This is a genomic window from Solitalea longa (assembly GCF_002920915.1).
In the GTDB taxonomy this organism is placed as follows: domain Bacteria; phylum Bacteroidota; class Bacteroidia; order Sphingobacteriales; family Sphingobacteriaceae; genus Solitalea; species Solitalea longa.
Map to the genome: position 1 here is coordinate 1 of NZ_PQVF01000006.1, position 115343 is coordinate 115343.

At 38.9% G+C, this 115343-nt stretch carries 100 protein-coding genes and 2 tRNA genes (1 of these 102 running past the window's edge); 65 read left to right on the forward strand and 37 right to left on the reverse strand.

The window, feature by feature from the left end:
• Nucleotides 1–329: 329 nt before the first annotated feature.
• Together C3K47_RS09095 and C3K47_RS09100 are read right to left on the reverse strand one after the other, a co-directional pair.
• Nucleotides 330–402, reverse strand: a tRNA-Lys gene (locus tag C3K47_RS09095).
• 114 nt (nucleotides 403–516) lie between these two features.
• A complete protein-coding gene (locus C3K47_RS09100; protein WP_103788827.1) occupies nucleotides 517–2418 on the reverse strand; it encodes an ABC-F family ATP-binding cassette domain-containing protein in 1902 nt (633 codons plus the stop codon).
• A 197-nt stretch (nucleotides 2419–2615) separates the two neighbouring features.
• Here C3K47_RS09100 and C3K47_RS09105 point away from each other — a divergent pair, with 197 nt between their 5' ends.
• The 3 genes from C3K47_RS09105 to C3K47_RS09115 all read left to right on the forward strand — a co-directional run bounded on the left by C3K47_RS09105 (nucleotide 2616) and on the right by C3K47_RS09115 (nucleotide 6341).
• Nucleotides 2616–3425 (forward strand): DOMON domain-containing protein, encoded by an 810-nt coding sequence (locus C3K47_RS09105; RefSeq protein WP_103788828.1) that lies wholly within the window; start codon nucleotides 2616–2618, stop codon nucleotides 3423–3425.
• Nucleotides 3426–3605: 180 nt separating this feature from the next.
• A complete protein-coding gene (locus C3K47_RS09110; RefSeq protein WP_103788829.1) occupies nucleotides 3606–4037 on the forward strand; it encodes an RrF2 family transcriptional regulator in 432 nt (143 codons plus the stop codon).
• A 63-nt stretch (nucleotides 4038–4100) separates the two neighbouring features.
• The gene (locus C3K47_RS09115; RefSeq protein WP_103788830.1) at nucleotides 4101–6341 is read left to right on the forward strand and encodes a nitric-oxide reductase large subunit; all 2241 of its coding nucleotides are present in this window, start codon (nucleotides 4101–4103) and stop codon (nucleotides 6339–6341) included.
• 71 nt (nucleotides 6342–6412) lie between these two features.
• On the opposite strand, the gene C3K47_RS09120 is transcribed toward C3K47_RS09115, so the two are convergent.
• The 3 genes from C3K47_RS09120 to C3K47_RS09130 form a co-directional block, all read right to left on the reverse strand.
• Nucleotides 6413–7687: an MFS transporter gene (locus tag C3K47_RS09120; protein ID WP_103788831.1), complete on the reverse strand. Its 1275-nt coding sequence runs from the start codon at nucleotides 7685–7687 to the stop codon at nucleotides 6413–6415.
• A 9-nt stretch (nucleotides 7688–7696) separates the two neighbouring features.
• Nucleotides 7697–7933, reverse strand: a complete 237-nt coding sequence (locus C3K47_RS09125; RefSeq protein ID WP_103788832.1) for a hypothetical protein — start codon at nucleotides 7931–7933, stop codon at nucleotides 7697–7699.
• 91 nt (nucleotides 7934–8024) lie between these two features.
• Nucleotides 8025–8615 (reverse strand): TetR/AcrR family transcriptional regulator, encoded by a 591-nt coding sequence (locus tag C3K47_RS09130; RefSeq protein ID WP_103788833.1) that lies wholly within the window; start codon nucleotides 8613–8615, stop codon nucleotides 8025–8027.
• A 167-nt stretch (nucleotides 8616–8782) separates the two neighbouring features.
• Here C3K47_RS09130 and C3K47_RS09135 point away from each other — a divergent pair, with 167 nt between their 5' ends.
• The 31 genes from C3K47_RS09135 (at nucleotide 8783) to C3K47_RS09285 (ending at nucleotide 45754) form a co-directional block, all read left to right on the forward strand.
• Nucleotides 8783–9829, forward strand: coding sequence for a sensor histidine kinase (locus C3K47_RS09135; RefSeq protein WP_103788834.1), 1047 nt, complete (start codon nucleotides 8783–8785; stop codon nucleotides 9827–9829).
• Entirely contained in the window at nucleotides 9826–10548 is a 723-nt protein-coding gene (locus tag C3K47_RS09140; RefSeq protein ID WP_317043016.1) for a LytR/AlgR family response regulator transcription factor, read from the forward strand. The genes C3K47_RS09135 and C3K47_RS09140 overlap by 4 nt, the downstream gene beginning before the upstream one ends.
• A 139-nt stretch (nucleotides 10549–10687) precedes the next feature.
• Nucleotides 10688–13459 (forward strand): TonB-dependent receptor, encoded by a 2772-nt coding sequence (locus C3K47_RS09145; protein WP_103788835.1) that lies wholly within the window; start codon nucleotides 10688–10690, stop codon nucleotides 13457–13459.
• 1 nt (nucleotide 13460) lies between these two features.
• Entirely contained in the window at nucleotides 13461–14270 is an 810-nt protein-coding gene (locus C3K47_RS09150) for a DUF4249 family protein (RefSeq protein ID WP_103788836.1), read from the forward strand.
• A 10-nt stretch (nucleotides 14271–14280) separates the two neighbouring features.
• On the forward strand, nucleotides 14281–15081 hold the full coding sequence (locus C3K47_RS19485; protein ID WP_165784663.1) for a hypothetical protein: 801 nt from the start codon (nucleotides 14281–14283) through the stop codon (nucleotides 15079–15081).
• A 123-nt stretch (nucleotides 15082–15204) separates the two neighbouring features.
• Entirely contained in the window at nucleotides 15205–17727 is a 2523-nt protein-coding gene (locus tag C3K47_RS09160; RefSeq protein WP_103788837.1) for an outer membrane beta-barrel family protein, read from the forward strand.
• Nucleotides 17728–17971: 244 nt separating this feature from the next.
• Nucleotides 17972–21289, forward strand: a complete 3318-nt coding sequence (locus C3K47_RS09165) for a glycoside hydrolase family 38 N-terminal domain-containing protein (protein ID WP_207765268.1) — start codon at nucleotides 17972–17974, stop codon at nucleotides 21287–21289.
• Between the two features lie 145 nt (nucleotides 21290–21434).
• The gene (locus tag C3K47_RS09170) at nucleotides 21435–23006 is read left to right on the forward strand and encodes an HAL/PAL/TAL family ammonia-lyase (RefSeq protein WP_103788838.1); all 1572 of its coding nucleotides are present in this window, start codon (nucleotides 21435–21437) and stop codon (nucleotides 23004–23006) included.
• A gap of 35 nt (nucleotides 23007–23041) precedes the next feature.
• On the forward strand, nucleotides 23042–23770 hold the full coding sequence (fabG, locus tag C3K47_RS09175; protein WP_103788839.1) for a 3-oxoacyl-ACP reductase FabG: 729 nt from the start codon (nucleotides 23042–23044) through the stop codon (nucleotides 23768–23770).
• Between the two features lie 71 nt (nucleotides 23771–23841).
• Nucleotides 23842–25062: a beta-ketoacyl-[acyl-carrier-protein] synthase family protein gene (locus tag C3K47_RS09180; protein WP_103788840.1), complete on the forward strand. Its 1221-nt coding sequence runs from the start codon at nucleotides 23842–23844 to the stop codon at nucleotides 25060–25062.
• A gap of 13 nt (nucleotides 25063–25075) precedes the next feature.
• Nucleotides 25076–25333 carry an acyl carrier protein gene (locus C3K47_RS09185; protein WP_103788841.1) on the forward strand — a complete coding sequence of 86 codons (258 nt, stop codon included), beginning with the start codon at nucleotides 25076–25078 and terminating at the stop codon, nucleotides 25331–25333.
• A complete protein-coding gene (locus tag C3K47_RS09190) occupies nucleotides 25333–26214 on the forward strand; it encodes an LpxL/LpxP family acyltransferase (protein ID WP_103788842.1) in 882 nt (293 codons plus the stop codon). Before C3K47_RS09185 ends, C3K47_RS09190 begins: the two co-directional genes overlap by 1 nt.
• A gap of 2 nt (nucleotides 26215–26216) precedes the next feature.
• Nucleotides 26217–26636 carry a 3-hydroxyacyl-ACP dehydratase gene (locus tag C3K47_RS09195; RefSeq protein ID WP_103788843.1) on the forward strand — a complete coding sequence of 140 codons (420 nt, stop codon included), beginning with the start codon at nucleotides 26217–26219 and terminating at the stop codon, nucleotides 26634–26636.
• A gap of 10 nt (nucleotides 26637–26646) precedes the next feature.
• On the forward strand, nucleotides 26647–27297 hold the full coding sequence (locus C3K47_RS09200; RefSeq protein WP_133159357.1) for a hypothetical protein: 651 nt from the start codon (nucleotides 26647–26649) through the stop codon (nucleotides 27295–27297).
• A 14-nt stretch (nucleotides 27298–27311) separates the two neighbouring features.
• On the forward strand, nucleotides 27312–27956 hold the full coding sequence (locus C3K47_RS09205) for a hypothetical protein (RefSeq protein WP_103788845.1): 645 nt from the start codon (nucleotides 27312–27314) through the stop codon (nucleotides 27954–27956).
• A 45-nt stretch (nucleotides 27957–28001) separates the two neighbouring features.
• Entirely contained in the window at nucleotides 28002–28430 is a 429-nt protein-coding gene (locus C3K47_RS09210; protein ID WP_207765269.1) for an acyl-CoA thioesterase, read from the forward strand.
• 2 nt (nucleotides 28431–28432) lie between these two features.
• On the forward strand, nucleotides 28433–29569 hold the full coding sequence (locus C3K47_RS09215) for a beta-ketoacyl-[acyl-carrier-protein] synthase family protein (RefSeq protein ID WP_103788847.1): 1137 nt from the start codon (nucleotides 28433–28435) through the stop codon (nucleotides 29567–29569).
• 23 nt (nucleotides 29570–29592) lie between these two features.
• Nucleotides 29593–30663, forward strand: coding sequence for a methyltransferase (locus C3K47_RS09220; RefSeq protein WP_103788848.1), 1071 nt, complete (start codon nucleotides 29593–29595; stop codon nucleotides 30661–30663).
• An 8-nt stretch (nucleotides 30664–30671) separates the two neighbouring features.
• Complete coding sequence (locus tag C3K47_RS09225; RefSeq protein WP_103788849.1) at nucleotides 30672–31271, forward strand: hypothetical protein; 600 nt, start codon at nucleotides 30672–30674, stop codon at nucleotides 31269–31271.
• Between the two features lie 6 nt (nucleotides 31272–31277).
• Complete coding sequence (locus tag C3K47_RS09230; protein WP_103788850.1) at nucleotides 31278–31532, forward strand: phosphopantetheine-binding protein; 255 nt, start codon at nucleotides 31278–31280, stop codon at nucleotides 31530–31532.
• 18 nt (nucleotides 31533–31550) lie between these two features.
• Entirely contained in the window at nucleotides 31551–32747 is a 1197-nt protein-coding gene (locus C3K47_RS09235; RefSeq protein WP_103788851.1) for a beta-ketoacyl-[acyl-carrier-protein] synthase family protein, read from the forward strand.
• 1 nt (nucleotide 32748) lies between these two features.
• Nucleotides 32749–33804: a beta-ketoacyl synthase chain length factor gene (locus C3K47_RS09240; RefSeq protein WP_207765270.1), complete on the forward strand. Its 1056-nt coding sequence runs from the start codon at nucleotides 32749–32751 to the stop codon at nucleotides 33802–33804.
• Entirely contained in the window at nucleotides 33798–34571 is a 774-nt protein-coding gene (locus tag C3K47_RS09245; protein WP_103788852.1) for a polysaccharide deacetylase family protein, read from the forward strand. The genes C3K47_RS09240 and C3K47_RS09245 overlap by 7 nt, the downstream gene beginning before the upstream one ends.
• On the forward strand, nucleotides 34564–35190 hold the full coding sequence (locus tag C3K47_RS09250) for an outer membrane lipoprotein carrier protein LolA (protein WP_103788853.1): 627 nt from the start codon (nucleotides 34564–34566) through the stop codon (nucleotides 35188–35190). Before C3K47_RS09245 ends, C3K47_RS09250 begins: the two co-directional genes overlap by 8 nt.
• A complete protein-coding gene (locus C3K47_RS09255; protein WP_103788854.1) occupies nucleotides 35168–35788 on the forward strand; it encodes a hypothetical protein in 621 nt (206 codons plus the stop codon). Before C3K47_RS09250 ends, C3K47_RS09255 begins: the two co-directional genes overlap by 23 nt.
• Entirely contained in the window at nucleotides 35788–36156 is a 369-nt protein-coding gene (locus tag C3K47_RS09260; protein WP_103788855.1) for a hotdog family protein, read from the forward strand. Before C3K47_RS09255 ends, C3K47_RS09260 begins: the two co-directional genes overlap by 1 nt.
• Entirely contained in the window at nucleotides 36149–37348 is a 1200-nt protein-coding gene (locus C3K47_RS09265; RefSeq protein WP_103788856.1) for a DUF2062 domain-containing protein, read from the forward strand. Before C3K47_RS09260 ends, C3K47_RS09265 begins: the two co-directional genes overlap by 8 nt.
• A gap of 9 nt (nucleotides 37349–37357) precedes the next feature.
• On the forward strand, nucleotides 37358–41221 hold the full coding sequence (locus C3K47_RS09270; protein ID WP_103788857.1) for a 1-acyl-sn-glycerol-3-phosphate acyltransferase: 3864 nt from the start codon (nucleotides 37358–37360) through the stop codon (nucleotides 41219–41221).
• Nucleotides 41222–41223: 2 nt separating this feature from the next.
• Nucleotides 41224–42735: a phytoene desaturase family protein gene (locus C3K47_RS09275; RefSeq protein ID WP_103788858.1), complete on the forward strand. Its 1512-nt coding sequence runs from the start codon at nucleotides 41224–41226 to the stop codon at nucleotides 42733–42735.
• Nucleotides 42728–44407 carry a C45 family autoproteolytic acyltransferase/hydolase gene (locus C3K47_RS09280; RefSeq protein ID WP_103788859.1) on the forward strand — a complete coding sequence of 560 codons (1680 nt, stop codon included), beginning with the start codon at nucleotides 42728–42730 and terminating at the stop codon, nucleotides 44405–44407. The genes C3K47_RS09275 and C3K47_RS09280 overlap by 8 nt, the downstream gene beginning before the upstream one ends.
• Before the next feature lie 42 nt (nucleotides 44408–44449).
• Nucleotides 44450–45754, forward strand: a complete 1305-nt coding sequence (locus C3K47_RS09285; protein WP_103788860.1) for a phenylacetate--CoA ligase family protein — start codon at nucleotides 44450–44452, stop codon at nucleotides 45752–45754.
• Nucleotides 45755–45792: 38 nt separating this feature from the next.
• Here C3K47_RS09285 and C3K47_RS09290 read toward each other — a convergent pair whose 3' ends face one another.
• Nucleotides 45793–47523: an ABC transporter substrate-binding protein gene (locus C3K47_RS09290; RefSeq protein WP_103788861.1), complete on the reverse strand. Its 1731-nt coding sequence runs from the start codon at nucleotides 47521–47523 to the stop codon at nucleotides 45793–45795.
• A 175-nt stretch (nucleotides 47524–47698) separates the two neighbouring features.
• Here C3K47_RS09290 and C3K47_RS09295 point away from each other — a divergent pair, with 175 nt between their 5' ends.
• Nucleotides 47699–48202: a substrate-binding domain-containing protein gene (locus C3K47_RS09295; protein WP_103788862.1), complete on the forward strand. Its 504-nt coding sequence runs from the start codon at nucleotides 47699–47701 to the stop codon at nucleotides 48200–48202.
• 58 nt (nucleotides 48203–48260) lie between these two features.
• Here C3K47_RS09295 and C3K47_RS09300 read toward each other — a convergent pair whose 3' ends face one another.
• Nucleotides 48261–48782, reverse strand: a complete 522-nt coding sequence (locus tag C3K47_RS09300) for an NADPH-dependent FMN reductase (protein ID WP_103788863.1) — start codon at nucleotides 48780–48782, stop codon at nucleotides 48261–48263.
• A gap of 189 nt (nucleotides 48783–48971) precedes the next feature.
• Here C3K47_RS09300 and C3K47_RS09305 point away from each other — a divergent pair, with 189 nt between their 5' ends.
• The 8 genes from C3K47_RS09305 (at nucleotide 48972) to C3K47_RS09340 (ending at nucleotide 56100) form a co-directional block, all read left to right on the forward strand.
• On the forward strand, nucleotides 48972–49778 hold the full coding sequence (locus C3K47_RS09305; RefSeq protein WP_103788864.1) for a ParA family protein: 807 nt from the start codon (nucleotides 48972–48974) through the stop codon (nucleotides 49776–49778).
• 135 nt (nucleotides 49779–49913) lie between these two features.
• Nucleotides 49914–50822, forward strand: a complete 909-nt coding sequence (locus C3K47_RS09310; RefSeq protein WP_103788865.1) for a ParB/RepB/Spo0J family partition protein — start codon at nucleotides 49914–49916, stop codon at nucleotides 50820–50822.
• 45 nt (nucleotides 50823–50867) lie between these two features.
• On the forward strand, nucleotides 50868–51488 hold the full coding sequence (locus C3K47_RS09315) for a DUF5683 domain-containing protein (protein WP_165784664.1): 621 nt from the start codon (nucleotides 50868–50870) through the stop codon (nucleotides 51486–51488).
• Between the two features lie 59 nt (nucleotides 51489–51547).
• Nucleotides 51548–52288 carry a 4-hydroxy-tetrahydrodipicolinate reductase gene (gene dapB / locus C3K47_RS09320; RefSeq protein ID WP_103788867.1) on the forward strand — a complete coding sequence of 247 codons (741 nt, stop codon included), beginning with the start codon at nucleotides 51548–51550 and terminating at the stop codon, nucleotides 52286–52288.
• A gap of 54 nt (nucleotides 52289–52342) precedes the next feature.
• Complete coding sequence (gene lepB / locus C3K47_RS09325) at nucleotides 52343–53455, forward strand: signal peptidase I (protein WP_103788868.1); 1113 nt, start codon at nucleotides 52343–52345, stop codon at nucleotides 53453–53455.
• 215 nt (nucleotides 53456–53670) lie between these two features.
• Complete coding sequence (locus C3K47_RS09330; protein ID WP_103788869.1) at nucleotides 53671–55074, forward strand: MATE family efflux transporter; 1404 nt, start codon at nucleotides 53671–53673, stop codon at nucleotides 55072–55074.
• Nucleotides 55075–55157: 83 nt separating this feature from the next.
• A complete protein-coding gene (parS, locus tag C3K47_RS09335) occupies nucleotides 55158–55628 on the forward strand; it encodes a type II RES/Xre toxin-antitoxin system antitoxin (protein ID WP_103788870.1) in 471 nt (156 codons plus the stop codon).
• Between the two features lie 4 nt (nucleotides 55629–55632).
• Nucleotides 55633–56100 (forward strand): RES family NAD+ phosphorylase, encoded by a 468-nt coding sequence (locus tag C3K47_RS09340; protein WP_103788871.1) that lies wholly within the window; start codon nucleotides 55633–55635, stop codon nucleotides 56098–56100.
• A gap of 55 nt (nucleotides 56101–56155) precedes the next feature.
• Here the strand turns inward: C3K47_RS09340 and C3K47_RS09345 are convergent, their stop codons facing one another.
• The 9 genes from C3K47_RS09345 to rpmB form a co-directional block, all read right to left on the reverse strand.
• Complete coding sequence (locus tag C3K47_RS09345; protein ID WP_103788872.1) at nucleotides 56156–62005, reverse strand: carboxypeptidase-like regulatory domain-containing protein; 5850 nt, start codon at nucleotides 62003–62005, stop codon at nucleotides 56156–56158.
• 140 nt (nucleotides 62006–62145) lie between these two features.
• Nucleotides 62146–63018 carry a prephenate dehydrogenase gene (locus tag C3K47_RS09350; RefSeq protein ID WP_103788873.1) on the reverse strand — a complete coding sequence of 291 codons (873 nt, stop codon included), beginning with the start codon at nucleotides 63016–63018 and terminating at the stop codon, nucleotides 62146–62148.
• Nucleotides 63019–63161: 143 nt separating this feature from the next.
• On the reverse strand, nucleotides 63162–64265 hold the full coding sequence (locus tag C3K47_RS09355; RefSeq protein WP_103788874.1) for an Ldh family oxidoreductase: 1104 nt from the start codon (nucleotides 64263–64265) through the stop codon (nucleotides 63162–63164).
• A gap of 101 nt (nucleotides 64266–64366) precedes the next feature.
• Nucleotides 64367–65950, reverse strand: coding sequence for a bacillithiol biosynthesis cysteine-adding enzyme BshC (gene bshC / locus C3K47_RS09360; RefSeq protein WP_103788875.1), 1584 nt, complete (start codon nucleotides 65948–65950; stop codon nucleotides 64367–64369).
• A gap of 251 nt (nucleotides 65951–66201) precedes the next feature.
• Nucleotides 66202–67536 carry a 30S ribosomal protein S12 methylthiotransferase RimO gene (rimO, locus tag C3K47_RS09365; RefSeq protein ID WP_103788876.1) on the reverse strand — a complete coding sequence of 445 codons (1335 nt, stop codon included), beginning with the start codon at nucleotides 67534–67536 and terminating at the stop codon, nucleotides 66202–66204.
• A gap of 83 nt (nucleotides 67537–67619) precedes the next feature.
• Entirely contained in the window at nucleotides 67620–68594 is a 975-nt protein-coding gene (gene ftsY / locus C3K47_RS09370) for a signal recognition particle-docking protein FtsY (RefSeq protein ID WP_103788877.1), read from the reverse strand.
• Between the two features lie 173 nt (nucleotides 68595–68767).
• Nucleotides 68768–68926 carry a DUF4295 domain-containing protein gene (locus C3K47_RS09375; protein WP_103788878.1) on the reverse strand — a complete coding sequence of 53 codons (159 nt, stop codon included), beginning with the start codon at nucleotides 68924–68926 and terminating at the stop codon, nucleotides 68768–68770.
• Between the two features lie 76 nt (nucleotides 68927–69002).
• Entirely contained in the window at nucleotides 69003–69185 is a 183-nt protein-coding gene (gene rpmG, locus C3K47_RS09380; protein WP_103788879.1) for a 50S ribosomal protein L33, read from the reverse strand.
• 21 nt (nucleotides 69186–69206) lie between these two features.
• Nucleotides 69207–69440: a 50S ribosomal protein L28 gene (gene rpmB / locus C3K47_RS09385; RefSeq protein WP_103788880.1), complete on the reverse strand. Its 234-nt coding sequence runs from the start codon at nucleotides 69438–69440 to the stop codon at nucleotides 69207–69209.
• Nucleotides 69441–70018: 578 nt separating this feature from the next.
• On the opposite strand from rpmB, the gene acs reads away from it, so the two are divergent.
• The 6 genes from acs to C3K47_RS09410 all read left to right on the forward strand — a co-directional run bounded on the left by acs (nucleotide 70019) and on the right by C3K47_RS09410 (nucleotide 74026).
• A complete protein-coding gene (gene acs, locus C3K47_RS09390; protein WP_103788881.1) occupies nucleotides 70019–71920 on the forward strand; it encodes an acetate--CoA ligase in 1902 nt (633 codons plus the stop codon).
• A gap of 187 nt (nucleotides 71921–72107) precedes the next feature.
• Nucleotides 72108–72260 (forward strand): lmo0937 family membrane protein, encoded by a 153-nt coding sequence (locus C3K47_RS09395; RefSeq protein WP_103789094.1) that lies wholly within the window; start codon nucleotides 72108–72110, stop codon nucleotides 72258–72260.
• Nucleotides 72261–72560: 300 nt separating this feature from the next.
• Nucleotides 72561–72980: a hypothetical protein gene (locus C3K47_RS09400; RefSeq protein WP_133159359.1), complete on the forward strand. Its 420-nt coding sequence runs from the start codon at nucleotides 72561–72563 to the stop codon at nucleotides 72978–72980.
• Nucleotides 72981–72990: 10 nt separating this feature from the next.
• The gene (locus C3K47_RS09405; RefSeq protein ID WP_103788883.1) at nucleotides 72991–73554 is read left to right on the forward strand and encodes a YciE/YciF ferroxidase family protein; all 564 of its coding nucleotides are present in this window, start codon (nucleotides 72991–72993) and stop codon (nucleotides 73552–73554) included.
• A gap of 118 nt (nucleotides 73555–73672) precedes the next feature.
• Nucleotides 73673–73804 carry a hypothetical protein gene (locus C3K47_RS19800; RefSeq protein ID WP_262508181.1) on the forward strand — a complete coding sequence of 44 codons (132 nt, stop codon included), beginning with the start codon at nucleotides 73673–73675 and terminating at the stop codon, nucleotides 73802–73804.
• Nucleotides 73805–73828: 24 nt separating this feature from the next.
• Nucleotides 73829–74026 carry a hypothetical protein gene (locus tag C3K47_RS09410; protein ID WP_103788884.1) on the forward strand — a complete coding sequence of 66 codons (198 nt, stop codon included), beginning with the start codon at nucleotides 73829–73831 and terminating at the stop codon, nucleotides 74024–74026.
• A gap of 8 nt (nucleotides 74027–74034) precedes the next feature.
• Here C3K47_RS09410 and C3K47_RS09415 read toward each other — a convergent pair whose 3' ends face one another.
• Nucleotides 74035–74595, reverse strand: coding sequence for a DUF1003 domain-containing protein (locus tag C3K47_RS09415; RefSeq protein ID WP_103788885.1), 561 nt, complete (start codon nucleotides 74593–74595; stop codon nucleotides 74035–74037).
• 570 nt (nucleotides 74596–75165) lie between these two features.
• Between C3K47_RS09415 and C3K47_RS09420 the strand changes: the two genes are divergently transcribed.
• Together C3K47_RS09420 and C3K47_RS09425 are read left to right on the forward strand one after the other, a co-directional pair.
• Entirely contained in the window at nucleotides 75166–75630 is a 465-nt protein-coding gene (locus tag C3K47_RS09420) for a response regulator (protein ID WP_103788886.1), read from the forward strand.
• Entirely contained in the window at nucleotides 75627–79058 is a 3432-nt protein-coding gene (locus C3K47_RS09425) for a chemotaxis protein CheB (RefSeq protein ID WP_103788887.1), read from the forward strand. Before C3K47_RS09420 ends, C3K47_RS09425 begins: the two co-directional genes overlap by 4 nt.
• 175 nt (nucleotides 79059–79233) lie before the next feature.
• Here the strand turns inward: C3K47_RS09425 and C3K47_RS09430 are convergent, their stop codons facing one another.
• Nucleotides 79234–79788, reverse strand: coding sequence for a DUF4142 domain-containing protein (locus C3K47_RS09430; RefSeq protein ID WP_103788888.1), 555 nt, complete (start codon nucleotides 79786–79788; stop codon nucleotides 79234–79236).
• 419 nt (nucleotides 79789–80207) lie between these two features.
• Here C3K47_RS09430 and C3K47_RS09435 point away from each other — a divergent pair, with 419 nt between their 5' ends.
• The 11 genes from C3K47_RS09435 to C3K47_RS09490 all read left to right on the forward strand — a co-directional run bounded on the left by C3K47_RS09435 (nucleotide 80208) and on the right by C3K47_RS09490 (nucleotide 88764).
• Nucleotides 80208–80432, forward strand: a complete 225-nt coding sequence (locus tag C3K47_RS09435; RefSeq protein ID WP_103788889.1) for a hypothetical protein — start codon at nucleotides 80208–80210, stop codon at nucleotides 80430–80432.
• Between the two features lie 113 nt (nucleotides 80433–80545).
• Nucleotides 80546–81106, forward strand: coding sequence for a helix-turn-helix domain-containing protein (locus C3K47_RS09440; RefSeq protein ID WP_103788890.1), 561 nt, complete (start codon nucleotides 80546–80548; stop codon nucleotides 81104–81106).
• Nucleotides 81107–81247: 141 nt separating this feature from the next.
• A complete protein-coding gene (locus tag C3K47_RS09445) occupies nucleotides 81248–82060 on the forward strand; it encodes an MlaE family ABC transporter permease (protein WP_103788891.1) in 813 nt (270 codons plus the stop codon).
• A 3-nt stretch (nucleotides 82061–82063) separates the two neighbouring features.
• A complete protein-coding gene (locus tag C3K47_RS09450; protein WP_103788892.1) occupies nucleotides 82064–82855 on the forward strand; it encodes an ABC transporter ATP-binding protein in 792 nt (263 codons plus the stop codon).
• A gap of 7 nt (nucleotides 82856–82862) precedes the next feature.
• The gene (locus tag C3K47_RS09455) at nucleotides 82863–83588 is read left to right on the forward strand and encodes an MlaD family protein (RefSeq protein WP_103788893.1); all 726 of its coding nucleotides are present in this window, start codon (nucleotides 82863–82865) and stop codon (nucleotides 83586–83588) included.
• An 89-nt stretch (nucleotides 83589–83677) separates the two neighbouring features.
• Nucleotides 83678–84637: a DUF4421 family protein gene (locus C3K47_RS09460; protein ID WP_103788894.1), complete on the forward strand. Its 960-nt coding sequence runs from the start codon at nucleotides 83678–83680 to the stop codon at nucleotides 84635–84637.
• Between the two features lie 295 nt (nucleotides 84638–84932).
• Nucleotides 84933–85703, forward strand: coding sequence for a 5'/3'-nucleotidase SurE (surE, locus tag C3K47_RS09470; RefSeq protein ID WP_103788896.1), 771 nt, complete (start codon nucleotides 84933–84935; stop codon nucleotides 85701–85703).
• Between the two features lie 16 nt (nucleotides 85704–85719).
• Nucleotides 85720–86022 (forward strand): hypothetical protein, encoded by a 303-nt coding sequence (locus C3K47_RS09475; RefSeq protein WP_103788897.1) that lies wholly within the window; start codon nucleotides 85720–85722, stop codon nucleotides 86020–86022.
• A 70-nt stretch (nucleotides 86023–86092) separates the two neighbouring features.
• A complete protein-coding gene (gene lpxB / locus C3K47_RS09480; RefSeq protein ID WP_103788898.1) occupies nucleotides 86093–87205 on the forward strand; it encodes a lipid-A-disaccharide synthase in 1113 nt (370 codons plus the stop codon).
• A gap of 572 nt (nucleotides 87206–87777) precedes the next feature.
• The gene (locus C3K47_RS09485; protein ID WP_133159360.1) at nucleotides 87778–88329 is read left to right on the forward strand and encodes a hypothetical protein; all 552 of its coding nucleotides are present in this window, start codon (nucleotides 87778–87780) and stop codon (nucleotides 88327–88329) included.
• Between the two features lie 96 nt (nucleotides 88330–88425).
• Nucleotides 88426–88764, forward strand: a complete 339-nt coding sequence (locus C3K47_RS09490) for a DUF4870 domain-containing protein (RefSeq protein ID WP_103788900.1) — start codon at nucleotides 88426–88428, stop codon at nucleotides 88762–88764.
• 79 nt (nucleotides 88765–88843) lie between these two features.
• On the opposite strand, the gene C3K47_RS09495 is transcribed toward C3K47_RS09490, so the two are convergent.
• Nucleotides 88844–89593, reverse strand: a complete 750-nt coding sequence (locus C3K47_RS09495; RefSeq protein ID WP_103788901.1) for a S8 family serine peptidase — start codon at nucleotides 89591–89593, stop codon at nucleotides 88844–88846.
• Between the two features lie 263 nt (nucleotides 89594–89856).
• On the opposite strand from C3K47_RS09495, the gene C3K47_RS09500 reads away from it, so the two are divergent.
• Both C3K47_RS09500 and C3K47_RS09505 read left to right on the forward strand, forming a co-directional pair.
• A complete protein-coding gene (locus C3K47_RS09500; RefSeq protein ID WP_103788902.1) occupies nucleotides 89857–90525 on the forward strand; it encodes an FAD-binding oxidoreductase in 669 nt (222 codons plus the stop codon).
• Nucleotides 90526–90849: 324 nt separating this feature from the next.
• Complete coding sequence (locus C3K47_RS09505) at nucleotides 90850–91314, forward strand: hypothetical protein (RefSeq protein ID WP_103788903.1); 465 nt, start codon at nucleotides 90850–90852, stop codon at nucleotides 91312–91314.
• Between the two features lie 175 nt (nucleotides 91315–91489).
• Here the strand turns inward: C3K47_RS09505 and C3K47_RS09510 are convergent, their stop codons facing one another.
• The 17 genes from C3K47_RS09510 to C3K47_RS09580 form a co-directional block, all read right to left on the reverse strand.
• Nucleotides 91490–92932 carry an amino acid permease gene (locus C3K47_RS09510; protein WP_103788904.1) on the reverse strand — a complete coding sequence of 481 codons (1443 nt, stop codon included), beginning with the start codon at nucleotides 92930–92932 and terminating at the stop codon, nucleotides 91490–91492.
• Nucleotides 92933–93271: 339 nt separating this feature from the next.
• Complete coding sequence (locus C3K47_RS09515; RefSeq protein WP_103788905.1) at nucleotides 93272–94108, reverse strand: sterol desaturase family protein; 837 nt, start codon at nucleotides 94106–94108, stop codon at nucleotides 93272–93274.
• A 39-nt stretch (nucleotides 94109–94147) separates the two neighbouring features.
• Complete coding sequence (locus tag C3K47_RS19490) at nucleotides 94148–94312, reverse strand: hypothetical protein (RefSeq protein WP_165784665.1); 165 nt, start codon at nucleotides 94310–94312, stop codon at nucleotides 94148–94150.
• Nucleotides 94313–94436: 124 nt separating this feature from the next.
• A complete protein-coding gene (locus C3K47_RS09520; RefSeq protein ID WP_103788906.1) occupies nucleotides 94437–96011 on the reverse strand; it encodes a sulfatase in 1575 nt (524 codons plus the stop codon).
• A 29-nt stretch (nucleotides 96012–96040) separates the two neighbouring features.
• Nucleotides 96041–97258, reverse strand: coding sequence for a sterol desaturase family protein (locus C3K47_RS09525; RefSeq protein ID WP_103788907.1), 1218 nt, complete (start codon nucleotides 97256–97258; stop codon nucleotides 96041–96043).
• 227 nt (nucleotides 97259–97485) lie between these two features.
• Nucleotides 97486–98982: a SusD/RagB family nutrient-binding outer membrane lipoprotein gene (locus tag C3K47_RS09530; RefSeq protein ID WP_103788908.1), complete on the reverse strand. Its 1497-nt coding sequence runs from the start codon at nucleotides 98980–98982 to the stop codon at nucleotides 97486–97488.
• 11 nt (nucleotides 98983–98993) lie between these two features.
• Nucleotides 98994–102254 carry a SusC/RagA family TonB-linked outer membrane protein gene (locus C3K47_RS09535; protein ID WP_103788909.1) on the reverse strand — a complete coding sequence of 1087 codons (3261 nt, stop codon included), beginning with the start codon at nucleotides 102252–102254 and terminating at the stop codon, nucleotides 98994–98996.
• Between the two features lie 50 nt (nucleotides 102255–102304).
• A complete protein-coding gene (locus tag C3K47_RS09540) occupies nucleotides 102305–103138 on the reverse strand; it encodes an SUMF1/EgtB/PvdO family nonheme iron enzyme (RefSeq protein ID WP_165784666.1) in 834 nt (277 codons plus the stop codon).
• Nucleotides 103139–103158: 20 nt separating this feature from the next.
• Nucleotides 103159–104118: a type 2 periplasmic-binding domain-containing protein gene (locus C3K47_RS09545; protein WP_103788911.1), complete on the reverse strand. Its 960-nt coding sequence runs from the start codon at nucleotides 104116–104118 to the stop codon at nucleotides 103159–103161.
• Nucleotides 104119–104500: 382 nt separating this feature from the next.
• Nucleotides 104501–104619: transfer RNA gene (locus C3K47_RS19495), tRNA-Asp, on the reverse strand.
• Nucleotides 104620–105663: 1044 nt separating this feature from the next.
• Entirely contained in the window at nucleotides 105664–106830 is a 1167-nt protein-coding gene (locus tag C3K47_RS09550; protein ID WP_103788912.1) for an FAD-dependent oxidoreductase, read from the reverse strand.
• A 27-nt stretch (nucleotides 106831–106857) separates the two neighbouring features.
• On the reverse strand, nucleotides 106858–107613 hold the full coding sequence (locus tag C3K47_RS09555; RefSeq protein ID WP_103788913.1) for a helix-turn-helix domain-containing protein: 756 nt from the start codon (nucleotides 107611–107613) through the stop codon (nucleotides 106858–106860).
• Between the two features lie 163 nt (nucleotides 107614–107776).
• The gene (locus tag C3K47_RS09560) at nucleotides 107777–108868 is read right to left on the reverse strand and encodes a BamA/TamA family outer membrane protein (RefSeq protein WP_103788914.1); all 1092 of its coding nucleotides are present in this window, start codon (nucleotides 108866–108868) and stop codon (nucleotides 107777–107779) included.
• A 356-nt stretch (nucleotides 108869–109224) separates the two neighbouring features.
• A complete protein-coding gene (locus C3K47_RS09565; RefSeq protein ID WP_103788915.1) occupies nucleotides 109225–110145 on the reverse strand; it encodes a carbohydrate kinase family protein in 921 nt (306 codons plus the stop codon).
• 30 nt (nucleotides 110146–110175) lie between these two features.
• Nucleotides 110176–110976 carry a hypothetical protein gene (locus C3K47_RS09570; RefSeq protein WP_243392527.1) on the reverse strand — a complete coding sequence of 267 codons (801 nt, stop codon included), beginning with the start codon at nucleotides 110974–110976 and terminating at the stop codon, nucleotides 110176–110178.
• 93 nt (nucleotides 110977–111069) lie between these two features.
• Nucleotides 111070–112425 (reverse strand): MFS transporter, encoded by a 1356-nt coding sequence (locus C3K47_RS09575; RefSeq protein ID WP_103788916.1) that lies wholly within the window; start codon nucleotides 112423–112425, stop codon nucleotides 111070–111072.
• A gap of 40 nt (nucleotides 112426–112465) precedes the next feature.
• Entirely contained in the window at nucleotides 112466–113935 is a 1470-nt protein-coding gene (locus C3K47_RS09580; protein WP_103788917.1) for a mannitol dehydrogenase family protein, read from the reverse strand.
• Nucleotides 113936–114184: 249 nt separating this feature from the next.
• On the opposite strand from C3K47_RS09580, the gene C3K47_RS09585 reads away from it, so the two are divergent.
• Nucleotides 114185–115195, forward strand: coding sequence for a LacI family DNA-binding transcriptional regulator (locus C3K47_RS09585; protein WP_103788918.1), 1011 nt, complete (start codon nucleotides 114185–114187; stop codon nucleotides 115193–115195).
• 140 nt (nucleotides 115196–115335) lie between these two features.
• On the opposite strand, the gene C3K47_RS09590 is transcribed toward C3K47_RS09585, so the two are convergent.
• On the reverse strand, nucleotides 115336–115343 hold the final stretch of the coding sequence (locus C3K47_RS09590) for a hypothetical protein (RefSeq protein ID WP_133159361.1). Its footprint extends 430 nt past the window's final position; only the last 8 of its 438 coding nucleotides appear in the window; its start codon lies off the right edge, out of view; the stop codon is at nucleotides 115336–115338.

Consider the following 115343-nt stretch of genomic DNA (forward strand, 5'->3'; position numbering starts at 1 on the left):
AACACTAAAAAAAGTAACTTCGAAAAACAGCCTGTATAGGTTAATTAGGATTAACAACATCCAGTGTATAGTTAATCCAGGATTTATTCACTAATCTGTATAGTTATTTCAGGACGGGTCAAGTGGTTATTTGAGGACATGTTATCTCGTATATGCGTCGAGTATACGTCTAGTATGCGTCGAGTATACGTCGAGTTTGATCCTACTTAAGATCTTTAAATTCAGCTGCTCTGCCAAATGAGCTACGGAGTCAGCATTGGTATTTCAGGACAGGACACAACAACTTATAAAAAAAGCCTGATCGGTTAAGATTAGGCTTTTTTATTGAGTGACCCCGGAGAGGCTCGAACTCTCGACCCGCTGATTAAGAGTCAGCTGCTCTACCAGCTGAGCTACGGAGTCAATGCTGGTGATTTTCAACTTCAATATAGGAAAAATTAATCTCCAACAAAGAGGCTATAAATAAAAATAGCGTCCCGATTTTCAGGACGCTATTTCGCTTATTTTATACTCGATTTAACTTTGCAGTTCACTCAATTCCAGCCAGCGCAGTTCCTTTTCTTCTAATTGCTTCATTATTGTTTCCATTTCGGCCGAAAGTTTTTGCAATTCTTCAGGTCCAGCGTTAGGACTTTCAAAAATTGCCGTGATCTCTGCTTTCCGGTCTTCCAAAACTGCCATGTCTTTTTCAATCTGCTCAAACTCGTGCTTTTCTTTAAAAGTCATTTTACGGGTTTTTTCAGCAGCTTGAGGAGTAGTGGCAACCGTTTCAGTTTCAAACTTTTGACTCTTTGCTTCCAACTTTAAGTTTTCAGCATCCAATTTCTTTTCCGATTTCTTAACAAGCATATAATCCCGGTAGTCCCCGTAATCGCCGTTAAAATCAGTAATAATACCATCACCCTCAAAAATGAATAAATGAGTGGTTAATCGGTCCATGAAATAACGGTCGTGAGAAACGATCAATAAACATCCCGGGAAATCTTCCAGGAAATCCTCTAAAACCTGTAAGGTCATAATGTCGAGGTCGTTGGTAGGCTCATCGAGAATCAAAAAGTTCGGGTTCTTCATCAGCAATGTACACAAGTACAAACGGCGACGTTCACCACCTGAAAGTTTTGAAACATAAGTATATTGTTGATCGCCAGAGAAAAGGAATCGTTCTAACAACTGTGCAGCCGTAAGGCTTTTGCCTTTTGCCATTGGAATAAACTCGGCAATATCTTTTACCACTTCAATTACCCGTTTGTCTTCAGGTAATTTCATTCCGTCCTGGTTGTAATAGCCGAAAACAACGGTTTCCCCGGTTACAATTTTACCGCCATCGGGTTGCAGCTCATCGGTAAGTAACTTTAAAAAAGTGGATTTACCGGCACCATTAACACCTACAATGCCAATACGGTCATTACGTTTAAATACATAACTGAAATTGTCGACCATCTTGCGGTCGCCAAAGCTTTTTTTCAAATGATGCAGTTCAAGGATTTTACCGCCCAAGCGATTCATCTGAATATCGAGCTGCACTTTTTTGTTTTCCAAACGTTGTTTGGCAACTTTCTCCGTTTCATAAAATGAATCGATACGCGCCTTTGACTTGGTGCCGCGAGCCTTCGGCATACGACGCATCCATTCGAGCTCGGTGTTATATAGGTTCTTGGCTTTATCAATAGTAGCAGCCTGCGTCGACTCCCGCTCAGCTTTCTTCTCTAAAAAGTAACTGTAATTACCTGAATAGGAGTAAAGCTGTCCGTTCTCTAATTCTAAGATCTGATTACAAACCCGATCCAGGAAATAACGGTCGTGAGTAACCATTAATAACGAAACCTTTTCCGTTTCAAGATATTCTTCCAGCCATTCCACCATATCAAAATCAAGGTGGTTGGTAGGTTCATCCAAAATTAACAGATCAGGATTTTGCACCAGAGCCATTGCCATTGCCACGCGTTTCTTTTGTCCACCTGAAAGTGAACCAATTTGTTGGTGCAGATCAAAGATCTTCAGTTCGCCCAAAATCTGTTTGATACGCTGTTCATAATCCCAGGCCTGCATAGATTCCATTTGGTCAATGGCTTTTTGCAAGGCTTTCATGTTATCATGGTTTTCCAATGCCAGCTCATAAGCCATAATGGTTTTAAGCAGCGGGTTCTCCGCATCATAAACCGCATCAAAGATCGATCGGTCTAAAGGTAAATCAGGCTCTTGGTCGAGGAAAGCGATTTTGATATCTTTCCGAACAGAAACAGTTCCTGTGTCGCAGCTGTCTTTACCGGCTAATATTTTAAGAAGAGAAGTTTTTCCGGTTCCGTTTTTGGCAATCAACGCAACTTTTTGCCCCTGGTTAATTCCAAAGGTAAGGTTGTTGAACAACACACGTAAGCCTAATGATTTGGATATATTTTCTGCTGAAAGAAGATTCATTCAAGTTTAATTTTGAAAGGGCGAAGTTAGGGATAAGTTTTTGCACTAAAATGTACTTTTTTATGTGCTAATTCGTATCTTAAATAGAGGTTGATTTACCAGCTGCTTAAACCAATTGCATTAAAAAGAGTCTTTAGTTAAGCAGATTTTCATATTGAGCATTTAAAATTTCCATTATTAGTTTTGTAAGTAGAAACATGAAGAACTTTGTATTTTTTATCGCACTCGTTTTGGTCTTCGCAGTATTAAACTCATGCTCAACCAAAACCTTTAAAAGCACCTACAGAACCAAGCCGGTTGTAGCCGATGGCAAACTCAATGATTGGGGCTATGCTATTGAAGACGAAAATGTGGACAGAAGCGGAAGGGTTAAATACGCCATTGCCAACGACAGGGAAAATTTATACATCACCTTTAGGGTGTTCGACAAAACCACGCAGGCAAAACTATTTTTAGGAGGAATGAAACTGGTGCTGGATACTGCTTCTCAAAAACAAGCTTCTACCTATATCGAATTTCCACTATTAGTTAAATTGAAACCGGGAGAAAAACCTAAATGGGATTTTAAACCGGGAGAGCGTATGGGAATTAAAGATCTGCACAAACAGGCAAAAGAAACCCATAAGGAAATGAATATTTCGGGCTTTTATGCTTTTGCCAACGGTAAGCAAGCATTAACCGATAATAAAAGTGGTGTGTCAGTTGGTTTTGATTGGGATGAGGACGATGCGCTGATTTATGAAGCCATTATTCCATTTAAAGCATTTTATTCAACCGCCTTTAAAAACGGCAAACATCAATTAAGCGTAGGAGTTAGGGTTGAGGGGATAGATAAGAATACCCTGCCTGAGCAAAATTATTATGCCATGATGAATGGAATGGGCAGACGCAAGGGAGGATCGCCTATGGCTAACGCAAGTAATTTGCCAAATCCTGCCGATCAACCCTATGAGATCTATACCGAACCCATTAAATATGATCTTAAGTTGCAGTTAGCAACCCGATAATAATCAATGAAGAGGCTGCCGGTTTTCGACAGCCTCTCTTTTTTAGATCCTTTACTTCCCACTTAATCTTCATAAAAACTATTCGATCTTTAAAAGAAGAAGATTTTCTTTAAATAATAAAAGATATTTTTGTCTTTTATTATTTCGTTTCTACATTTGCCCTATAAATTCTAATACACATTGTTTTCAAAAGCTTGTAAATACGCTGTAAAGGCAACAATCTACATTGCGGTACAATCAGGGCAAAATACCCGAACCAGCCTTAAAGATATTTCGGCGAAAATTGACTCTCCAGAGGCCTTTACAGCCAAAGTGTTGCAAGTTTTGGTAAAGAATCAGGTAATTGAATCGCTAAAAGGACCCTTAGGTGGATTTTTTATAAGCAATGAAGCAGCAAAATTAATAACCCTGAGCCATGTGGTGTATTTGATAGATGGTACTGAAACCTTTAACAGTTGTGGTTTAGGTTTAAAAGAATGTTCAGAGTGCAGGCCATGCCCAATGCATCATAAATTTCAAAGAATTAGATCCGAGTTAAAAGAAATGATTGAAAAGACCACCATTTATGAGCTTGTTTTAAAAGTGGGAGAGGGCGAATCATTTTTAATGTAAAAATTTTAAACATATAAAGGACAGTTTTGTCCGAAATTATAAATCACAAACTAAAAACTAACAATGAGCAGTACAAAACGACTATGGTTATTATTTGCCCTGGTTTTAGGCGTTTCTTTCGCCGTACTTGGGTATTACGGTATAAAAATTTATCAAGAGGCGCCTCCTATACCGGAGAATATAATTACCACGAATGGAGAGGTAATTTTTACTAAGCAAGAGATCAAGGATGGACAGAATGTATGGCAAAGTATTGGAGGACAAGAAGTAGGTTCGATATGGGGGCACGGTGCTTATGTTGCTCCTGATTGGACTGCTGATTGGTTACACAAGGAGGCTGTCTTTATTCTTAACAAGTGGTCGCAAAAATATTATGAAACCGATTTCGAAAATTTGAATGAAGAAAATAAGGCGTTTTTAAAGGTCCGGTTGCAAAAGGAAATCCGGAAAAATACCTATGATCCACAGACCAAAGTTATTACTGTCTCAAATGAACGAATTGAAGCCATTAATTCATTAAGTGATTATTATTCGCGTTTATTTACCAACGATCCGCAATTTGATAAGTTAAGAGAGCATTATGCTATCCCTAAAAATTCAATTCAAGATCAGGATCGCCTTAAAAAACTAAACGCATTTTTGTTTTGGGCAACCTGGGCTACGGTTACTGAAAGACCGGGATCAAAGATCTCCTACACACATAACTGGCCTGCCGATGATCTTGTTGGAAACGGCCCAACTAAAGACTTGCTTGCCTGGTCGGGTGTGAGTATTATTTTGTTGTTGTTCTTTGTGGGTGTAATGGTGTTTTATCATATCCGTTCAGGAGAAGAAGAAACATTACCGGCTCCAGCCGAAGATCCGCTGATCAAAGAAAAGCTTACACCTTCAATGGTCGCGGTTAAAAAATACTTGTTTGTAGTTAGTTTACTTATTGTTCTGCAGGTGGTATTAGGTGTAATTACGGCTCATTATGGCGTTGAAGGAAATGGATTTTTTGGAATCCCATTAGGTAAGATTCTGCCGTATTCAGTCACCCGTACCTGGCATACACAGTTGGCAATTTTCTGGATCGCAACTGCATGGCTGGCAACAGGATTATACATAGCACCTGCCGTGGGTGGAAAGGATCCAAAGTTCCAGGTGTTTGGGGTAAATTTCTTATTCATTGCCTTGTTAATTATTGTTGTTGGTTCGATGATCGGACAATGGATGGGCGTAATGCAGAAACTGAACCTGATCAATAATTTCTGGTTCGGCCACCAAGGTTATGAGTATGTAGATCTAGGAAGATTTTGGCAGTTGTTCTTGCTGGTAGGCTTGTTCTTATGGTTAGCTTTGATGGTGCGTCCGTTGCTGCCATTATTAAAAAGAAAAGCAGAAGAAAAACACATGATCACTTTATTTCTGATCTCATGTACCGCTATTGCCATGTTTTATGCTGCTGGTTTAATGTGGGGGCGCCAAACAAACCTGGCTATTGCCGAATACTGGAGATGGTGGGTAGTACATTTATGGGTGGAAGGCTTTTTTGAAGTTTTTGCCACCGTGGTGATCGCTTTCTTGTTTGTGCGTTTAGGATTGCTTAAAACCAAAACTGCTACCCTGAATGTATTGATATCGACGATCGTTTTTATGTCTGGTGGAATTATCGGAACTTTTCACCACCTGTATTTTACAGGAACACCCACCGCAGTGATGGCTTTAGGAGCAACCTTTAGTGCTTTGGAAGTAGTGCCTTTGGTGCTTATGGGGCATGAGGCTTACCATAATTTTAAACTCTCAAAATCATCAAAATGGATAGCCGATTATAAATGGCCAATATTGTTTATGATCGCTGTGGCATTTTGGAACTTCCTTGGAGCCGGCATCTTTGGCTTTATTATTAATCCTCCAATTGCACTTTATTATGTGCAAGGCTTAAATACAACACCTTTGCATGGTCATACCGCCTTATTTGGGGTGTATGGAATGTTGGGTATTGGTTTGATGCTGTTTGTTTTGAGAAGCATGTATCGTGATCATACCTGGAACGATAAACTGTTGAAATTTATATTCTGGTCTATTAATTTGGGTTTATTCCTGATGGCAGTGTTGAGCTTATTGCCGGTTGGTATTTGGCAGGCATTTGAAAGCATTGAAAAAGGAATGTGGTACGCCCGTTCGGCTGATTTAATGCAATTGCCATTAATGATAAAACTGAAATGGATGCGGGCAATCGGTGATACTATTTTTGGAATAGGGTCCTTAGCCTTGTGTTGGTTTGTTTTGGAGTTAGTGATTAAACGAAAAAGCAAAGCCTAAATTCAATTTATAGCAAAAGAGCCTTTCGGGATGAGGAAAGGCTCTTTTTGTATTATCTGATTAGACTATTCTTAATGCTCAGTAACCATTTCTACTGGTGGCTCGGCAGGTGTTTGAATGGGTTGTTTGTTTTTGATCATCACATATTGGTTAATAAAAAACATCATTCCAATGGCTACCACCATCGCGCCGATAACCACATATCCTAAGATATTATAGTTTTCAAGCATACCGCTTTTCGTTTCAACTACAATCATCCCTGCGATAGCAGCTGCAATACCTCCTGAAATTTGCTGAACTGCCGAGTTGATACTCATAAAGGCCCCTCGATCCTGGGCTTCCGGAACCGCGGTCATTAAAGCCGATGCTGAGATCATTCTTGAAGAAATACCAACAAATAATAAAATGTTCAGTCCAACAACTGTCCAAAATGGCGTTACCCCCAAATTGGTGTAAATGGCCACCATGATCATACTAATGATCGATCCAATGACAAACATTTTATACTTGCCAATTTTATCGCTGATCTTACCACTTAATGGACCTAAGATCATCGAAAAAATACCTGTTACAAAATACAATAACGATAATTTATTCATCGGAACGCCCATGTTATGCGTTGAGAAGGCACTGCCAAAAGGCATTAGCATAAAACCACCGGTTGCCAGTAAAGTGGTACCTAAAAAAGCACGTACATAATTGGGTTGGGAAATGGTTTTTGCCAGGTGTTTAAAAGCATTGTGTTCTGCTGATTTCAGTTTTAAATGTTCGTTAATGGGTTGCAAATAAAATAGCATTACCATACCTAAGATAATTCCGAAACATACAATCATCCAGAAAGGAGAGTGCCATCCGAATTTATTAGCTAAAACTAATCCTATCGGTAAACCTAAGATCTGGCTTGCAGCAAAGGCCATTTGTACAAAACCCATTACCCGGCCACGTACTTCCATATTAAACAGATCGGTAATAATGGCAAAAGAAATGGAACCGATTACACCACCGAAAATGCCGGTAACAATACGTGCAAACAGTAAAAAGTTATAATTGGGCGCCATCGCACATAAACTGGTGCCTAAAATAAAACCGGTATAAAAGAATAAGAGTAATCGTTTACGGTCGAATTTATCGGCAAAGCCTGCTGCAAGTAGTCCCGATGCTCCGGCGCTAAATGCATAAGCCGAAACCACCAGGCCAAATTGTGATGTGCCCATATTCATTGCCTTCATCAAAAACGGTCCTAATGGCGATAATACCATAAAGTCGAGAATGATGGTAAATTGTAGTATTGCCAAAATGGCAATAACGAAAATCTCATATTTAGAAAAAGTATGTTTTGTCTTCATAAAAATCAATTAAAAGTTAAGTTCCTCACAGGCATAGCCCAGTGTGTTTATTAATCTGATAAAGCCCTCAGGTTCCGTTTCGCTCGATTCTATCCGCAGTATTTTGTCGCAATCGTCAATGGCAACATTCCATTTTAAAATATCTGAAAAATCATTGAGCGATGACGCTATGGCCTTAACATCGGGTTCGTCGTTTATGTTTGTTTTAAAAATGTGAATGGTTCGGTTTTGTAAGAGAGTCGGCATATTGATGTGTTTTTAGTTAACGATTCATTTTAATTAAATAATGGGTGATTTAGCTTCAAGTTGCTCCGCTTGAGTGGAGGTGAAGGCTTAATTAGGGCTTTAAAGCTTTTAGCACCACTTTAAGTGTTTGGTCCATTACTGAGTCTGTAAGTTCAAAGCTTGATGAAGCGTAACTTTCTCCTTGCGTATGAAATTTCATCAGTTGATACAAAGGAGAAAAGGCCACCGACCAATACACCTCAAATGGCAGCTGCACCAATTCACCTTTAAGGATGGCCTTATGAACAAACTTTCCCATTTCTTGTTTAAAGCTATTTTTAATAGTTTGAGAGATTGTTTTGAACGAGGGCGAATACCGCAAATGCTCAATAAACTGAACTTCCAATGGGTTTTCAAGGAAAAACGCAGCTCTGTTTTTCCATTGAACTTTCAGTCCTTCCTCAAAACTCATTTCAGCGCTAAAATTCTTTAAGCTATACTGTTGCATTTTATTGAAAACCTCTGTTCCTAAGCTTAATACCAGGTCTTCTTTGTCTTGGTAATAAATGTAGAGGGTGGCTGGTGATACCCCGGCTGCTTTAGCCAACTTCTGCATGCTAAAGCCATCCAGTCCATTTTTTACAATCAGTTCAACGGCCTGTTGCCTAATGGCCTGTTCCTTGTTTTCGTCTCGGGTTCTCATTTATAATGCAAATATAAGTGAATGTTCATTTATTTATAAATTGAATTTAAAATTCCTCCCAGCGAAAGAATAAATGCTTGGTCTACAGAAACAAGGATTTAGTCGTTAATAGCATAATTTTACCGGTTGAAAATCTATTTTTGAAACCGGAGCAACAATAAAATGCATTGAGAGAGTTTAAGAATATTCGTACAGTTATTTTTCATATTCTGGCATGGGTAGGTGTTTTTATCATTCCAGAATTTTTCAGACCCGATTCTCCGGCCATACCTTCACGTATCTTTTCATTTCAGCATTTCTTAACGTTTAATCTTCCATTAGTGGTATTCTTTTACCTGAATGCATATTATCTGATTCCACGTATCATGCGTAAAAAACCACTTTATGCATACGTTTTATCGGTAATTGGCATAATGGCAGCTATTCTGCTTTTTAACCAATTGTTACGGATGGAGATGCCACCGCCTCAACGCATGTTGCCTTTACGAGAAGGAAGAGGAATAGGAATGGGTGCGGGAGGAGGCATGCGGCTATTTCTGCTGTTTCCATTATTGTTTATCTGGGCAACCAGCACCAGTTACCGGTTCATAATTGATCAGCTTAAAGCCGACCGCCAAAATAAAGAGCGCGAAAATATTCACCTTAAAACCGAACTTTCGTTTCTGCGATCACAGATCAGTCCGCATTTTATTTTTAATATTCTAAACAGCCTGGTGGCCTTAAGTCGCAAGCGGCCTGAACAGGTGGAGCCCGCCATCATTCAACTATCACAAATGATTCGTTATATGTTGTATGAAAACGACGAGTTAAAGGTGAGCATTGAAAAGGAAATAGAATATTTACAGAATTATATCGATTTGCAGCGTCTGCGTTTTGGCGATTCGGTGCAGGTAATCTTTACGGTTATTAATGAAACAACCGGGAAAAGCATTGAACCGATGTTGCTGATCCCTTTCATTGAAAACGCCTTTAAACACGGCGTTGGCTTAATTGAAAAACCTGTAATTGAGATTCATCTGCATGCCGATGATAAAGACTTTTGGTTTACCGTAACCAATAAATTTAATGATGCCGACCCTAAAGACGAGAGTTCGGGTATTGGCCTTGTTAACGTTGAGCGCCGTTTGAAAATTTTGTACAATAACCATCATCACTTGCGTTTAATGAAAGACGATGAATACTTTAAAGTTGAACTTAGCATTGAACTCCAATGATGAATTGTATTGCTGTTGATGATGAGCCATTAGCATTGGAGCTTTTGGTTGATAATATATCCAAGATCCCCTTCCTGAATTTAGTAGGCAGTTGTCGTAACCCATTTGAAGCGATGGAGGTGTTGCAGGATAAGCCGGTTGACCTTATCTTTTTAGATATTCAGATGCCGGGAATAAGTGGGGTTCAGTTTTTACAGGCAACCCGACCTAATCAAATGGTTATTTTTATTACCGCATATGAAAAGTATGCTTTAGAAAGCTATAATTTAGACGTGGTTGATTACCTGCTTAAGCCGGTCTCTTTCGACCGCTTTATGAAAGCGACTACCAAAGCATACGAGCTTTTCAACTTAAAGAATAAAAATACCCAGCCCGAATCAGCTCCCGACTATATTTTCATCAACTCTGAATATAACCTGATAAAAATAAACCTTGCCGATATTTTATATGTGGAAGGGCTGAAGGATTATGTGAAGATCTATGTCGAAAAGAATCCACGCCCTATTCTTTCCAGAATGAATATTAAAGCGATTGAAGAGAAACTTCCATCGATGGGCTTTCTGAGGGTTCATAAATCGTTTATTATTTCCACCGCCAAAATAACCTCCATCCGTAAGAACCGGATAAAAATAGGGGAGGTAGAAATTCCCTTGAGTGATAATTTTAAAGACGAACTGATGAAGTTTGTTCACCCCTCCAGCTCCCTGAAGGGGGAGTAATGGTCCTTGCATCTAATGCCCCCGGGAGGTAAGCCTCATCGGCACAATTCGGTAATTAGTATGCAAATGCCTTAATGCTGTCTACTTCGTTTTAGTTACCTGTTTTTTCAATTCATTTTTGAGCTTAAACGAGCTATACATGAATCGGAAAATAGTTTTACTCATCATTTTTACTCTTTTATCAACGCAGGCTTTAAAAGCTCAGGTGAAGCTTAGAGAGGTTCTCCTGAACAAATATTACAGGGGCTCGCTGGCTTCGGTTTTCGACAGCATTGCAGTTGATCATAATTTAAAGTTTTCTTTTGACCGCGAGCGCTTGCGTTATTCATTCGCAGAGCGTTATGCCGATATGCCGCTTGATGTGGCGCTCAAATACATTTGTAAAGATTATGAGCTAAAATATTACATCGGTGCCGGGAATGTGATTTTTGTTTTGGATAAGAATCAGAAGGTTGATCCGAAGACAATGGCCAGTGGCACCCAGGAGATCGGTGAAAAGGCAAAAGTTGCCGCGTTAAAAAAGAACTATCTTCTAACCGGCCGGGTGGTCGATGCTGCCAGCGGTGAATCGCTGCCCTATGTAAACATTACCATTGTTGGAACAAAGCAGGGGACAGCCACTAATGCTGATGGTTATTTTACATTGAATAAAGTTCCTACCGATACTTCCACACTGTTCATCAGTTACCTGGGTTATCATAAAACAAGCTTTCACTTAAATCCTGATTTACCTAAGGCTGGTTTGATCATCGAACTAAACCCTGATAATGAACTGGAAGAGGTGCTGGTGGTAGCCGACAAGGAAGACCTGATGAAGGTATCGGAAAAAGTGAGCATGATAAAAATTTCGCCGCAAAAACTGGCGATGTTACCCAATGTGGGAGAGAAGGATATTATGCGTTCTTTTCAGCTCATGCCCGGCGTTTCGGCCAGTAACGAGTCTTCATCGGGTTTATATGTACGTGGAGGAACTCCCGATCAGAACCTGGTGGTATATGATGGTTTTACCGTTTACCAGGTAGATCACTTGTATGGTTTTTACAGTGCCTTTAATTCTAATGCTATTAAAGACGTGCAGTTGTACAAAGGCGGGTTCGAACCTAAATATGGTGGGCGCTTATCGAGTGTTACCGAAATTACCGGCAAGGATGGCAATAGCAAAGGCTTTAATGTAGGAGGCGATATCAGTTTGCTAAGTATCAATGCCTATCTCGAATCGCCATTTGGCGAAAATGCTACACTATTATTGGCAGCTCGTCGCTCTTACAAAGGACCGCTCTATAATAAGATCTTCAATAAGTTTAACAGCAGTAATTCAACTACCACTACGCAGCGGCCAGGTTTTGGCGGTGGTCCCCGCGGCAACGCTTCTAATTTCGCTACCACGGTTTCATCTTATTTCTATGACCTGAATGGCAAGTTCACCTATAAGGTTTCAAAAAAAGATGCCTTATCGCTGAGCTTATACAATGGAACCGATAATCTCGACAACTCCCAGGAAGCACAGGCTCCGTCTTTTGGAGGAGGTGGTTTTGGCGGCAGCGGCAGAGGCTTTGGCTTTAACGTGAATGACGTGACCAATTATGGTAACATGGGAGGTAGTTTACGTTGGACCCGTAAATGGTCTGACCGGTTCTTCAGCACTTCGGTATTAAGCTATTCGAATTATTACAGCGACCGTGACCGATCGAACGAAAATACACTCACTGATGAAGATGGTAATTCGCGAACGATTAAAAACGGTACCATCGAAAATAATGATCTGAAAGATTTCAGTTTTAAAACCGATTTGGAGTATGCCTGGACAAAAGATAATGCGATAAAACTGGGAGCTTATGCAACCAATTACAAGATCAAGTATAACTACAGCCAGAACGATACGTCAACGATCCTGGATCGTAACACAACAGGAAACCTGGCCGGGATCTATATTCAGGATAAACAAAACTTATTAGGTGATAAGCTTTCCCTTGAACCCGGCTTGCGTTTCTCTTATTTTGACCAAACGTCAAAAGGATATATAGAGCCACGTTTTTCGGCTAATTATAGATTTAATAGCAAAGTTACCTTTAAAGCTGCAACCGGTAAGTATTATCAGTTTGCTAACCGCGTGGTTCGCGAAGATGTGCTTTCGGGCAGCCGCGATTTTTGGATCTTGTCTGATGGAAGCAATGTTCCGGTAAGCTCGGCAATACATTACATTATTGGAGCCTCTTATGAAACCCGTCAGTATTTGTTCAGCGCTGAATACTATTACAAAGATTTGAATGGTGTAACCGAATATTCGCTTCGGTTTAATCCAACGCGCGGCGGTGGTCCAGGAGGTGGTGGAGGAGCGCCAACCACTTCCTACGAAGAAAACTTCTTTAGCGGTGTAGGCTATTCACAAGGCATTGAATTTTTAATTCAGAAAAAGGTGGGTAATTACAATGGATGGATCAGTTATTCATTGGGTGAAGCCCGCAATAAAATAGCTACTTATGGTGATGATTATTATTCTGCCAGCCAGGATGTAACCCATGAACTAAAGATTGTAAACATTTATAAGCTGGGTCGTTGGAATTTTTCAGGCGATTGGGTATTTGCTACTGGAAGGCCTTATACCGCCCCACAGGGAGGTTATGAATTGACTTTGCTTGATGGCACCACCCAAAGCTTTATCAATATAGGTGCTAAAAACGGTTCGCGATTGCCAAATTACCACCGCCTTGATCTGGCTGTTAACTATGAGTTGCGTGGTGCCGATGCGCATAATAACATCGGCTCTATCGGTGTCTCTTTTTTCAATGTTTACAATCGTAAAAATGTTTGGTACAAGGAGTTTCAGATTGCCGATAACCAGGTAGTTGAAACCAATGTGAACTACCTCGGATTTACTCCAAACTTAACCCTTACCCTAAAGCTCAGATAGTATGAAAAAGATAGTAGGTTTTTTAGTGTTGATAATGGCCTTTTTTACCGGCTGCACCAAAGAAGAAGCGGAAGAGCTCGCTGCAATAGATAAGCCGGTGGTGGAAGCTTACCTAATACCGGGACAAGCGGTTAATGTACATGTTACCCAACAAGTAGGTTTTGGAACGGCTGATACCACTCAGGTGCCGATCAATGATTTAACGATAAAAATTATAAGTGAAGGAACTGAACATGTACTCGGTTTTACCGCTGATGGAAATTATGTTTCAGGTAGTGATCTGAAAATTGAAGCGGGTAAAACCTATGCATTATCATTTACCTATCAGGGTGAAGAGGTGAGCGCCGAAACGGTAATTCCGGAAAAACCTCAAGACTTTACGGAGTCAACCTCTTCGTTTACCATGCCGACTTTTGATTTTAGCAGCGGTACACGCCCCGAGTTTCCGGATCCGGTAAAACTAAGCTGGACAAACCCGGCCGGTGAATACCACCTGGTAGTGGTAAAAAACACCGAAACTTCACCAACCGAAGTTAGTTTTGGTTTTGGTGGAGGCTCCACTACCTCGGCCAGACCCATTTTCAGAAATCAACCTGATCAGGGAACGTCTTATGAAATAAACGTTCAGAACTTTAGTTATTACGGGCATCATTGGGTCATTTTATACCGAATTAATCCAGAGTATGCAGCTTTATACCAGCAAAGCGGAAGTAATTCACTGAACCTGAAGAATCCTTCAACCAATATTAAAAACGGCCTGGGCATTTTTACAGGCATCAACACTGATACATTAAGTTTAACCGTCAATTAGATTTTATATAGTGAAACGGATCATTCAACATTCTGCATGGCTGCTCATATTCATGGCATTGTCGTGTTCTTCTACCAAAAGCATTTCGAGTTTAAAGTCGCAGGTACAACATCAAATTGATGGATTACCGGGTGAATGGGGGCAACCCATACGGTTTAGTGATAATGACACGGGAATACAGTACGCAATTGAAAATGATACCGATCATCTTTATCTCATTTATCGGATCACGGATCAGCAAACCATAATGAAGGTTTTATCGGCCGGAGCTAAACTTTGGCTCGACCCAAGTGGTAAAGGAGATAAGAAGATGACCATCGACTTTCCCTTAAAAAAAGAGATGGGCAGAGCTCCTATGGTTGAGCATGAAAAGAACCGCTTGATTATGATGGAAGATCTCTTGCTTCAAAAAAACGAAGCCGTTTTAACAGGTTTCTTGAATGGGCCAAGCGGTAAAAAGGCATTGGATAGTATCGGTGATTTCAGGTTTAAAGTATTGATCAATAATGATGAAAGCCTGGTGTATGAACTGGCAATTCCACTAAATAGTTTGTATGCTGCCTCAGCTAACCGTAATATGCCATTTGACCTGGGCTTAGAAATTAATGGAATGGAGATGCCGCAGCGCAAAGGCGGTTCGGGCGGAAGTGGAGGTAGGGGACCTGGAGGAGGAAGGCCTCCCGGAGGCGGTGGAATGGGTGGTGGTATGCACGGAGGAGGCGGTCATGGAGGGCCAATGCCGGGTGGTCACTCTTTTGAATCAATGACCAAAGCGGTAAAGCTGCAAACCAAGGTTTTGCTTTCTAAATAAATATATCCCCTGTTAATCCCGATTTACCATTCTGTCATAGGCATTTGTTAGCGTAAATGTTATAACAAGGATTTTACACTGGTAATTAAACCTCGGGGTTAACTTTGGGGTCTACTAGAAGTTATGAAGAAAATTTTATTGCAATTATTGTTTGGCTTATTGGCCTTGGGCTCCTATGCTCAAGTGGGTGGCCCCCCAAAAGGAACGGGTTCAATAGGCGGAGTTGTCATCGACTCAACTACTAAAAAACCTGTGGAATTTGCCACGTTAGCGTTAATTCGATCTACAGATTCGAAATCTGTAAACGGTGGAATGGCTGATGAAAAAGGCGTTTTTAAACTCCAAGGTATCCCTAATGGCGATTATAATCTGATTATTTCATTTATTGATTATAGTACAGTAACCAAAAAAGTAAACATCTCAGCACAAAATCAGGAGATCAAACTTGGAAAAATTATACTTCAGCAAACCGGAAAACAACTGAAAGAAGTTACCGTTGTGGGCCAGCGTGAACTGGTGGAGAATAAGATCGACAAAATGGTTTACAATGCCGAAAAAGATGTGACTTCTAAAGGTGGCGATGCCGGCGACATTTTGCGCAAAGTGCCAATGGTAAGTGTTGATATGGACGGAAACGTTGAATTACGCGGTAATTCGAACGTTAAGATCTTAATTAACGGTAAACCTTCAACTATAGTCAGCAATAGTGTGGCCGATGCCATGAAAATGATTCCGGCCGATCAGATCAAAAATGTAGAAGTGATCACGAGTCCTTCAGCTAAATATGATGCTGAGGGTTCTGCCGGCATTATTAACATTGTAACTAAGAAAACTGATGTTGCCGGTGTTACCGGAAATATCAGTATGAATTTGAGTAATCGCTTTAACAGAGGGAACGGAAGCTTAAACATTCGTCAGGGTAAAGTTGGTTTCAATGCCGGCTTTGGTGGTATGTATTTTATTCCGCAAGACGGATCAAGTGTTTTTCAACGCAATAGCTTTTTCCCTGATATGCAAAATACCGGTGTTGATACCACTCGTTTAACCGATCAGAATGGAACCAATAAAGGTGGCAGAAATGGTGGTAATGCCAACTTTGGTATATCCTATGATATTAATAAAACCAACTCAATAAGCAGTAATGTCAAGTTTAGCCGCTGGAATAATAATAACGACGGGTCAATGCTTGTTTCCAACTCTGATAATATTGATGGATTGCTAAGTCAATATAATCGTATTTCGCAAAATGATAACCAGCGAAAAGGAATTGATTGGTCAACAGATTATAATAGAAAGTTTGCTAATCCACAGCAAGAATTTAGTCTTGGGTTTCAGTTAAGCGACGATAGAAATAATACGGATTTCCAGAATTCGATTGATGGAATTGTAAATATGCCAAATACCGCAGGCAGAAGCTTAAATGAAGGAACTAATAATGAGCTTACTTTTCAAGCTGATTATGCCCATCCATGGACAAAAGCTGTTTTGATGGAAGTTGGTGCGAAAACAATTTTAAGGGACATCACCAGTGCTTATAATTATGATTTGATAAACACTAATGGAGAATATGTACCTGATCTAACGAGATCCAATGACTTTAACTATACTCAAAATGTTTATGCAGGATATCTTTCGTTTAACCTTACGTTAAATAAAGGGTATGCAATTAAAGCCGGTGGACGTTTAGAACGTACAGAAATTACCGGTGATTTCAGAAATTCACAGTCGAACAGTATCGCTAATAATTACAACAATTTTGTTCCGAGTTTAACTGTTGCTCGTACGTTTAAAGATATGTCGTCGCTTAAGTTAAGCTATAGCCGTCGTATCCAACGCCCGGGTTTACGCTTTTTAAATCCTTTTATAGATTCAACCGATCCACAGAATATCTCTTTTGGTAACCCAAACCTTGCTCCGGAGAAGACCAATAATTTTGAATTAGGATATTCAAGGTTTATGGGACGTTCATCAGTGAATGCCTCAGTATATTATCGTAATACTTATGATGTTATCGAAAGTATAGTAGGCTTATCTGCTGATGGTAAAATATCCGGAAGCACATATGCAAATATCTCTAATAGCTCATCAGTAGGGGTTAATCTTTCAGGATCTGTGCAACTTGGCCAGCGTATTACCTTAAGAGGAAACGCGAATGTGTATTCGTATAATGTTAACGATCCGAATATTCAAACCACGTATAGCAATAAAAGCCTGCTGTACAATGTTAATGCAAATGCTTCATGGTCATTGCCTAAAGATTTTGCTATTGAAGCATTCGGAATGTTCAACTCGCCTCGCAGAACTATTCAAGGAGAAAATCCTTCATTCTCGATGTTCAACCTTGGGTTTAAGAAAGACTTTTTGGAAAAACGTGCCAGTTTAGGCTTAAACATGTCGAATCCATTTAATAAGAACCGTGAATTCACCACAAAATTAAGCGGAAACGGATTTGACCAGTATCAGCAAAATTCGGTTCCTTTCCGTTCAGTTGGAGTTTCATTTAGCTATCGTTTTGGTAAAATGGATTTTAACGGCCAACAAGGCGGAAGTAAAAAAGGGAAGGGTCAAGGTCCGAAAAAAGAGGGCATTAATAACGACGATATCAAACAAGAAGAGGATTCGCAGCAAGGTGGTGGAAGACCTTAGTGTTTGCCGGCGCTAAGCGAATAGTTCAAAAGCATTTTACATATTTAAAAGAAGTTCATTCACCGAATTTTATAATGTAGTCCTGATCGGAAGATCGGGACTATTTTGTTTATAAAGCAGTCTGTACACACTACTATTTTCTAAAACGTTAAAGCAGCTGTGACTAAGAAAAATTCATTGTTTAGTGTTAATTTAAAAGAACATTTTTTAGCAAAATAATTAGTTTAAAATAGGAAGAAGATATATGAAGAAAGTGATCCTTTTTTTACTGCTAATGGGTATTGCAGTTAAACTTCAAGCTCAGTTAAATGTTCCTTACTTTGGAAAGATCCAATGGATCAATGGCTATGCAAAAGAAATAAAGGGTGAAAATATCAATTATGATTCGGCCTATCCGGATTATGCAACTACCGCTTTGCTAACACGTTGTACAGATGGAAAAAAGGAAATTGCCTGGGAAACATCTCCGGTGCCACAAAAGATCAGTGGAAAATACGTTTATTTTAGTTGGGTAGCGGCTCATTCATCTGGTACCAGCAAAGGCGATCGTCATTTTGACTTATACCTGAATGATGAAAAACTCCTCAGCTTTACTACTTACCCCGCTCATAAACAACCAGATTGGAAATTTGTAGCTGCTGATAGTTCTGCATTGGTTTTTCATCAAACTAAAAGAGATGGAGCCAATGATGCCCATGGCCTGGCATTTCTTCGTTTGCCGGTAAGCAAGGTGAAACCCGGTCAGCCTCTTAGACTAAAAATTGTAGGACAAGCCGAAAACAGTAATGACTGGTACATGACCTTTAAGTTTTCTTTTGAGGAAAAGGCCGACCTCGATCCAAGGCCGTTTCTCTTGAAAAATGGGAAGCAGATCATTGCATTAACAGCTTTGCATTTTGGCAATGATGGGCAGCTTCTGGTGAAAATTAATGACAAGGATTCGTTTACCTACACCGTACATAATGGAGTAAATAAGTTTGATATTCCGGTAAATGCAGTTTCAACTAAAGACAGTGTGAGAGTAAGGGTAGTGTCGGGTAAAAATGTGTTGGTCAATAGTTACGTGTCCTTAAACCCGGCGAAATATCGCGAATTACATTTTATTCACCATTCACATACCGATATCGGCTATTCACATCTACAACCGGAAGTGCTGAAAATCCACAATAAAAATATTGATGATGCTTTGCAGATGATCGAGCAAACGAAAAAGCTGCCGGTCGAGGCTCGCTTTAAATGGAATATTGAATCGTTATGGGCGGTTGAAAATTACCTGAAACAAGCTTCGCCAGAGCAAAAAGAAAAATTTGTTAAAGCGGTTAAAGAAGGTAGTATTTGCTTGTCGGCCTTGTATGCAAATATTTTAACAGGCTTAAGTGAGCCGGAAGAAATGTTTCATTACACTGATTATGCTGAAAAGTTAGAGAAAGAGTTTGGTTTTACCATTAATAGCGCCATGATTTCGGATGTGCCCGGTTTTGCATGGACAACGGTAACAGCTCTGGCAAAAGGAGGTGTTCGTTATTTTTCAAGCGGCCCTAATTTTCTGGGTGATACTCACCCTTATTGGGGCGATCGTGCCGGATATTTTGTAAAAACCTGGGGGGATAAACCTGTATGGTGGGCTTCTCCATCAGGTGAAGAAAAGGTGTTATTCTGGGCTGGTGCTAAAGGCTACTCTTCATGGCATGGCATGGCTCCGGGAGGCATCTTTGAACGTGGTCCTGGAAAAATAGCTGCTTACCTTAACCAGCTCGATCAGAATAATTACCCTTATGAAATGGTACAGTGGCGCTATAATGTGGTTGCTGATAATGGACCGATTGACACCGCAATCGCGCGTTTTGTTGATCAATGGAACAAGACCTATTCTTCTCCCAAAATTGTGTTAAACACCACTGATAAATTATTTGAGGAATTTGAGAAGAAACACGGTACTGAGTTAAAAACTGTTAGAGGGGATATTAGCCCTTATTGGGAAGATGGAGCAGCTTCAACAGCAGAGGAAGAAGGGAAGAACCGTGTAAACAGCTTACGCCTACAGCAATTGACGACACTGTATTCAATGGTAAACCCTCAAAAGTATAATGCTGATAAATTTTATGAAGCCTGGAAAAATGTGATCATGTTCCATGAACATACCTGGGGTGCCCATAATAGCATTTCTGAGCCTGATGTTCCATTCGTTACCGAGCAATGGAGGATAAAAAAGCAGTTTATGCTTGATGCCGATCAGCAGATCAATGACTTGGAAAAGGATATCTTGCAACCGATGACAAACTCAACATCAAAGAAAATTGCGGTATTCAACACCTTATCGTGGAAGCGCAACGGAATGGTAATATTGCCTGAAGGCTGCAGTGCAAAATCAGTAAAGGATGCCTCTGGCAAATTATTGCCAGTGCAAAAATTGAGTAATGGAACGTTAGTATTTATGGCTGCAGATGTTCCGGCTCTAGGAACTGCAATCTATGAACTTTCAAATAGGGAAGTAAAATCACCCTCCAAAGTCAAGCTGAATGATAATTCCCTTTCTAACGGAAGAGTGTCTGTTCAATGGGATACAGCCAATGGTAGCATTACCAAACTAGAAAAAGCAAACGACTTCAATTTTGCAGGTTCTTATAATAACCAAGGTTTAAATAGCTATTGGTATGTGCCGGGCTTAAATCCTGCGGATGCGCAAAGCAACAGCCAGGTTCAGGTGAAAATATTGGAAAACGGCCCGGTGTTAACAACTATAAGCATCAGTTCCGATGCTCCCGGAGCCAATAAACTGGAGCGAAAAATTACGCTGTTTAGCGAAGGTGGAAAAATTGAACTTGATAACATCGTAGACAAAAAGGCGATTCGCACTAAAGAATCGGTTCATTTTGGTTTTCCATTTAACCAATCTTTGGATAAGACCTTGTTAGATGCAGGTTATGGTTCAATGCAATTTATTACTGACCAACTGCCCGGTTCAAACATGGATTACTTATATGGCCGTCGTTGGCTGGATGTTACTGCTTCAGATAAAGGTATTCAGTGGATGTTATTGGAAGCTCCATTGGTTGAGCCCGGAAATATGATTGACGAGCGGCTTACGGTGGCTCCAGGTCATAAGGAATGGAAGAAAGAAGGAAAGCCAACTTCAACCTGGTTTAGCTATGTAATGAACAATTACTGGCATACCAATTACAAAGCAGATCAGAGTGGAGCGATTCGCTTTAGATATGCTTTGCGTCCGCATGATCAGGTCAGCTTTGCTGAAAACGAAAAAATGGGTGCGGCTTTTACCCAGCCGCTGTTAGCCTTACCGGTAAATGAAAAGCTAATAAGTAAAGGCAGTTTGTTTCAGTTGAGTAATGATCGGGTGATTGTAACCAGTATTTCCCCTGATGAAAATGGGTTTATTATCCGTCTGTTCAACCCGGAGGCTGGAACTGAACAAACAAAAATTGAATGGGGAACTTTAAAGCCCTCCCAAGTTATCATTAAACCAACCGGTAAACCGCTTGAAGGCCAGGAGAGTTTTAGCTTAAAGGGGATGGAAGTGTTGGAGTTGATGATTTCGAGATAATTAAAAGCGCTTGTTTTTTAACCAGGAAGAGAATAATAAAACTTAAAAATATTCAGAATAATATTTTTCGAAAAAAAATAAATCAAAATATAAATCTTAATTTTTCTGCTATTTTTGCCGGTCCAGTACAATAATTTTAATAAGCATGGTATCTGTCGGAAAGGCAAATCTGTCTCTCGCTGATTTTGAGGAGGTGTTATTCAACGAAGAAAGAATTTCCTTAGACGCGGAGGCGTTAGCAAATATTGAGGAAAACCACCTTTTTCTAAAGCAGTTTTCATCCAATAAACTTATTTATGGCATAAACACGGGTTTTGGCCCGATGGCTCAATATAAAGTAAGTGAAGAAAATTTGCTTGCTCTGCAATATAACTTAATCAGAAGTCATAGTAGTGGTGCTGGTAATTTACTTTCACCCTTATCGGTGAAATCATTAATGATAGCCCGCTTAAATAGCCTAATGCAAGGATACTCGGGTGTGCATACGGATGTGGTTCACCTGCTAAAGGACTTGATCAATAATGATGTTTACCCTTGTATTTATGAACACGGGGGAGTAGGGGCAAGCGGTGACCTTGTGCAACTGGCACATTTAGCATTAGTATTAATAGGAGAGGGGGAAGTGATCTTTAATGGAGAGGTTCAACCTACAGCTCAGGTTTTTGAAAGCGTACAAATAAAACCATTATCAATTCAATTAAGAGAGGGATTGGCGATCTTAAATGGCACATCGGCCATGACGGGAATCGGCGTTCTAAATCTGTTGAATGCACATAAGCTTTTGAATTGGTCCATTTTGCTATCTGCAATTACCAATGAAATTGTGGGAGCCTATGATGATCATTTTTCATTCGAACTAAATGTGGTTAAAAAACATTTGGGACAAAATAAGGTGGCAGAAACCTTCCGCAATATTGTTAGTGACAGTAAACTGATCCGTAAACGTGCTGATCATCTTTATCGTCATGAAAATATAGATCAGGAGGTTTTTGAGGACAAAGTCCAGGAGTATTACTCATTGCGTTGTGTTACCCAGATTTTGGGTCCAATTGCTGATACAATTGATTACGCCGAAAAGGTTGTTATTGGGGAGGCAAACTCTGTAAATGACAATCCGGTAGTTGATCATAAAAACAAAAACGTATTTCACGGTGGTAATTTCCATGGTGATTATGTTTCCCTGGAGATGGATAAACTGAAAATTGCCATTACGAAGCTGTCTATGCTATCGGAACGTCAGTTGAATTACCTGTTAAACGATAAGCTGAATAAAAAGCTTCCTCCGTTTGTAAACCTAGGAACTTTAGGGTTGAATTTTGGTATGCAGGGAATGCAGTTTACTGCAACTTCTACAGTTGCCGAAAATCAAACACTTTCGTTCCCGATGTATTTACACAGTATCCCGAATAACAATGATAACCAGGATATAGTAAGTATGGGCTGCAATGCCGCATCATTAACCCGTAAAGTAATTGAAAATGCTTTTGAAGTGTTGGCCATTCAGGCAGTTACGTTATTACAGGCTATTGATTATTTGGGTTGTGCAGAGCAATTATCGTCGGTTGCAAAACAAATGTATGATGATTTGAGGGAGATTTTTCCTGTTTTTGCTGATGATAAGCCGCGCTATAAAGAAATGCGACTTGTTAAAGAGTACTTAAGTAAGAATAATCCGGTTTTATGTCCAGCATTTTTAGGGCAGGAAGCGGCTTTATAATTTAATCATCTATTGTTTTAAAAATTACAGTATAAATGAAAACTGCATTAGTAACCGGTGGGTCGAGAGGAATTGGCAATGCAATTTGTATAAAAATGGCCGAAATGGGCTTTTATGTTCTGGTTAACTATAAAGGCAATGTGACAGCTGCGCAACAAACCCTCGAAGCTATTAAGCAAAATGGCGGAAACGGAGAATTGCTTCAGTTTGATGTTTCGGTAAAAGAAGAAGTTGACCAGGCTTTAGGAGTTTGGATCGAACAGAATACTGATAAATCTATTGATGTGTTGGTAAACAATGCAGGCATTAAAGAAGATACTTTAATGATGTGGATGAGCAACGATCAATGGAACAATGTTGTAAACACTAGTTTAAATGGCTTTTTTTACGTTACTAAGCTGGTGTTGAACAATATGTTGGTAAAAAAGTTTGGAAGAATTATCAATATTGTTTCTCTTTCAGGACTAAAAGGAATGCCGGGCCAAACCAACTATTCTGCCGCTAAAGCCGGCGTTATAGGAGCCACAAAAGCTTTAGCTCAGGAAGTGGGCAGAAGAGGCGTTACAGTTAATGCGATTGCTCCAGGTTTTATCAAAACAGATATGACCGAAGGCTTGGATGAGAAAACCCTAAAAGCATTGATCCCTGTTAACCGTTTTGGTACGCCTGAAGAGGTAGCACATGCTGTTGGTTTCTTAGCTTCTCCGGAAGCTAGCTATATTACAGCGGAGGTGCTTTCTATCAACGGGGGCTTATACTCTTAAGCGGTAACGAAAAATTAAATATTCCATAAACAAAACCTTTGCGCTCTTCTAAAAAGTTAAACTAATACTTAATGCATAGGGTTGTAATAACAGGAATGGGCATCTATTCTTGTATCGGAGAAAATTTAGAACAGGTTAAAACCTCGTTATTTCAAGGTAAATCAGGCATTATACTCGACCAGGAACGTAAAAGCTTTGGCTATCGCTCAGGCTTAACGGGTATGGTTAATCGTCCTGCATTAAAAGGGGTTTTAGATAGAAGAGCACGTGTTATGCTACCTGAACAGGGCGAATATGCTTTTGTTGCCACCCTCGAAGCCTTGAAAAATGCCGGTATTAGTCAGGAGTACATCGATGCCCATGAAATTGGAATCTTGTATGGAAACGACAGCTCGGCACAACCGGTAATTGAGGCTACTGATATTATTCGGGAAAAGAAAGATACCACCTTAGTGGGATCAGGCTCCGTTTTCCAAACCATGAATTCAACGGTAACCATGAACCTGGCTACCATTTTCAAATTAAGAGGAGTAAACTTTACAATAAGCGCAGCTTGTGCCAGCGGTTCTCATGCCATTGGTATGGGTTATCATTTAATTAAAAGCGGCTTACAGGATTGTATCATCTGCGGAGGCGCCCAGGAAGTAAATAAATATTCAATGGGTAATTTCGATGCCTTGTCGGCTTTTTCTGTTTTCGAACAAGCACCGGAAAGAGCATCTCGTCCGTTCGACAGAGACAGGGATGGCTTAGTTCCCTCGGGAGGCGGTGCTACCGTAATTTTGGAAAGTTTGGAGTCGGCTTTAAAACGCGGAGCTCCTATACTTGGGGAAGTAGTTGGTTACGGCTTTTCATCAAACGGCGGACATATTTCAACGCCAACTGTTGAAGGACCGGTTAAGGCGTTAACCATGGCATTAAAAGACTCGGGTCTTTCCATTGCTGATATTCCTTATATCAATGCTCACGCTACCTCAACGCCGGCAGGTGATATGAGCGAAGCACGAGCCATTGACGAGGTTTTTGGAGCAACTAAACCTTTTGTGAGCTCTACCAAATCAATGACCGGCCATGAATGCTGGATGGCAGGAGCAAGTGAGATCGTGTACTCTATGCTGATGATGCAAAATTCATTTATCGCTCCAAACATCAATTTTGAAAATCCTGATGATGATTCGGCAAAACTTAACATTGTAACCTCCACCATTGAGCGTGAATTTGATGCATTTCTATCAAACTCGTTTGGCTTTGGAGGTACCAACTCATCATTAATTATAAAAAAGTGGAAATAAACTAGTATTGCGCATGAATAGTTCAGAAATTATTGAAAAAATTAACGGTTTCCTGGTAGAAGAGTTTGAAGTGGAAGCCGAGAAAATTACCCCGGATGCAAATCTGAAAAGTACGCTGGAATTAGACAGTCTCGATTATATCGACTTAGTAGTGGTGATTGAAAGCAACTTCGGTTTTAAAGTAAAGCCTGAAGACTTTGTAGGCATCGTTACTTTTGGTGATTTTTATAATTACGTTATTTCTAAAGTTGAAGTAAAGGAACTTGCATAATGCCAACCTGGCAGGGCAAATCAAAAGGCAGCCAAACCGGTTACCGCATTTTTGTTTTTGTACTTAAAAAATTAGGACTGCATTCGTCATACTTCCTGCTGAGGTTTGTGGCGTTGTATTATTTCTTTTTTTCGTATAAATCATCTAAACCTTTATTTCAGTTTTTTAAGTATAGGTTAGGTTTTAAACTGCATAAAGCTATAACGAGCCTCTATCATAATTATTATCAATTCGGACAAAGTCTTATTGATAAAGTGGCGGCTATGGCTGGAATAGCCAACCAGTTTACCTTTCATTTTGATGGTGAAGAGCATTTGTTCGATATCATTGATCAAAATAGAGGAGGAATATTACTTAGTGCACATTTAGGAAATTGGGAAATCGCCGGGCACTTATTACAACGGCTGAATACCACTATCAACATCGTAATGTTTGATGGGGAGCACCAAAAGATAAAGGATTATCTAAAGGATGTGGTAGGTGAACGCAAGGTAAAGGTGATCGTTATTAAAAATGATATATCACACATTTACGCGATAAGTGAGGCTTTTAGAAATAATGAATTGGTGTGTATGCATGCCGATCGGTTTTTAGAAGGCAACAAAACCTTTACGCACTCTTTTTTAGGTAAAGATGCCCAGTTCCCAATGGGACCTTTTGTATTGGCCTCTAAATTTAAAGTTCCGGTTTCATACGTTTTTGCGGTAAAGGAAAGTAGTTCGCATTATCATTTCTTTGCAACCAAGGGTAATGATTATGCGCATGTTCCTAAAGCAGAAGTGATGAATACCATGCTTGGCGATTATGTAAATGGATTGGAGAACAAAGTGCACCAGTATCCACTGCAATGGTTTAATTACTATGATTTTTGGAAAAATTAACAATGAGTAATAACGCTGACATTATATCATTAATTCCACAGAGAGCACCATTTGTAATGGTTGATGAATTGTTGCTGACGGATGAGAAGTGTTCCCGCACCAAATTCTCTATTAATGCGGAGAACTTGTTTGTGGAAAATGGAAAATTCACCGAGCCTGGTTTAGTAGAGAATATAGCGCAAACAGCAGCTGCACGCGTTGGTTATATTGCCAATCAACTTCAACAAGCTGTTCCGGTAGGGTTTATTGGTGCAGTTAAAAATTTAGAAGTGTTCTCGCTGCCAAATGTCAATGAAACGATAGAAACAGAAATTGCAATTGAAAATGAAGTGTTTAATGTGACGGTAATTTCTGGTAAGGTTTGGTGCAATGATGCGCTTTTAGCTCAATGCGAAATGAAAATCGTAATTAACCAGTCATAAAAATTGAATTATGAAAAAGCAGTTTTGCCTACTCTTGTTACTAGTGTTAAATACATTGTGCACCAATGCACAATCGTTTTCAGAGTTCCTTAATGATCCTTCAATAAAACTCACCTATTTGGGTATTGATTTTACTGAGGTTCGTTTAATGGGTGATGCTACCGCAAATACATATGAAATAAAAAACAAATATTTTGCATTAATAAATGATGTGGTGGTTAATGAATCACTTAAATACAATATTGCAAAAGCATTTCGTAAACCAAGCATTGTTAACAATTTAACATTTGTAACGGAGCATAATAAAGCTATTGATGCCGACAAACTTGTATCTCTCAATCAAGCGGATTATACCCGCTTAACACCTGAAATGGTGCAGCAAGTTGTTGGCAACTATGATTTTGGAACCGAAAAAGGGATAGGACTAATGTTTGTCATGGAGGGTATGAATAAATCAATTGTTGCTGCAGCCATGTACGTGACATTTATTGATATGGAAACCCGCAAGGTGATCTTTAGTCAACGCATGGAGGGAAGTGCAGGAGGTTTCGGTTTTCGCAATTATTGGGTTCACCCTGTTTATAGCGTGCTGAAAAATATAGATAGTTATGAGTTCGCCAATTGGAAACTTCAAAATAAAACTAAAAGAAATCAGCTTTAAAACATGATTGAATAATGAAAAAGCAATTCTGCCTTCTCTTGTTATTAACGCTAAATGCGTTGTGTACTAATGCACAGTCGTTTTCTCAGTTCCTTAATAATCCATCTATAAAACTCACTTACCTGGGTATTGACTTTACGGAGACCCGCTTGATCGGTGATCCCAAAACCTACTCTTGGGAGCTAAAAGATAAGCATTTCGGGGGGATCAATGAGGTTGTTGTCAAGGAGTCGGGTAATTACACTATTGCAAGCGCATTTCGTAGAAAAGAGCTGGTTAACAACTTAAGTTTTGTTACTGAACATAATAAATTAATTGACGCGGAGAAGATCATATCTTATGATGTTAGAGATACCATGCGCCTTTCCCGTGATCATATTCAAAGGATTATCGATTCCTATAATTTTGGTAATGAAAAGGGGATAGGATTAATGTTCGTTATGGAAAGTATGTGTAAAACGACTGCAACGGGCTCATTCTACGTGGTATTGTTTGACATGGAATCTAAGAAAAGGATACTTACCCAACGGATGGTAGGGGATGCAGGAGGTTTTGGTTTTCGCAACTATTGGGCTCGTACGGTTTACGAGATAATAAATGAGATAGAAATGCATACGTACACAACGTGGCAAAACCGAAATCCGGAGATAGGAAAGTAAAGCATTTAATGGGTGCTTTGCCTGATAATTTGATATTGATGTTGAATGATGAGTACGATTTTAAGTGAAAGAACTGAGGTGAGAATTCGTTTCAATGAAGCGGATCCTTTGGGCATTGTTTGGCATGGGCATTATATTCAATATTTTGAAGACGGAAGAGAAGCCTTTGGCAAAAAATATGGTCTAGGCTATCTCAATTATTTCGATCAGGGCTATGTTGTACCCATTGTAAACGTAAACTGCGATTATAAGCGTTCGTTACGTTACGGCGAAAGTGTAATTGTAGAAACAATATATGAGAACTGTGCTGCAGCTAAAATTAAATTTAATTACAAGCTATACAGCACTGTTTCAGGAGAAATGGTGGCCTCGGGTTCTACGGTTCAGGTTTTCTTGGAGAAAGAATCATCAGCATTGCAACTAACTGTTCCATTGTTTTTTGAGCAATGGAAAGAAAAATGGGGGATTAAATAGTCGTGGCCAGGGTTTTTGTTGTTGCTGATAATATGCTCACACCAATGGGCAGCACTTCTTTCCAAAATTTTGAGGGAATGAAGGCTGGTATTAATGGTGTTAGAATTCATGATAACCCCACTCTTTCAAATGTCCCCTTTTGTGCTTCTGTTTTTTCCGATCAATCGCTATTCAATCTTCCTAACTATACAAAGTTTGAACAGTTATTGATCAATTCCATTCAGGAAGCAGTTAGTAAAACAACTATCAGTCTTAACGATCCCGAAACCATTCTTATTCTTTCATCAACAAAAGGGAATATCAGTTTAGTTGAAACTGAACCGTATACCCATGAGTTGAGAAAAAGGATTTCATTGCATCACTCAGCGGCTTTAGTAGCTGATCATTTCAATGCCATCAATAAACCAGTTGTGGTTTCTAATGCTTGTATATCGGGTCTTGCGGCTATGCTGGTTGCTAAGCGTTTGATCGATTCGGGAAGATACAAGAACGCAATAGTTGCCGGCGCCGATGTGATCTCCAGGTTTGTTCTTTCAGGTTTTCAATCGTTTCAGGCAGTAAGTGAGAGTTTATGCAAACCATTCGACCAAAACCGTAAGGGAATCAATTTAGGCGAAGGTGCAGCAACCATTATTCTTACTTCCAACCCTAAACATATTCATGATCAGGAGCAGATTGTATTGGAAGCTGGAGCCATCAGTAATGATGCAAACCATATTTCGGGCCCATCACGAACCGGTGAAGAACTGAATATTGCTATACAACGAAGCATGCAAATGGCTGGTATTAAAGCGGAAGATATCGACTGGATCTCAACGCACGGTACAGCCACTATTTATAATGATGAAATGGAGGCAAAGGCTATTGCTCTTGCTCAATTGCAACATAAACCATTAAACAGTTTAAAAGGGTTTTTCGGTCACACGCTGGGTGCAGCAGGATTGCTTGAATCAGTGGCCGGAATTTATAGTTTAAAAACCAATACAATATTACCAACACCGGGCTTTGAGACTTTAGGAGTTTCTGCTTCGGTAAATGTTATTAAAGAACCTGTACAGATGCCACTGAACAGATTCTTAAAAACAGCCTCCGGATTTGGTGGCTGTAATGCAGCATTAATATTTAGTAAACAGCGTTAAAGGCAATTTATAACAAACCTAAAATGACTTTTTTTAGTAAGGATAAGAAATCGGCTTTGCAAGCCATAGAAACCGCTCAGTGGATCGCATTTGCTCCGGTAGTTTTTCAGGCCACCCGGATATTACGTAATTCAGGGATCCTTTTAGCGGTGCAGGAAAGTAAATCGGCAGGGTTAACGCTCGAAGAAATTGTTGAGAAAGTGAATTTGCCTCATTACGGCGTTCGGGTTTTATTGGAGTCGGGCTTGGGCATTGGCTTGGTTACCGTTAATGATCAGAAATATCGATTGACTAAAACCGGCCACTTTATCTTAAATGATGAACTAACCAAAGCCAATCTGGATTTTATTCATGATGTATGCTACCAGGGACTTTTTCACCTGGATAAAAGTATTGAAAACGGGAAACCTGAAGGATTGAAAGTATTTGGTGAATGGCCAACAATTTATGAAGGTCTTTCACAATTGCCTCAACATGTTCAAAAAAGTTGGTTTGGGTTCGATCATTATTATTCCGATACCGCTTTCCCGGTGGTATTGCCTCATGTATTCAAAAACGGTACAAAAAAAATAATCGATATCGGTGGAAATACCGGAAAATGGGCTGTAGCATGTGCTAAACATTCGGCAGATGCGCAGGTAACTATTTTAGATCTGCCGGGTCAGTTAAATGTTGCTAAGGCGAAAATTGAACAATTAGGTTTTGCCGATCGTGTATCTTTTCAGGCGGTAAATATTCTGGATGAAACGCAGCAGTTTCCTAAAGGCCACGATGCCATTTGGATGAGCCAGTTTTTGGATTGCTTTTCAGACGCCGAAATAGTTTCTATTCTAAAAAGATGTCACGAAGCCATTGATGAAAATGGTTATGTATTCATTCTGGAAACATTTTGGGATCTGCAACGCTTTGAAGCCTCGGCATTCTCTTTACAACAAACCTCACTTTACTTTACTGCAATGGCAAATGGTAATAGTCAGATGTACCATTCAGATGTCTTTAAAAAATGTGTGTATGAGGCAGGTTTCGAGGTTGTGGAGCAAATAGATAATATTGGCGTAAGTCATACGCTGTTAAAATGTAAAAAACGACAATAATAGCTGAATTGACCGCTGAGCATTACATAAAAGAAAGTTGTCTGATCACAGCAGCCGGCATTTTCAAAAATGATGAATTGATCTTTGATAATGAGGGGCTTCAACCATCAGAATTCCTGCTTGCTGCATACAAGGGGCTTAATCTCCATTATCCTAAATTTTACAAAATGGATGTGTTGAGCAAATTGGGTTGGTTATGTGCTGAGGTGTTGCTGCAAAATGGAAGTTTAAGTGCATATCAGCCGGAAGAAATAGCAGTGATCACAGCTAATTCAAATGCAAGTTTAAGCGCTGATTTAAACTATGCTGAAACGATCAGCTCAATCGCCAGCCCAGCATTATTTGTGTACACCTTGCCAAGTATTGTTATCGGAGAGATCTGCATCCGACATGGCATTAAAGGAGAAAATACCTTTTTTGTTATGGATAAGTTTGATGCTGATTTTATGGTTGAGTATGTATCGGGCTTAATGGATGGTCAAACCACCAACGCCTGTATCTGCGGCTGGATAGAAGCATTGGGCGATGATGCAAAGGCTGTTTTATATTTAATTGAAAAGAAGGAAACTTCAAGAGAGTTTACAGTAACCGAACTAAATAAAGATTAATTACAAATGGATAAGTTAATATTAGAGCTTAAAGAGCACATTATTGAGCAGTTGAACTTACAGGATTTAACTCCTGCAGATATTGGGGATGATGAACCTTTATTCGTTGAAGGATTGGCTTTAGATTCAATTGATGCGTTAGAACTTATTGTGTTATTGCAACAACAATATGGTATCAAATTATCAAAGGCCGAAGATGGCCCTAAAGTTTTTGCTTCGGTAAAAACCATGGCTGAATACATTACTGCAAATAAAGCTTAGAAGAGATAATTCATTAGCATGACTGAGGTTTATGTTGCTGGCTTAGGCATTATTTCGGCTATTGGCACATCGGTAAACGAGACGTTAAGCTCATTTGAGCAACATCGTACGGGTATTGATGATATTCGCTTTTTAGATACTATCTATAGAGGTCAATTGCCAGTGGCTGAAGTAAAATTGAGTAATGATCAACTTTCAGCACTCTCAGGGTTGCCGGAAAATGTAAGCCGAACCGCCTTATTGAGTACGGTTGCCGCTAAAGAAGCATGGGTTGATGCAGGGATCGGATCTCCTTCTAAATTCAGAACGGGTTTTATTTCGGCCAATAGTGTGGGCGGAATGGATAAAAGTGAAAACTTTTTTATTGATTTTCTGAAAGATGCAGGCAGCGGTGATTTAAATGATGTTAAGCATCACGAATGCGGCAGCATAACCGAACTTACAGCTGATTCTTTAGGTATTAGCGACCATATCAGTACCATTAGCACAGCATGTTCCTCTTCCGCCAATGCCATTTTTATGGCTGCCCGTTTAATCAAGCATAACCTGTTAGATGTGGTGGTTGCCGGAGGATGTGATTCAATGGCTAAGTTCACCCTAAACGGATTTAACACTTTACAGATTTTGGATGAGGAGCATTGTAAACCCTTTGACGAAAATCGTAGAGGATTGAATTTGGGAGAAGGAGCGGGTTATGTGGTATTGGTTTCGGAGAAAGTAGTTCAGCAGCTTCATAAAAAGCCATATTGCAAACTCAGCGGTTATAACAATGCTAATGATGCCTATCACCAAACTGCTTCATCACCCGATGGTACAGGGTCTTATCTGGCCATGAAAGGAGCCTTGGAAAAGGCCGGTTTGCAACCCGAGGACATTGATTACATCAATTTGCACGGAACCGGAACCCAAAATAATGATCATGCAGAAAGTACAGCTATAAGCAGGCTGTTTTCTTCAAAAGTTCCCAAAATGAGTTCCACTAAATCATTTACCGGGCATACATTGGGTGCTAGCGGAGCCATTGAGGCTGTTTTATCGGTATTGGCAATAGAGAAAGAAATTATCTATCCTAATGCTAATCATACAACCACTATGAAAGAGTTCGGATATACTCCCGTGAAGGTCTTTCTTAAAAATCAGCAGGTAAAACATGTATTGTCAAATTCCTTTGGTTTTGGCGGAAATTGTTCATCATTAATTTTTTCAAAGATTTAAGATGAAGATCTATATACGTGCCACCGAAAGCATTTCTCCTCAGCTGAGCTTTGGAAATGAAGGATTATTAGCCGATTTACAGGTGTATGAAGCTAATCGTTTGAGCTGCCTGGAACCCGATTATAAATCATTGATCGATCCAAAACAGATCAGAAGAATGAGCCGGGTGATTAAAATGGGGGTTGCCAGTGCGTTGGGCTGCTTAAAAAAGGCAGATGTAGAGGTGCCTGATGCCATTATCACCGGAACTGCTTACGGTTGTTTAGAAGATACATCTTCTTTTTTAACCAAATTGGTTAACCAGAATGAAGAAATGCTTACCCCAACAGCCTTTATTCAGTCAACTCATAATACAATTGGTGCACAGATAGCACTATTGCTGAAATGCCATAACTATAACAATACTTACGTTCATCGCGGTTTTTCCTTTGAAAATGCACTGTTAGACGCCATTCTGCTGTTAAAAGAACAGAGTGCTGAAAACGTATTGGTGGGTGGAGTTGATGAACTAACCGATACGAGCTTTCAGATATTGAACCGTTTTGGCTTTTTTAAACAGGCCTTTACCAATGAGCTATATAATGCTCCTTCAAAAGGTAGCATTGCCGGTGAAGGTGCATCGTTTGTTTTGCTTGCCAACCAACCTGGCAATAATGATAATGCTGTTTTAGAAGCCGTTTCTACATTTTATAAACCTGCCACAATTGAAGAGTCACAAGAGAAGATCAACAGATTTTTACTGGATAATGATCTGTCTCCAAATGATATAGACGTGGTTATTACCGGAAGAAATGGTGATGAGACGAATGATGTTGTTTATGATCAATTAATGTCGGGGATGTTCAGAAACAAAACGGAGGTTTGTTTTAAGCATTTATGTGGTGAATATCCAACAGCCAGTTCCTTCGCTTTATGGATGGCGGCATCAATCATAAAAAAGCAAAAAGTTGATAAAAAGTTGATTCACCATGGAGAAGATGTGATCCCCCAAAGGATTCTTATTTACAATCATTCACAAGGAATCCATCATTCATTAATGTTGATTAGCGGATGTTAAAGTTTAAGAACGTAAATATCGTTTTTGGAGTTCTTTTACTGACTCTGATTGCCACCGGACTGGTTGGCAAGTTTAACTTTTGGCTCATCGGATGTCTTGTTCTGCTCTACTCTGTCATTGTTTTTTACGGAGTTTACTTTATTCAATCCAACTTTTTTATACCGGTTTATTGTTCAGCAAATACAACCAGTAAAGAGATCGCGCTAACGTTTGATGATGGCCCCTCAGAGGAACATACACGACAAATAGCAGAATTTTTACAGCAAAATAATATACAGGCCACTTTTTTTTGCATCGGTCGTCGTATAAATGAAAATGAGGAGCTTTTAAAAGAGCTGCATAAGAAGGGACATTTAATAGGCAATCATTCGTATTCACATCACTTTTGGTTTGATCTGTTTTCTACGGATAAAATGCTCGATGATTTGAATAAGACCGATGAACAGGTAAAGAGAATAATAGGCTTACAACCCAAATTATTCAGGCCGCCTTACGGGGTTATCAATCCCAATTTAACAAAGGCCATTAAAAAAGGAAATTATGATACCGTTGGATGGAACGTTCGTTCGTACGATACGGTTATTACAGATAAGAATAAGTTGTTGGCAAAACTGACAACCGCATTGAAACCCGGAGCGGTTTTTTTATTACATGATACCTGCAAAATAACATTGGAGGTGCTGCCTGAGTTTGTAAAAACAGCGAAGAAGCAAGGGTACAAATTTGTTAGAGTTGATAAATTATTTAAAATAAAAGGATATGCGTAAACTGATTTTGGCGGGTATGCTTATGCTCAGTGTGCTGAGTGGAAAAGCACAGTACAAGTTGGTTACCGACTTGGCAACTTTTAAGGTGCAATTTGCTAATGCAGCAAAAACCACTGAAACCATAAAGAGTGATTTTATTCAGGAGAAAAACTTAAGTGTTCTTGAAGAAAAAATTGTGTCGAAGGGGAAGTTTTGGTTTAAGAAAGACAACCTGGTGCGCATGGAGTATACGCAGCCGTTTAAGTACCTGATGGTTATTAATAAGAATAACATTTTGATCAGAGATGGACAGAATGAGAATAAAATCTCTACCAAATCGAACAAGATGTTTCAGCAGATCAATAAAATTATTGTTGACTGCGTGCAAGGAACTGCATTGAATAACCCGGACTTTAAGTTCAGGGTTTTTGAAAACAACCAAACGTATATGCTCGAGTTAACGCCGGTAACCAAAGGATTAAAAGACTTCTTTAAAAACGTAAATATTACGGTAGATAAGAAGGACTATTCAGTAGGTAAACTGGAAATGGTGGAAGCTTCAGGAGATAATACAATAATTACTTTTCTGAATAAAGAATTAAATCAAACTATACCGAATGCGGTTTTTGCTGTTAACTAGTAGCTTTTTTTTATTGATCGGTTGCTCTTCAGCCTACAAGAGTCTTCAGGCAGTTAATGAAGGGGATGCAAGTTGTTTAAAGCAATTTAAGCCACAGTTTTCTTCGGCATTATATTCAACGCATGTGAATGTGGTGGGCAAGCACTTGAGCGGATTATTGCTGATCAAGAAAATGCCCGATAGCTCAAAGCGCATGGTGTTTTCGAACGAAATGGGGGTTAAGTTTTTTGATTTTGAATTCGCTAAGGACGGCAGTTTTAAGGTTCACTCCATCTTACAACAGATGAACAAAAAAGCCGTAATAAACACCCTACGAAAAGATTTTGAAATGGTGTTTATGGATGCTTTGGATTCGGCAGTAACTAAGGTTGCCAAGACCGACACTTGTAATTACTATGGGTATAAGCAGCCTAAAGAAATGCTTTGGTACATAACCGATAGTAACTGCAGCAAATTAGTACGTATAGAAAGAGCTACTGATAAAAAGCCGAAGGTGACTGCGATTATGAAGAACTACGTTAACGGAATTCCGGATACGATCGGCATTTCGCATAACGGATTTACATTTAATATTGGATTAAAACGAATTGAACGATAATGTTAGCGGGCGATTTTTACATAATTGAAACATTGGAGCATGATAATGCTGTTATCAGATGCGATATTTCCATCAATGCTGATCATGCAATTTTTAAGGGGCATTTTCCTGATATGCCGGTTGTTCCTGGAGTTTGTATGATGCAGATCGTAAAGGAGCTGCTTGAAACCGCACTTAATTGTAAGCTGCAGTTAGCCAAAGCCGACCAGATGAAATTTTTAGCTGTTATCAATCCGCTTGAAACTAAAACGTTGCAATGTGCCCTTAGTTACTCTGTTAACGAAAATGGGGATATTATAACATCTGCTGGTCTTCAGAATTCAACCACTTCTTTCTTCAAGTTTAAAGGGCGATTTAAAAATGACTGAGAAAAGTAATTGCAATGCCAAATTTGAAGAGTATGGTGTTTGCGTTTTAATTCCAACTTACAATAATGAAACCTCATTAGCTGGAGTGATAAATGATGTGCTGGAATATACCCAGCATGTTATTGTGGTTAATGATGGTTCTACTGATTCTACCCGAGAAATTCTGCAATCATATTCACAGGTTCAGGTCGTTGACTATGAGCAAAACCGTGGTAAAGGCTGGGCTTTGCGTAAGGGCTTTGCCTTTGCTTTGTCGCAAGGGTATAAATATGCCATTACCATTGATTCGGATGGGCAGCATTTTGCTTATGATTTGCCTGTTTTTCTTGAAAAGCTTGAATCTTCTCCAGATACAATTTTGATCGGTGCCCGAAACATGGAGCAGGCCTCCGTTCCAGGTAAAAGCAGTTTCGGCAATAAGTTTTCCAATTTTTGGTTTAAGGTAGAAACGGGCCACACGCTACCCGATACGCAATCTGGTTATCGATTATATCCGCTGGAGTTATTGAAAGACTTTCGATTTTTTACCCCTAAGTATGAGTTTGAAATTGAGGTATTGGTTCGTGCTTCCTGGAGCGGTATAAAAATAGAAGCAGTTCCTGTTACCGTTTTTTATGCGCCAAAGGAAACCAGGATCTCTCACTTTCGCCCATTTCAGGACTTCTCTAGAGTTAGTGTTTTAAATACGGTGCTGGTACTTATTACCTTTCTTTACATAAAACCCAGGGACTTTTTCAAAACACTTTTTGATCGTCAAAAGCTAAAGGCTTTGGTCAACGAGCATCTGTTTAATAAAAACCAATCTGATGAATTGAAAGCCTTCTCAATTGGGGTTGGTGTTTTTATGGGTATTGTACCCTTATGGGGTTTCCAAATGATGGCTGGTTTGTTTCTGGCTTTTCTTCTTAGATTGAATAAAGCCCTGGTGGTGATTTGTTCTCATGTAAGCTTACCTCCAATGGTTCCCATTATCATCTTTTTAAGCTATAAAATGGGGGAGCTTTGGATGGGCCAAAATGCGATTGCTTTAGAGTTTACCACTCATATTTCGTTGGATGCTATCAAAAGAAATCTTCAGCAATATATTTTGGGAAGCCTTTCGTTGGCAGTTGTTGCAGGTTTATTAGCCACGTTGATCGCTTATTTTTTCTTGAAAACAGTTAAACGCAAAACATCATCGTTGGTGGGTTAAGTTGGGTATATGGAAACGTTATTTATTAAGTTATATAATTACTTTGAAAAGCGTCGGGCGGCGTTGTATATATGGTTGTCGCTCTGCTTTTTAGTGTCAATATTTTTTGCTCTTCGCTTGCAATTTGAGGAGGATATTTCAAAGGTTTTACCTAAGGATAAGAAAATAGATAAAATGAACCAGGTTTTCCAAAACTCTAAGTTTATGGATAAGCTGGTGTTAACAGTTTCTTTAAAAGATACCCTTGCCGAAGCTCAGCCTGATAGTTTGGTTGCTTATGCAAATGAGCTTAATACGGTCATTCTTGAAAAAATGCAGCCTTATGTGGCTAAGGTGAATTTTAAGGTGGATGATGATATGGCTCTTCAAATGTTTAATAACATTCAGGAGAACTTGCCCATTTATCTCAATGAAAATGACTACAAGCACATTGATTCATTAATTGAGCCCAAACAGGTAGAAAAAACAGTAGAGAATAACTATCATATTTTGAGCTCACCGGCAGGCTTTGCTCTTAAAAACATGATCATCAATGATCCGGTTGGGATTACTTTCCTGGGCTTAAAGAAATTACAGCAATTGCAATACGATGCCAGTTTCGAACTGTATGATAATTGCGTTGTAACTAAAGATCATAAACATTTATTGATGTTTATTACACCGGTTTATCCTCCAAATAATACCGGTAAAAATGATCAGCTGCTCACTCAGCTTGATAAAAGTATCGATAGCCTTAATAACTCATCATTTAGAAGCATTAATACCTCGTATTTCGGTGCGGCTGCAGTGGCGGTGGGCAATGCCAAGCAACTGAGAAAAGATACTATGTATACGCAGGGGCTCACCGTTCTTTTTCTGATTTTATTTATTGGGTTTTACTTCCGAAAAAAGCGGGCACCGTTTATTATCCTGCTGCCGGTAGTGTTTGGGACTGTTTTTTCTTTAGCGCTGATCTATCTGATCAAAGGTAATATTTCGGTAATCGCATTAGGAACAGGTTGCGTGGTGTTTGGCATTGCTGTCAACTATTCATTGCATGTATTTAATCATTACCGTCATGTTGGCTCCATGCATGAGGTACTGAAAGACTTATCTTTTCCGCTTACTATTGGAGGTTTAACTACCATTGGAGGTTTTCTTTGTCTGCAGTTTGTTAAATCCGAAATGCTGAAAGACCTCGGTCTTTTCGCCGCTTTAAACTTAATAGGGGCTTCTCTTTTCTCTCTGGTCTTTTTGCCGCATTTAATCCGTTCAAAAAACAATGAAACAGAAACGGAAAAAACTAAGCTCGATTGGTTGGATAAAATTTCTAACTATAGACCCGAAAAAAATAAGGGCCTGTTGGCGGCTATTGCTGTTATTACCCTTGTGCTGGCTTATACTTCGCAGTGGGTAGGGTTTGAAGCTGACATGAACAAGATGAATTTCATGTCGGATAAAGTGAAAAAGGATGAAAGCGATTTAAATAGGATCAATGCGTACTCATTACAATCGGTTTACCTGGTTTCCGAAGGCAAGGATTTAAATGATGCTTTGCAAAACAATGAAAAGATAAACGCTGAAATTGAGCAGCTGAAGCAAAAAGGTATTGTTAAAAAATATTCAGGGGTATCATCGCTGATTATTTCTGATAGTATTCAAAAGATCAGGATAGCCCGGTGGAATGCGTATTGGACCCCGCTAAAGAAGCAGCAATTACTAACTACATTAAAAACGGAAGGCGCTAAGCTCAAATTTAAAGCCTCGGCTTTTAACAACTTCGAGAATTTACTCGATCGTCAGTTTACTCCTGTAAGTATTCAATCGCAGGATGCATTAAGGAAAAATTTCTTAGATGATTATATCACCGAGAAAAAGGGTTCGGCAAGTGTGGTGACGCTGGTGAAAATAGATCCAAAGGATAAGCACTTGTTGTATTCAATGTTTGAAAAGAATGAGCAGCTAACGGTTATCGACAAGCAGTACCTGACTAGCCGTTTTGTTGAGATCATCAACCAGGATTTTTCAAGCATTGCATTAATGTCGTCAATATTGGTTTTAGTAGTGTTGCTTTTGACCTATGGCCGCATTGAATTAGCGCTAGTATCGTTCATTCCAATGGCTATTACATGGGTTTGGATACTTGGCCTTATGGGCTTGTTTGGCATTAAGTTTAATATCATCAATATTATTATTTCGGCCCTGATATTTGGATTGGGAGATGATTATAGTTTGTTTATTATGGACGGCTTGCTTCAGGAATATAAAACCGGCAAGAAGAATCTTTCCTCTTTTAAATCATCCATTATACTTTCGGCCATTACCACAATTGCGGGCTTAGGCGTTTTGATCTTTGCCAAGCATCCTGCATTAAAATCAATCGCCCTTATATCCATCATTGGTATTTTATGTGTGGTGATCATCTCACAGGTGCTCATTCCTTTTTTATTCAATATTTTAATTAAAAACAGGGTTCATAAGCATCAAAATCCATGGACGTTCTTCTCTTGGTTGAAGTCGGTATTTGCCTTCAGCTACTTTGTTTTTGGGTGTTTGCTGTTAAGTGTTCTTGGATGTTTGATCATCAAACTAAACCCTTTTAAAAAGGTAAGAGCGAAATACATTTATCACTTTATACTATCAAAGTTCGCTTGGTCGATGATGTATATAATGGGTAATGTCAAAAAGGAAATCATCAATGAACAGGGTGAAGACTTTGCTAAGCCTGCCGTTATTGTTAGCAATCATCAATCGTTCCTCGATATTTTGACGATGATCATGCTGCATCCCAAATTAGTGTTGTTAACGAACAGCTGGGTTTGGAATTCGCCGTTCTTTGGCTTTGTGGTGCGTATGGCTGATTATTACCCGGTAGATAACGGAGCCGAAAACAGTATCGCACTGCTTGAAGCAAAAGTAAAACAAGGCTATTCGGTGGTGGTTTTTCCTGAAGGAACCCGTACCCTCGACGGAACCATGAAGCGTTTTCATAAAGGCGCATTTTACCTGGCGGAGCAACTGCAACTCGATATTTTACCAATTGTTTTGCACGGAACCGGCTACACTATGTCAAAAGGGGATTTCTTACTTAAAGATGGAACCATTACTGTAAAATTCCTGCCTAGAATATCGTTGTTAAATACTGATTTTGGAGAAACCTATACTGAACGAGCCAAACAGATCGGTCGCTATTTCAGAAAGGAATTTGCTTTATTAAGATCGCAGATAGAAGGCCCCGAATATTATAAAGAGCAATTGATATATAAGTATTTATACAAAGGTCCTGTGCTTGAATGGTACATGAAAGTTAAGTTGAAACTCGAAAAAAATTACCACTTATTTCATGAATTGGTACCGGCTGAAGGCAAGGTTTTAGATATGGGCTGCGGTTACGGATTTATGTCATATATGTTGCATTACCTTTCGCCAAAACGTGTGATCACCGGCGTTGATTACGACGAAGAAAAAATTGATACGGCTAATTATTGCTTTGGAAGGTCAGAAGAAGTTCAGTTTGCTTATGCAGATATAACCACGTTTGAATTTGACCAACAGGATGTTTTTATTTTGAGCGATATGCTGCATTATTTGCAGCCGGTGCAACAAAAACAGTTGATTGAAAGATGTATCGACAAGTTAAATGCAGGTGGAAGTATCATTATCAGGGATGGTAATAAGGATGATGCCCAAAAGCATAAGCGAACAAAGCTAACCGAGTTTTTCTCTACTCGTTTTGTTGGTTTCAATAAAACAATTGAAGGAACCGAACTTTCATTTTTTTCAGCTGATATGATCAGAGCTATTGCTGATGAACGCAACTTACATTGCAGCGAAATACAAAATTCTAAATACACTTCTAATGTTGTGTTTGTACTTAAAGATCAGATGAATTAGGGATGGAACAATTTGATATAGTAATTATTGGAAGTGGCCTTGGAGGGTTGGTTTGTGCTAATATTTTGGGCCGTGAAGGTAAAAAGGTTTGTGTAATAGAAAAGAACAAGCAGATTGGTGGCAGCTTGCAAACCTTTGTACGTGATAAGGTGATTTTTGATACCGGCGTTCATTATATAGGTGGATTAGAAAAGGGTCAAAATCTTTATCAAATATTCAAATACCTGGGGGTGATGGATAACCTGAAACTCCAAAAAATGGATGAAGATGCCTTTGATAAAATTGTATTTGAGGGCGATGAAAACGAATACCCTTTGGCACAGGGTTATGATAATTTCATTAACCAACTGCTAAAGTTCTTTCCGGAAGAAGAAGCCGGCATACGTGCCTATTGTGATGAAATAAAAGAGGTTTGCAGTAAGTTTCCATTATACAACTTGCAAAAAGGCGGTTCTTATGATGATAAGGCCGGTGTAATTGGTATTGACACCAAGACCTTTATCGATTCAATAACCAATAATCATAAGCTACGCCAGGTATTGGCAGGGAACAATCCTTTATATGCCGGGAAAGCCGAAAAAACTCCTTTATATGTGCATTCTCTAGTGCTGAACAGTTATATAGAAAGTTCCTGGAAATGCATTGATGGTGGCTCGCAAATTGGTAAGATGCTGGCAAAAGGAATAAAATCTTTTGGAGGTGTAATTAAGCGCAATAGTGAAGTTGCACAGATTGTAGAAGAAAATGGTAAAGTTACCCATGTAACGCTGGCCGATGGATCTAAAATTTATGCCGATGAATTCATTTCTAATATTCATCCGGCTAAAACGCTTGAAAAAACAAAAAGTGAAATCATTCGCCCTGCTTATCGTAACCGAATTAATAATCTGGAGAATTCTATCTCTTCGTTTACATTAAGTATCGTTTTAAAGAAAGATAGCTTTAAATACCTGAAACACAATTATTATTATCATGATGTAAATGCAGTTTGGGAGGGAGATGATTATACCACGGATAATTGGCCAAGAGGATATGCGCTATTCTGGTCGCCATCGTCAAAGTCGGTTGAATATGCTGATGCGGTTTCGGTGCTGGCTTACATGAAATACGAAGAAGTGAAACAGTGGGAGAATTCTTATAATACGGTTGCTGATGAAAATGACAGGGGAGAGGGTTATGAAGAGTTCAAGAAACAAAAAGCGGAAGCGTTAATTGCCAAAATTGAGCAAAAGTTCCCCGGCTTTAGTGATTGTATTCAGTCGTACTATACTTCTACACCGTTATCCTACCGCGATTATATTGGGACTGACGACGGATCGATGTATGGTGTTTCTAAAGATTACCAGGATCCGCTTAAATCGTTTATTTCTCCCCGGACAAAAATTCCAAACCTTCACCTAACGGGTCAAAACTTAAACCTTCATGGTGTTTTGGGAGTGACCATTAGTGCTGTAGTTACCTGCTCTTCCTTTATTGAACCTGATTTATTGATTGATAAGATAAACAATGCCTAAACCTCGAAAAACTAAATTCCGATTACTGATAATATTAAGAAATGCCGTATTGGCTTTTATTGGCTTATTATTGATTGGGTTCATATACCTGTACTCGGTATCAATAGTTAAACCACCGCAAATTGCTGATGTAAGCGTAGATAAGTTAAACCGAAAAGAGTTATCCACCGGCTTTTATACGATTGGCAATAATTGGTTTCGAAAAAGTAATACAGGTTTGTATGAAATGTATGTGGAAGGAGAGCCTTATCAACGTGGCATTGTAAATGGGTTACTGAGCAAAGAACTGGTGATAAAGCAAGAAGTTGCCTTTAGTGATCAGATCAATAAGATGATCCCTTCTAAATTTTACCTTAATTTTTTAAAGTATTTTATAGGATGGTTTAATCGTCATTTAGCCGAAAATGTGAACGAGGAATATAAAGAAGAGATCTATGGAATCTCTCAATCTGCCTCCAATGATTTTCAATACATAGGATCAAACTATCAGCGGATTTTAAATTATCACGCAGCGCACGACATCGGGCATGCTTTGCAGAGTATGGCTTTAGTGGGTTGTACTTCTTTTGGCACATGGAATGATCGTTCAGCCGATAGCACCATGATTATTGGCCGCAATTTCGATTTTTACGCCGGCGATAAGTTTGCTGAAGACAAGATCGTTGAATTTGTAAACCCTTCTAAAGGCTACAAATACATGTCGGTTACATGGGGTGGTTTTGTTGGGGTGGTCTCGGGAATGAATGATCAGGGGCTTGCGGTTACTATTAATGCGGCCAAAACAAGCATTCCATCCGGTTCGGCAACGCCTGTGTCATTAGTAGCACGCGAAATCTTGCAGTATGCCAAAAATATTAAGGAAGCTCAATCCATTGCTGCTTCCCGGAAAATGTTTGTTTCCGAGTCATTCATGGTGGCCTCTGCCAACGATAATAAAGCCGTAATTATTGAAAAGACTCCGGATACTCTGGATGTTTATGATCCACATCAAAATTCAATAGTTTGTGCAAATCATTTTCAGAGTAAGGGGCTGGTTACATCGGCTCAAAATGTAGAACAGGTTAAAGAGAGCGCTTCTGACTATCGTTATAAAAGAGTAGTTGAATTGTTGGAGACAACTGAGCCTAACACAGTGCAACGAACCGTTGATATTCTGCGTAATCAAAAAGGGTTGCAAAATGCGAACATCGGTATGGGAAATGAGAAAGCCATTAACCAGTTAATTGCACACCACTCAATCGTCTTCGAACCGCAGAAAAAGATAGTATGGGTAAGCACATCGCCTTGGCAACTAGGTGAATTTGTAGCGTATGATTTAAATAAGGTGTTTGCCATTCATGGGCTTCAAAGTAACCACGAAGTTTATGAATCTGCCTTAACCATTCCTGCCGATCCGTTTTTAGCGACGGATGACTATAAAAAATTCCTTTCCTTTCGTTCATTTAAGCAAAAGATTGCCGATAAAGAGAACGTGGATATCAACGCTTTTATAAAGTTGAATCCTCAATATTATCATACGTTTGTGTTGGCGGGTGATTATGAGTTTAATCAACACAACTTTGCTAAGGCATTGGGTTTCTATAAAACGGCTTTAACCAAGGTTATTGCAACAAAAGGGGAAGAGAAGCACATTCACGAACAAATAAAGAATTGTAGAGCTAAACTGAATTAAATTTCAGTGAAAAGTTTTTCAGTAATATAATCGAGCTGTTGCATGCAAATACAAGAAGTCGAATTCCAAAGCAGAGAAGCTATTAGAGCGGTTCAGTCACAAAAATTAGTGGAACTACTCCGTTATTTGAGCAGTTATTCTCCTTTTTATAAAGCCTTGTTTGCAAAGCATCAGGTTGATGTGACTGCTATTAAATCGCTTGATGATCTGGAATTATTACCGCTAACTACAAAAGAAGATCTGCAACAGTTTAATGACGATTTTTTATGTGTTGATAAGAGATCTATCATTGAATATGTTTCAACTTCAGGAACGCTGGGTAGTCCGGTTACCATAGCACTTACAGAAAAAGATCTGCAACGTTTGGCCACCAATGAGTATAATTCATTTCGTTGTGCCAATTCTGGATCCAATGATATTTTTCAGTTAATGCTTACGCTCGACCGCCAGTTTATGGCCGGTATGGCCTACTATTCAGGGATCCGAAAATTGGGCGCCGGAATCATTCGATTAGGACCCGGAGTTCCTGCCTTGCAATGGGAAACCATATTAAGATTAAAACCTACTGCCATTGTAGCTGTTCCATCGTTTATTTTAAAGCTGATCGATTACGCCCAGACACATCAAATTGATATAAATGCCACTTCTGTAAAGAAAGCCATTTGTATTGGCGAAGCCATACGGAATGCGGATTTTTCATTAAATGTTTTAGGTAAGAAAATTACATCGGCATGGAATATTCAGCTTTTCTCCACCTATGCCTCAACAGAGATGCAAACTGCTTTTACCGAGTGTAATGAAGGGAAGGGAGGCCATTTACAACCTGAATTACTAATTGTTGAATTGCTGGATGAGAATAACCGACAGGTTAAAGCCGGTGAGTTAGGTGAAGTGACCATTACCACGCTCGGTGTTGAAGGAATGCCTTTACTTCGCTATAAAACAGGTGATATTTGTACTTATTACCAGGACGATTGCAGCTGTGGCCGGCATTCATTGCGACTTTCTTCGGTGTTAGGTAGAAAGCGACAAATGATAAAATTCAAAGGAACTACCCTTTATCCTCCCGCATTATTCGATTTGCTGAATGATATGGAAGAAATAAGTGATTATGTTGCCGAAGTTTTTACTAATGAAGTGGGCAATGACGAAGTACTCCTGCATCTTTCAGTAGTTAACTATTCGGAAAGCGCTGAACGGAAAGTCAGAGGGTACTTACAGGCGAAACTAAGAGTAACCCCGGAAATAAGATTTATTGCTGCCGCTGAATTGCAAAAACTGCAATTTCCTGAAACAAGCCGTAAACCTATTAGATTTATCGATAGAAGGAAACAAGTTGAAGCCTAGCTTAATAGTTTAACTTAGAGTTAGCCAGAACTTCTCTACTAGTTCTTTTGTACTCTTTTCAAGTTCAACAAGTTCAGTGCATTAATATGGTATCCGGTAATATTATTCTGGTACATATTTACCAGCTGATCATAAAACAATACCACTACTGGAGCTTCTTTCATTACCAAATTATCCATTTGGTGGTAAAGGTCGAATCGAATGGAATCATTGGTTTCGTAATATGATTTCTCAAATAGTTCATCGAACTTTTTATTCTTAAAATTGGTATAATTAGGGCCTATCGGAACATAGTTTTTTGAGTAAAAAACCGATAGGTAATTCTCTGCATCAGGAAAATCAGCAGACCAGGAACCACGGAAAAAGTTAATTCCATTTTTAGAGATCATTTCCCTTAAACTGGCCCCGGGTTGAACCTCTACCTTGGTTTTAATGCCCACATCGCTTAGTTGCCCCTGAACAAACTCAATCAAATCCCGGTAGGTGGTGGTGGTATGTAAAGTAATTTCAGGTAAATCCTTTCCGTTGGGATAACCCATTTGGGCGAGTAACTGCTTCGACTTCTCAGGATTGAAGGAATAACCGGTCACTTTCTTCTCATCAAAACCGGGCATTCCTTTCGGAATAAAACCTTGGTAGGCCGGTGTTCCAATACTGTTACGTAGGTATTTAACCATTTGATTGCGGTCGATGGCGTAATTAATAGCTTGTCGGAAACGCTTATCTTTAAACGGACTGTTTTTTACAATGGCCATATTGCTATCAACCAGCATTCCAATGTATTCGGTATTCAAATAAGGGCCTTTAAGCAGTACAAATTTTCCCCGGTATTTCTCCTGAAGTTTACCCGATTTGGTTAAAATATCGTCGCGGTAACTGCCATCAATGTTATTAAAGAAATCGAGATTGTGTTTGATGAACTCCATAAAAGCCGTTTGCTTATCGGCAATGAAGGTTATTTTAACTGCATCCAGAAAGGGGAGTTGAGTGTTGCCATCTTTTTCAAAATACTTTTCATTTTTAAGGAACACCATGATCTCACCCTCTTTCCAGTATTTAAATTTAAAAGGGCCGGTTCCGACAGGATGATTTCTGAAATCTTTACCGTAAAACTCGGCTACTTCATGAGGTACAACCACGCAGTATTGACCGGTTAATAAGCTAGGAAAGGCCGGAAATGGTTTTTTTAGGTTAACACGAAATGTACTATCGTTCAAGGCTTCAAAAGGTACTTTTTCGCTCACCTTGTCATTAAATATCCACGAACCCGATGAGGCTACTTTAGGGTCAATGATCCTGTTAAAACTGTAAACAAAATCTGCCGCCACTACTTTACGGCCTTTTCCATTGGCAAAATGTTCATTATCATGAAAATACACATCATTGCGCAGATGAAAGGTATATATTAAACCGTCGTTACTCAGATTAAAGCTTTGGGCAATAGAAGGAACCGCTTTTAAACTGTCGCTTAGCTGCAGCAGGCCGTTAAAGAGCATATTGTCGCACCAAATATTGTTATTGTTACGGGCAAAAGCCGGGTCGAGTGAAGTTACGCCCTGATCGAGGTTAATGTTAAAGACTTTTTTGCTGGAGTTTTCTTTATCTGAAGAACAGGAAAGTAATCCGAAAAGGGTTAATAAGAAAAGAAAGGAAAGGAACTTTTTATCAGCTATTTCGGGTCCTCCTTTGAAGGTAGGCGGATGATTAACATTGGTCAACTGCTCACATTTATGCTCTATTACAATTCTTACATTTTGTTTGTCACTCATTACTTTTTCGTCTGTAAATCTTATAAAGTAATATTCCAGGTTTTCAAGCTCGGCTAGGCGTTAATTGTCCTAAATCAAATTATTCCAAAGAGTCAGTCGATCTGAATTTTTACTCATATCGATTTAATGTCAATTATTACCTTTGCAACGAAAATAAGCTAATTCAACAAATTATATGCATAATCGCGAGCAACTATTAGGGAGTGTTTCAGTAGAAATCAGAGAAGATCTTGAAACCCGCATAGATATCATTGAACATAAACTAAAGTATGTTACTGATAAGCCGGTAATTGCAATTGTTGAAAGTTTAGTGCCGTTTAAGTTAGCTGTTGTTAACAACGAACTGGTAAGTTTGGTTGGAGGTTCAGTGGTTGAATCATCAGCTATCAACTCATGGGAGGATATGAAAGCCATTGATCCGGAGATTGTTGTTTTCGCATTGAAAGGCTTCGACATTCCTAAAACCTTGTCGGCTGTATTTGAACAGGTGCCGATGGAATTGTTAGGACAGTTATTTGCCACAAAAAGCAATAGACTCTATATTGTAAATCCAGAGAACTTTTATGGGGCTAGCGGAGCTGCTTTAGTTGATCATTTGGAGCTAATGGCCGAAATTATAAATCCGAAGCAGTTTTATTTTGGTTTTGAAGGCGAAGGCTGGGTGAAATTATCAGTTTAAGATTTAATTTGATTACACCAATTAACTTAATCAGTGTAATCAATATTAATCGGTGTAATTAAAAAGCTATAAACTTATCGGCCTGGTCGTTGACAAATTTTAAAGTGGTTGGGTCAACAATTGCTCCATGAGCGTCAAGTGTTGAGTTGATCTTAGGGATATGAATACGCATTGGTAAAACCGTAAGGCCAATGTAATTGCAAATTCCGGTAAAGTGTTCTACTCCGCGAATATTGCCATAGGTTCCATCGGCAATGCCCACCAATGCTGTTTTTTTGCCCGAGAAACTTTCAGGGAATTTACAGCCATCGATAAATAATTTTAATACTCCCGGAAAACTGCCGTTGTATTCAGGAATCACAAAAATGAATTTATCAGTAGCGCTCACTTTATCCTGGATCAGCTGAAACTGCTCACTGCGACGGCCGTACAGATCTGATTTGATCATGTTTTCAGGCAAATCGCATAAAGAAATTAAATGAGCATCGATGCCTTTTTGCGCCAAAACCTGCTGATAAAATCGGGCAACCAACAAAGTTTTACTGTCATGACGGTTGGTACCTGCTATTATTGAAATCATATGTTGAAAATATACTTTGTTAATTTGTTGAATATTTAGGTTATTGCCAATGTTAATAAGCCCTGTAAATTTTTGTTTAAAGTTGTATCTTTAGGCGCTTTGAAAAGCCGGGGCAAAACTAACAAAAATCTAGATTAAGCCATTAAATAAGCCATCAAAAGCACATTTTAACAGTTAAACATACCACTAATGAGTAAGATTATTGCGCTTGCCAATCAAAAAGGCGGAGTAGGTAAAACCACATCAGCCATCAACCTTGCTGCGAGTCTTGGCGTGCTTGATTTTAAAACCTTGTTGATCGATGCCGATCCGCAGGCCAACAGTACATCAGGCACTGGCTATGATCCTCGTAGTATTAAATCCAGCGTTTATGAGTGTATCATTAACGATTTGGACCCTAAAGACGCAATCATTAAAACCACTACTCCAAATCTTGATCTTCTTCCTGCCCATATCGACCTGGTAGGTGCTGAAATTGAGATGATCAATTTGCCTGAGCGTGAGTTTAAAATGAAGAAAGTATTGGATACCGTTAAGGATCAGTATGATTTTATTATTATCGACTGTTCTCCTTCATTGGGTCTTATTACTATTAACTCATTGGTTGCTGCTGATTCGGTAATTGTTCCGGTACAGTGTGAGTATTTCGCTTTGGAAGGTTTAGGAAAACTATTGAATACAATTAAGATCGTTCAATCTCGTTTAAATACTAATCTTCAGATCGAAGGTATCCTGTTAACTATGTACGATGTGCGTCTTCGCTTATCGAACCAAGTTGTAGAAGAGGTGAAAACACACTTCCAGGATTTGGTATTTGAAACTATTATAGCACGTAATACCAAGTTAAGTGAAGCGCCAAGTTTTGGAGTTTCGGCAATTATGCACGATGCTTCAAGCAAAGGAGCTGTTAATTATCTTAACCTGGCACGTGAATTACTTCGCAAAAACGGTATTACCACCGAAGCTGGTGCCGAAGCTGCTGAAGTAGGAGACTAGCTTGTTTTAATCTGATTGAGTAGATCAGATCATACAATATTTATAAATTAACTAACCCCGGTCGTTTCGGCTGGGGTTATGCAATATAGAATGGTTAGGCGAAAGCCGATTTTATAACTTAAAAACACGATAGCAATGAGTGCCATTAAAAAAAGTGCTTTAGGTAAGGGTTTGGGTGCCTTGTTGGCAGAAAATGACACTACAGAAATACACGAAAATTTACATAAGCAACAGCCTGCAACTCCTGCAGCAGCTGTAGCCGGCTCAATATCATTTATCGATATTGAGAAGATCGATACTAATCCTTTTCAGCCTCGCACCGATTTTGATGAGCTTGCCTTAGGCGAATTAGCCGACTCTATTAAAGTGCAGGGCATTATTCAGCCGCTTACCTTGCGTAAGCTGAATGATAACCAATTCCAGTTGATCTCTGGTGAGCGCCGTTTACGTGCTTCTAAAATTGCTGGTTTAAAAGAGGTTCCTGCCTACATTCGTACGGCCAATGACCAGGAAATGCTGGAAATGGGTCTTATCGAAAACATTCAGCGTGAAGACCTGAATGCCATTGAGATCGCGATCAGTTTTCAGCGAATGATTGACGAAGTTGGTTTGAAGCAGGAAGAACTGGGGGATCGTGTAAGTAAAAATCGTTCAACGGTTACCAATTACCTTCGTTTGTTAAAACTTCCACCGGTAGTTCAGGCTGGTATTCGTGATGGGCGTATTTCCATGGGCCATGCCCGTGCAATCATCAACGTTGCTGATATTGATAAACAATTGTGGATCTATCGTCAGATCATTGAGAAAGACCTTTCGGTTCGTAAAGTAGAAGAATTGGTGAGAGAGCTAGGCAAAAAAGCCGAACCTGTTGAACGTAAAGAACCCAATATCCTCTCCATTCATCTAAAAAAAGTTCAGGATGATCTTTCCTCTCGTTTCAGTACTAAAATCGCCCTGCGCATTGACGATAATGGCAAAGGAAAAATTGAAATACCTGTTCTTTCCACCAACGATCTGAACAGAATTCTCGAATTATTAGGTTAAGTGATATTGAGGTCAACAAAATATATTAATCCTTCGCGCTGCCTTTTGGCAGCGTTGTTTATACTCATTAGTTCCCTTTCGGCGTGGGCACAGCAACCTGCCGACAGTCTTAAACTGGCAGATCCTATCATTAAGGCTGATACGCTTAAAAAAGGAGAGGTAGAGCCTGTTGTTAAAAAGAAAAAGGTTCGGACACCAAAAGATCCCAATACTGCGGTTTTTCGGTCGGCAGTAGTTCCCGGTTTAGGACAAATTTATAACCAGCGGTACTGGAAACTTCCAATCATTTATGGTGGTTTTGTGGCCCTGGGTTATGCCATTAATTTCAACCAGAAATATTATAACGAGTTTGTAAACGAATACATTCTCCGTACTGATGGTGATCCCAGCTCAATACCAAATCCTGATTATAAGAATGCCCCTGATGAGCAGATCATCAGCGTAAAAGATTTTTATAAGCGTAACCGCGATATATCTATCATTGGAACGGTGGCTCTGTACGCCGCCCAGGTTATTGATGCTTATGTAGATGCCGAATTGTCAAATTTTGATGTTAGCGACGATTTATCGTTAAAAATAGGCCCTTCAATCAATCAAAGCTTTGCTTACCGGGGAATGCCTTCTTATTCAGTAGGGCTGAGTTTAAAGTTCACCTTAAAAAAATAAAGAGTACTTAGTTACCGTTAATCGGTGTAATCCTATAAATCAGAGTAATCATTTTTAATATGAAAATAGCATTGTTAGGCTACGGAAAAATGGGTAAAGAAATTGAACAAATTGCTTTACAACGTGGTCATGAGATAGTTTTAAAAGTAAACGATACCAACCTGGAAGACTTAACTGTTGAGAATTTGGCTAAAGCCGATGTTGCTATTGAGTTCAGTACTCCATTCACCGTTTTAGGCAATATTGATCTTTGTTTTAAAGCTTCAACGCCAATTGTGGTAGGAACTACAGGTTGGTATGCCGAATTCGATAAGATCAAAGAACGTGCTTCAACAGAAGGAAATGCGCTTTTTCATGCAACTAACTTTAGCATTGGGGTAAATATTACTTTCCATATCAATAAGGTTTTAGCTAAAATTATGAATGGTTTTCCCGGTTACGATGTGCAAATGGAAGAAATCCATCATACCCAAAAGCTTGATCATCCAAGTGGAACAGCCATTACATTGGCAGAAGGTGTATTGGAAAACCTTAACCGTAAACAAAAGTATGGTGCTTGGTTAAATGATGGAAATGAACAAAAACCAACTGTTTCGGAGGATACGCTTTTGATCGAGGCCTTGCGCCAGGAAGCGGTACCAGGTACGCATACCGTTAGCTATATTTCAGAAATTGACCGGATTGACTTACGCCATGAAGCATTTAACCGTAAAGGTTTTGCCACAGGAGCCGTTGTTGCTGCTGAATGGCTAAAAGATAAAAAGGGTGTTTTCACGATGAAAGACCTGTTGTCTTTTTAAAAAAAGTTTTGCAGATAAATTTTTCAATTATATTTGGTCGCTAAGCCAAGGACAATGAATTTGAAATTTTGGAAAAAGAACGGCACTACAGCTGCCGCAGATAGTAAAAAGAAGTCAACAGCGCGTGAATGGACCGACGCCATCATTTTTGCCGTTATTGCTGCCACGTTAATTCGTACATTCTTTATTGAGGCCTATACCATTCCTACCCCTTCAATGGAAAAATCGCTGCTAGTTGGTGATTTCTTATTTGTAAGCAAGGTAAACTATGGCGCTCGCACCCCGATGACACCAATTGCCTTCCCTTTTGCCCATCATACTATTTTAGGCATGAAAGCTTATTCAGATGTTGTTCAATGGGATTATCACCGTATTCCAGGGTTTCAGGATATTAAAAATGGAGATGTAGTTGTGTTTAATTATCCGGTGGATGTGGATCCGGCAACGGGATTGCCTCGACCAGTGGATAAACGGGAAAACTATATTAAACGTTGTATAGCTATTGCAGGCGATACTATTTCGGTTATTAAAGGTGAGGCCTATGTAAATGGCAAACCAGCACCTGTTCAGCAGCAAGGGCAAACCGATTATACAGTTCAAACGGATGGTACAGATTTGAACCGTAAAACTTTACAGGAAATGCATATTTCTGGCGATAAGATCAGCAGTAATGTTTACGATCTTACCATGACTCCTGAGAATGCAGAAAAGATGAAGCAATTCTCAAGTGTAAAGAGTGTTCAGAAGTTCGTTTATCCTGATTCAATTGCGGATCCTTCTATTTATCCGCAAGACGCTGCCTTTAAATGGAACGTAGATAATTTTGGTCCGTTATGGGTGCCTAAAAAAGGAGCAACCTTAAAACTTACCAAAGAAAATATAGCGTTGTACCGTCATTGCATTAATTTCTACGAGAAAAATGAATTAAAGGAACAGCCTGATGGCTTTTATATCAACGGCAAGAAAACGGATAGTTATACCTTTAAAATGAACTATTATTTCATGATGGGTGATAACCGCCATAACTCATTAGATTCGCGCTTCTGGGGCTTTGTTCCTGAAGACCATGTGGTGGGTAAAGCCTTATTTATCTGGATGAGCTATGATTCAGAAGGAGGTTTCTTTAGTAAGATTCGTTGGAGCCGTTTATTCAACGGTATTCATTAAATTCATAAAGAATCATTAATATAAACAAAAGGGGACCTGAATATTACTTCAGGTCCCCTTTTGCTTTGTTGTTTATTCCAGTAAGTAAAAATGACAGGTAGCTTAACTATTCTTCTTACCTTTAATAAACTATGAAGTTATAACTTCTCTCCAATTATTTTTGTGCGGTATTTTGCTATGCCGATCTCGCATTTAATTCAATTTCAACTTTATTTATGTCGTTTACCCTTAAGCTGCGTGCATTTGTTTCATTATTAAAAAAGGCTGTTAATGGTACTGAAACCGATTTTACCAGCGGTAGTATTGATAAAGCTATTTTATTGCTGTCAGTTCCAATGGTGCTTGAAATGGCAATGGAATCGTTGTTTGCTGTTGTTGATGTATTTTATGTTAGCCGTTTGGGAAAAGACGCTGTGGCTGCAGTTGGACTAACCGAATCAACCCTTTCTATCCTGTATTCACTAGCTATGGGCTTAAGTATGGCAGCTACTGCAATGATAGCCCGTAGGGTTGGCGAGAAGAATGAAAAAGCTGCTTCAGAAGCGGCAGTTCAGGCAATTTATATAGCCTTAACACTTGCGGTGATTATTGGACTGACCGGGGCCGTTTTCGCAACCGATATTTTACGGTTAATGGGCGCTTCAGCCAAAGTTATAGAGGAAGGACATTTATACACCCGTATAATGTTTGCCGGTAACTTTTCTATTATGCTGTTATTTCTGATCAATGGAATTTTCAGAGGAGCAGGTGATGCTTCCCTCGCCATGCGTTCATTATGGATATCTAATAGTTGCAACATTCTGTTGGGGCCTATTTTTATTTTTGGTATCGGTCCTGTACCTGCACTTGGTGTTACCGGAGCTGCAATTGCAACAACTATTGGTCGTGGCATAGGTGTTACTTACCAGGTTTATCATTTGTTTAAGGGCAAAGGGATTATCAAAATTCACCTGGAGAATATTTTAGTAAAGTTTGATATCATCAAGCGGTTGCTAAAGGTAGCTGCCGGAGGCGCCGGTCAGTTTTTAATTGCTTCAGCCAGTTGGATCTTTTTAATAAGAATTATTTCCATGTTTGGCAGCGATGCATTGGCTGGATATACCATTGCTATTCGCGTTGTAATATTCGCCATTTTACCTGCATGGGGTATGGCAAATGCAGCGGCCACATTAGTTGGTCAGAATTTAGGAGCAGGACAACCGGAGCGAGCAGAGCGTTCGGTTTGGAGGACGGCCTATTTTAATATGCTGTTTTTAGGAGCAGTAGGCATTTTGTTTTGGATATTCGCTCATTTCATTGTTGGGTTCTTTTCTACTGATGCAGCTGTAATAAAATATGGAACACAGTGTTTGCAATATGTTTGCCTCGGTTATGTATTTTATGCCTATGGAATGGTTATTAGCTCATCATTTAATGGCGCTGGTGATACCCGGACGCCCACTATTTTAAATTTGTTTGGGTTTTGGGCCATTCAAATTCCAGCCGCTTATTTTATGGCAGTGCATCTTGATATGGGCCCTAAAGGTGTTTTTATTGCAATAGTTTTAGCAGAGTCAATCTTAGCCACTGTAGCGATATTAGTTTTTAAAAGAGGAACTTGGAAACTTGTTAAAATTTAAAGTCTCAAGAAAGTAAAAAAAACATATGGAAAATATTCCTATTTATTTAGGAAATATGTACATTTGGTTAAAGGGTAAAAAATATGTCGGCAATTAAAAAAACAACTTACCGAGTTGAAGATGATGATAATGCATCTGTTTCAATGGTTGCAGAAGCGCTTGCTCCTTATCAAACCTTAATGGGCAATCCTCAGGCTCAGTTAAGAGTAATAAGAGAAGGGTTGCCGGCAAAAGCATTGTCAGATATGATCACACTTTCAGGAGCCTCGCAAATTGATGTTGCCAATATGTTGCGCATGTCAGAAAAAACCTTGCGCTCATACATTAAAGAGAGCAAGCAACTGGATATTGGCGTTAGTGAGCACCTGATACAACTCTTTGAACTTTTTGATAAAGGCATTGAAGCAATAGGAAGCTTAGACAGTTTTAAAAAGTGGTTACAATCAAAAAGTATTGGTTTGGCAGCTAAGCCCATAGAACTTCTAAACACAATTACAGGCATTGAGCTTATAAAAGAAGAGTTAATTAGAATTGAGTTTGGAGCCTTAGCATAAACCCATGCTGATTTACAGAATTACCTCAACTAAATATGCTCAAAAACTCATAGGTTCAGGCTCTGCAGCTCGCTGGAATTCAAATGGTGTTTTTATGATCTATGCAACAGGAAGTGTGGCGTTAGCTTGTTTAGAAAATGCCGTTCACAGAAATGGAGCTGATCTGTCGCTAGGAGATTATTCATTGATGATAATTGAAGTTCCGGACGGGAGCAGTAGAGAGGTTACCATAAATGAATTAACTGCCATTCATAAAGAATGGTATAGAGTAGATAACGAAGCTTACCAGCGAACGCAGCAAATAGGCGATCAATGGATTGCCGACCGAGAAACATTGTTGTTAAAGGTTCCTTCTTCAATTGTACAATATGAGTACAATTATTTGATCAATCCTAACCATCAGGAATTTTCCAAAGTGAAGATTCAAGACGTTCAGAAGTTTGTTTTTGATGAACGGATAAAGGCCGGATAAAGAATAAAAAGCAAAACGGTGAGGATATTGTCCTCACCGTTTTGCTTTTTAACCATTAATGAATAGTTGTTTTTCGGAGTGCTTCTCTTCCATAGAAAACAGGGAAATACATCAATTCAACTTTGGCTGGGTTTAAAATATAATTTCCTTCAAAACGAGGCACTAATTCAATTTCGTAACTATAGGTTCCTTGTTTCAGTTTAGTACAAAAAATGGAAACCTTGTTTTTTAAATATTCACGGTGATCTTCATTAAAACCAGATTCGGTTTTGCTGCCATATGAGCATCCCGCAGGTATTGGGATCTCAATCATTACATAATCTGCATCCGCTTTAACTTCAATCTTCGTTTTTAATATTGTATTTACCCCTGGTTTTAAACTGATGACAGACTTGCCATTATTTTCAAAATGAGTGTCGATCACAAAATCTTTTGAAACTTTTCCAGGTTTCGAATTCCACCACTGTTGGTATGCAGTTATATACGAAGGTAAAGTGCCGCTTTTATTGACTTTTATAACGGCATTAGGGTTAAAAGTGGTTTCATAAGGGAACTTATCAACGGTTAGGGTTTTATCGCCATCCGTTAAAGTTAATTTAACCGGTTTTAGCGCGGTCGAGTCTTTAAGCAGATCAGGTAAAATGGTTTCTAAAATGAGTGATGACTCGTAGGTATTTCGCCATGATCCATTTTTTCGTTGTTCAAAAAAGTAGTTCCTGATTTTAGCCAGGGAGGAATCATTTGCATTTGCCCCTTTAATTATTTTATAACTAAGTATTGTTTCCTGAAAACTGTTATCGAACAAATTGTAAGAGTCTTTACCCCAATACCAATTTCCAAACATGGTTGATTTGTGACGGTTTTTAATACTGTGAGTGTTTATCGGCAAATTCATCGATTGCTTAATTTCCATTAAGCTTAACATGGTATACTGAGATGGTTGGGTTTTCAAATGATCAATGCTGTCTTCAACTTGTTTGATTAATGCATTGAAGTTTGATTTAGCATCTAGACCCCTAAGTAACTTGATCGAAGAGATCATTCCTTCAATATTTCGGCGAGGGAAATTGAAAACTAATTCATCGATTAATGGTTGAGTGTTGGGCAGGTTAATCGTATAGCCTGATTTCCGGGCCTCATTTAATGTTTCAATCACATGAACCGTGATCCAATCTGAGGCAGCAGTTTTAGGCCACCAACCCCAGTTACCACTAGTTAGCTGATTTTCTTTTAATTTTTTAATAATCGTATTAACCTGTTCTTCTCCATCAAAAGGTTCTTTTAACAATTTCCTAACCCTTTTTTCAAGCAATAGTGCTTTAAGTTTTGAGGCTAACTGCTCATTACAGAAATACTCGTATGATCTGATATTTTGAATTTCGCTGAGAAGAATTGGCAAAGCAGATGCATCGGCCCTGAATGTAATCTTCCCTCCATCAGGTTTTAATGCAATGGCAACAGAAGTGTCTCCTTCTAATGAATAAAAGATACCGGTACTTTCTTTAACTCCTTGCGGAAATACCGGAATTTGTCGTTTCTCTCCGTCTTCATAGCCATTCACAGTATTTAAAACAGTGTATAAAGCGTTAATGGTATCTTTAGAAGAGACTGTAATTGGAATGGTGTCGAGCAAGGCATTTTTAACACGAACAGCTTTTGATGAAAGCAGTTTGTTATTCAGTTTTATGGTTCTGTTCAGCGCAACCGTATCAAAGGTATAATTGCTAACTTTTCCTAAAATGTTAATGCTGTCGCCCACAATGGCAAAACGAGGAGCGGCAAGGGAAGCTGTAAGCAATTTAAATGATTTAATTTCCTGTTGAGTAAGCCCACTTAGCCGTTTGCCACCCATGCCAATTACATAGGTGCTCCATTTAGAGATATCGTCAGGAATGGTAACTTTGAAACTGGTTTGGCCATTTTGATCAGTAGTAAGTTTGGGCTGCCAAAAGGCTACGTCTGAGAAATTCTGGCGTAACCCTAAAGTTCCATCCGATTGAAGACCATCAGCTGAAGGGGAGTTACTCGCGGCTTTTTTGGTTGTAATAATTATTACGCCGTTTGCTGCTGCTGATCCATAAAGGGCTGTAGCATCCGATCCTTTAACTATTTTAATGTCTAGTATGTCTGATTGAGTTAAATCACTTTGCTTGCCGGCATAGGGTAAACCATCCAGAATAATCAATGGATCACTATTTTGAGCAATAGAGGCAGAACCTCTAATAGAAACTCCAGCAGCTTTAGCTTGAAGTGAATTTATATTTATAACTGAACCAGTGAAACTCTGCTTTCTCTGAACCCCATAGCCAACTACCACCACTTCTTGTAATGCCTTCGAGCTTTCCTGCATCTTTATGGTATAGTATTCATTGGTTTTAATGGGCTTTTCCTGAGATTCGAAGCCAATGAAAGAGAATTGGAGCATTCCCCTTTTAGGAACCATTAAAGTAAATCCTCCATTCATATCTGTTAAGGTACCAATCTTAGTTCCCTTGATGGTAACTCTTACACCAGGTAAGGGTAAGTTGGTCGCATCTGTAACTAGTCCGGAAACCTTATCAGTAAATAAAGATGAATTAAGCTGAGACTCATTAAATGCTTGACTGATGCTTTCGGTAATGTATGATTTATCCGAATAACCATTGCTTGAGGATTGATCAATTGACTCAATAAGTTGATTAATTTTTATACTTGTACTGTCCTGAGGTTGGGGCTTTATTGAATCGATATAGAAATAATTAACGCCATAACTATTGAGTTTTATATCCTCTTTTATAAAGTATAAATCCTTCTTCAATAAAAACAGCATCCGATAACTGCCCGGTTCTAATTCCTCGATTTTTGTGGTATTGCCCGGATAAATTCTTATGAAAGTTGGATCGATATAATTGTATACGATAATGTTTTTGATGAAAGGAGTTTCCCCGTTTGGAAGTTCCCCAATATTAAACTCCATTTTGGCTGCAGTGGCTGAATACAATTTTGGGTTTGTGAATAAAGAAGTGGTATGTGAACGAAGGTCTAAATAATAACGCCACAGTGAGTCAATTTCAGATCTTGTAACTTCTAATTCATTAAAATTGGGCTCAATTGAAGTGGAACTTAAGTGCCGATCAAAAGGCCAATCGGCTTTGATCGATTTCATTTTGAGCAATTCTCTTTCAAAATAATACGTATAACTAGGTTCTATTAAAAAGCGGGTGCTGAAGTTATTGTAGCTGACAAAAGTAGCTCCCAATCCGGATAGTGGGCCAACAAGAGTGGTTGAGCCTGAACTTTTAAAATCCGGGTTTAGCCAAAAAATATGTCCTCCGTTTTCAATCCAGGTTGGTTTAGAGCGAAAGTTATTATCAACCGTAATTACATATTTGTTAATGAGGTTTTTCTCATGATTATTTAGCGTATCCGGTTCTTTGTCAAAAATGTTTAATTGATGGTTAGCACTATCGATATTGATGGAAAGTATTAACTTTTTCTGATAAGGAACAAACACTGAATCTAATCGTACTAAACGATCGGTTGTGCGCAAACGAAGCGAATGATATCCCGAATCAACTTTAAAACTGTATGGGTTTACCTGCTCTGCCTTACTAAAATAAACCGGACTTTCATCAATATAAAGGATATGAACGGGCTCAATAATGCCCTTGTTTACAGCAAAAGGAGCAATTTGAGTTGATTTGTCTTTGGTGTTTTCAGTGTTCTTATAAACGTTTTTTGTATGTAAGAAACGATAATATTCAATGGTGTCGAGGTTGAGTTCTTTTGCCCATCGTTCCCATTTAATTAATAGCTGACCATTTGATTTAACCCGATCAAGGTTAAAATTGAATGAGTTATTTGGATAGTATGGATAAATTTTTCCAAAATAAGGAACAAATGGAGTTTCGGTATTCTTAAACTTTGAGGTAAATCCATAAGCTGTTAAGTCACTATTGGGAACCGGATTTCCTGCTGCGTCCTTTACTGAAAGTTCTACTTTAATTTTTTGCCCTGGATAAACCATTGCCGGTGCTTTTATTCGTATGTCAAGCTGATTTTTGCGTAATGTGGCTAAGGCTGTGGTTTTTTTCGGTTCTCCTGCCCAAACATATTCGAGTTTTACACTGATGGTCTGAGGAGAAGAAAGACGTCGGTTGAAATTTAACTGTGTTGATTTTCCCTGCGCTATGATTTTCTTTCCAACCCTAACAGTATAAACAAACTCATGTTTTTGAGGATTTGATACATATATAAAAACGGAATCCCTGGTACGTTGGGTAGCAATCGAAGGCTCAACCAGAAACTTGTTCATGTTAATGGTTTCTGCAATACAATCAACTCTTACCGTATAATAGTTAATTGCCGGGTTAACAGGTAAAATTGCGGGGAGCTTGATCTTTGAGAAGAAAATGGAATCTCCTTCATTGGTATAACCGGTCATGCTTGCTTCAATCGGCTGCGCTTGGTTTTCTTTTAAATAGGTTATCGAAAGAGAATCATTATCGCATTTCGTATTTAGTTTATGTTGTTTTAGTAACCGACTAAAATACAAGGTTTCTGTAAGTAGCTGGTTGTCGCTATTGGTAAACTGTAATTCTATCTTTCCTGAATAATTTGCATCCGGGAACTTATTAGCAGGTATCTCAATCCTGGTTTCACCAACAGGGTCAAGTGCTTGTTCATGCGTCCAAATGGTATCGGGTACAAATTGATCTGCAGGGTTAAAATTGAAAACTCTTTGCGTGATAACGTTAATAGAAACTTTTCCATCAGGAACAGCCATGTCATTTTCGTCCGTAGCTTTGGCATAAATCACAACAGGTTCTCCTTTTAAAAACGAATCTTCTGTTCGCGCATTAAATTTTACGTCTTTCAATTCGTAGTCTTCGTATTCAAATTTACCTTTAATAAAAAAGGGTTTATTGTTCAAATTGGTATCATCATCCTCTTTCCCTTTCGCTACTTTTTTTGAACTTATTCGTTCTAAAAATACCGTATAGTCATCATCCAAATCAAGGTCAAGGGAATCTGTAAGGGCAAAACCATATTCATAGGCGCCTTTCCTATAAGCATTAACCGTACCCAGGGTTATTAAATCAGAGTAGTCATCATAACGTAAGCCCACCTTAACCAATAATTGTTTATCAGTTATCGGATTGCCTTTTTTATCTGAAATGTAGGCTTTAAAGTTAACAGTATCATTGGGCCTGTATTTGGGTTTACTAAACACAATATACCCTGTATGCTTATCTGAAAACTTGTTTGAGTAATTTGAATAATAGTTGTTACGATATGATTTTCTGAACGTTTTTTTGATCGGGTAATAAACGTATTTATTGAAAGGCTGAACGATGTTTTTTCTGAAAAAGTTAGGTTGGTATGGATCAAATCCGTTGTTAATGGTAAAGTAATTATCAATTCCCTGATAGGTTACTTTTAGCATTCCTGTTTTTTGCTTTGTTTTTAAAGTATAGCTTTTAAGCTCGGTATTGTATGTAGCCTTTTTTTTGTTGAATAAGACAGTAGCCCCATTAATTTCCTTTAACGAGTTGGGTTCGGTAATTAAAATGTTAACGAATTTCTTTTCGTTGAACAAATAAGGCTGAACATTATTGATTTGAACTATTGAATAATTTAGCTTTTGATGATCGGCATTTATAAATACATAACTACCGGGTTTAAGCTTTTTGTTAAAGCCTTTATCTGTTAAAAAAGAATCAACAGGTTTTGATAAAAAGCTAATGTCGAGTTCTTCTTGATCCTTGGGTTTTAACGCATGAAGTTTTGATAGTTGATCATTTGAAAGTGGGTAGATCAGTGTGAGTGCACTTTCACGGCTGCTTTGAGAAAGCCTTTTTTGCGCAAATGAAGAATTAAAAACTAAAAGAGCAAGGCAAAGGATGCTGAAAATACGAAATTTCATATGTAGCTATAACGACTAAAAAAGTCTTATTAATTATGTTTTTCAATAATAAAGAAAATAATTCAGATGTGTTTTTGTAGATAGGCTCAAAAGCAAGAAAAGACGATCTTTTGAATCGACTTTTCTTACTTTATTAATAATTAATGTCCTTTTGCCCGTTTCAATTCCAGGCCTTCGAGCACTCGGCGTATATCGTTTATCTTGCCAATTTCTTTAAAAAGAGAGTCGGCATCATTATTGGCTATCAAATCCCTGAAATCTTGAAGGTTTTTTAGGTATTCATCCACCGACTTTAATAATGATTTTTTATTCTGAAGGAAAATAGGCGTCCACATTTCGGGTGAACTTTTGGCTAAACGTGCTGTTGAAGCAAATCCCGAACCTGCCAATTCAAAAATATTCGTTTCGTCTTTTTCAATTTCTAGTACTGTTTTTCCTAGAACGTAAGAAATAACATGCGATAAGTGAGAAACATAGGCAATATGTCGGTCGTGTTCTTCGGCACCCATATGGATAACATGCATGCCAATAGCCTCGTGAATAACCCTGATTAGGAGTACAGCCTTCGGATCCGATCTTTCTTCCTCACAAATAATAGTTGTTTTTTTATCAAAGAGTCCATCAATAGCAGCCGTTGGACCTGAATTTTCTGTGCCTGCGATAGGATGGTTAGCTACGTAATTGCGTCGTTTAGGATGATTTTCAACAACCTTACAGATCTCTGATTTAGTTGAACCAACATCCATTACTACGGTTTTTTCTGAAATGGCATCTAAAACCTTGGGTAAAACAGCAAGGGTGGCATTTACCGGAACCGATACAATAACTAAATCGGCATCTTTTACTGCTTCTTCCAACGGAAGGTATTCATCTATAGTGCCAAGTTCCTGGGCTTTTTTGCAGTGGTCAATATTTTTATCGGCACCAATTACGTATTTGGCTATACCTTTTGAACGTAGATCTTTAGCTAATGAGCCTCCGATAAGGCCCAAACCAACAACAGTTAATTTCATTTGATTTTAGATGAACTGTAAAACTAAGGCTTTTTATCAAAAGAGGATAACTAAAAAAAAGTCGAATGTGGGATGCCCAACATCTAAAAGAGACCGAAAATAAACAGAGCAGGGGAGACGTCCCCCCTGATCTATAATGCTTATTAAAGTTCTTTCGGAAATTCTACTTCAAGTTTTGTAGCCAAACAACGAAGATCTTCAACAACTACCGAAATTAAAGGTATTCCGGATTGGTTGCGTTCAATCTCAGCTTCAGCTTCCGGTTCACCCGGGATAATTACCGAAGTGTATTCAGAGGTGGTCTTTGCTGATTTAAAGCGATGGATCCAATTGTCCATATGAGATTTGAACTCATCCACAGGGCGGAAACCATCCACACGCATTGCTCCCAGAAAATGGCCTAAACCTTGGCCTGGTTGATTGTCTAATGGTTCCAGGAAGGCTACAAAAGGAGGGACCCAAGGCCCGTAACTAGCGCCTGATAAAACCGCTGATAAAATATCAACCGCCGAACTTAAACAAAAACCTTTGTGACTTCCATGGTCGCGGTCACTGCCTAAAGGAAGTAATGAGCCCCCTTTTTTCAGTCCGTTAGAATCAGAAGTGGAATTTCCCTGCGCATCCTGAATCCATCCCGAAGGAACTTCAACATCCTTGCGTTGGGCAATTTCCAGCTTGCCGTTAGCCGCAGCTGATGTAGCCATATCCATAATTACCGGTGGATATTTCCCGGCTGGAAAAGCATAGCAAATTGGATTTGTTCCAAGCATTCGCTCGGTAGAAAAGGTAGGAGCTACCAATGGTGAGGCATTCGTCATCGACATGCCGATCATATCTTTTTCGATGGCCATTAAAGCATGATAAGCCGCAATACCAAAGTGATTGGAGTTCTTAACCGACACCCAGCCCGATCCTACTTTTTCAGCTTTTTGCAAAGCTATTTCCATTGCTTTAGGAGCAACCACCAATCCAAGACCAGCATCGCCATCAACTGTGGCAGTGCTCGGAGTTTCGTGCACAATTCGAATATTCGGGGTAGGGTTGATGCGTCCTTTTTGCCATAAGCGCACATAACCGCTTAAACGCGCCACACCATGCGAATCAATACCGCGCAAGTCGGCCTTGATCAATACATCTGCTGCCAGGGCTGCGTCATTCGCTGGCACTCCCATCTTCAAAAATATATCAATCGTAAATTGTCGTAATTTCTCAACGTCAAAAGTGCTGTAACTTACTTCGTTGGCCATGTTATTTATTAGCTTTAGTTATTAGTAATTAGTAGTTAGTTTGAGGTTATATCGACTAGTTGCCATTTCTCTGATTCCGACCGTCGATAGCCTGTTCTCCGCTATTCAAAAATTATAAATCTGAAATCAAGAGGATCAAAATTATCGGCTAACATATCAATAAATCCGTTGCCGAATTTAAGGTATTGAGGCATGAAGTTTTCAACACGTTCCTGTAATGATCCGTTCGGGAAAAGCTTTTCTTTTACTTTAACAATTTGAGATGTTTGTTGTTCAAACTTTTTCTTTTCGGCTTTAGCTAGTTTACTTTCCAGACCTTTTAAGGAGTTGAAGAACTTGGTTTTTTCCGCTTCTACACTTCCTGCTAATGTTGGGTCGATATTTTGCGCTTTCATGGCAACCTGAATAAACGCTTTTTCAAATTTTTGAATCTCGGCATCTAAATTCAATTCATTCGAACTTTGTTGCTTAACAAAAATGTCAATGAGTTTATTGGTTTCAGTAAACAGGTTTTTGGTTTCGAGGCTTAGTTGCTGCAAGCGTTTTTTCGAAGCTTCATCAACTATTAATGCCGAATTCCTCAAAACAAGCATTGGGAAATTTAATTGATAATGGCTGAAAGTAGATTTTAACTCCATCCAATAGCTTACTTCGGCACCTCCTCCAATATAGGCAAGGTTGGGTAAAATGCACTCCTGGTATAAAGGGCGCATAATCACATTCGGACTAAATTTCTCCGGATGTTGGTCGATCTCTTTTTCAAGTTCCTCTTTTGAGAAACCGATGTTTGTATTAAGAACCCTGTAGCAATTGTTTTCGAACACAATGCGTTCCCGCAATTGATCATCTAAATAGAAGAAATTGATCTCACGAGACTTAACCTGAATATGGTTGTCAATTTTTTCGAGTGCTTCCACCGTTTTATTAACCAGTTGATAGCTATGCTGATCAATAATATCTTGTTTAATGATCGGCGAAAATTGCTTTTTCAATCTAGTGTCGTCCGCATCGATGATCAGCAACCCATATTTACCGAATAACTCGTTCACAAAAACACGAGTGGCATCAGCCAGATTTTTTTCATGGATATAAGCCGATTCAAATAAAGTGGCTAATTCTTTCGCCTGTTCAGATTCGCCTAAGATCGATTTTAACTCCTGAAGCAGAGGCTCGATAGATTCCGTTGATAACCTTCCAGTGGCACCTTTCGCTTCCAGCTCCCAGCATACTTTCTTTCCGAATAAATTAAAATGATTGATCTCTTCGAAATCATGATCTTCTGTGGCCATCCAATACACCGGGATAATCCTATTGCCAGGATTAGCCTGTTCAACCTTTTTAGCAAGGTTGATCGTGGTAATAATTTTATAGATGAAGTACAGCGGACCTGTTCCCAGGCATAACTGGTGGCCGGTAGTAACGGTAAACGTAGTAGGGAGGAGCAAAGCCTCAATGGCTTCATCCCAAGGACCATTTCCTATTGAATCATATTGATCTTTAAGTACTTCAACCAATACCGTTCGGTTAATATTTTCAGCTGATTTATCGGCAATTATTTGCTTAAATGATTCGAGTTTAGGTTGATAGGTATAAAAATTATTGAGTTTGCTGGCATTGCTAAGGTAATCAGTAAGGTTTTTTGAGAAGAAACCTGTAGAAGAGTAATTTACAAGGGTACAATCCATTGGTCAGTTGTTCGTGTTAATTGTGTAAACAAAGTTCCCAACAGTAAAACTGTTAATTTGTTTACTCAAATTTTATAAGGATTGGCCGAAAATACTAAATACTTGTTGTTCAGCGAGCTTTATTTTTCCAATATTCTTGTTGCATTAGCTACGCAGTATGCGTCACATTGTTATGGCATTAACAATATGCTTAAGAATATGATATTTAAATAGAAAGCCGATGAATGGTGTTTCATCGGCTTCTCTAGAAATTATTTTAAAGGGGTTCCGTAAAGATCGAAGTCTTCTGCCCGATCGATTTTAACTTTACAAAAGTCGCCAACGGTAACATAATGTTCACGAGCATCAATTAATACCTCATTGTCAACTTCCGGAGAATCGTATTCTGTTCGGCCTACGAAGTAATCACCTTCTTTTTTGTCGATTAAAACTTTATAGGTCTTGCCTAGCTTTTCCTGGTTCTTTTCATAAGAAATGCCTTGCTGCAGATCCATGATCTCTTCCAGGCGTTCTTGTTTTACTTCTTCCGGAACGTCATCTTCCAACGTATAAGCATGTGTTTTTTCTTCGTGAGAATAGGTGAAAACACCTAAGCGGTCGAAACGGGTTTGCTCAACAAAAGCTAACAATTCATCATGGTCTTCCTGGGTTTCGCCTGGATAACCTGAAATTAAGGTAGTACGCAAAGCAATATCAGGAACACGCTGACGAATTTGGTCAACCAGTTCAACTGTACGGCGCTTTGAAATACCACGACGCATTGACTTGAGCATATTGTCGGTAATATGCTGAAGCGGCATGTCGAGGTAATTACAAATATTCTCACGCTCATTCATCACGTCTAAAATATCCATCGGGAATTGTGACGGGTAAGCATATTGCAAACGGATCCATTCAATACCGTTAACATCAGAAAGGTTACGAAGTAAATCGGCAAGCTTACGTTCATTATATAGATCTAAACCATAATAGGTAAGGTCTTGTGCAATAAGAACTAATTCTTTAGTGCCGTTTTTGGCCAATACCTTAGCTTCTTTCACCAGCTCATCAATTGGTTTAGAAGCGTGCATGCCGCGCATTAACGGAATAGCACAAAAAGAACAGGGGCGATTACAGCCTTCTGCAATTTTAAAGAATGCGAAGTGCTTAGGTGTGGTTAACAAGCGCTCACCAATGAGCTCATGCTTATAATCTGCTCCTAAATTGCTGAGCATTTGCTTCAGGTCATTGGTGCCGTAAAAGGCATCAACGTTTGTGATCTCTGCTTGCAATTCAGGTTTGTAACGTTCTGAAAGACAGCCGGTAACAATTACTTTCCCAACTTTGCCTTTTTCTTTCAGTTCGCTGTATTGAAGAATGGTGTCAATTGATTCTTGCTTCGCATTATCAATAAAGCCACAAGTGTTAATGATCACAATATCATCTTTCCCTACTTTCTCGGATTCATGAACCACATTAAAGCTGTTGCCTTTCAGCTGGCCCATCAATACTTCCGAATCCACAATATTTTTTGAACAACCCAAAGTAATTACGTTTACTTTCGGTTGAGCTTTAGCTTCTGCTGGTTTTAATCCTTTTGTTCTCATTAGAATAATTACGGGTCCCGAGTTGCGGGTTACGGGTTAACCAATCTACATCTGACCAACTCGTAACTCGTAACTCGTAATTATTAATTCTTAAATAGCGAATTCACGAACTCTACTTTATTAAATAGTTGTAAGTCGTTGATTCCTTCGCCTACACCAATATATTTTACAGGAATTTTAAACTGATCTGAAATACCAATTACCACTCCTCCTTTTGCCGTTCCGTCGAGTTTTGTTAAAGCTAGGGCATTTACATCAGTTGCCTGGGTAAATTGCTTGCATTGCTCAATGGCATTTTGCCCGGTTGATGCATCGAGTACCAATAAGATCTCATGTGGGGCATCTGGTACCACCTTCTTCATCACATTCTTGATCTTGGTAAGCTCATTCATTAAACCGACTTTATTATGCAAACGACCTGCTGTATCAATAATGGCAATCTCTTCACCATGGGCTATAGCCGACTGAAGTGTATCATAAGCCACTGAAGCTGGATCTGAACCCATTTGTTGCGATACAACACGCACACCCACACGCTCACCCCAAATATGAAGTTGGTCAACTGCCGCAGCGCGGAATGTATCACCAGCACCCAATACTACTTTTTTGCCGGCTTGCTTAAATTTATGAGCAAGTTTGCCAATGGTAGTAGTTTTACCCACACCATTAACACCCACCACCATAATAACGTATGGGCGAACTTTCTCATCAACATTAAGTTTATCAAAATCAGAAGAGTTGTTTTCTTCCAGTAATTCCGTGATTTCTTCCCTTAATATTGAGTTGAGCTCAGTTGTGCCAAGGTATTTATCTTTCGAAACGCGCTCCTCAATACGTTCAATTATTTTTAGGGTAGTAGAAACGCCAACATCTGAAGTAACAAGGATTTCTTCCAACTCATCCAGCACATCATCATCAACAGTTGATTTGCCGGCAATCATTTTGGTTAATTTAGAAAAAACGTTTTGCTTAGTTTTTTCAAGTCCCTTATCTAATGCCTCTTGCTCAGCTTTTACTTCTTCAGGTTTGGAGCGTTTAAAAAAATCGAATAATCCCATTTTTTATATATGTTTTTGAGGTCTGAGGTCATGTGTTGATGTTGACCTCAAAATTATCGCAAAGATAGAATAAAGCCTGCAGATTATTGATTAAGTGATCAGGACGATATCCTATAGAAACTAAAAAAGCTTCTTTCTACAGAAAGAAGCTCCATATAATACTTTAAGCTATATTATTTAGCGTTAGCGATTACATCTTTAACGTGGTCGTTGTGTACTACCACTTCTTTAAAGCTGTATGCACCGGTTTTTGGTGAACGAACGGTGGTAATTACTTTAGAGTATTCTTTACCTGTACCGGTTTTAAGTGTTGCAACTACTTTCTTAGCCATTTTCTTAAATTTTTACTAGTAATTTGTTGTCAGGTGGATTGTTATCTCAACAAAAACCTTAAAACATTAAACTGAATTACTTAATCTCTTTGTGAACAGTTACACGGCGTAATACATTGTTGAATTTTTTCAACTCTAAACGCTCAGTTGTATTTTTCTTGTTCTTGGTGGTAATATATCTTGAAGTACCAGGCATACCACTTTCTTTGTGCTCGGTGCACTCAAGAATAACCTGTACTCTGTTTCCTTTTTTAGCCATCGCCTAAATTTTTTTAAAATCTTATATGTAACCTTTTTTCAGAAATTTCTGAATGCATGATGAAATACCATTCTTGTTGATGGTTTTCAATGCAGAAGTTGATACTTTCAAAGTGATCCAACGATCTTCTTCAGGAATATAAAACTTCTTTAATTGTAGGTTAGGATAGAATTTGCGCTTGGTTTTAACGTTTGAATTAGAAACGTTGTGACCTTTCATGGCGCTCTTTCCGGTTAAATCACAAACTCTCGACATTGCTCTAAAGTATTAATATGCTAATTATTAGTCTTTTATTAAATGGGACGCAAATATCAGAAATATTTATGATAACAACAAAACGAATTTCAATTATTCATTGATTTCCATTTGTTGATTCATATAAATCTGAGTCCCTTTATTTAAGGTCGCAAAGATAGTGATCTTCTGCTTAATAGTCAACCATATACTATAATCAAATTTGAATCAGAAGCAATAGTTAAGCAAAGTGTAAGTTAGGCAGCAGATTTGTGAGTGCTAAAATCAATCATTAATAATAAGGTTTGACTAACTTTAGGATTAAATATTAAAGGATTAAATGATAATTGTTAAATGAAAATTCTTTCTTTTTTCAATCCAGTTATGAGCAGCAGACCTTAAGTTTAAAATAATTTGTTTTTAAAATATTTTTAAATGTACTTAGTGGATAAGAAATCAAATAAAGAACTCTGTTCTTAACAGATTAATTCAATATAGGTTTCGTTTTTAATATTTGATAAATATATTAGTGCATGATTTTATATAGTTACAGCCCATCATTGTAATTATTATTAAATTTTCAACCAGGTTTACGATTTATGAGTAGTTTTAAAATTAGTTCGTTCGAAGAGTACCAACAGGTATACAAAAAAAGTGTTGATGATCCGGAAGGTTTTTGGGCTGATATTGCGGGCACTTTTCGCTGGCAACAAAAATGGGATAAGGTTTTGGATTGGAATTTCACAGAACCGAATGTGAAATGGTTTACAGGAGGTAAGCTCAATATCACCGAGAATTGCCTTGATCGTCATTTAGAGAAAAACGGAAATACAGTGGCCTATATTTGGGAGCCTAACAACCCGAATGATCAAACCATAAAATATACGTACCGCGAATTATACGAGAAAGTTTGCCGTTTTGCCAACGTGTTAAAAAAGCATGGTGCTAGAAAAGGTGATCGTGTATGCATATATATGCCAATGATACCCGAACTGGCTATTGCTGTATTAGCCTGCGCGCGTATTGGAGCCATCCACTCGGTAGTGTTTGGTGGTTTTTCTGCACATTCAATTGCCGATCGTATCCAAGATGCACAAGCTTCATTGGTAATAACTGCCGATGGCGGTGTGCGTGGAAATAAAGAGATTCCGCTTAAATCAGTAATGGATGATGCTCTTGAGCTTTGTCCAACGGTAAAAAAGGTGATCGTTTATACTAAAATTAAAACGCCTGCTTACATGCAGCGTGGCCGCGATTACTGGTGGGATGAAGAACTGGCAACTGTTGGGGCTGATTGTCCGGCTGAGCCAATGGACTCAGAAGATACTTTATTCGTATTATATACTTCGGGTTCTACCGGCAAACCCAAAGGCGTATTGCACACCTGCGGTGGATACATGGTATTTGCCCAATACACCTTTGAAAATGTGTTTCAATATTCACAACCTGAAATATTTTTCTGTACGGCAGATATCGGATGGATCACCGGTCACTCCTATATTGTTTACGGGCCTCTATTAACTGGAGCAACCTCAGTAATGTTCGAAGGGATACCAACCTGGCCTGATCCGGGACGTTTCTGGGATATTGTGCAAAAGCATCGTGTTACTACTTTATATACTGCACCAACAGCGATTCGTTCATTAATGGCGTCAGGGTTAAAGCATGTTGAGAAAAAAGACCTTTCTTCGCTGACAAAATTAGGTTCGGTAGGAGAGCCAATTAACGAAGAAGCATGGCATTGGTTCCATGATCATATAGGTAAAGGTAACTGCCCGATTGTTGATACCTGGTGGCAAACCGAAACAGGAGGTATTATGATTTCTCCGATTGCGGGTATTACGCCAACAAAACCGGGTTATGCAACGTTGCCATTGCCAGGCATTCAGCCTTGCTTAATTGACGAGAAAGGGCAAGAAATCGAAGGAAATGGCGTATCAGGAAATCTTTGTATTAAGTTTCCTTGGCCAGGAATGATCCGTACCACTTATGGCGATCATGAGCGCTGCCGTAAAACCTATTTCTCTACCTATAAGAATATGTATTTTACTGGGGATGGTTGTTTACGTGACGACGATGGATATTATAGAATTACCGGAAGGGTTGACGATGTGATCAATGTTTCGGGTCACCGTATTGGCACTGCTGAGGTTGAGAACGCAATTAATATGCATACCGGTGTGGTTGAATCGGCTGTAGTTGGATATCCTCATGATATTAAAGGTCAGGGTATCTATGCTTATGTAATAACTGAGAAAACTCCGTCGGATGCTAATTTAATGAAGCAAGATATTTTAATGACTGTTTCAAGGATTATAGGGCCGATTGCAAAACCGGATAAAATTCAGTTTGTAAGCGGATTGCCTAAAACGCGCTCAGGTAAAATTATGCGTCGCATTTTGCGTAAAGTAGCTGAAGGAGATCTGGCAAACGTTGGGGATACCTCAACATTATTAGACCCTGCAATAGTAGATGAGATTAAGGCAGGTGTAATTGCTTAAAATATTGAAGGAGCCATAGGCTCCTTTTTTATTGCAGAATTGTAGAATGTTTTCTACAGTATTTTGAGCTTTAAAGTGGGATTCATTGCAAAAAGTTTAAATAAGCCGCCTAAAAGCATTAATGGCTCTTGGCATTATTATTTCAAGGTGTCATATAAAATATGGTTTAATTTTAAAACATAATACTATGAGCAGTTTATTGTATTTAATTGCCGTTATTTTGGTAATAGGCTGGATTTTAGGATTTTTTGTTTACTCGGCCGGTAATCTTATTCATATTTTACTGGTGCTTGCCATTGTTGCTGTTTTATTAAACTTTATCAGGGGTAGAAGCGTTTAGGGTGAATAGAACACCTTTTATATCTAAATTAAATTTACTCTTGGTTTTATATTGGGCCCTCCGGGCCCTTTTTTATTTTTTCAACATTCAAATTAACCGTACTTCAACGGGGTTTGGGAATTTGCTATAAGGAGTATCTCTCCAATAAATAATGGAACTCAATACGGAGTAGCAAGGGGGATGGGCTTGATTGCAGTTTGGCCTGTTTAACAATTTCTTAAATCTGTAAATAATGTAAGATTTAAATGTAATAGTGTAACATAAGCGGATTGAGAACCATCATCTTTGGAGTAGTGAAAATTGGTTCACTATCTAAATTTACACTCAAAGATGAGCACCAATCAAAATGACCAAAATAGCCAGGATACTGGCCGTCAGTCGAATCAAAAAAGCACAGAGGAGACTCTACAACAGCAAAGAGCTCAAGGAAATTCAACCCAAGAGCAACCTAAATCGGGTGATTCCCGTGAAAGAGGTCAACTTCCAAACGAAGATCGTAAGGACCAAAGTCAGAGAGAGCATCCAACAGATCCTAACGGAGATAAGTTTCATTCTAACAAACCGCAACAGGACGAAGAACGAAAAGATGATGATCAAACTGATCAGCCATTTGATGAACAATCAAACGATAAGAGTGAGGATGAAATAGAAGAAAGTCAAGAAGTACAAAACCAAGACAAATCAAATCGTCAAGGATTCGATCCTCAGAGTAAAAATTAAGGAGAACATTATGCAAAATACAACAAACGGTAATTCTCAAACTGCTAATGCAAAGAGAACCGCAAATAGAGGAATGAAATCTTCTCAGCTTATGCAATTGTTTGAAGATGAATTGAAGGATATTTATTGGGCAGAAAAGGCTCTAACAACTGCAATTCCCAAAATGATTAACAATGCAACTTCAGCAGAGCTTGTAAAGGCGTTAGAAAAACATCTGGAGGAAACTAAGGGACAGATTACCCGCGTGGAACAAGTATTTGAGACATTGGGAAAAAAAGCAGTTGCTAAAAAATGTGAGGCCATGGAAGGATTGATAAAAGAGGCCCAGGAAATCATGGAATCTTGTGAACCCGGAGCAATGTGTGATGCAGGAATAATTTCAGCCGGACAAAAAGTTGAGCATTATGAAATAGCCTCATATGGTACTCTTAGTCAGTTTGCAAGCACCTTAGGCTTATCAGCTGCAGCAAAATTACTTGGCGCTACTTTAGTTGAAGAAAAAGCAGCAGATGAAAAATTATCGCAGGTAGCCATGAGTGCTGTAAATATTGAAGCAGCAGAAAAAGTAAATTAACACCCGGGAAAAGAAGTGAAGCTAGTTTAACAAGTGAAGATGTTTAAACGCTTAGGGCTAACATACCGCAATAGCTTGTTAAATAAATACACACCTCTTTTTCTTTAAATAAAGAGATATGAATAAAGATCCGAAAAAAGGTCAGGCCGATAGTAAATCGGTTTCGCATAGAAAAGAAGATACCAAATCAAAATCTGACCATAAATCAGATGATAAAAAAGATACTGCAAAAAAAGAAAGTAAAAAGTAATCTAATAGAAGGTGTTTTTCATCAATGAAGCGTAATGGAGTAATTCATTGCGCTTCGTTTTATAGTCCTACGGTGTTTCAAAGCGCTGACGCAAATACAGCAAGAACGATCAGTGCTGTTTATAACCGCCCCCTTGATTACGATGTTGCTATAAATTGGGGGTGGATTGGTCATTGGGTTTTACCTGAAAATCGGGAGATTACAGAAGTGCAGTATTGTTAGAATAAGGTTTACTCAGCCGATTTTTCATCGAAAGTTTTAGCCACACGATTTACATCAGTTTCTTCAGTTAATTCTTTCAAAGATCCATCTATTTCTTCTTCCAGGCCGAAGTGCCTAACCATTTTTTGAACCATTCTTAAAATCATTGTTGTTTCTTGCTCATTAAGCATGTTTATCTGCAAATTAAGGTGAGCTCGCTTATCTGCTTCTTTAGTCATTCGGTTCTGACTCATTAGAACTAATAGCGTAAGAAAAATTGATTCTAATAAAACCACAAATGTAAGGAGGCGGAAAGGGAAGGGATCCAAGGGGGCAATGCCTGGAATAATACCTAAGTTTATTAAGATCCATCCTCCCATACACACAGCATGAAGAATGATGTATGGAGTGCTGCCTGCAAAAGTTGTGATTCTGTCAGCAAAATGCTCAGCAATAGAACGACTTTGGACGGTTTCTTTTTCCAAGTCCAAGATAGTTTCGATGTTTTTTTGAACTGGAACTGTCGCCGATACCTCGCCGTCCCTTAATATTTCTTTCTCATTTCCATCTAAATTTTTCTTATTCTCCATAATGCAGCATAATTATAAAGCCCATATTCTTCCACTCCGGTAGATGGATGTTATAAGGATAGTTCACGGAGGCTTAAATCCTCAGCATTCAAATACGTATACCCACAAGAATATTGGGTAAAACCACAAAAGTATTTTTTATACTCTTGTAATTTTAAGAAGGGAATTTAGAATCATTAAATCGTTTCAATGGTTTAAAAATCTATCATTCCTGTTTTTAGTCGCTGACTCTTGTGTTGCTTGTTTCTGTGACAGCATCCTTGAAATTAGCTTATATCCAAATTGCCATAGAAAAGTTATCACCGTAAATTTTATTAAATTCTTAATCATGATCTTACTATTTATTCAGTTAATCTGATGCAATTATGACTCCGAAGGCTGATTGGCTTTTGCGGGCCCATAGACAGAATAAAAATGGGCTAGTTGCAATAGGCCGAAGGATTAAATAGGTAACTTATTGCTGATAAAAGGATTTTTGTGTAATTAAATGCCATGTTCGCTGAACAATAATCAGTGGCTTCCTTACTGACTCAATAATTTAACTTAAATTTGAATCTATTTGCCAATATAATGCATGACACTTTAATCATTAAGGTCCTCCTTGCTGATGATGATAAGGACGATTGTTTTCTTTTCAGAGAAGCATTGCAAGAGATTCCAATGGCTAGTGAACTTAAAGTGGTGAATAATGGCGAACAACTTATGCACTATCTTATCGATGAAGCAGAGGAACTTCCAACCATTCTTTTTCTTGATCTTAATATGCCGCGTAAAAACGGCTTTAGCTGTTTAGAAGAGATAAAGGGTAATGAAAATTTAAAGCAAATCCCTGTAATTATTTTTTCCACTTCTTATGATGCGCATGTTGCCGAGCTGCTTTTCAAAAAAGGAGCACAGCACTATATTAGTAAGCCTGCTGACTTTTCGCAATTGATAAAAATAATTGAATATTCCCTTAAACTTATTTTACAGGAGAAGACTTCATCACCATTAAAAGGAAATTTTTTGCTTAGTAACCTGAAATCAACAACATGAGAAAAATTTCTTCTGATAAAAAAGGGTCCCTTTCTTTGAATTTGCCTAAAGCTGATTTTCCGATCGTTGCCATTGGTGCATCGGCAGGAGGATTGGAGGCTGTAAGCGAATTACTAAAAAATCTTCCTCCCGATACGGGTATGGCTTTTTTGTATGTGCAACATCTCAGTCCCGACCATAAAAGTATGCTCAGTTCGCTACTTGCAAAAACCACTTCAATGAAAGTGCAGGAAGCAACAAATAAAGAGTTGATGCTCCCCAATAATGTATATGTTATTCCACCTGATAAGGAAATGAATATCATGGACGGCATGATTAAAATCACACCCCGTCCAGAAACTCCGAAAGTTAATTTTCCTATTGATATTTTATTTGCTTCCCTTGCCGAAACGCATAATGAAAATGTGATAGGAGTAATTCTGTCAGGCAGTGCAACCGATGGAACCCGGGGGATGAAGGCGATTAAGCGCGAAGGTGGTTTAACGTTTGCGCAGGACGACACGGCAAAATTCTCTAGTATGCCCAAAAGTGCCATTGCCGCCGGCGTGGTTGATTTTGTGTTGTCTCCCCAAAAAATTGCTCAGGAAATATCACAACTTAGCACACATTCATTTATAAATCCCAATAACGACTATAAAGGAGCGCATTCACCCAAATTGGACGGGGAGACAGAGATTGACAATGCCAACCTCGACCTGAAAACAATTCTTCATCTCTTGCACAAAACGCAAGGGGTTGATTTCAGTCAGTATAAAATGACTACTATCAAGAGACGCATTTTGCGCAGGATGCTTCTTCACAAAATAAAATCACTAAATGAATATGTAACACTGCTCAAAGAAAAAAATGATGAGGTTAATATTCTTTACCAGGATTTACTTATTAATGTCACGGCTTTTTTTCGCGACACCGAAACGCATCAGTATTTAAAAACTACGCTGCTGCCAAGGTTACTCAAAAGCAAAAAGCCCGATGAACCCTTGCGCATTTGGGTGGCTGCATGTGCTACGGGTGAAGAAGCCTATTCAATTGCCATTACTCTGCTTGAAATTCAAAGCAGCAAATTCACTAACATACCCATTCAGATTTTTGCTACCGACCTTGACGCAAAAGCAATTGCAAAAGCACGCACTGGAGAATATTCGACAAGCGAATTGGAAGAAGTTTCTCCAAAACGCTTACAACGCTTTTACACCCAGACCCCAAACGGTTTTCGTGTAGCAAAGTCAGTGCGCGATATGTGTGTATTTGCACAACATAATGTTTTGGCTGATCCGCCCTTTGCCCGTGTTGATTTTATCAGCTGCTGTAACCTGCTTATTTATTTAGATACGGCAGCTCAGAAAAAAACAATCGCCATCTTTCATTATGCATTAAACGAAAACGGGGTACTGATGCTCGGTAAAGCAGAAACGGTTGGTCAATCTACTCAGCTTTTTTCCCCTTTCAATAAAAATTATAAAATCTATACGCGAAGAAACCATGCAGGTGTACGACCAATACCAGGTTTAACCTCTCGTTTGGCAAAGCAGACACCCTTGGAAATCAATTATAATTTCAACGAACGGAAAAGTCAAAGAGGTAATTTGGCTGCCAATGCAAGTCTCGACAAAGCCATTGATACGGTACTGCTTTCGCGTTTTATACCTGCAAGTGTAATTATTAACGAGCAGCTAGACATTTTACAATTTCGCGGAACGACCGATTTATACATTTCGCCTAGTACGGGCAAAGCTTCGCTTAACATTTTGAAAATGACCCGCCCAGAAATTGCCTTCGAACTGCGCTCGGCCATTTCAAAAGCCATAAAATCAAAACAAAGCGTACGTAAGTCGGGAATTGAAATAAAAATGAATGAGGTAATTCGCTGCATCAGCGTTGAAGTAGTGCCGCTTAAAGTTGAGTGGGATGAACCGGTACTTCTTATACTTTTTACCGAACAGCAGACAGAAACAATTTTTGATAGTAGCAAAGACTCAAAAAGTAGTTCAGTAAAAGACCGCAGAATTAAAAAACTGGAAGAAGAACTGGCTGCAGCCCGTGCTGACCTGCTTATTCTTATTCAGGAACAGGAGGCATTTAGCCAGGAATTGCAAACGGCAAACGAAGAAGTGGTTTCGAGCAATGAAGAATTACAAGCTATTAACGAAGAGTTGGAAACATCAAAAGAAGAAATAGAAAGTGCAAACGAAGAACTTACCACCACCAACCAGGAGCTGCAAACCCGCAATGAATTATTAAATGAGAGCTATGAGTATTCGGAAGCATTAGCCGCTACTATTCATGAATCTATGATTGTGCTCGATAAAAACCTTCGCGTAAAGACGGCCAACAAATCGTTTTATAAAGCTTTTGCTGTTCGCCCAGAAGAAACTGAAGGGGTGTTTTTGTATGAATTAGGAAACAGGCAATGGGATATTCCAAAGCTACGCCAACAGCTTGAAGAAATCCTTTCGAAGGATACTCATTTCCATGATTTTGAAGTGGAGCATGAGTTTGAAACCATCGGCCTAAAAGTAATGTTACTTAATGCTGGCCACATTACTCAAAAAGCCCACCACGAGCAATTAATCCTTCTTTCTATTCTCGATATCACCGAAATAAAAAAGCTGCAGCAACAGCTTCAGCAGAAAGAAATAACTGAAGAGAAAGTAAAGAGCATGCATCTGGAAGCCACTGTAAGGAAACGTACCAAAGATTTGATCCAATCCAACAGTGCCCTTGAAAAAATGAACAAGGAGCTCGAAGCGTTCACCTATCTATCCAGCCATGATTTACAGGAACCGCTTCGCAAGATCCAAACCTTTACACAAAGAATTTTGGAAAAAGAGAATCCAAATCTATCTGATATAGGAAAGGACTATTTTTACCGCATACAAAATGCCGCAGCACGGATGCGAACCCTCATTCAGGATTTGCTCACTTTCTCAAGAATTAGTACAGCTGAGCGAGAATTTGAATTAACCGATCTCAATACTATTATTGCGGAAGTAAAGTATGAATTCAAAGATTTTATTGAAGAAAAACATGCAACCATTGAAGTGGGGGAATTGTGTGAATTAACTATTATTCCTTTTCAGTTTGTTCAGTTGTTTCAAAATCTTATTAGTAATGCGCTCAAATTTTCCGCTCCCGGGATTCCTCCGCATGTAATCATAAAAAGCGAAATGATAAAGGCAGCACACTCACCTTTGGCTCAGAAAAACGCGTGTCACCTTACCATCATCGATAATGGTATAGGTTTCGAACAGCATTTCTCCGAACAGATCTTTCAGGTTTTTCAAAAGCTTCACGGAAAAGATGAGTATGAAGGCACAGGTATTGGACTTGCCATTGTTAAAAAAATTGTAGAGAATCACAGTGGCCTCATTACTGCTTCTAGTGAACTAGGTAAAGGGGCTAAGTTTGATATTTACATTCCTGTATAATCTTTCTTCATCTTCTAGCCGTGGGGATCGTCGTATAAATGATCTATACGCTGATAGATGAAGAGCAAGGGGAGGAGTTTTGAATTATTTAATGTGATTGTTCAGTTGCGTACTGCAAAAAGAAAGGGACTTACTGTTGTAAATCCCTTTTTATTTAAACCAACACCTACCTGGTTTATTCTATCTGACTTATTTTATCACTAAAGTCTTTCGTTTTTGAAGAGTAACTATTGATCAAAGGACTGATTTCTGTTGCCCATTTTTTAATTTCTGGATCTGAAGCATTGCTAAGCTTTGTTAACGAGTTACTTAGGTCTGTTTGAGTGGCGTCTACAGTTTTAGCGTATTGTTTATCATAGTCTCTTCCTGATAATTTTGTCAGATCCGTATTCATGCTATTCATCTCAGTAGTTAGATCTTCATTAAGGGTGATATTTCTTTGCTTCGCAAATTTTCTGAATTCTTCTCTGAGGGTTCCATAATCAGCTTTTAAATCTTTTGAATATGCCTGAACTTCTTGGGAAGTAGAATTAGTAAGGGCATTTGTTGCTGATTGTTCGTTTATAATAAGATAACTATATGTTTTATTGTATAGTTCAGCATCTGTCATACTTACGCTATCTGTTTTACTGATTGATTTAGTGGTAGACTGCGCCGGTTTACAACTCATCTGGGAAAATATTGTCAAGCAAACTGCTACAGCCGCAAAACCTATTATGATTTTTTTCATATCACATATTATTGATTACGTAACATAGGGGAAAGATGATGCCACAACATTTGTAATCATCAATAGCGTTTTTGATTTGTATTAGAATCGTAGTTTGAGGTATAATTGGTTGATAAATAATAATTTACCTTTCAGTTGATGGTTGAAAGAAATTGTAGATAAACTTACGTTTAATGAGAAGAATAGCGTAGAAAGTACGCTGTTAAATTAATAAAGTTCTTGTGAAGCAGTTATTAATTTGATTCTTTTCGAATACTTCATGGTTAAGTAAATAGTTGTTTATATGCGCACTACATTCCCGATAATGTGCATTATCTTATTAAATCAGTGATTTATTAGCTGGTTAGATGGGTTTAAACAGGCTATGGGCACTGGCATCATTTTTCTATCTATATGAATAAACCAACCTTAACTCAATAATGGATACTTCAAAAGGAAATGAGTCTAACAGGAAAATATCTTCAGCGAATCAAATGAACAGGGAAGATCTATCTTCTCTCTTCAAGACAAAAAATGCTGAAATCGATATTAATGGTAAAGAATGCTTATTAATTGTGCCTGAGGCTACTATTTTTAATGAAATGCTAAAAAAAAGTTTAGCGATCCGGGACTTGCTTTTAAAACTTAAAGAAAATTTAACCTAGTGTTCACCTAAAATTTGTATTAATCCGGTTTCCTTATATCTGCTATTCAATCATTGAAAAGTAGTTGGACCGTATTGAAATAGTTGGGCGAATCTAAGACAGAGGATTACTCGATGAAACTTATAATAAGAAATATGGTGAGTTTGCGTTGCAAACTGTTGGTGAAACAAGAATTGGATATTCTTAATATTTCCTATTCTAAGGTTGACCTAGGGGAGATTCAACTATTGAAGAGCCTTCCAAATGAAAAAATGAATCTGCTCAAGGCTGTGTTGTTAAAATCGGGACTAGAATTGATAGAGGATAAAAAAGTAATGCTCATTGAAAAAATTAAAAACATAATTGTTGAAATGATCCATTATGCCGAAGAGTTGCCCAAATCTACTTTTTCTGCGTACCTGACTGAGAAATTGAAATATAACTATACCTATATGTCAAATATTTTTTCAGAAATAAAAGGTATTACCATTGAGCAGTTCATCATGCTGCATAAAATTGAAAGAGTCAAAGAATTAATTATTTATAATGAATTGACCTTAACGCAAATTGCCTATAAACTTCATTATAGTAGTGCCGCCCATCTCTCCAATCAATTTAAAAAGATGACCGGATTAACTCCCTCCTTTTTTAAGTCTTTTAAACCTCAACTACGCATACCGCTGGAAGATGTCTAAACTAATCATCTAGATCCTGATAAGCCTTCAATTATTGACAGGGGTATTTATTGCTCAGTTTTCCTGCATATTTTATTGATTGTGAGTTGATTATGTAAAAATGGGGTTTAGTACTGGTATGTGATTTGACTTTATTAATGTATGAGTCAACCTTCAACTAATAAAATAACCACTGCTGAAACGATAGCGGAATACTTGCCGTCTTCCTTTCAAAATTTTCTTATCGAGTTAGGATCAATGCTGCAGTTTTTTATAGATTTTTTTAAGAATCTATTTAAAAGAGGATTTGAATGGAATGCGTTTATCAGGCAATGTTTTGAAGTGGGTTATCGTTCCATTGGGCTAATTTCATTAACAGCATTTATAATGGGTTTGGTAATGACATTGCAATCTCAACCCACCTTAGCCAACTTTGGAGCAGAGTCGTGGTTACCAGGAATGGTCTCCATTTCAATTGTTAGAGAAATCGGTCCTGTAATAACATCATTATTATGTGCAGGTAAAATTGCCTCGAGTATGGGTGCCGAGTTAGGGAGCATGAAAGTAACAGAACAGATTGATGCGATGGAAGTATCGGGTTCAAACCCAATGAAATATTTAGTAGTAACGCGCATTTTAGCCACTACACTTACAATTCCACTTTTGGTCATACTCTCAGATGCTATTTCGTTTTGCGGAAGCTGGGTGGCCGTAAACATAAACTCCACGATGAGTGCAATGCTTTTTTTTAACAAAATATTTGCAGCGATTGAATTTAAAGATTTGATTCCTTCCATTATCAAAAGCATTCTTTTTGGATTTGCAATTGGTTTTATAGGTTGTTATAAGGGATATAATTCAAGTAAGGGAACGGAAAGCGTTGGTGTAGCTGCTAACTCTGCTGTTGTTACCGCCTCCATTTCTATTTTCTTAATAGATATGTTGGTTGTTCAAATCACTAATTTATTGTATTAACAAATGGATAGCGCAATTAAAACCGGGAGTAAAACCCTTGAAAATAATGTTACTTCATCAGAATACGTTCTGGAAATTGAGCATTTAAAGAAGTCATTTGATGATAAGCAAGTGCTGAAAGACATCAATTTAAAACTGAAGAAAGGGGAGAACCTGGTAGTATTGGGGAAATCTGGCCACGGTAAGTCGGTATTAATTAAGTGTATAGTAGGTCTGTTAACCCCAGACGAAGGGACCTTGAAGGTTTTCAATAAAGAAATTACTAACCTAAATGAAGATGAATTAACTGAATTGCGAAGACGGATAGGTTTCTTGTTTCAAAATTCGGCATTATATGATTCGATGTCGGTTAGAGAAAACCTTGAATTCCCATTACAACGCCAGGATGAACCATTAAGTGAAGAAGAATTAACCCCATTAATAGAAGAGGTTTTGGAGGCGGTTGGATTGCTGGATGCTATTGATAAGATGCCGTCCGATCTTTCGGGCGGGATGCGAAAAAGAATAGGCTTGGCTCGCACCTTAATATTGAAACCGGAAATAATGCTGTATGACGAGCCTACAACCGGGTTAGACCCCATTACTTCCAATGAGATCAGTTTGCTGATCCTTGATATTCAGAAGAAATATAATACCTCTTCGATCATTATTACCCATGACATGGCTTGTGCTAAGGTTACGAATGACAGGATAATGGTGCTAAAAGAGGGTGAATATATAGCGGAAGGTTCTTATGAAGAGCTTGAAAATTCAGAAGATGAATTTGTAAGATCCTTTTTTAATAGTACTAATTAAAAAATATATGGACACCATTAAGAAAATAAAACTAGGTGCTTTTGTATTAATCACCTTGGTTTTGGCAATAATTGCGGTGTTTCTGATCGGGCGGAAAAAGAAACTATTTAGCGATACCTTTTATCTATCAGCATATTATAAAAATATTGGTGGATTGCAGGTTGGGAATAATGTGCGCTTTTCGGGAATATTTGTGGGAATAGTAGAAAAAATAGAGCTGGTAACCGATAGTACGGTTCGGGTAGATATGCAAATAGAGGAAGGAGTGAGAAAGTTCATAAAGAAAGATGCACTTGCCAGTATAGGTTCTGAAGGTTTGATGGGGGATAAATTGGTGATTATTAGTCCAGGTAAGAATTCACTACAACCTATTGAGTCGGGTGGGAAAATTGCAACTTCTGAACCCATGGATATGGATAAGGTAATTAACCAGTTAGGAAACATTACCGCCAGCGCCACAGCTATTACCACAGACCTTGCTAAAATTACCAATCATATAAATGCGGGGAAAGGTTCTTTGGGCCGATTGATATATGATAATCAAATTGCTAATAACCTGGAGGGAACAGCTAAAAATGTTGAGAAGGGTACTAAGGGGTTTGAAGAAAATATGAACGCTTTAAAAAGCAACTTTTTATTTAGGGGTTATTACAAAAAGCAAGAGAAAGAGGCTGCAAAACGGAAGGAAGAAAAAGCTGATAGTACAAAAAAAGCCAAAAAGAAAAGTAAATAGCTTGGTCCCTTGGTTTCAACTAATTAACAGTTGTTATTCTATTGAGTTTGGGGAGTTGAGATTGTATATAAGGATTTTAGTATAATGACATGAAAACCCGTTCTTTTCTTTGTTTATTTCTTTGTTGGGCTAATCTTTTAAATGCCCAATCAAAGCAGGGTGATACACACGATACCACTTATTATACTTCGTTTACAGATAAATTGGTGAGTCGGGGTTTCCTTGATCAGCGTTATTCCAAGCTTCGGCTTTCAGATAGCGAAGACGGTTCTAACCTAACCTATAAACCCGATAATGTGTTAAGTTTAGGAACAGGAGTAAGTTATGGTTGGTTTACCTTCAATCTGTCATATGGATTTGGGTTCTTAAACTCTTCAAAAGATAAAGGAACTAAGTATTTCAATCTTCAATCACATAGTTATTCTCAAAAAAATATAGTCGATTTGTTTGCTCAGTTTTATTCAGTCAAACCAAGTTTCAAAACACAGTTTTTCGGCGGATCCTACCAATACGTATTTAACAATAAGCGTTTTTCTTATCGTGCAGCCTTTTTACAAAATGAATGGCAAAAGAAATCAAGTGGTACATTTTTACTGGGAGCAGAAACTTATTTTGGAACGGTAAAGGGAGATAGTACGATAATTCCGGTCTCCAATCCGGGCTCGGCCGGCGAATTAAAAAACCATACGGTACGTTTTTATGAATTTGGTCCCAACATAGGTTATACCTATACACTTGTTATAAAGCAGCATTTTTCTGTAACTGGTTCGTTATCGGTAAGTATGGACTATGGAAGGATCACCTTTGAAAGTGATGTAGGAAAAAACTATAAGGATGGATTTACCCCTAACTTTTTTACCAGAGTTTCGGGAGGTTACACCACCAATAAATGGGCCTTGAATGCCATTTGGTTAAATGATAACATTCGAATGAAGGGTAAGGATAACGCCAGAAAATTAAATATTGATAACGGGAACGTTCGAATCATTTACACCTATCGTTTCAACACGGGGCCGAAATTCAAAAAGAAATTAAGGTTTTTAAACTAAGAGTCTGTCTTATTTGCTTATTATTTTCTTCTTATAAACATTATAAGAAGAAAATAATTACATCAATACCTACGGCCACCATATTATACCCACTCAAACTCCTTCCTTAAAAAATACTTTCAATAAACCGAATAATGTCATTTTCCTAAATGAATACATTGGCTGAGTTCTGTTAAAACAGAGCCTTGCGGCATTTTTTAATGACTGGCTTTGGCCATTTTTAGAAATATAGAGTTGTTGCTTTTTGTCAACCATTCTCCAATCAATTATCCTTATTTTCGGGGCAAAAAATAACATGACCAAACAACGCCCTACTATATTAATTACCAATGATGACGGCATAACCGCACCTGGGATTAAAGTTTTAATTGAATTGATGCGCCAGCTTGGAGATATAGTGGTTGTAGCGCCAGATAGTCCTCAATCGGGGATGGGGCATGCCGTTACAATTGCAAAGCCTTTACGTTTAGATAAGGTAGATATTTACGAAGGGGTTGAAATGTATCAATGTTCAGGTACTCCAGTTGATTGCGTGAAATTGGCAGTTAATAAGGTGTTACATAAAAAACCGGATCTATTGGTTTCAGGGATTAATCATGGTTATAATTCGTCTATCAATGTAATTTATTCAGGAACAATGTCGGCGGCAATGGAAGGAGCTATTGAAGGCATTCCTTCTGTTGGGTTTTCTTTAGGAGATTTCAGGCAAGATGCCGATTTTGAAGCTACAAGGCCATTTGTTTTGGATGTTGCAAAGCAGATTTTGGCGAATGGATTACCTGCCGGAACGTTATTAAATGTTAATTTTCCTCCCGTTAAAGATATAAAAGGGCTAAAAGTTTGTCGTCAGGCCATTGCCAAATGGGAGGAAGAGTTTGATGAACGAATTGATCCAAACGGTCGTCGGTATTTTTGGCTTACGGGTAAGTTTGCGCTTAATGATAAAGGAGAAGACACCGATGAATACGCATTAAACGAGGGTTTTGCTTCTGTGGTGCCGGTTCATTTTGATTTTACATCATACAATGCAATTCCAACGTTAAAGAATTGGAATTTTAACGTTTAAGCATTAGATTAATCGCATGAGTGAAAATATTCAACTGCCATCAGGGGATAATCCTTGGAAAGGGCTTTTTAAAAAAGACAGCTTTTTATTTGGAACAATTTTGGGAATAATAGTACCTCTTCTTATGTTTTTTCTGGTTGAATTTGTTCATCTGGGAGATCAAATGGGGGTAAGAGATTCATCGCTGTATTTATTAGGGTTAATTGTAAACCTTTTTTTAGTTCGTTATTATTTCAAAAAAGAGATCAGTAATACCGGCAAAGGAGTTTTTCTTATCTCATTTTTGGTGGTTTTAGCCGTCTTTTTCTTTAAAAGTTAATAATTAAACAGTCCATAGACCATGGTTTTATAGATAGTAACGGCTATGGACCATTGATTTTTTACAATTTATGAAATACTATATTATTGCCGGAGAAGCATCAGGAGATCTACATGGTTCAAACCTGATGAAGGCTTTAAAAGAGGCTGATTCTGCAGCCGAATTTCGTTTTTGGGGCGGAGATTTAATGTTGGCTGAAAGCGAGAATATCCGTAAGCATTACAAGGACATGGCCTTTATGGGCTTTGTTGAAGTAGTGGTAAATCTTCGTAAAATTTTCAATAATCTTTCTGATTGTAAAAACGATTTATTGGCCAATCGTCCGGATGCCTTAATACTGGTTGATTTCCCGGGTTTTAATTTAAAGATGGCCGAATTTGCCAAACGAAATGGCATTAAAGTTTTCTACTACATATCGCCAAAAGTTTGGGCCTGGAATCAAAAACGGGTGTTAAAAATTAAAAAGGTCGTTGACCACATGCTCTGTATTTTGCCTTTTGAGGTATCGTTTTATGATAAATGGGGAATGAATGTTGATTATGTTGGAAACCCTTTATTAGATGCAATTTCTACCTATCCATATAATCCCCATTTCAGAACAGATAACCAATTAGATAGTAAACCCATTGTTGCCTTATTGCCGGGTAGCAGAAAACAGGAAATTGAGCGATTGCTGCCGGAAATGGTGAAAATGCAAACGCTATTTCCCGAAAAGCAATTTGTAATTGCTGGTGCACCTACGTTTGCTTCGGATTATTATGAACAATTCAAAAAAGGAATCCAAATTCCAGTGGTTTTTGGTAAAACCTATGACCTGCTGAAAAATGCAGAAGCTGCGATTGTTGCATCAGGCACAGCCACTCTTGAGACAGCCTTATTGGATGTTCCACAAATAGTGGTTTATAAGGGCAATCCTTTAAGTATTGCCATAGCCAAAGTGCTGGTGAAGATCCGTTTTATTTCACTGGTAAATCTTATATCCGATAAGCCGGTGGTAAAAGAACTTATCCAGGAAGATTGCAACGAAAAAAATCTTCAAGCTGAGTTGAACAACATTTTAAATAATGCCGACTATCGACAAAAAATGCTGCAAGACTATGATGAGCTGGATCAATTGATGGGGAGTCCGGGTGCATCTGAACGTACCGCAAAACTAATTGTGGGATATCTTTCTGAAAAGTAAACAACTTATATTTATCATCTCCAAAGTCCGAAAAGGACTTTTTGTTTAGAAAGTATATAAGTAATAATGTCAATTCAAAACAAAGAATAGAGAGTTAGAGATCTGGATAAAGTAAAACTATAAATTGCAAAACCATCTTTTTTAAAATAGGTGGTTTTGCTGTTTTTAGATGGGGAATAACTATTCTGGAGATACTCTCTAATTCCTTTCATGAAACTATTCTGATAGATTCCTTAGTAATACTTTGTCTCAATTCCCTAAAGAGATGTGGAAAAGCATTCCAAACAGTGAGGAGTATTTCTACAAACTTGAACTGATTTTTCATCGTTTTCATTGTGTTGTAATGACCAATTTGCAGGTTCTCTATAAAAAGCTTAATAACCAGGCTTTACTCGATGCTATGCCCAATGTTAAGCTACTTGTGTTTTCATGAAAGGCATTGGCAAGATTCCTGCAAGAATACTGAATGGTTTTGTTTGAATTAAAGAATAATTGGTTAATAGGTTGAGTTTTAGCTGGATTATCTTTTCATTACTTGCAGGCCTGGTGTTTAAACATTTACTGATTAACCCATGCGCTCTAAACATTTATTTACACTAGTGTTCGTAACATGCATTTTGTCTTCTATGTTTTGTTATGGTCAGGTAACTTCATTTCCTTTAGAAGGAGAGTTTCATAATTATGCCACATTTTCTGTTGGCTCTTGCAGCGTTTCAAATATGACTGTAAAATATAAGCTTAATACAGTTGCGAATGAGCCCTCAGTTCTTCTTAATTTTAAATGGGAAGCATACGAAACCGCAGATGATAATTGTTTAAGTAGAGAACAATTTGAAATGTTTATTGAAGTAGGTATAGATGGAAAGTCTGTTTATATTCCGGCAACCGGTATTTTAGGAACTACACCCAGGGGAAATAATGACTGGGGATATAACCCATTTGTCGTCCCTCCAGATTGGGACAAACTCTTCTTAATATCGTTAAGAGGAGTTAAGGTTGGAAATTCTGCAGGAAGGGTTTATGTCTCCAATGATATGGCAAGAACCTATTGGTCTTCGGGTAATATGAAGGTTAACAGTGTTATACTATTGGATAAACTGGGGAATAAAAAAGCAATTCAATAAGAATATTCATTGCGTTAATTATTGATAAGGTTTTTATTTTCAATGGTTTGTATTCTCGAAAGCGTTGTGTATTTTAACAAAACACACCTGTAACTAATGCTACGAGAAGACAATCAGTTTTTAATGTTTACCCACCTGGGCCAACTGGCTCATTTTGTTTTTCCGTTTGGAGGGCTTTTAGTGCCTGTTTTGCTATGGCAAATAAAAAAGGATGAAATCCTTCATCTTGAAGAACACGCCAAAGAGATCGTCAATTTTCAAATAAGCTTTACTATTTATGCCATCGTTTCAGGTATTTTGGCCATATTTTTTATCGGCCTTGGTTTCTTAATTATCATCGGTTTGATAACGGTCATCTTTCCTGTTTTGGGAGCCGTAAAGGCAGCTAATGGCGAGTTTTATAAGTATCCGCTGACGATTGATTTTTTGAAATAGTATTTGATAACCACGAGTAACACAGAGTAACACGAGTTATTTACTCAATGTAACCCTGAGTTACTCTCTGGTTAAACAATTATTTTCCGCTGTTTATTTCCTCTGCCAGCAGCAACGCATTATAAGCATTTACAATTCCACCCGAATGGCATAGGTCTGTCATTGCTACATTGGTTTTTTGTTTGCCTGGTTTTACAACCAGGAAATCAATTTTCGAAACTGAACTTTCAATGATGTGTTTTACCTGACCAGCAGAAAGTTTAGGATAGTAAGATCGTAAAACGGCAGCCAGACCTGCTACCACTGGCGAGGCCATACTTGTTCCACTTTCAAATTCATAATTGTTTCCACCTTCGCAGGGAATGGTCGAGTAGATATTAAATCCAGGAGCAAACACATCTACCATTTCCTTTCCATAATTTGAAAAGGAAGCGATCAGGTTCTCTTTATCATAACCGCTTGCCCCAACCGTAATTACGTTTTTGGCCTTATTGTTTCCCTTGATATACCTCGCGGTTGGGTACATTTCTGCCGAATCTAAGTCTGCACCATCGTTTCCTGCTCCTTTTACTAACAAAACATCTTTCTGTTCAGCATAACGGTTTGCATCTTCCACCCATTTTTGTTCGGGCGAGTAATACTTGGCAAAACTCATGTTAATTACCTTCGCTCCATTATCCACAGCATAACGAATGGCCAGTGCGACATCTTTATCATATTCGTCTCCTACTCTTGGCGTGGCCCTAATGGCCATTAGCTGCACCGCATCAGCTATGCCATTTAAGCCCTTATCATTATTTCTAACGCCAGTTGTAATTGTTTTTCGTATTCAGAGGAATTTATTGTCATCTAATTGTTTGCGACTGTTTAAACGCAATGATAATTATATTTCCCGAAAAATATAAAACACCATTGAATGGCTGATTTTTTATCTGATACTTAGAAATAGGTGTTTAAAAATTCTTTATAGAATGAGAATAGCTTTTGCAAATGGTCAAAAGATCAACCACTGAGTCACAAGGTAACCTGCTATTACTATGATAAAATTCCCAACTTTTTGCTAACTTCTATAAACATTATCTCCAGTAATTTATGGAAGAACACATCGTCAAAATTCTTCATACCGAGTATGTTACGCATGATGTAAAGCGTTTCAGATTCGAAAAACCAATAGGCTACCAATTTGAGCCCGGACAAGCTACCGAAGTGGCTATTAATACAGAAGGCTGGAAGGAGGAACGACGCCCATTTACTTTTACTAGTTTAAATCAATGGGATTATTTAGAGTTTACCATTAAAATTTACAATGATCATAATGGAGTTACACACGAATTGGGTAAGCTGAATGCAGGTGGAGAATTGATCATTCACGATGTTTGGGGAACAATAAACTATAAAGGCCCTGGAGTTTTTATTGCCGGTGGGGCAGGTGTAACGCCTTTTATTGCCATTATTCGTGATTTAGATCAAAAGGGGCAGTTGCCGGGGAATTCATTGATATTTTCAAATAAAACGCAGGCGGATGTTATTCTTGATAAAGAATTTACCGAATTGCTCGGGGCTGATTTTCACAAAGTATTTACCCGCGAAACGGTAATGGGTTTTAAAGAACATTATATTGATGAACTCTACTTAAAGGAAACGATCAAAAACTTTGATCAACATTTTTATGTATGCGGTCCTGAAAAATTTATGACAAATATCTGTCAAATGCTGGAAAGCTTAGGCGCCAAAACTGAGGCTTTGGTGTTTGAAAAATAGTGTTTTTTAATTGGTACGAAAAATGCCATTGACACTTATTTATATTTCTTTCATAATTATCATTTTGATAATTATTTATTCAATTAATAATAATTAAATATGCTTAATAAGTATTTTTTTTAAAATACCTAAAAGTAGGTATTGTGCCAGGTAGATAATGTGGCTATTTTTATCGGGTATTAAACTCGGCAAGGTGGTTAAATTAAGCTTCCGGTTTACACATTCAAAATCAGTCTTTTATCAAAATTTACGCTCCTCTAAAATTGTTTACCTATTTCATATTCTAAGATGGGGTGATCTAATTGTTCATAATTAAAAGGATCTATGAAAAGAGTAACAAATCAACCCCATACTTTTATTTCTGAAGTTAAGAACAGGCAATTGAAAGCTCAATCATTGAGCTCACAATTTTATTATTATTTCAATTCCAGATTTACTTCGAGCAGTCCTGAAAATGAAACTTCATCCACTCTGGATGAGCAGAAACCTCCTTTGTTCAAAATTAAAAAAGCTAAGCCTAATGTAAGGTTAAAGGGTTCAACCCTAATAACCTGGGTACAGCTCATTTTAATCATCCTGCTTGCATTCTCTACTAAATTGTTTGAGAAGGTGAAAATTGAAAAAGTGAAATTAAATGCTCCTAATGAATTGGCGGGGAAACCATTGATAAGCTATAACGATTCTGAAAAGTTTGTTCACCCGGCTAAACAACAAACCTTTTTTGTGAGATCCTATCTTGCTTATAAGCAGATATTAAATTCAGCCGGCAATCAATTTTGTAAGAACTGATAAACTCAGCAAATCTTGAATTGGTGTCTATGTTCCTGTAAATAGCAGGAGTCAATTCGCAAACTACCTATAGCTACTTATCATCTAAATAACGCAAATTAACAAATTGAGTTTAAATGGGGTTGTTTCTGCAGCATAATGCAAAAGCAAGCAACCTCATTTTTATCGATCAAGATCATTGCTGTTGTTTTCGTACCAAACTGTGCTTCTTACCGTAAGTAAAATAGATCAGGATACCGATGGCCATCCATGCAAATAAACGGATCCAGGTATCTAAAGGAAGAAATACCATCATGCCAACACAGGTTAATATTCCTAAAATTGGAACTAATGGAACCAGTGGGGTTTTAAATGATCGCGGAGCATCGGGCATAGTTTTACGCATGATCAGTACGCCGGCACAAACAATTACAAAAGCTAGTAAGGTACCAATACTCGTCATTTCGCCTACTACTGTTATAGGCACAAATGCAGCAAACAGGCTTATGAAAGCGGCAAAGAGTATGTTGGATTTCCAGGGTGTTCTGAATTTCGGATGTATTTCCGAAAATACTTTAGGCAATAAACCGTCACGAGACATTGAATAGAAAATCCTCGATTGCGCCATAAGATCCACTAAAATTACTGAAGTATAGCCAATTAAGATCGCTAGGATGATAGCCTGACTTAACCATTTAAACGGTGTTTTTTCAATCGCGATAGCTACCGGTGCGGCGCTTCCTTTAAACTCTGTGTAATTGGCCATTCCTGTCATTACATGTGAGAATACCATGAACAAGACGGTACAAACAATCAGTGACCCTAAAATTCCAATTGGCATATTACGTTGAGGTTGCTTGGCTTCTTGAGCAGCGGTAGATACCGCATCAAACCCAATAAATACGAAAAATACAATGCCTGCGCCTCGCAGGATGCCTGTCCAACCAAATTCTCCGAAGGTTCCGGTATTATTAGGAATGTAAGGAATGTAATTTTCCGGATTGATATAATGAACGCCCAATGTAATAAATACTAAAACAACACCCACTTTCAATGATACCACAATAGCGTTCATAAGAGCCGAACCCTTGGTCCCCTTGATCAGCACCATTGAAATTAAAATAACGATTAGTGCTGCCGGCAAGTTGATAATACCATGAACCACTTCGCCATTAGCCAAGGTCACTGATTCGAAAGGAGAATAAACCAGTTGTGGAGGAAAGTGAATGCCATACGAACTTAAAAATTTCAATAAATATTGCGACCAGCTGATGGCTACCGTTGCCGCTCCAACTGAATATTCTAACACTAAATCCCAACCAATGACCCATGCAAAAAACTCACCCATGGTCGCGTATGAATAGGTGTACGCGCTACCCGCAATCGGAATCATGGAGGCAAACTCAGCATAGCATAAGGCAGCAAAAGCGCATCCTAAGGCAGCAATTGCAAATGATATAGTTACTGCCGGTCCGGCATGATTGGCCGCTGCTATACCTGTTAACGAAAACAATCCAGCCCCTATAATAATGCCTATGCCTATTAAAATAAGGTTGAAGCCATTTAGCGTCCGTTTTAAAGAATGCGTATTGTTTTCTTCGGCTTCTTGTAAGAGTCTTTCTAATGGTTTTTTTAACATCACTGGTTGATTAGTATAATTTATTCCAGGATTCTATCTATTAGCAGATTCTGAATGGAGTCGAAGGCTTCGACGACGTCCAGCGTGGTATGATGAAACAGCAATGGCGTACTTTGTACCTCTAACTTTGTAATTCTTACTTCCTGATCTGGTTTGCCTGAGCGTAGTTGAAGAACCTTCAAAAATAAGTTAATTATTTGTCAAAATAAGTCAATTGTTTTATTCAAATCTTTAGATATCAGCTTTGTATGAGATGGTTTGATCAAAAGTAAAACAGCCTATTGCTATTGCAATGAGGCTGTTTACCGTCTAATTTATCTATGTGAAAAAATGCCGGGATTATTTAGCTAGGTCGCTGCCTTCTTTATTTGATTTTATCAACGGATAAAGAACCTGGGCATACCAAGGATCTTCAGGATAATCTTCGAGGCCATATTCTTCAGGATACTTGCGCGTGATCTTTGCCGTACGGAAAAGTACATCCCAAAGGAAAAACATATTTCCATAATTGCCGTGGTAATGGCCAATTCCATCATGTTCGTGGGCGGCATGATGTGCATGGTGGGTGGCAGGCAGAGAGATGGTACGTTCAAGCACCCATGCCACCGGGTGCAGCCACTTGATGGTATAAAGTGGTTTGTCCCATTTTATGCTCGAGTGGGCCATTGTGGTGATCACTCCTTTAATTCCTCTTACAAATAAGGCTGGTAAGCCTAATCCTAAAAATGTAAGCGTAATGGTAACGTAAATCTGAGGGAACAGCAACGTATAAATAAAGTTCTGTCGGCTCGCCATGGCCATACCCATGTAAGGTGCCGAATGATGGGTGCGGTGGAAACGCCATAGCCATTCCACCTCGTGATGCAAACGGTGATACCAATATTGCGTTAAATCATCAGCGATGCATAAGATGAAGAAACCCCACCAAAAAGGTACCCATGATAGCACATCTTTATATTGAGGGATAACTGATGGGAAAAATTTCAGAGCAAAATAAGATAGAAAAACGGGAAAGATTAAGCGACCAAAAAGCAGGCTGCTTAGGTCGGTTAGTTTTTCGTTGAGTTTCCAGTTTCGGTATAATCCCAACGAAAACTCGGCAAGTCCGGTTACGAGCAATATGACGGTCAATCCCCAGCCATTTAAATGATCGAATATGAGTTTTAATGTTTCCATGAATAATTAAGTTGATTGTGATTGATGGTGTTAAGTGCTTTACTTATTAACAAACACTTCTGTAGATGTTGATTGCTCGGACTGTTCGCCGCTGTTTGAAAACTGCTTTACAATTTCAAGGCTTAAAATAATGGCCAGTAAAGGCAGGACGAATAACAATATACTTACTGCGAGTTTTTTGGCTAAAAGAATAGTTGTTTTCATATTCAAGAGGATTAAATACTACCATGTTATACTTTACAACTTGTTATTAATCCCTTGCCCAATGCCGGAGGGGGGAACTCCGGCAGGCAAGGATCAACCAACTTATTATAAAATGAAGCTCTTATTAAATAGGGAAGAAATAGTTTTCGCCATTAATGGTAATTGAACTATTGAATGTATTTGGCCAGGTTGGGGTTTTTACTTTGCTTTCCCAAACTTGCAAGGCAGCACTAAGTTCTTTTACCAAATCTGGGTGTTGGGCCGATAGGTCGGAAGTTTCTGAACGGTCTTTCGACAAATCGAACAATAACTGTTTATTGTTGCGTGTGTTGATGTAGAGTTTCCAATCGCCTTTACGAACTGCCTTTGAATAGCCATTACGCCAGAATAGCACATCATGAGGACGAGCTTTGTTGCTTCCGTTAACATAAGGCAACAAATTGGTTCCATCATATTCAACACCTTTAGGCAACGAAATATTAGCCGCAGCAGCAACGGTACTGAAAATATCAAGGTTACTTACTGGTAATTTATATACCTGTCCGGCTGGAACTTTACCCGGATATTTAATGAAGAATGGAATGTTTACACCCCCTTCGAAGTGCGAAAGTTTACCTCCACGTAATGGGTAGTTATCAGTAGCGCGGGTGTAAGTGGCCCCACCATTATCGCTGGTAAACACAATAATGGTGTTTTTGTCAAGGCCTAAGGCTTTTAGTTTACGATGGATACGGCCAATAGCATTATCCAAACCTGTTATCATACCATAATAAACCCTAACTGTTGAATCTTTAACCGAAGCATATTTATCGAAATCACTCTTTTTAGCCTGGAAAGGATCGTGCGGTGCATTGAAAGGCAAATACAAAAAGAAGGGTTTGGTTTTATTGCTTTCGATATAAGAAATAGCCTCGTCAGCAAGCCTGTCGGTTAAAAACTCTTTGTCATCAACCACTGGTTTGTCGTTTCGAACAATCCGATTCGAGCCTTCACGGGTCCATGCAACGCGCTCACTTAAAGCCCAAGGTAAGTGGTAATCAACAATACCCGGAGTATTAGGATAAGCATAAAGGGTTAAGCCGCTATAAAATCCGTAGTGATAATCAAAACCTCTTTTTTGAGGCTGAAATCCATCAGTTTCACCTAAATGCCATTTGCCGATAATGGCCGTTTGATAACCATTTTGTTTAAACAGTTGTCCAATTGAAACTTCTGATTCAGGCAAGCCTTTTTTGATATTCAGAAATTCATCCTGAGAGATGGGTAGCTTCTCAACTGAGCCACCTGTTTTTGCGGCCGATGCTACAAATTGCTGTACCTGCTCTGGGGTAGGTTTAACGCCTTCGTTTTGAGGTACCAAAAACTCAAATCCAAAACGCTGCTGGTAACGACCTGTCACTAAGCCGGCACGAGATGGTGAACAAATTGGAGCAGAAGAATAGGCTTGCGTAAACCTTGTGCCTTCTGTACCCAGGCTGTCAATATTAGGAGTTTTTAAAACATCGTTCCCAAATGATGAGAGATCATGATATCCCAAATCATCAGCTAAGATCACAATCACGTTAGGTTTTTGTGCTGCTTGTTCTTTAGCGGTAACCGTAGTTGACCGTTTTTTATCACCTGGCTTCTTTAGGGTGACCGAAAGGAGTGTTGCCGTACTGACGGTCAATATTCCTATGAGTAGATAGTTTTTTTTCATAATATATTTAGTCTATAGCGATAGTAGTTTTATTTGAGAAATTTTTTTGAAGGTATCAGACCTTTCATGTAACTGCGTTTAATAGCATTATAGTTTACCAACACAGCTTCAATTAAAGTGATAATTACTAACCAGATCAAAGGTTGTTCGGTAAAAACGGCAATCATACCGGTAATGAGCAGAAAACGCGCAAATTCTAAATTAAACACCCATGTTTTTTGCTCGAGTATGGCTCCACAGTTAATAAGGGTAATAAGGATGATCAACGAAACCACTGAAGCTATCAGTAGGTTTAGATAATTATAGAAATACAACATGGCTACTAATACCACAATAATGATGACTAATTGGGCAACCACGTAGCTTTTAAATTTCCAGGGAACTGGTAATCGTCGTGAGCGGGAAAGGAAAACGGTTTCCAATTGTTCCCGGATTGAGGGATCTATCTGCTCAGGCCCACCGAACAGTACTTTCAGCTTATTTCTAAAGCCCTTGGTTAATTTTGCTGCGTAATAGAGCTCCGGGAAAAAGTGAAAGAACTGCCATAATAAACTATGTGTTTGTAATTGATGGGTGAGGCCATAGTTAACTTCTTCGACTTCTTCGGCATATGTGCCAAATAGGCGGTCCCAAATAATAAAAAATCCACCATAATTTTTATCCAGATACGCTGCGTTAGTAGCGTGGTGAACCCTGTGATGCGAGGGAGTGACCAGAATGTATTCAATCCAACCCAATTTGCCGATTAACCGGGTATGAACAAAGAATGGATATACTCCCTGAATTAGCAAAACAGGCATGATCATAAGGGCCGGAAAACCAATAATGGGTAATATGGCCCAAAACAACAGCCGGGCTAGCGACTGAAAAATGGTAATCCGTGTGCCTACCGAATAGTTAAACTCCTCGCTTGAATGATGAATTACATGCACAGCCCAAAACAAATTCACCTCATGACTGCTGCGATGATACCAATACCATAGAAAATCAACTAAAAGGAATAATAGCAGCCAGCTTGCCCAGTTTTGCTGAATATTTATAAGTGAAAACCTTTGATGTAAAAAGTCATACACAAAGAAAAAGAAACCAGCCGTAAGCAAACCCGCCACTCGGTCGAGTATGCCAATACTTAAGTTGCTAACCGTATCATTAAATTTATAAACAGCCAGTTTTTTACGTTTAGCCACGTAATATTCAATGCCTATTGCAAGCAACAAAACAGGTAAAGCCAGTGCTATTGATTCCATAGTTTTTTAGTTATTAGTCTATGATTTTTAGTACTCAGTCTGCAGTCGGCAGTCAACAGTCTGCAGTCAACAGTCTATGGTATATAGTCGAGATCTTAACTTCGTACTTCATATTTTAAATCGTACTTCATCCTTTAAATCGTACTTCAACAATCCCCAATCGTACTTTGTACTTTTAACTTTGTACTTTAAATCGTCATTCTACAATCGTCAATCTCCAATCTCCCTTATTTATCCCAAAACAACTTAGGTGTTTGGTAGTTAGCCGGCTGAATATTGGTATTCAATACTTGTTCTGATTGAGGGTAAGGGAACCTGCGCGGAATTTGTCCATTAGGATTATTCGTGTTGGTTCCGTTAACCGAAGGTGTCAGCGCTGGGTAACCGGTACGACGATAGTCGGTCCAAACTTCAGACTGAGTAAATAATGCTATATATTTTTGGGTGATAATGGTTTTCAGATCCGATTGAAAATCACCAGTAAGTGTAGCCTTTGCTGCCAGGTAAGCATCTTTATTAGCCTGAGATGCATTCGGATCTGCAGGGTTTGATGTTTTGTTGATGGAGGCCAAGGTAGCTTCCTTCAACGCTTTTTCTGCATTTACCTGGTCGTTCAATATTAAGCGTGCTTCGGCTTCAATAAATTTGGCTTCTACATACGATAAGAAAACTACCGGAGAAGTTGAACTGGCATAATACGAACCGATTACGGAGAAAGCTCCCGGAACACCGGCTATCGAACCCCTGTATTTCCCGCTTCCGGCCGGATATTGTGTGGCGAAGGCCGAACGGCGGGGATCTACAGGTGCTGTTTCGGGTTTAGTAGAGGGATCATTTATAGCATTGCCATTTAGCAAGTTTACAAATGAAGCGCCTAAACCTACCCACCCCGGGCGGTTGGTGTTTTGCTGGTAGAAGGGGTTTGAATTACTTACTGCAGCACCGAATACCAATTGTAAATCGTTAGTATTTGAGCTTATACCACGATAATTACCATTAGCATCATACAAATAGCTTAGTGCTGTTTGAGCTGCAGTATTGGCATCCACTTTACTCAGGTGTATTGCCAAACGTGCTTTTAAGGTCCAGGCAGCGGCTAGCCAGTTTTGAACATTGCCTTTGAAGAAAAGATCATCAGCACCTGGAGCCGGAGCTGTAAAGCTGCTGGTAGGCAGGCTTAGTTCAGTTATTGCCGAGTCCAACTCTTTCTGCAGTTCGGTATAAATATCCTGTTGTTTGTCAATTGCAGGTGATGCATTTACTTCAGCGTGCAGCGCCTGCTTGTACGGAATATCTCCAAAAATATCGGATAAGGTAGAAAAGGTGTATGCAGATAAGATCCGTGAAACGCCAGTATAGTAAGGCGAATTCAAGGCTTTGCTTTTCTGGTAAACAATGTTCAGGTTTTTTAGGCCATTGGTATAAAAGCTTCCCCAAATGGAGTTGTAAAAAGTGGTATTTACGTTGTAATTATCAAAGGCCACCGCATCGCCATTTGAACCGGCAAATTGTTGTATGGTAATTCCAGTTTGAATACCGGCGTCAACACCCTGTGAGAATGCCAATGTACCTTGCGCTCCTGATAAAACGGTAGAGATGGGGGCGTTATTGGAGGCGTTTGGATTTACATTCACCTCCGACAAATTGCAACCAGTGCTCAGTCCAAAAAGGGTTAGTACCGAGGCAAAGGATAAGAGCTTATGTTGATTTATATAATTTTTCATGAGTAATTGGCTTAAAAGGTTAATGTTAAAGTGGTAGCATAGCTGCGGGTGTTTGGAGTGGTCCAAAAATCAACACCTAATGCATTCGACAAACCATTACGTGAGCTTAAGTCAGGGTCGGCACCTGAATAGTTCGTGCTGAGCAGGAAGTTACGACCGGTAAATGTGAGGGCAGCTCTAGAAATTTTAGCCTTTTGGATCCATTTTAACGGCAATTCAAAAGTTAAATTGATATCGCGGATGCGTAACCAATACAGGTCTTTCTCCACGTACATTCCCGGAATGTTGAACGTTTGACGGTACCATGATTGTGAAGCGATAGCCGTGATATCATTTTGTGCACCATCACTTTTCTTAACCCCGTCGAAAACCACTTGTTGACCTCTGTTGGCAGTTTCTTCAGCCACACCATTAAATACCATTTGCAAGCGTGGTGCATTGGCAATGTCGAAACCGCTGCGGTAATCAAGGAAGAACGATAGTGTAGCAAACTTGTATCTTACTTCATTGCGAAAGCCCAAGTTGAAATCAGGGTTGGGGTCGCCAATGATCCTTGGAGTAGCATCAATCAATGGGTAACCATAATTTGCGTTTGGAGCACCGCTGGCTAAGAATTGCTGGTCATCAATAATGGGTTTACCTTCAGCATTGCGTTGCAGGTCAACACCAAATAAGGCACCAAAGGGCTGACCAACAATGGCGCGTGAATCACCGAAAGGAAATCCTCCGGTAAGTGATATGTTATTTAATCCCGGAGCTAATTCTTCTACTTTACTATCGTTTTTCGAATAAAGCACATTGAAGTCCCAGCTGAAGTCTTTGTTTTCAATCGGATTAACATTTAATGAAAGTTCAAAACCTTTATTGCTGATGCGGCCAGTGTTTACCAAAGCAGCGTTGCTGCCTGTAGAATTCGGTAATGAAACAGGAATGATCTGGTCCTTGCTCAGTGATGAATAGTAAGTAGCTTCCAGTCCTAAGCGGTTTTTAAAGAAGCCCAAGTCCGTACCCACTTCCCAGGTGTTGATACGCTCAGGCTTTAAGCCCTGATTTCCTAATGTTGATCCGTAACTCAAACCTGCAGTATTGTTAAACGGAAAGCTCAGGCTCGATTGGATCCATCCACCGGCAGATGAATTGGTGAAATAGGTTTCCAATGAGTAGGGATCGGCATCATTACCCACCTGCGCATAGCTTGCACGTATCTTGCCTAGGCTGAACCATTTTTTAGTATCTCTATCCAAAAATTCTGAGAATACAAAACTGGCTCCCGCTGATGGGTAGAAGAACGAGTTGTGACCATCAGGTAGGGTAGAGGTCCATTCGTTACGACCTGTAAAATTCACAAACAGGTAATCTTTATGATTTAAAGCCAAACTGAAATATCCGGCAGCTAAGCGCTTGCGAACCGTTTGGTTAAAACTGTTGGTAGTTGAAGCATTTGAAATGTTGAACAATCCCGGAATAATCAACCCATCACCACGGGTATTGATCTGGTTTTTGTAAGAATCGTAATAGTTGCTTCCCACAATGGCCGATAGATCCCAGCCTTTGGTAATGGTACGTTGAGCTTTTAAGATCACATCGGTGTTAAGGTCCCTGCGGAAAAAGTTCACATCATTAATGGCACCGGCAGCAACGCCTGAGGTTCCACGGCTAAAACCTCCTTTGCGCAAATCGCGGTAGCTATCATAGCCAAAGCGGAATGTACCGCTTAACCAAGGCAGAAAATCATAATCAGCCTGAGCAAAGCCAAGGAAACGGTTTACATCATCATTTTGTGGGTTCATGTTCAATGACCAGTAAGGATTGTCCCAGCCTCTTCCGTTGGCATATGAACGCGAGTCGCCCCAGGGTTTTGAATTGGTGGCCGGCAGTAAATATGAATCAGGATTGTTAGCCGGATCGCTCAATCCATTGGTTATATCAAAATTGGCCGGACTGTTAACCAAGGCACGAACCACGTTGGTGTTAAAACCTCCCATTAATGCCCGGTTGTCTGAGCCCGAATTAATGTAGTTTAACCCTGTTGAAAGTTTTAAAGCATCAGTTACCTTGTAATCGGCATTAGCTCTGAATGTATTTCTATAGAAATTAGTGGTAGGAATAATACCCGTTTGATCTAAGTTGCTATAAGAAAAATAGTATCCGCCTTTATCTAAATTACCGGTAACAGAGATGTTGTTGTTGTAGGTTTTACCGGTTTCAAAAAAGTTGTTAATGTTATCATAGTAGTTTACAGGTTTTCCATTAGAAATAGGAGAACTCTTACCTACAATCAATCCGTTTTTATCAAAGCCACTCGAAACTTCCGAATAAGTTAAGGAATCAATTCTTGCGCCCCAGTTTTCGTCAGAGCCCGGCTGTCCTGGAACTACGTATAGTCCGTTCAAACCGTTTGAATAAATGTTTTGGCGTGGCTGTAACCGGCGGTTTACTTCATCAAATGAAGCCGAACCCGTGTAGCTTACCGAGAACTTCTTGTCAACATCGCTGCCTTTTTTAGTGTTGATAATAACAGCGCCGTTTGCTGCACGAATCCCATAAAGGGCAGCAGCAGCAGGTCCCTTTAATATCGATACATTATCAATATCTTCAGAGTTGATATCGATGGCACGGTTGGAAGGAGTGGCCAAAGAGAAAGCATTGGAAATAGTAGGCAAAATGTCTTGTACCGAATTATCCACCGGAATTCCATCCACCACAAAAAGCGGAGAGTTGTTGCCTAAAACCGAGTTATTACCACGGATGCGGATGGTTGATGAACCACCAGGTGAACCACCACTGTTTTGTACCTGTACACCGGTTACCTTACCACTAAGGGCCGTTACCACATTGGTTTCTTTGGCTGCCAAAATCTCCTTCTTGTCAATTCGGGCAATACTGGTGTTAATTGATTTACGGTTACTTTCAATACCTAATGCAGTAACCACCACTTCCGATAGTTGATTTCGTGATCGTAGCAAGATGTTGATCTCTCCATCTTCCAAATCAAACACCTGAACTTCTTTAGTGATGTATCCCACGTATTGGATCACCAGTCTGAATGGAAACTTAGCTTTGGTATTCAATTTAAATTTACCATCAGCATCGGTTTGTATGGCATCACGTGTGCCTTTAATAGAAACAGTGGCACCGGCAACCGGTATTTTTGTCCCGTCTTCTAAAACGGTTCCACTAACCAATGTTTTTGTTTGAGCTAATGTGACCTGGCTCCCCAATAAACTAAGCAAGGCCAGTAATAAATAGCTATAGAGTAGTTTGTGTTTCATTTTAGTATAGTTAGTATATAGTTTAAGTAGATTAATTTGTGAAAAAAATATTAATCCTTAGCACATCTGAAACCGGTATGCATTAAGCTGGTTTCAGCAGTTGAGGAGGAGCTGCCTATAATTCTGAAACCATGGCAAACACTGGGGTCGCATAAAAACGAGCCACCTTTACTTACATGGCGCATTGATGTATCTGATTGTGCTTCTTCGGCAGTAGGAGCCACTTTGTCGGCGCACCATTGCCAAACGTTTCCTCCCATATCACTTATGCCCAATTGATTTTTTCCAAAATAGCCTACCGGCGATGTGGTCAGAAAACCATCTTCTTCAGTGTTTTTCTCCGGAAAGGAGCCCTGCCAGGTATTGGCCTTGTATTTCCCATCTTCTACCAGTTTTTCGCCCCAGGTATAGGTTTGGCGTGCATTTGATGCATTACGAGCTGCCCATTCCCATTCGAATTCGCTAGGCAAACGTTCGCCTTTCCATTTGGCATAGGCGAGAGCATCGTTCCACGAAACCTGTGTTACTGGATGATCAGGGTTGGCTTTTGTATGGTCTTTTCCTTGTGGGTATAAGTAATAGGCTCCATCCAACATTTCCCAGCTTTTCTTATCGAAATCAAATACAGCGGAATTTCCAAATTTTTGAGCATCGGTAATGTAGCCGGTAGCCTTTACAAAGTCATCAAATTGTTTAACGGTCACCAAATCGGCATCGAGCTGAAAAGATTTTATGGCAATGCTGCGTGAGGTGCCGTCTTCAAACTGCTTGATCATCATTCCTCCCGGAACTCTGATCATTGACGCATGAGCAAAGCTTTGGGCCTGGGCTTGTGGCTGATGGCAAGATGAAGAACTAATTAATAATCCGATTATGAGCGACATGGTTAAGAGTTTTTTAGTCATTAGTTCTGTTTAGCAATGGTTTTTACAGTTGAGCTGTTTACCTTGGTTTGCAGGTCTTTTTGGCTCAAAAGCGCATATCCAAATTCATGATTGTTTAATTGACCCTTTGCACGAATCCAGTTGATAAACTCCTCGATGGATTTAGCATTGCTTTGTTCTTTTTTGTACGAAAGCGTTACTTGTTCAAAAGGTAACCCCGGGTTTGGCGTAGTTTCTATATAAGAGATCAATTGGTCGATCGTCCCATAAATTTGCTCGTTTTCATCAAGCTTACCGTTATTATTTAAATCTAGCGGAATAATATCCAGGCCTTCTTTTACTTTACGCGTGTTTAGATCGTAAATAAAATTGAGCACGTTGTAGGTAACGCCCGCCGAATCATTTAACACTGCCTGAATAAGGTGTTTATCATCTCCGCCCAGTTGTTCGCCTACCAGATTTTCCTGTTCAAAACCATAAAAGGCAGAAAAAGTAATGGGAACGCAGGCCTTTTGTGCCCGGGTATAAAATACGGGCTGGTAGCCTTTTAATTGTTTGTTGGGTTTTTGTTCAGCATCAGGTTCTGCAGGGTCGTATTTTTCAAAAAAGAGTTTTTTTAACTCTTTGGTTTTAATGCCTCGCGAGCCATAAATGCTCAGTAGCTTGTTTTGGCTATTGGCCACAGGCAGCAAAGCATAGCGAGCAACGGCTAAGGTTTCAAAACCGGAAAATTCAGCTTCGGTTAAGTGATGAGCATTAATAAACAGGTTGGCACTGTCGGCTGATTTGGTTCCTTTAACTGCTATCCTGATTTTAACATCAGGGTGCTCGTTTTTATATAAAGTGATCCATTTTTCAATAACCGGGTATACGAAACGTGTACCTGTAATCACAATTTCATTGGTAGTATTTTGAGCCTGAGCTGAATAACCAATTGCCAATAGGGCAAAGGCACTTAGCATGTGTTTTAGCGTTTTCATATTAGTTTAGCTATGGAGTTCAACAAATACGAAGCGAGAGCGATTTGCTTTACTTCATTGTGAATATGCTTTTTGAAGTATTTCTAACGTAAAGTGCTTACATCAGAAAAGAAGGGGGGAGGTTACATGCAACAGCAACGTTGCATGCAGGTATAGGCAGTGCAATAAATTTGTAAAGGTAGTGAAGTGTGATTAAGGTGGCTGATGTTTGTCATGATGTTAAATTTTAATTCATAAATATATTTAGTCTATAGAATATATAGACAAATATAAAATTGAAAATCCAAATTCAAAAGAAAATATTAAAAAAAGTTAAAAGAGGGATTTGGAGCGTAGGAGGAGGGAATATAAAAAGAAAAGCCCTTATTAGGGCTTTTCTTTTTGGCTGTAGGGGAAGGAGTCGAACCTTCAAGGAGTGGTTATCATTCAATTGCTTGAGCTTTCCCATCATTCTCCACCACCGAGACAAGGAGGTGTGTCTGCCTGTTTCACCACCCTACATTGTATGTGAGTTGTTGTTGTAAATTCTTTTTAGCTGTAGGGGAAGGAGTCGAACCTTCAAGGAGTGGTTATCATTCAATTACTTGAGCTTTCCCATCATTCTCCACCACCGAGACAAGGAGGTGTGTCTGCCTGTTTCACCACCCTACATTGTATGTGAGTTGTTGTTGTAAATTCTTTTTAGCTGTAGGGGAAGGAGTCGAACCTTCAAGGAGTGGTTATCATTCAATTACTTGAGCTTTCCCATCATTCTCCACCACCGAGACAAGGAGGTGTGTCTGCCTGTTTCACCACCCTACATTGTATGTGAGTTGTTGTTGTAAATTCTTTTTAGCTGTAGGGGAAGGAGTCGAACCTTCAAGGAGTGGTTATCATTCAATTACTTGAGCTTTCCCATCATTCTCCACCACCGAGACAAGGAGGTGTGTCTGCCTGTTTCACCACCCTACATTGTATGTGAGTTGTTGTTGTAAATTCTTTTTAGCTGTAGGGGAAGGAGTCGAACCTTCAAGGAGTGGTTATCATTCAATTGCTTGAACTTTCCCATAATTCTCCACCACCGAGACAAGGAGGTGTGTCTGCCTGTTTCACCACCCTACATTTTCTTTGTTTGTTGATACAAATATAGGTAAACAATTTGTTTTGATGCAAATCTGTTAATGAAAATTATCATTTATTAGTAAATTGTTGATTTGAATCAATTTTCATTGACAAACTATATCTTTTAAATCACAAGTATTCTACAGAATAAAAATGCGGTTTCTTTTGATTGCATAATTAATTGTTTTATAAACTGTTAGCTTTTTGGTATTTTCTGCAAGGAGAAAACTTATTGATAATCAAGTGCTTGTTGTTTTTTGTTAGTCGAAGCCGACTAGGGCCATTGATTTACTTAATTAGGTAGAGCCAAGCTTCTTAGAAACACACAATCCTGTCGTTTGACAGGATTGTGGAGTATACGGAAATGAACAATTGACTTTCCGAATACTTATAGTGGAATCTGGTTAACCGAATTTCAAGGAGCCTATAGTTGTCGCTTAATATTTACTTTAAATGCTCGTTAAATACCCCCAGCATGGAGTTTAAAGCATCTTTTGAATGCATCACTTGTCCGTTTTCAAGGGACTCACTCGCGGCCATAGCTGCCCGTTTACGCATCGTTGTTTCATAATCGGAAATTGCTTCTTTCAGCTCCTTGAATTTATCAGAGGTTAAACATTCACTAAGTTCCAGGGCATCGAGCATGGCCATGTTTACCCCTTCGCCAGCAAATGGAGGCATTACATGGGCTGCATCGCCGAGCAGTGTAAGGTTGGCCTGGGTCTCCCAGGTTTGGTCTAAAGGCATACAGTAGATCAATCGTGGTATAACAGGAGTTGCTGTGTTTTCAAGCAGTTTATGCCAAACTGTGCTCCATTCGGCATATTCCTGTTTAAACCAGGTTAGCAATTGTTCTTTATCAACATAATTTAAACCATTGTTTGCTGCCCAGCTTTCCTCTGCTTTTATGCTTACATAAAACCCTAGCTCATTGTTTCCTTTTGAGCCCATTAGTAAACATTTAGAATTTCCGAAAGCCATAATTTTTCCGCCGTTTAATAAGGCATGAATTTCAGGTGTTGCTTTTTCTGCATCATAAATATTGGCTTCCAGCATGGTGATACCCGAATAAAAAGCTTTGATGTCTGTGAGGTAAGGACGAATTTTAGAGTTGGCCCCATCTGCCGCAATAACAATATCAGCATATGCAGTTGATCCATTTTTGAAATGCAGCAGCCAGCCTTCATTTTGTTTTTCCATGGAAACAAATTGGCTATCCCAAACCACTGTTTCCGGTTGTAATGATTCGAGCAGCATGTTTCTTAATGGACCGCGGTCAATCTCCGGACGGAAATGTTCGCAGCCAAAATTTTCTTCCGGGTGGGTTTCGTGATCACTGAAAAGTATTTCTGCATGTTCGTTTACGATCAGCATTTTATCGGCTCCCGGGCGATAATGCTTTTTAAACTCTTCTAATAAGTTGGCTTTACGCAAGGCTGCCAATCCCGATTCATGGTGCAGATCAAGTGGCGAACCTTGCACGCGAGCATGCTTGTCAAAATCCCTTTCATATACTTTAATATTAGCGCCCTTAAGCTGCAAAAGCCTCGCTAAGGTTAATCCTCCAGGACCTCCACCAACAATAGCGATCTGTTTATTTTCTATCAGCATTTTAAATTTAGTTTTACGCTTGCAAAACTATTGCTGCTTTAGGACGGATAATAGTAAAAATCGGTCGTTTTGATTTTTGGATAATTCTTTAGGCGCTACACCTGAAAACTTCTTGATCTCTTTTATGAAATGGGTTTGATCAGTGAAGTTTAGCTCAGGAAAAAGTTTACCTTCTGCAATATGTTCCAATGAGGCTCTGAAACGTAGAATGTTGCAGTAGGTTTTTAATGAAAGCCCGAATTGTTGATTGAAGTAACGATTGATCTGCCTGCTGCTCCATGATACTTTTTCAGAAAGTTCCTTTACGCTCATTTCGCCATTTGATGAATAAATCAAGTCGAAAAGCTTGCGTTTTCTTTCATCTACTTCAAGCGGCAAAAGCTCGGTTATTTTTTTGGTGGCTTTCCGGTAAAATGCATCAAAATCTTTCAAATCATCGGCATTGAAATTCCAAAAGCCATCAGGAAGATCTTTGGCGCCATTTGATATATCGGCTAATGAAGTTTGTAAAATATATTCGGCGGCAAGGGGTTTAAAATTTATATCGAAAGCAAGTGTTTGAGGAGGAAGGCTCCTTTTTTCAGGGAAAGTATCTAAACCAATGAGTGTAACATGAAAAGGCTCTGATGCAGATTGCGAAAAGAACAGATCAACCCGTCCATCAGGCATTACAACCACTTCTCTTGCTTCATTCGATTGGTTGTGAAACATCCCGATACTTTCAACAAAGTCGGCAATAGATTTATCGGGTTTAATGAATTTGCAAATAAAATCATTGCTCATGGTAGCATCATCACTTTTTTAGGTTATAAGCTTCAATTGCAAAGATAATTTCTGCTTAATTCATTGTTCTACTCGCTAAGAAATTCCCGCTTATTTCGCTGATTTTCGCAGATTCGTTAATCATTTATTCGGCGTACATCTCCGTGATCTGGGGCCTAAATTACTACCTTCCAAATGATTCGCCAATTCTGAATGTTATGCTGTAATCATTCTTTCCCAAACCTGCATCAACCCCAATATTAATTTTCATGGAAGGAATGAGTCTGAAACGCACTCCGGCACCTCCACCGGGTAATAGTTGTGAACTAAAAATGTCGGAAAAAGATTCTACAGCCGAAGCCAGTCCAAAAAATCCCACCATTCCAAATCTTGAATTGTTAAACATCCAACGATATTCTGATTGAACTGTATAAATCTGGTTACCTCGGAATTCGCCTTGCGAATATCCTCGTATATCATCACTGCTTACTATGCCCTGTCCCTGAAAGGGTACTGAGCCGGTAGCAATATTTAAATTGGCCCGTGCTATCAATATATGCCTTTTATCATTTTTCACATCAAAAAACTGGTTGTAATTGAGCTGATAACGGATAAAATTATTGTCGGTCCCTAACCACTCCCGGTAAAACTGATTTTTGAAGTTCATAAAGATCCCGGTGGTTGGAAAATAAACATCGTCCCTGCTATCCTGGCTAATGACATAACCTATATTGCTCATGTTTTGTACGTCAACAGAATCATTATATGCATTAAAAATAGTTTTAGTCTTGTTGTATTCTCCATAGAGTCCGGCGTAGATCCTTTTATAAACTTTACGTTGAAATTGCCCCACCACCATTTTAACATCATTCGAATAATCTTCGTACTGCCCAGCATTGTTGTTCGCCTCTCCATTGAAGTATTGATAATTGACATTCCCCTTTACAGCATAAGCGCGTACACGCCATTTGTCTTGCTTTAAATATAATTGCTGTCCTACGCCAACTATCCAGCTGTTTTCGGCAGTATAAATGCCCATCAATCCGGTATTTGAAACCGGTGATACAGTGTCGTTTTTGTTTACTTTATAAAAGGCTGAGGTCATGGCTCCAACAATAATGCCCTGTGTGCGGTTGTAATTAATTATTGGGATGGCTGCAAACCTTACTTTCTTATTTTTAGTTTTTGTAGAATCAGATTTGGTTTGTGCGAATGCGAGTTGTGTGATGGTCAGTAAAGCAATCACCAGTTGAGAACATAATAGATGTTTAAGCATACTCTGATTGTTTTGATGGTTTGTGCAAATTTTCGAAGGAGTTAATGGTCACCTACTATTAGTTTATTGGTTTGATGAAAGTAAAAAGCTATGTATCAGGTTATTGTTAATATACAGCTTTTAAATGGTATGTTGGATTTTCTGTGAAACTCAAATCGAACTGATTTAAAGACTTAGAATAAATGATGCAGATGTAAAGCAAGGAAGTAGAAACAAAAAATCCCGTCATTCGACGGGATCATATGATGAATACTTGAATAAGAACTGTTGAGCTTCCCAAAAGCTTCCGGGAAGCTCTTGCAGTCTGGCTGTATATAATTAGCATTTAATTTTAGAAAGTGAACTTTCCAATCCAACTATACCGGTTGTAATGAAACGGATTGCTGTTTCTTAAATGATTCGAATTCTTGTAATGTATATTCCGGACAAGCGCCTTCGCTCGAAGTTATAAATGCACCCAAAGTAACTGCCTGAGACATGATGTCATAAGGTGTTGCTCCTTTTTGAAGGCGTTTTGATAAAAAGCCTGCCAGAAACGAATCTCCGCTACCTACGGTGTCTTTTACCTGTACCGGCACAGCCGGACAAAGGTAAAATTGGTCTTCAATGGCATATAAAGCACCTTTGCTGCCTTTTGAAACGATTATTTCCTTCAGGTCAAACTTGTCTTGCAAAAATTTAACACCATCTCTTTCAGTGGTATATTCTTTTCCAAATGACTCTAACACAATAAGCATTTCAGCCTTGTTGAACTTACCTAAATGTGCTTTTTTCAGCAGCTCATTTATCAGGTTAATATTGTAAAAAGGTTTTCGAAGATTGATATCGAACACATTGAAACGGCTTTTCTCGATCAACTCAAACAAGGCTTTTTCCGACACTTTGCTTCTTGCACCTAAAGAGCCAAAAACAAGTGCATCTGCCTGCTCTAAAAAGGCGATATCATCTTGTTTGGGTTGGTTATAATCCCAGGCTACATTTTCTGAAATGGTGTAATGTGCATCATTGTGCTCATCAATATCAGCAATTACGGTACTTGTAGGATAATTTTCAGCGATAGAAATTCCATCCACCGTCATATTCCATTTTTGTATTTTCTCTATGATCTCACGACCAAGTTCATCGTTGCCAATGCTGCTGATCATCCTGGCCGTAGCGCCCATTTTAAACAGGTGATAGGCCACATTAAAGGGAGCGCCACCTAATTTTTTTTCTTTTCCCGGAAAAATGTCCCATAACACTTCTCCAAAACAGGCTACATTAATTTTATTTTCCATTTGATTAAAATCTATGATAAAAAATGAATGTTAAAATGAGAAAGGCTGTATTGAAAATTGAAAATAGGCCTTATTGGTAACGGGATTCCACATGGGCCAAAAACCTACGGGAAGTGTGTAGTTCGCTATTTTCAAATTTCTTGTAAACATCAGGCTCACTTCGTTGACTCCAGCTTTTGGAGCGAAAAAGTTGCCTGTTTCACCTTTGGTATTATTTAATGCGAAACTGTAACCAACTCTACCACTGATTTCCCATTTATCGTTTTTAACGAAAGGATATTCAGCTGATACAAAAGTAGAATAGCGGTTTTCAGTGTTTGAAAGATTTCGGTCTCTACCAAAGATAACAGTATTCCAGCTGAGTGTTAATGGGATTTTATTACTTATGGTATAGTTAGTTCTCAAGTCCCAGAAACGCCCCGTTTCATACGAGTTATAATTGAAGAATTCCCTATTGTTATACCCGGCCCCCGGAGAATAATTATAGATATCCCACAGTTCGGCAGAGAAGTTTTTTACTTTAAAACCCACATAGGTGTTGAACTCTTTGTACGAACCGGTTGTATTGCCACCTGCCCAAAATCCACCGTATACATTACCGTATTGCACATAAAGATTTCCGGTATAAACTAATCCTGTTGCCACTTCAGAGCCTCTCCAAAGGTGATTGTTTCGGAATTGCAAGGAGGAGTGTAAGTGATCAGTGAATGGCTTATTTTTAAGGCTATCCTGTGCATTGGCGAAAATGCTTGTTGTTAACATTAAAATCAGGAGAGCAGCTTTTGTAATGGAAACACCACAGTTAAATCGATGATTTAGGGTAGTATTCATTATAAGTTTAGGTTTTAATTGGTTTATGGTTAGGCTGCAAACCAAAAGCGTTTAAGCTATGGTTTGCAGCCAGATGGTGAATAATTATGATGATTAATGATGCGCTAGCACCTCTTCTCCCTCTGCAACAGCAACCTGGCGGTCTTGAGGTCTGATTTTATAGCCAAACAATGCATAGCTAAGCATCAACAGTTCACATGCTACGTTAAGCAACCAGGTATATCTCCATGATTCAAAGAAATCTGCTAAACCTCCCTGAAGTAAGGTGAACACTGCCCCTCCAAATACTGCGGACACAAAAACACCTGAAGCTTTTGAAGTATATTTTCCAAGGTCTTTGATCGCAAGCGAGAAGATACAGCTCCACATTGATGAGTGTAAAAGTCCAACTGCAACCAGGTACCACAGATTTTGCTCAACCATTGAAACAAGGATGAGTATAGTAGCTATAATGGTAGTGGTGGTCAGCTGCACTCTAGCTGAAATTTTGCTAAAGAAGCTTGAAACGATTCTGCCGACAAGGAATCCTCCCCAGTAAAGCGTAGATAATAATGCGTGAACGCCAAAATCAATGCCGCCAATGATCATATCTTCTCTCCCGAAGAAGGTAATTTTTCCTCCGGATTCTAATAATTCCAATGCATACAGGTTAATGTTAGCACCTATGGCAACTTCGGTACCTACGTAAAAGAAAATCGCCATTACACCCAGTGCAAAATGTCTGAACGACCAAATGCTTCTTTCTAATACCTCACCCTTTGTAGCTCTTGTAGCCGGAAGATCAGGAATGTGAAGTTTCTTGGTTAATACCAATACAGCCACCACACAAAGAATTAGTATGAATAGAGGGGTAAGCAATTGTTTGATCTCTATACTTTCAATAGATACTCCGCTAAACATTACCACGGTTACAAAGAAAGGTGCAGTTGTGGTACCTATAGAGTTTATTCCTGTGGTAATATTCAGTCTTTGTACAGGTTGTGTTCCCGGCAAATTGTAGGATGCCACATATGGATTAACAACTACCTGTATTATTGCAGCCGAACATCCCATAATGTAAGACCCGGTAAGAAAGATCAAATAACCATAAGGTATGATGATGCTTCCTATCTGAAAATCTAAATGAGGAAACTCATGACCTATAAAAGCAGCCGTTAAATAAATCGACAAGCCTAATATGATAAACATCAGTCCCCGGATAATGGTCTTTTGATATCCGTGCTTGTTCACCCATCTACTACCCAGTGTTCCATTGACCAGGTATCCGAGGAAAAAGAAAAATGAAATTAAAGTGGTAAGAGTATTTTTTAAATCGCCTGCATGCGATAAAAAAGTAAACTTTAAGGGAGCCTGTAACTGCTCATTTATGGTTGTTAAAAAACCTACTATAAAGTAGATAAAAGTAACAATTACGAAGGGCAGTATTCTGCTCGGTGCTTTAGAGTTCATGATGCGCTTAGCTTTCTGTTTTCGTTTTACTTTAGTTTGATTAAGCCACTGATAATCCTACAATGGAATTTAGTACCTCCAGCGTGTTTTCTTCTTTAATTCTTGAAACAAACTCCACGTATTGTTCAACAAATTTTGAAGCGCTTTTTAGATCGATGCTTTGGAAGGCGGATAGACCAAGGAAAGCTAACGGATCATTGCTGTCAATAAGCAGTTGATCATCGCTGGTTAGCCAAGGTTCGTTTAACAGAAATTCTAAACCTTTATCGTCGGTTTTGTATTTCAGGTAATGACGATAAGCTGCCACTAAAAAACTAACACGGGTAAGGTCCTTGTCGTCGTTTATCATTTTAGCCAGATTTGGCATAATGTAAACAGGGAATTTTGAAATACCATCCGAGCAAAGGCGGCTGATCTGGTCACTAACCGAACGATTTGCAAAACGTTCGATAAGTGTAGTTTTGTAAACATCCAAATCGGTGTTTTCAGGAGCCGGTACGTAAGGTGTAATATCAATATCCATGAAATCACGCACGAATTGAATGATCGTTGCATCGTGCATGGCATCATCCACTTTTCGGTAGCCGATCAACAACGAAGGATAAGATAGGAGGGTATGCGAAGCATTTAGCAAGCTCAGCTTCATGTTCTCATACTTAGAAACATCATTGGTAAACTCTACACCTACTTTTTCCCAGGCTGGTCTTCCTGCAATGAAGTTATCTTCAATAACCCATTGAATAAAATCTTCACAATAAACCGGAGCCAGATCTTGTATACCACTGAGTTTATTTAATCGCTTCATGTCAGCAGGGGTAGTAACAGGCGTAATTCTGTCGACCATGCTGTTTGGGAACGTTACGTTTGTTTTTATCCAATGCGCCAAATCCTGATCTTGTGCCTCAATGAATGCTGTAAATGCCTTTTGGGTAACCTTGCCATTATGTTGCAGGTTATCACACGAAAGAATAGTAAGACCTCCGATACCGGCTGCTTTACGTTGACGTAATCCTTCGGCTATAAAGCCAAATACAGTAGTTGGAGTTTGAGGGTTTGCAATATCATGCTGAACCTTTTTATCTGAAAGGATGAATTCGTTGGTTGTTTTATCAATATTATAACCACCCTCTGTAATGGTGAGCGTGATGATCTTTATAGAAGCATCTGCAATTTTGCTGACCACGGCAATAGGGGTTTCAACTGCCCAGATTAATTCAACAAGCGATCCGATTTTTACTATAGAATCGTTTCCTGTTCTCCCACACACAGTAACTGTGTATTCTCCATCCTGGCTTTTTAATTTTTGCACTAATGCCTCATCAGATGGCAACATGGCAACTCCGCAAACTCCCCATTGTTGTTGAGTTGGATCTTCGAGCAGGCTATTGGTATAATATTCCTGGTGTGCCCTGTGGAAGTTTCCTACGCCGATATGTACGATCCCCGATTTTACATTACCGCGTTGGAAGTTGTAGTTAATTACTTGTGAATTAATAATTTGAGAATTCATAAACTATAAATTTTCTCCAAATGTAGATTGCTCGTGTAAAAAAGCCTTTACAAAAAGATTGAGAATCCGTTGGGAACGTTTGCGGGAACGTTCCCAAAATCTGCAAACGTTCCCATTTTTTTGTATTTTATATAGAAAATTAAGGTTTTATTAGTTGAAATCACTGCCTTTATTTGTTCTATTCTATTGACATTCAGTGTTTAGTAGGTGTGTAGCAGGCTTTGCCTTAAAATTTTTACTCAACCATTCATGAAAAAGCCCGTAACAATTAAAGATCTATCAAAGCATTTATTGCTGTCTACTTCAACTATTTCACGGGCATTAACTAACGACAAGAATATACGGAAGGAAACCAGGGAAAAGGTTTTACAAGCCGCCCAGGAACTTGGTTATAAACCTAACCTCACAGCTGTTAATTTAAAATTGGGGCGTTCTAATAGCGTTGGTGTCATCGTGCCGGAAATGATCACACCGTTTGCATCTCAGGTTTTGGAGGGTATCCAGGAAATATTATGGCCCGAAGGCTACAGGGTGATCATCGCCCAGTCGGAAGAAGATCCACAAACAGAAAAAAAGAATTTGCAGTTGATGGAGCAGTTTCAGGTAGATGGGATCATCATTTGCGTGTGTGATCAGGCGGTTAATCAGAGTTTGTATTTGCAAATTCAGCAAAAGGGAATACCCATGGTGTTTTACGACCGGATTTCAAAAGAGATGGAGGGCTCTCAGGTGATTGTCGATGATTACATGAAATCGGTATTTATGGTGGAGCACCTTATTCAAACAGGTAGAAAAAATATTGTTCATTTGCATGGTCCATCGTACATCAACAATTCTGCGGAACGGTTTAAAGGTTATAAGAAAGCTCTTGAAAAGCATAAAATTCCTTATTCACCTGAATTGGTCATAAAAACAGGTTTAACATTTGATGATGGCATGAACGCAGCCAGGCAGTTGCTTGAGTCGAATTTACCGTTTGATAGCATTTTTGCTTTTACAGATACACTTGCCATAGGAGCAATGAATTACTTGCGCGAGCAAAACATAAAAATACCGGAGCAGGTGGCGGTGGCAAGCTTTTCCGGTACAACACTTTCAACTTTAGTTTATCCCCAACTTACAACTGTGGAACAGCCTTTAAAAGAAATGGGACGCACCGCTGCCGAGATGATACTAAATAAAATTTCTGATAAATCTTATGAGGACAAAACCGTAGTGTTAGATGCCAAGATAAAGATAAGAGCCTCTACAACTGTTTGAAAATATCTATTACAGCTCGTTCCGATTTTTCCCGGTTTAATAAAATAAAACCAGTTGTTTTTATTCATGAAACGGTGTTTTCTGTAAACAAAAAGATCCGGGTTGTAATCCCGGATCTCATTTGAATAATTTCTTAAATCCTACCAAA

Excerpts from the sequence above, each read along its gene's own strand:
- C3K47_RS09100 (WP_103788827.1), bottom strand. The coding sequence starts at position 2,418 with ATGAATCTTCTTTCAGCAGAAAATATATCCAAATCATTAGGCTTACGT.
- C3K47_RS09105 (WP_103788828.1), top strand. The coding sequence starts at position 2,616 with ATGAAGAACTTTGTATTTTTTATCGCACTCGTTTTGGTCTTCGCAGTA.
- C3K47_RS09115 (WP_103788830.1), top strand. The coding sequence starts at position 4,101 with ATGAGCAGTACAAAACGACTATGGTTATTATTTGCCCTGGTTTTAGGC.
- C3K47_RS09120 (WP_103788831.1), bottom strand. The coding sequence starts at position 7,687 with ATGAAGACAAAACATACTTTTTCTAAATATGAGATTTTCGTTATTGCC.
- C3K47_RS09125 (WP_103788832.1), bottom strand. The coding sequence starts at position 7,933 with ATGCCGACTCTCTTACAAAACCGAACCATTCACATTTTTAAAACAAAC.
- C3K47_RS09130 (WP_103788833.1), bottom strand. The coding sequence starts at position 8,615 with ATGAGAACCCGAGACGAAAACAAGGAACAGGCCATTAGGCAACAGGCC.
- C3K47_RS09140 (WP_317043016.1), top strand. The coding sequence starts at position 9,826 with ATGATGAATTGTATTGCTGTTGATGATGAGCCATTAGCATTGGAGCTT.
- C3K47_RS09145 (WP_103788835.1), top strand. The coding sequence starts at position 10,688 with ATGAATCGGAAAATAGTTTTACTCATCATTTTTACTCTTTTATCAACG.
- C3K47_RS09150 (WP_103788836.1), top strand. The coding sequence starts at position 13,461 with ATGAAAAAGATAGTAGGTTTTTTAGTGTTGATAATGGCCTTTTTTACC.
- C3K47_RS09160 (WP_103788837.1), top strand. The coding sequence starts at position 15,205 with ATGAAGAAAATTTTATTGCAATTATTGTTTGGCTTATTGGCCTTGGGC.
- C3K47_RS09165 (WP_207765268.1), top strand. The coding sequence starts at position 17,972 with ATGAAGAAAGTGATCCTTTTTTTACTGCTAATGGGTATTGCAGTTAAA.
- C3K47_RS09170 (WP_103788838.1), top strand. The coding sequence starts at position 21,435 with ATGGTATCTGTCGGAAAGGCAAATCTGTCTCTCGCTGATTTTGAGGAG.
- fabG (WP_103788839.1), top strand. The coding sequence starts at position 23,042 with ATGAAAACTGCATTAGTAACCGGTGGGTCGAGAGGAATTGGCAATGCA.
- C3K47_RS09180 (WP_103788840.1), top strand. The coding sequence starts at position 23,842 with ATGCATAGGGTTGTAATAACAGGAATGGGCATCTATTCTTGTATCGGA.
- C3K47_RS09185 (WP_103788841.1), top strand. The coding sequence starts at position 25,076 with ATGAATAGTTCAGAAATTATTGAAAAAATTAACGGTTTCCTGGTAGAA.
- C3K47_RS09190 (WP_103788842.1), top strand. The coding sequence starts at position 25,333 with ATGCCAACCTGGCAGGGCAAATCAAAAGGCAGCCAAACCGGTTACCGC.
- C3K47_RS09195 (WP_103788843.1), top strand. The coding sequence starts at position 26,217 with ATGAGTAATAACGCTGACATTATATCATTAATTCCACAGAGAGCACCA.
- C3K47_RS09200 (WP_133159357.1), top strand. The coding sequence starts at position 26,647 with ATGAAAAAGCAGTTTTGCCTACTCTTGTTACTAGTGTTAAATACATTG.
- C3K47_RS09205 (WP_103788845.1), top strand. The coding sequence starts at position 27,312 with ATGAAAAAGCAATTCTGCCTTCTCTTGTTATTAACGCTAAATGCGTTG.
- C3K47_RS09210 (WP_207765269.1), top strand. The coding sequence starts at position 28,002 with ATGATGAGTACGATTTTAAGTGAAAGAACTGAGGTGAGAATTCGTTTC.
- C3K47_RS09220 (WP_103788848.1), top strand. The coding sequence starts at position 29,593 with ATGACTTTTTTTAGTAAGGATAAGAAATCGGCTTTGCAAGCCATAGAA.
- C3K47_RS09230 (WP_103788850.1), top strand. The coding sequence starts at position 31,278 with ATGGATAAGTTAATATTAGAGCTTAAAGAGCACATTATTGAGCAGTTG.
- C3K47_RS09235 (WP_103788851.1), top strand. The coding sequence starts at position 31,551 with ATGACTGAGGTTTATGTTGCTGGCTTAGGCATTATTTCGGCTATTGGC.
- C3K47_RS09240 (WP_207765270.1), top strand. The coding sequence starts at position 32,749 with ATGAAGATCTATATACGTGCCACCGAAAGCATTTCTCCTCAGCTGAGC.
- C3K47_RS09245 (WP_103788852.1), top strand. The coding sequence starts at position 33,798 with ATGTTAAAGTTTAAGAACGTAAATATCGTTTTTGGAGTTCTTTTACTG.
- C3K47_RS09250 (WP_103788853.1), top strand. The coding sequence starts at position 34,564 with ATGCGTAAACTGATTTTGGCGGGTATGCTTATGCTCAGTGTGCTGAGT.
- C3K47_RS09255 (WP_103788854.1), top strand. The coding sequence starts at position 35,168 with ATGCGGTTTTTGCTGTTAACTAGTAGCTTTTTTTTATTGATCGGTTGC.
- C3K47_RS09260 (WP_103788855.1), top strand. The coding sequence starts at position 35,788 with ATGTTAGCGGGCGATTTTTACATAATTGAAACATTGGAGCATGATAAT.
- C3K47_RS09265 (WP_103788856.1), top strand. The coding sequence starts at position 36,149 with ATGACTGAGAAAAGTAATTGCAATGCCAAATTTGAAGAGTATGGTGTT.
- C3K47_RS09270 (WP_103788857.1), top strand. The coding sequence starts at position 37,358 with ATGGAAACGTTATTTATTAAGTTATATAATTACTTTGAAAAGCGTCGG.
- C3K47_RS09275 (WP_103788858.1), top strand. The coding sequence starts at position 41,224 with ATGGAACAATTTGATATAGTAATTATTGGAAGTGGCCTTGGAGGGTTG.
- C3K47_RS09280 (WP_103788859.1), top strand. The coding sequence starts at position 42,728 with ATGCCTAAACCTCGAAAAACTAAATTCCGATTACTGATAATATTAAGA.
- C3K47_RS09285 (WP_103788860.1), top strand. The coding sequence starts at position 44,450 with ATGCAAATACAAGAAGTCGAATTCCAAAGCAGAGAAGCTATTAGAGCG.
- C3K47_RS09290 (WP_103788861.1), bottom strand. The coding sequence starts at position 47,523 with ATGAGTGACAAACAAAATGTAAGAATTGTAATAGAGCATAAATGTGAG.
- C3K47_RS09295 (WP_103788862.1), top strand. The coding sequence starts at position 47,699 with ATGCATAATCGCGAGCAACTATTAGGGAGTGTTTCAGTAGAAATCAGA.
- C3K47_RS09300 (WP_103788863.1), bottom strand. The coding sequence starts at position 48,782 with ATGATTTCAATAATAGCAGGTACCAACCGTCATGACAGTAAAACTTTG.
- C3K47_RS09305 (WP_103788864.1), top strand. The coding sequence starts at position 48,972 with ATGAGTAAGATTATTGCGCTTGCCAATCAAAAAGGCGGAGTAGGTAAA.
- C3K47_RS09310 (WP_103788865.1), top strand. The coding sequence starts at position 49,914 with ATGAGTGCCATTAAAAAAAGTGCTTTAGGTAAGGGTTTGGGTGCCTTG.
- dapB (WP_103788867.1), top strand. The coding sequence starts at position 51,548 with ATGAAAATAGCATTGTTAGGCTACGGAAAAATGGGTAAAGAAATTGAA.
- lepB (WP_103788868.1), top strand. The coding sequence starts at position 52,343 with ATGAATTTGAAATTTTGGAAAAAGAACGGCACTACAGCTGCCGCAGAT.
- C3K47_RS09330 (WP_103788869.1), top strand. The coding sequence starts at position 53,671 with ATGTCGTTTACCCTTAAGCTGCGTGCATTTGTTTCATTATTAAAAAAG.
- parS (WP_103788870.1), top strand. The coding sequence starts at position 55,158 with ATGTCGGCAATTAAAAAAACAACTTACCGAGTTGAAGATGATGATAAT.
- C3K47_RS09340 (WP_103788871.1), top strand. The coding sequence starts at position 55,633 with ATGCTGATTTACAGAATTACCTCAACTAAATATGCTCAAAAACTCATA.
- C3K47_RS09345 (WP_103788872.1), bottom strand. The coding sequence starts at position 62,005 with ATGAAATTTCGTATTTTCAGCATCCTTTGCCTTGCTCTTTTAGTTTTT.
- C3K47_RS09350 (WP_103788873.1), bottom strand. The coding sequence starts at position 63,018 with ATGAAATTAACTGTTGTTGGTTTGGGCCTTATCGGAGGCTCATTAGCT.
- C3K47_RS09355 (WP_103788874.1), bottom strand. The coding sequence starts at position 64,265 with ATGGCCAACGAAGTAAGTTACAGCACTTTTGACGTTGAGAAATTACGA.
- bshC (WP_103788875.1), bottom strand. The coding sequence starts at position 65,950 with ATGGATTGTACCCTTGTAAATTACTCTTCTACAGGTTTCTTCTCAAAA.
- rimO (WP_103788876.1), bottom strand. The coding sequence starts at position 67,536 with ATGAGAACAAAAGGATTAAAACCAGCAGAAGCTAAAGCTCAACCGAAA.
- ftsY (WP_103788877.1), bottom strand. The coding sequence starts at position 68,594 with ATGGGATTATTCGATTTTTTTAAACGCTCCAAACCTGAAGAAGTAAAA.
- C3K47_RS09375 (WP_103788878.1), bottom strand. The coding sequence starts at position 68,926 with ATGGCTAAGAAAGTAGTTGCAACACTTAAAACCGGTACAGGTAAAGAA.
- rpmG (WP_103788879.1), bottom strand. The coding sequence starts at position 69,185 with ATGGCTAAAAAAGGAAACAGAGTACAGGTTATTCTTGAGTGCACCGAG.
- rpmB (WP_103788880.1), bottom strand. The coding sequence starts at position 69,440 with ATGTCGAGAGTTTGTGATTTAACCGGAAAGAGCGCCATGAAAGGTCAC.
- acs (WP_103788881.1), top strand. The coding sequence starts at position 70,019 with ATGAGTAGTTTTAAAATTAGTTCGTTCGAAGAGTACCAACAGGTATAC.
- C3K47_RS09395 (WP_103789094.1), top strand. The coding sequence starts at position 72,108 with ATGAGCAGTTTATTGTATTTAATTGCCGTTATTTTGGTAATAGGCTGG.
- C3K47_RS09405 (WP_103788883.1), top strand. The coding sequence starts at position 72,991 with ATGCAAAATACAACAAACGGTAATTCTCAAACTGCTAATGCAAAGAGA.
- C3K47_RS19800 (WP_262508181.1), top strand. The coding sequence starts at position 73,673 with ATGAATAAAGATCCGAAAAAAGGTCAGGCCGATAGTAAATCGGTTTCG.
- C3K47_RS09410 (WP_103788884.1), top strand. The coding sequence starts at position 73,829 with ATGAAGCGTAATGGAGTAATTCATTGCGCTTCGTTTTATAGTCCTACG.
- C3K47_RS09415 (WP_103788885.1), bottom strand. The coding sequence starts at position 74,595 with ATGGAGAATAAGAAAAATTTAGATGGAAATGAGAAAGAAATATTAAGG.
- C3K47_RS09420 (WP_103788886.1), top strand. The coding sequence starts at position 75,166 with ATGCATGACACTTTAATCATTAAGGTCCTCCTTGCTGATGATGATAAG.
- C3K47_RS09425 (WP_103788887.1), top strand. The coding sequence starts at position 75,627 with ATGAGAAAAATTTCTTCTGATAAAAAAGGGTCCCTTTCTTTGAATTTG.
- C3K47_RS09430 (WP_103788888.1), bottom strand. The coding sequence starts at position 79,788 with ATGAAAAAAATCATAATAGGTTTTGCGGCTGTAGCAGTTTGCTTGACA.
- C3K47_RS09435 (WP_103788889.1), top strand. The coding sequence starts at position 80,208 with ATGGATACTTCAAAAGGAAATGAGTCTAACAGGAAAATATCTTCAGCG.
- C3K47_RS09440 (WP_103788890.1), top strand. The coding sequence starts at position 80,546 with ATGAAACTTATAATAAGAAATATGGTGAGTTTGCGTTGCAAACTGTTG.
- C3K47_RS09445 (WP_103788891.1), top strand. The coding sequence starts at position 81,248 with ATGAGTCAACCTTCAACTAATAAAATAACCACTGCTGAAACGATAGCG.
- C3K47_RS09450 (WP_103788892.1), top strand. The coding sequence starts at position 82,064 with ATGGATAGCGCAATTAAAACCGGGAGTAAAACCCTTGAAAATAATGTT.
- C3K47_RS09455 (WP_103788893.1), top strand. The coding sequence starts at position 82,863 with ATGGACACCATTAAGAAAATAAAACTAGGTGCTTTTGTATTAATCACC.
- C3K47_RS09460 (WP_103788894.1), top strand. The coding sequence starts at position 83,678 with ATGAAAACCCGTTCTTTTCTTTGTTTATTTCTTTGTTGGGCTAATCTT.
- surE (WP_103788896.1), top strand. The coding sequence starts at position 84,933 with ATGACCAAACAACGCCCTACTATATTAATTACCAATGATGACGGCATA.
- C3K47_RS09475 (WP_103788897.1), top strand. The coding sequence starts at position 85,720 with ATGAGTGAAAATATTCAACTGCCATCAGGGGATAATCCTTGGAAAGGG.
- lpxB (WP_103788898.1), top strand. The coding sequence starts at position 86,093 with ATGAAATACTATATTATTGCCGGAGAAGCATCAGGAGATCTACATGGT.
- C3K47_RS09485 (WP_133159360.1), top strand. The coding sequence starts at position 87,778 with ATGCGCTCTAAACATTTATTTACACTAGTGTTCGTAACATGCATTTTG.
- C3K47_RS09490 (WP_103788900.1), top strand. The coding sequence starts at position 88,426 with ATGCTACGAGAAGACAATCAGTTTTTAATGTTTACCCACCTGGGCCAA.
- C3K47_RS09500 (WP_103788902.1), top strand. The coding sequence starts at position 89,857 with ATGGAAGAACACATCGTCAAAATTCTTCATACCGAGTATGTTACGCAT.
- C3K47_RS09505 (WP_103788903.1), top strand. The coding sequence starts at position 90,850 with ATGAAAAGAGTAACAAATCAACCCCATACTTTTATTTCTGAAGTTAAG.
- C3K47_RS09510 (WP_103788904.1), bottom strand. The coding sequence starts at position 92,932 with ATGTTAAAAAAACCATTAGAAAGACTCTTACAAGAAGCCGAAGAAAAC.
- C3K47_RS09515 (WP_103788905.1), bottom strand. The coding sequence starts at position 94,108 with ATGGAAACATTAAAACTCATATTCGATCATTTAAATGGCTGGGGATTG.
- C3K47_RS19490 (WP_165784665.1), bottom strand. The coding sequence starts at position 94,312 with ATGAAAACAACTATTCTTTTAGCCAAAAAACTCGCAGTAAGTATATTG.
- C3K47_RS09520 (WP_103788906.1), bottom strand. The coding sequence starts at position 96,011 with ATGAAAAAAAACTATCTACTCATAGGAATATTGACCGTCAGTACGGCA.
- C3K47_RS09525 (WP_103788907.1), bottom strand. The coding sequence starts at position 97,258 with ATGGAATCAATAGCACTGGCTTTACCTGTTTTGTTGCTTGCAATAGGC.
- C3K47_RS09530 (WP_103788908.1), bottom strand. The coding sequence starts at position 98,982 with ATGAAAAATTATATAAATCAACATAAGCTCTTATCCTTTGCCTCGGTA.
- C3K47_RS09535 (WP_103788909.1), bottom strand. The coding sequence starts at position 102,254 with ATGAAACACAAACTACTCTATAGCTATTTATTACTGGCCTTGCTTAGT.
- C3K47_RS09540 (WP_165784666.1), bottom strand. The coding sequence starts at position 103,138 with ATGTCGCTCATAATCGGATTATTAATTAGTTCTTCATCTTGCCATCAG.
- C3K47_RS09545 (WP_103788911.1), bottom strand. The coding sequence starts at position 104,118 with ATGAAAACGCTAAAACACATGCTAAGTGCCTTTGCCCTATTGGCAATT.
- C3K47_RS09550 (WP_103788912.1), bottom strand. The coding sequence starts at position 106,830 with ATGCTGATAGAAAATAAACAGATCGCTATTGTTGGTGGAGGTCCTGGA.
- C3K47_RS09555 (WP_103788913.1), bottom strand. The coding sequence starts at position 107,613 with ATGAGCAATGATTTTATTTGCAAATTCATTAAACCCGATAAATCTATT.
- C3K47_RS09560 (WP_103788914.1), bottom strand. The coding sequence starts at position 108,868 with ATGCTTAAACATCTATTATGTTCTCAACTGGTGATTGCTTTACTGACC.
- C3K47_RS09565 (WP_103788915.1), bottom strand. The coding sequence starts at position 110,145 with ATGGAAAATAAAATTAATGTAGCCTGTTTTGGAGAAGTGTTATGGGAC.
- C3K47_RS09570 (WP_243392527.1), bottom strand. The coding sequence starts at position 110,976 with ATGAATACTACCCTAAATCATCGATTTAACTGTGGTGTTTCCATTACA.
- C3K47_RS09575 (WP_103788916.1), bottom strand. The coding sequence starts at position 112,425 with ATGAACTCTAAAGCACCGAGCAGAATACTGCCCTTCGTAATTGTTACT.
- C3K47_RS09580 (WP_103788917.1), bottom strand. The coding sequence starts at position 113,935 with ATGAATTCTCAAATTATTAATTCACAAGTAATTAACTACAACTTCCAA.
- C3K47_RS09585 (WP_103788918.1), top strand. The coding sequence starts at position 114,185 with ATGAAAAAGCCCGTAACAATTAAAGATCTATCAAAGCATTTATTGCTG.